The organism is Clostridium puniceum (assembly GCF_002006345.1).
In the GTDB taxonomy this organism is placed as follows: Bacteria; Bacillota; Clostridia; order Clostridiales; family Clostridiaceae; genus Clostridium; species Clostridium puniceum.
The window spans coordinates 1-103,863 of sequence record NZ_LZZM01000043.1 but is presented as its reverse complement, the minus strand read 5'-3'; the positions used below and the strand labels follow the sequence as shown (position 1 = coordinate 103,863).

At 29.1% G+C, this 103,863-nt stretch carries 85 protein-coding genes and 1 other RNA gene; 71 read left to right on the top strand and 15 right to left on the bottom strand.

Annotated features, from left to right (window positions below):
* Positions 1–250 precede the first annotated feature (250 nt).
* The 5 genes from CLPUN_RS03940 (at position 251) to CLPUN_RS03925 (ending at position 3,363) form a co-directional block, all read left to right on the top strand.
* Entirely contained in the window at positions 251–709 is a 459-nt protein-coding gene (locus tag CLPUN_RS03940; protein ID WP_158078696.1) for a hypothetical protein, read from the top strand.
* Positions 710–786: 77 nt separating this feature from the next.
* Positions 787–1,020, top strand: a complete 234-nt coding sequence (locus tag CLPUN_RS03935) for a hypothetical protein (protein WP_077846072.1) — start codon at positions 787–789, stop codon at positions 1,018–1,020.
* 481 nt (positions 1,021–1,501) lie between these two features.
* Positions 1,502–2,158, top strand: a complete 657-nt coding sequence (locus tag CLPUN_RS03930; protein WP_143328970.1) for a DUF2971 domain-containing protein — start codon at positions 1,502–1,504, stop codon at positions 2,156–2,158.
* 174 nt (positions 2,159–2,332) lie between these two features.
* Positions 2,333–2,503, top strand: coding sequence for a hypothetical protein (locus tag CLPUN_RS27965; RefSeq protein ID WP_198944285.1), 171 nt, complete (start codon positions 2,333–2,335; stop codon positions 2,501–2,503).
* A 443-nt stretch (positions 2,504–2,946) separates the two neighbouring features.
* Positions 2,947–3,363 (top strand): LptM family lipoprotein, encoded by a 417-nt coding sequence (locus tag CLPUN_RS03925; RefSeq protein ID WP_077846070.1) that lies wholly within the window; start codon positions 2,947–2,949, stop codon positions 3,361–3,363.
* A 345-nt stretch (positions 3,364–3,708) separates the two neighbouring features.
* On the opposite strand, the gene CLPUN_RS03920 is transcribed toward CLPUN_RS03925, so the two are convergent.
* On the bottom strand, positions 3,709–4,452 hold the full coding sequence (locus tag CLPUN_RS03920; RefSeq protein ID WP_077846069.1) for a MurR/RpiR family transcriptional regulator: 744 nt from the start codon (positions 4,450–4,452) through the stop codon (positions 3,709–3,711).
* 313 nt (positions 4,453–4,765) lie between these two features.
* On the opposite strand from CLPUN_RS03920, the gene CLPUN_RS03915 reads away from it, so the two are divergent.
* From CLPUN_RS03915 to CLPUN_RS03905, 3 genes are all read left to right on the top strand, one after another.
* Entirely contained in the window at positions 4,766–6,088 is a 1,323-nt protein-coding gene (locus CLPUN_RS03915; RefSeq protein WP_077846068.1) for a 6-phospho-alpha-glucosidase, read from the top strand.
* A 90-nt stretch (positions 6,089–6,178) separates the two neighbouring features.
* The gene (locus CLPUN_RS03910) at positions 6,179–7,735 is read left to right on the top strand and encodes a PTS transporter subunit EIIC (RefSeq protein ID WP_077846067.1); all 1,557 of its coding nucleotides are present in this window, start codon (positions 6,179–6,181) and stop codon (positions 7,733–7,735) included.
* Positions 7,736–7,745: 10 nt separating this feature from the next.
* Complete coding sequence (locus CLPUN_RS03905; RefSeq protein WP_077846066.1) at positions 7,746–8,222, top strand: PTS sugar transporter subunit IIA; 477 nt, start codon at positions 7,746–7,748, stop codon at positions 8,220–8,222.
* Between the two features lie 839 nt (positions 8,223–9,061).
* Here CLPUN_RS03905 and CLPUN_RS03900 read toward each other — a convergent pair.
* The 4 genes from CLPUN_RS03900 to CLPUN_RS03885 form a co-directional block, all read right to left on the bottom strand.
* Complete coding sequence (locus CLPUN_RS03900; protein WP_077846065.1) at positions 9,062–9,553, bottom strand: PTS sugar transporter subunit IIA; 492 nt, start codon at positions 9,551–9,553, stop codon at positions 9,062–9,064.
* Between the two features lie 212 nt (positions 9,554–9,765).
* Positions 9,766–11,103: a 6-phospho-alpha-glucosidase gene (locus CLPUN_RS03895; RefSeq protein WP_077846064.1), complete on the bottom strand. Its 1,338-nt coding sequence runs from the start codon at positions 11,101–11,103 to the stop codon at positions 9,766–9,768.
* 1 nt (position 11,104) lies between these two features.
* Positions 11,105–12,661, bottom strand: a complete 1,557-nt coding sequence (locus tag CLPUN_RS03890) for a PTS transporter subunit EIIC (protein WP_077846063.1) — start codon at positions 12,659–12,661, stop codon at positions 11,105–11,107.
* Positions 12,662–12,886: 225 nt separating this feature from the next.
* On the bottom strand, positions 12,887–13,600 hold the full coding sequence (locus CLPUN_RS03885; protein ID WP_077846062.1) for a MurR/RpiR family transcriptional regulator: 714 nt from the start codon (positions 13,598–13,600) through the stop codon (positions 12,887–12,889).
* Positions 13,601–13,999: 399 nt separating this feature from the next.
* Here CLPUN_RS03885 and CLPUN_RS03880 point away from each other — a divergent pair, with 399 nt between their 5' ends.
* Positions 14,000–14,209, top strand: coding sequence for a hypothetical protein (locus CLPUN_RS03880; RefSeq protein ID WP_077846061.1), 210 nt, complete (start codon positions 14,000–14,002; stop codon positions 14,207–14,209).
* A gap of 478 nt (positions 14,210–14,687) precedes the next feature.
* Positions 14,688–16,724, top strand: a complete 2,037-nt coding sequence (locus tag CLPUN_RS03875) for an RICIN domain-containing protein (RefSeq protein WP_077846078.1) — start codon at positions 14,688–14,690, stop codon at positions 16,722–16,724.
* A 298-nt stretch (positions 16,725–17,022) separates the two neighbouring features.
* On the opposite strand, the gene CLPUN_RS03870 is transcribed toward CLPUN_RS03875, so the two are convergent.
* A complete protein-coding gene (locus tag CLPUN_RS03870) occupies positions 17,023–17,691 on the bottom strand; it encodes a helix-turn-helix domain-containing protein (protein WP_077846060.1) in 669 nt (222 codons plus the stop codon).
* Positions 17,692–18,009: 318 nt separating this feature from the next.
* Here CLPUN_RS03870 and CLPUN_RS03865 point away from each other — a divergent pair, with 318 nt between their 5' ends.
* The 10 genes from CLPUN_RS03865 to CLPUN_RS03820 all read left to right on the top strand — a co-directional run bounded on the left by CLPUN_RS03865 (position 18,010) and on the right by CLPUN_RS03820 (position 31,225).
* On the top strand, positions 18,010–19,233 hold the full coding sequence (locus CLPUN_RS03865) for a sugar ABC transporter substrate-binding protein (protein WP_077846059.1): 1,224 nt from the start codon (positions 18,010–18,012) through the stop codon (positions 19,231–19,233).
* Between the two features lie 105 nt (positions 19,234–19,338).
* Complete coding sequence (locus CLPUN_RS03860; protein ID WP_077846058.1) at positions 19,339–20,298, top strand: carbohydrate ABC transporter permease; 960 nt, start codon at positions 19,339–19,341, stop codon at positions 20,296–20,298.
* Positions 20,298–21,200: a sugar ABC transporter permease gene (locus CLPUN_RS03855; protein ID WP_077846057.1), complete on the top strand. Its 903-nt coding sequence runs from the start codon at positions 20,298–20,300 to the stop codon at positions 21,198–21,200. The genes CLPUN_RS03860 and CLPUN_RS03855 overlap by 1 nt, the downstream gene beginning before the upstream one ends.
* Before the next feature lie 42 nt (positions 21,201–21,242).
* On the top strand, positions 21,243–22,979 hold the full coding sequence (locus CLPUN_RS03850; protein ID WP_077846056.1) for a glycoside hydrolase family 13 protein: 1,737 nt from the start codon (positions 21,243–21,245) through the stop codon (positions 22,977–22,979).
* 359 nt (positions 22,980–23,338) lie between these two features.
* Positions 23,339–23,773: a large conductance mechanosensitive channel protein MscL gene (mscL, locus tag CLPUN_RS03845; RefSeq protein ID WP_077846055.1), complete on the top strand. Its 435-nt coding sequence runs from the start codon at positions 23,339–23,341 to the stop codon at positions 23,771–23,773.
* 318 nt (positions 23,774–24,091) lie between these two features.
* Positions 24,092–27,532 (top strand): pyruvate carboxylase, encoded by a 3,441-nt coding sequence (locus CLPUN_RS03840; RefSeq protein ID WP_077846054.1) that lies wholly within the window; start codon positions 24,092–24,094, stop codon positions 27,530–27,532.
* 381 nt (positions 27,533–27,913) lie between these two features.
* The gene (locus CLPUN_RS03835) at positions 27,914–28,948 is read left to right on the top strand and encodes an AI-2E family transporter (RefSeq protein WP_077846053.1); all 1,035 of its coding nucleotides are present in this window, start codon (positions 27,914–27,916) and stop codon (positions 28,946–28,948) included.
* 238 nt (positions 28,949–29,186) lie between these two features.
* Positions 29,187–30,062, top strand: a complete 876-nt coding sequence (locus CLPUN_RS03830; RefSeq protein ID WP_077846052.1) for a response regulator — start codon at positions 29,187–29,189, stop codon at positions 30,060–30,062.
* Complete coding sequence (locus tag CLPUN_RS03825; RefSeq protein ID WP_077846051.1) at positions 30,044–30,511, top strand: chemotaxis protein CheX; 468 nt, start codon at positions 30,044–30,046, stop codon at positions 30,509–30,511. Before CLPUN_RS03830 ends, CLPUN_RS03825 begins: the two co-directional genes overlap by 19 nt.
* Positions 30,512–30,583: 72 nt before the next feature.
* Positions 30,584–31,225, top strand: coding sequence for a TIGR01906 family membrane protein (locus CLPUN_RS03820; RefSeq protein ID WP_077846050.1), 642 nt, complete (start codon positions 30,584–30,586; stop codon positions 31,223–31,225).
* A gap of 85 nt (positions 31,226–31,310) precedes the next feature.
* Here CLPUN_RS03820 and CLPUN_RS03815 read toward each other — a convergent pair whose 3' ends face one another.
* A complete protein-coding gene (locus tag CLPUN_RS03815) occupies positions 31,311–32,624 on the bottom strand; it encodes a voltage-gated chloride channel family protein (protein WP_077846049.1) in 1,314 nt (437 codons plus the stop codon).
* Positions 32,625–32,989: 365 nt separating this feature from the next.
* Between CLPUN_RS03815 and CLPUN_RS03810 the strand changes: the two genes are divergently transcribed.
* From CLPUN_RS03810 to ffs, 3 genes are all read left to right on the top strand, one after another.
* A complete protein-coding gene (locus CLPUN_RS03810; protein WP_077846048.1) occupies positions 32,990–33,541 on the top strand; it encodes a ferritin-like domain-containing protein in 552 nt (183 codons plus the stop codon).
* 585 nt (positions 33,542–34,126) lie between these two features.
* A complete protein-coding gene (locus tag CLPUN_RS03805) occupies positions 34,127–35,551 on the top strand; it encodes an arabinan endo-1,5-alpha-L-arabinosidase (protein WP_077846047.1) in 1,425 nt (474 codons plus the stop codon).
* A gap of 428 nt (positions 35,552–35,979) precedes the next feature.
* An RNA gene (gene ffs / locus CLPUN_RS03800) (signal recognition particle sRNA large type) lies at positions 35,980–36,246 on the top strand.
* Between the two features lie 266 nt (positions 36,247–36,512).
* Here the strand turns inward: ffs and CLPUN_RS03795 are convergent.
* The 3 genes from CLPUN_RS03795 to CLPUN_RS03785 form a co-directional block, all read right to left on the bottom strand.
* The gene (locus CLPUN_RS03795) at positions 36,513–37,397 is read right to left on the bottom strand and encodes a fumarylacetoacetate hydrolase family protein (protein WP_077846046.1); all 885 of its coding nucleotides are present in this window, start codon (positions 37,395–37,397) and stop codon (positions 36,513–36,515) included.
* Between the two features lie 127 nt (positions 37,398–37,524).
* Entirely contained in the window at positions 37,525–38,016 is a 492-nt protein-coding gene (locus CLPUN_RS03790; protein WP_077846045.1) for a dihydrofolate reductase, read from the bottom strand.
* Positions 38,017–38,127: 111 nt separating this feature from the next.
* Positions 38,128–38,919, bottom strand: a complete 792-nt coding sequence (locus tag CLPUN_RS03785) for a thymidylate synthase (RefSeq protein ID WP_077846044.1) — start codon at positions 38,917–38,919, stop codon at positions 38,128–38,130.
* 430 nt (positions 38,920–39,349) lie between these two features.
* Here CLPUN_RS03785 and CLPUN_RS03780 point away from each other — a divergent pair, with 430 nt between their 5' ends.
* The 39 genes from CLPUN_RS03780 to CLPUN_RS03595 all read left to right on the top strand — a co-directional run bounded on the left by CLPUN_RS03780 (position 39,350) and on the right by CLPUN_RS03595 (position 85,413).
* Complete coding sequence (locus CLPUN_RS03780) at positions 39,350–39,565, top strand: helix-turn-helix transcriptional regulator (RefSeq protein WP_077846043.1); 216 nt, start codon at positions 39,350–39,352, stop codon at positions 39,563–39,565.
* A 28-nt stretch (positions 39,566–39,593) separates the two neighbouring features.
* Positions 39,594–42,029: an N-6 DNA methylase gene (locus CLPUN_RS03775; protein WP_077846042.1), complete on the top strand. Its 2,436-nt coding sequence runs from the start codon at positions 39,594–39,596 to the stop codon at positions 42,027–42,029.
* The gene (locus tag CLPUN_RS27960) at positions 42,023–43,204 is read left to right on the top strand and encodes a restriction endonuclease subunit S (RefSeq protein WP_198944284.1); all 1,182 of its coding nucleotides are present in this window, start codon (positions 42,023–42,025) and stop codon (positions 43,202–43,204) included. The genes CLPUN_RS03775 and CLPUN_RS27960 overlap by 7 nt, the downstream gene beginning before the upstream one ends.
* 1 nt (position 43,205) lies before the next feature.
* Positions 43,206–46,292: a type I restriction endonuclease subunit R gene (locus CLPUN_RS03765; RefSeq protein WP_077846041.1), complete on the top strand. Its 3,087-nt coding sequence runs from the start codon at positions 43,206–43,208 to the stop codon at positions 46,290–46,292.
* Complete coding sequence (locus CLPUN_RS03760; protein WP_077846040.1) at positions 46,293–47,000, top strand: M48 family metallopeptidase; 708 nt, start codon at positions 46,293–46,295, stop codon at positions 46,998–47,000.
* Between the two features lie 386 nt (positions 47,001–47,386).
* Positions 47,387–48,610 (top strand): AAA family ATPase, encoded by a 1,224-nt coding sequence (locus tag CLPUN_RS03755; protein WP_077846039.1) that lies wholly within the window; start codon positions 47,387–47,389, stop codon positions 48,608–48,610.
* Entirely contained in the window at positions 48,603–49,229 is a 627-nt protein-coding gene (locus CLPUN_RS03750; protein ID WP_158078695.1) for a DUF4276 family protein, read from the top strand. The genes CLPUN_RS03755 and CLPUN_RS03750 overlap by 8 nt, the downstream gene beginning before the upstream one ends.
* A gap of 299 nt (positions 49,230–49,528) precedes the next feature.
* Positions 49,529–50,332 carry a phage replisome organizer N-terminal domain-containing protein gene (locus CLPUN_RS03745; RefSeq protein WP_077846037.1) on the top strand — a complete coding sequence of 268 codons (804 nt, stop codon included), beginning with the start codon at positions 49,529–49,531 and terminating at the stop codon, positions 50,330–50,332.
* Between the two features lie 155 nt (positions 50,333–50,487).
* Complete coding sequence (gene dnaX, locus CLPUN_RS03740) at positions 50,488–52,128, top strand: DNA polymerase III subunit gamma/tau (protein ID WP_077846036.1); 1,641 nt, start codon at positions 50,488–50,490, stop codon at positions 52,126–52,128.
* Positions 52,129–52,338: 210 nt separating this feature from the next.
* On the top strand, positions 52,339–52,680 hold the full coding sequence (locus tag CLPUN_RS03735) for a YbaB/EbfC family nucleoid-associated protein (RefSeq protein ID WP_077846035.1): 342 nt from the start codon (positions 52,339–52,341) through the stop codon (positions 52,678–52,680).
* A gap of 129 nt (positions 52,681–52,809) precedes the next feature.
* Complete coding sequence (recR, locus tag CLPUN_RS03730; RefSeq protein ID WP_077846077.1) at positions 52,810–53,406, top strand: recombination mediator RecR; 597 nt, start codon at positions 52,810–52,812, stop codon at positions 53,404–53,406.
* A 226-nt stretch (positions 53,407–53,632) separates the two neighbouring features.
* Positions 53,633–53,911: a YaaL family protein gene (locus tag CLPUN_RS03725; protein ID WP_077846034.1), complete on the top strand. Its 279-nt coding sequence runs from the start codon at positions 53,633–53,635 to the stop codon at positions 53,909–53,911.
* 20 nt (positions 53,912–53,931) lie between these two features.
* Entirely contained in the window at positions 53,932–54,201 is a 270-nt protein-coding gene (locus tag CLPUN_RS03720; protein WP_077846033.1) for a pro-sigmaK processing inhibitor BofA family protein, read from the top strand.
* A gap of 279 nt (positions 54,202–54,480) precedes the next feature.
* Positions 54,481–55,818 (top strand): CHAP domain-containing protein, encoded by a 1,338-nt coding sequence (locus CLPUN_RS03715; RefSeq protein WP_077846032.1) that lies wholly within the window; start codon positions 54,481–54,483, stop codon positions 55,816–55,818.
* Between the two features lie 126 nt (positions 55,819–55,944).
* Positions 55,945–57,981, top strand: coding sequence for a M13-type metalloendopeptidase (locus CLPUN_RS03710; protein WP_077846031.1), 2,037 nt, complete (start codon positions 55,945–55,947; stop codon positions 57,979–57,981).
* A 167-nt stretch (positions 57,982–58,148) separates the two neighbouring features.
* Entirely contained in the window at positions 58,149–58,328 is a 180-nt protein-coding gene (locus CLPUN_RS03705; RefSeq protein ID WP_077846030.1) for a hypothetical protein, read from the top strand.
* 180 nt (positions 58,329–58,508) lie between these two features.
* Positions 58,509–58,676, top strand: a complete 168-nt coding sequence (locus CLPUN_RS28330; RefSeq protein ID WP_207652738.1) for a hypothetical protein — start codon at positions 58,509–58,511, stop codon at positions 58,674–58,676.
* Between the two features lie 341 nt (positions 58,677–59,017).
* Entirely contained in the window at positions 59,018–59,944 is a 927-nt protein-coding gene (locus tag CLPUN_RS03700; RefSeq protein WP_077846029.1) for an ABC transporter permease, read from the top strand.
* A gap of 18 nt (positions 59,945–59,962) precedes the next feature.
* Entirely contained in the window at positions 59,963–60,907 is a 945-nt protein-coding gene (locus tag CLPUN_RS03695; protein ID WP_077846028.1) for an ABC transporter permease, read from the top strand.
* Positions 60,908–60,921: 14 nt separating this feature from the next.
* Positions 60,922–61,929, top strand: a complete 1,008-nt coding sequence (locus CLPUN_RS03690; RefSeq protein WP_077846027.1) for an ABC transporter ATP-binding protein — start codon at positions 60,922–60,924, stop codon at positions 61,927–61,929.
* A complete protein-coding gene (locus tag CLPUN_RS03685; protein WP_077846026.1) occupies positions 61,929–62,909 on the top strand; it encodes an ABC transporter ATP-binding protein in 981 nt (326 codons plus the stop codon). The genes CLPUN_RS03690 and CLPUN_RS03685 overlap by 1 nt, the downstream gene beginning before the upstream one ends.
* 143 nt (positions 62,910–63,052) lie before the next feature.
* Positions 63,053–64,714, top strand: a complete 1,662-nt coding sequence (locus tag CLPUN_RS03680) for a peptide ABC transporter substrate-binding protein (RefSeq protein WP_077846025.1) — start codon at positions 63,053–63,055, stop codon at positions 64,712–64,714.
* Between the two features lie 618 nt (positions 64,715–65,332).
* On the top strand, positions 65,333–67,069 hold the full coding sequence (locus CLPUN_RS03675) for an ABC transporter substrate-binding protein (protein ID WP_077846024.1): 1,737 nt from the start codon (positions 65,333–65,335) through the stop codon (positions 67,067–67,069).
* A 102-nt stretch (positions 67,070–67,171) separates the two neighbouring features.
* Positions 67,172–68,134 (top strand): ABC transporter permease, encoded by a 963-nt coding sequence (locus tag CLPUN_RS03670; protein WP_077846023.1) that lies wholly within the window; start codon positions 67,172–67,174, stop codon positions 68,132–68,134.
* A gap of 11 nt (positions 68,135–68,145) precedes the next feature.
* Complete coding sequence (gene opp4C / locus CLPUN_RS03665; protein WP_423237277.1) at positions 68,146–69,075, top strand: oligopeptide ABC transporter permease; 930 nt, start codon at positions 68,146–68,148, stop codon at positions 69,073–69,075.
* 11 nt (positions 69,076–69,086) lie between these two features.
* Entirely contained in the window at positions 69,087–70,082 is a 996-nt protein-coding gene (locus CLPUN_RS03660; RefSeq protein WP_077846022.1) for an ABC transporter ATP-binding protein, read from the top strand.
* Positions 70,083–71,060, top strand: coding sequence for an ABC transporter ATP-binding protein (locus CLPUN_RS03655; protein WP_077846021.1), 978 nt, complete (start codon positions 70,083–70,085; stop codon positions 71,058–71,060).
* A 58-nt stretch (positions 71,061–71,118) separates the two neighbouring features.
* A complete protein-coding gene (locus CLPUN_RS03650; RefSeq protein ID WP_077846020.1) occupies positions 71,119–71,340 on the top strand; it encodes a hypothetical protein in 222 nt (73 codons plus the stop codon).
* 90 nt (positions 71,341–71,430) lie between these two features.
* Entirely contained in the window at positions 71,431–72,936 is a 1,506-nt protein-coding gene (locus CLPUN_RS03645; protein ID WP_077846019.1) for a carboxypeptidase M32, read from the top strand.
* Between the two features lie 944 nt (positions 72,937–73,880).
* Positions 73,881–74,789, top strand: coding sequence for a D-2-hydroxyacid dehydrogenase (locus CLPUN_RS03640; RefSeq protein ID WP_077846018.1), 909 nt, complete (start codon positions 73,881–73,883; stop codon positions 74,787–74,789).
* A gap of 20 nt (positions 74,790–74,809) precedes the next feature.
* On the top strand, positions 74,810–76,066 hold the full coding sequence (locus CLPUN_RS03635; RefSeq protein WP_077846017.1) for a DUF1015 domain-containing protein: 1,257 nt from the start codon (positions 74,810–74,812) through the stop codon (positions 76,064–76,066).
* Positions 76,067–76,718: 652 nt separating this feature from the next.
* Positions 76,719–77,480 carry a helix-turn-helix domain-containing protein gene (locus CLPUN_RS03630; protein ID WP_077846016.1) on the top strand — a complete coding sequence of 254 codons (762 nt, stop codon included), beginning with the start codon at positions 76,719–76,721 and terminating at the stop codon, positions 77,478–77,480.
* Between the two features lie 174 nt (positions 77,481–77,654).
* Positions 77,655–78,002, top strand: coding sequence for a P-II family nitrogen regulator (locus CLPUN_RS03625; protein WP_077846015.1), 348 nt, complete (start codon positions 77,655–77,657; stop codon positions 78,000–78,002).
* 350 nt (positions 78,003–78,352) lie between these two features.
* Complete coding sequence (locus CLPUN_RS03620) at positions 78,353–79,438, top strand: polyamine ABC transporter substrate-binding protein (protein WP_242954036.1); 1,086 nt, start codon at positions 78,353–78,355, stop codon at positions 79,436–79,438.
* 25 nt (positions 79,439–79,463) lie between these two features.
* Positions 79,464–80,594 carry an ABC transporter ATP-binding protein gene (locus tag CLPUN_RS03615; RefSeq protein WP_423237278.1) on the top strand — a complete coding sequence of 377 codons (1,131 nt, stop codon included), beginning with the start codon at positions 79,464–79,466 and terminating at the stop codon, positions 80,592–80,594.
* 11 nt (positions 80,595–80,605) lie between these two features.
* Entirely contained in the window at positions 80,606–81,469 is an 864-nt protein-coding gene (locus CLPUN_RS03610) for an ABC transporter permease (protein WP_077846013.1), read from the top strand.
* The gene (locus CLPUN_RS03605) at positions 81,470–82,273 is read left to right on the top strand and encodes an ABC transporter permease (protein WP_077846012.1); all 804 of its coding nucleotides are present in this window, start codon (positions 81,470–81,472) and stop codon (positions 82,271–82,273) included.
* 89 nt (positions 82,274–82,362) lie between these two features.
* Entirely contained in the window at positions 82,363–83,739 is a 1,377-nt protein-coding gene (locus tag CLPUN_RS03600) for an amidohydrolase family protein (RefSeq protein WP_077846011.1), read from the top strand.
* A gap of 192 nt (positions 83,740–83,931) precedes the next feature.
* Positions 83,932–85,413 (top strand): aldehyde dehydrogenase family protein, encoded by a 1,482-nt coding sequence (locus CLPUN_RS03595; RefSeq protein ID WP_077846010.1) that lies wholly within the window; start codon positions 83,932–83,934, stop codon positions 85,411–85,413.
* A gap of 138 nt (positions 85,414–85,551) precedes the next feature.
* On the opposite strand, the gene CLPUN_RS03590 is transcribed toward CLPUN_RS03595, so the two are convergent.
* Positions 85,552–85,884 (bottom strand): YddF family protein, encoded by a 333-nt coding sequence (locus tag CLPUN_RS03590; protein WP_242954035.1) that lies wholly within the window; start codon positions 85,882–85,884, stop codon positions 85,552–85,554.
* 145 nt (positions 85,885–86,029) lie between these two features.
* Positions 86,030–86,782: a helix-turn-helix domain-containing protein gene (locus CLPUN_RS03585; RefSeq protein ID WP_077846009.1), complete on the bottom strand. Its 753-nt coding sequence runs from the start codon at positions 86,780–86,782 to the stop codon at positions 86,030–86,032.
* A gap of 414 nt (positions 86,783–87,196) precedes the next feature.
* Between CLPUN_RS03585 and CLPUN_RS03580 the strand changes: the two genes are divergently transcribed.
* Both CLPUN_RS03580 and CLPUN_RS03575 read left to right on the top strand, forming a co-directional pair.
* Positions 87,197–88,552, top strand: a complete 1,356-nt coding sequence (locus CLPUN_RS03580) for a putrescine aminotransferase (RefSeq protein ID WP_077846008.1) — start codon at positions 87,197–87,199, stop codon at positions 88,550–88,552.
* Between the two features lie 71 nt (positions 88,553–88,623).
* Positions 88,624–89,739, top strand: a complete 1,116-nt coding sequence (locus CLPUN_RS03575) for a 4-hydroxybutyrate dehydrogenase (RefSeq protein ID WP_077846007.1) — start codon at positions 88,624–88,626, stop codon at positions 89,737–89,739.
* 12 nt (positions 89,740–89,751) lie between these two features.
* Here CLPUN_RS03575 and CLPUN_RS03570 read toward each other — a convergent pair whose 3' ends face one another.
* On the bottom strand, positions 89,752–91,104 hold the full coding sequence (locus tag CLPUN_RS03570; RefSeq protein WP_077846006.1) for a DUF6179 domain-containing protein: 1,353 nt from the start codon (positions 91,102–91,104) through the stop codon (positions 89,752–89,754).
* 12 nt (positions 91,105–91,116) lie between these two features.
* Positions 91,117–91,584, bottom strand: coding sequence for a DUF6323 family protein (locus tag CLPUN_RS03565; RefSeq protein ID WP_077846005.1), 468 nt, complete (start codon positions 91,582–91,584; stop codon positions 91,117–91,119).
* A 456-nt stretch (positions 91,585–92,040) separates the two neighbouring features.
* Between CLPUN_RS03565 and CLPUN_RS03560 the strand changes: the two genes are divergently transcribed.
* From CLPUN_RS03560 to CLPUN_RS03540, 5 genes are all read left to right on the top strand, one after another.
* Entirely contained in the window at positions 92,041–93,342 is a 1,302-nt protein-coding gene (locus tag CLPUN_RS03560; protein WP_077846004.1) for an ABC transporter substrate-binding protein, read from the top strand.
* A gap of 6 nt (positions 93,343–93,348) precedes the next feature.
* A complete protein-coding gene (locus tag CLPUN_RS03555; protein WP_077846003.1) occupies positions 93,349–95,055 on the top strand; it encodes a methyl-accepting chemotaxis protein in 1,707 nt (568 codons plus the stop codon).
* A gap of 215 nt (positions 95,056–95,270) precedes the next feature.
* Positions 95,271–95,855, top strand: coding sequence for a TetR/AcrR family transcriptional regulator (locus CLPUN_RS03550; protein WP_077846002.1), 585 nt, complete (start codon positions 95,271–95,273; stop codon positions 95,853–95,855).
* A 112-nt stretch (positions 95,856–95,967) separates the two neighbouring features.
* Positions 95,968–96,789: a nitroreductase family protein gene (locus tag CLPUN_RS03545; RefSeq protein ID WP_077846001.1), complete on the top strand. Its 822-nt coding sequence runs from the start codon at positions 95,968–95,970 to the stop codon at positions 96,787–96,789.
* Positions 96,790–97,320: 531 nt separating this feature from the next.
* Positions 97,321–99,324: a methyl-accepting chemotaxis protein gene (locus CLPUN_RS03540; RefSeq protein WP_077846000.1), complete on the top strand. Its 2,004-nt coding sequence runs from the start codon at positions 97,321–97,323 to the stop codon at positions 99,322–99,324.
* Positions 99,325–99,612: 288 nt separating this feature from the next.
* Here CLPUN_RS03540 and CLPUN_RS03535 read toward each other — a convergent pair whose 3' ends face one another.
* Positions 99,613–100,305 carry a 5'-methylthioadenosine/adenosylhomocysteine nucleosidase gene (locus CLPUN_RS03535; RefSeq protein ID WP_077845999.1) on the bottom strand — a complete coding sequence of 231 codons (693 nt, stop codon included), beginning with the start codon at positions 100,303–100,305 and terminating at the stop codon, positions 99,613–99,615.
* A 677-nt stretch (positions 100,306–100,982) separates the two neighbouring features.
* Between CLPUN_RS03535 and CLPUN_RS03530 the strand changes: the two genes are divergently transcribed.
* Both CLPUN_RS03530 and CLPUN_RS03525 read left to right on the top strand, forming a co-directional pair.
* Positions 100,983–101,741, top strand: coding sequence for a tRNA threonylcarbamoyladenosine dehydratase (locus CLPUN_RS03530; RefSeq protein WP_077845998.1), 759 nt, complete (start codon positions 100,983–100,985; stop codon positions 101,739–101,741).
* A gap of 506 nt (positions 101,742–102,247) precedes the next feature.
* The gene (locus CLPUN_RS03525; protein ID WP_077845997.1) at positions 102,248–103,192 is read left to right on the top strand and encodes a GNAT family N-acetyltransferase; all 945 of its coding nucleotides are present in this window, start codon (positions 102,248–102,250) and stop codon (positions 103,190–103,192) included.
* The last annotated feature ends 671 nt before the right edge of the window (positions 103,193–103,863 follow it).

Genomic DNA, 103,863 nt, shown 5'->3' with positions numbered 1-103,863 from the left:
TAAAACGTCATGCGTTATCTAACTAATTAACAAATAAGCATAAAGCTGTGGTTATATCCTCAGTTGAAATAGTCTAGCTATAGGTGAAAAAACTAATCCACAGCGTCTTATGTTAAGTATAGTAAAATTATTAAGAAAGGAAAAGTATAATGAATTTTTACTACATGTTCATTATACAAGGTGAAAATATGGCAGGGGATAGAATCAAAGGTATAGTCTCATTGATATAGGTAAAAATATTATACAAGGATTGATTGATGGTATAAAGTCAATGGCTAGTGGAATATCAGACATAATAAAAGAGATTGTAGGTAAGATTCCAGAAGGAGTAAAGAAGCTATTAGATATTCATTCACCAAGTAGAGTGATGATGGAACTTGGAGCCTATACAGGAGAAGGGTTTGCCTTAGGTATTGGAGATACAATAGGAAATATATCTAGACAAGCAAATGCAATGGCAGCCGCAGCAATGCCAAATGTTAATGCAGGCTCTTATGATATGGGACTTAATGTTTCAGGTGGAGGAATAGGATCTGCAAGTAATTTAGATAGAATTTTAAATAAAATGGATAGTATGAGTAATAAACTGGATGTTCTAGAAAAAGCCTTTAATGTAACATTACAGATGGATAAGACAACAGTTGGTAAAATGATTACACCAGTAGTAAGCAGTAATTTAGCCTTTAATAGTGGCAGAAAAGGCTTTTAAATCAATAGACTAGGTAAAAAGAGTAGCATTTAATATAATAGTGCTCTTTTAAATTTAATATATAGGAGGATAGTACAATGGTTAAAGAGGATATTAGAGTAACCTTTGAAGAACTAGGTGTAGTTGCGTGTCATGCAAATAATAAAAGGAAAATGAAAAGTCCTATATTTGATAAATTAAGGCTTGAAACAATCCAATTATTTTATGAAAAGCGAGGTTATATTTTTAGAAGTGCAGACGATCCAAAGAAATATTATTCTATGGAGCAGCTGCAAGAGTTATTTAAAAATTATGTGGAAAGTATACAGTGATGATATATTAGAAATAAAACTATGTGAAATGGTTTTTAAAACTATATAATGAGGTTGATTTATAACATCTATAGAAATATAGGTGTTTTTATTATGACGATTGAATAATGAAATGGTATTGCAATACAAACTTAAGGCACTAACTTAGATTTATAATATACTAAGTTAGTGCCTTTTCTATTTCAGACTATTATGGATTTTATTTTATTAATTTATTTTTTTGATTACGGTGAGGGATAATTTCTTATCCCAATTCTAATTACTTTGATACAATGACTAAAGTAATTAGAATTAATCCCAAATAAATTAATTCCATAATAAAAAAAATAAACCAGAATATTTATATAAATACATAACATTTGAACAATTTGTATCGTTAATTGAAACAGGAAAATCATATCTTACGAATATTACTATTTGGGAAGATTGTTATGAGCGCTATGACTTAGAAGCGTTGCATAGATATTCTTTTGATAAGACTATGAAGGAGACTTTTAATATTAAGGATACTGAAGAAAAAGGGTTGCCCAAGTTACCTTTAAAATTACAACAAATGACTGAAATTATGAAAAAATTATCATTTGCTCAGTCTTGGACGAAAACTCCTGATGAATCTGATGCAATGTGGAGAATTTATAGTACACAAATGACAGGTGTAAGGATAAAAGTTAGTAGAAAAAATATATTTAAACAAGTTGAATTGCTTAAAAGTTCTAGTGAGGTTTTCTACGATCTAGAAGACAGAGAAGTTGAATATGATAAACCAATTGATTATGAATTATACCTTAAAAAAGAAAATGATGACGCAGGCAATACGAAGGTACCTTTTTTATTTCATAAGAGAAAAGCTTTCAAACATGAAGAAGAGTATAGAATTGCTATGAGATACAATATTTTTAAAACCAAAGAATTTATGAAAGATTGGAGTTCAACAGATGAAGCATTAAAAGCTATGTTAGATTTTGATTTTCCTAAGGCTATTCGTTATGATTTGCCCGATAAAATGATAGAAGAAGTTGTATTAGATCCACGAACACCAGAATATTTTGAGAAAACATTTTTAAAATATTGTGAGAATAGAAAACTAAATAAAAATGGAACTAAATTTATGAAATCTGAATTATATAAAAAGCCATAAAATTTAGAACTCTAGTAATAGGGTTCTTTTATTATGCAAAACATAAATAATTATTTAAATCACAATCCAATAATGATATAATACAACTAAAGTTCCGTAAAGATGGGTACGGTGGTTGTACGTTTTCCGCCTTGGGCTATTAGAAATAATGGTCTAAGGGGGTGGTATTAGATTGTGATAATTGGAATGTTAATAATATCAATATTAGTATTATTAGTGATATTGATTAATAGAGCTTTAAGAAACAATTCGAAGAGTTGTGAATTTAACTTAGAAATTAACATAAAAGGTTTTAAAATAAATTTTAAGACAACAGAAAAGAACGCCCCATCAGACCAAGATTAAGCGTTCATAATCTGTAAAAAATATTCTCTAATCTAATAGCCCTAAAACTAAAAACGTTCTAGGATTGGCTTAGTAATTCGTAGTTACTAAGCTTTTCTATTTAATGTTAATAATTAATACTGTAAACATTAAATATATAAAATACAGTCAAAGTGTATTAATTTTATTGACTATATGCAATAACTTATTTATATTATATCAAATATTTAAATAAAATAAACAATAATTTAAATAAAATATAAAGTAAGATAAGAGTTTTTTATAATCATATTACTTATAAAATAACCGACTGAATACCGATATTTTATAAATATATGCAAGTATACAAGCAGTAATTCAACTACTGCTTATTTTTTACTATAAGTGGATTTTTAGTAATGTATTTGACAAAAGTACCAAATAATATACAATTAAATTATAAAATTTAAGGGGGAAATGATAAAATGAAAAAATTAATAAGTATGTTATTATGTAGTCTAATGGTATTTGTATTAGTGGGTTGCGGAAGTGCTACAAAAGGCTTAGAAGGGAAATGGAAAAGAACTGATAGTGGGGCATTAAATGGAATGATTATTAATGTTGTAAAAACAAATGAAGGATATCAAGCCACGATTGCAGAATTAACTGATAATATGAAAAAAGTAGGTTATAATGCAAATGATGTGAAATGGAAAGAAGTAAAAGAACTAAGTAAAGATACATGGGAATACAAGGATTTGGCAAAAACTATAACAGGTGAAACAAAATGGTATGATATGAATATGAAATTTGATGAAAATAGCAAAGATACATTGAAAGCAACTGATGTTGCAAGTAATAGTGAATCTGGTTCAGTTCAAACTTGGGAAAGAGTTAAATAATAAACATGAAGCTAGGAAATTAAATTATCAAGACCTAATTTAATGTCCTAGCTTTATTTCTGTCTATAAATACAATAGAATTTATATTATTTACTTCAAAATGTTGACATTATAGACAATAACATCGTGGAGATATTTGAAAATAAAAATCGTGTGAAGGCTGAGAAATACTACATTTTTAGCCAGTAATTTTTTAATTTGCGCCTGGAAAGCGTGTATAGGGGCAACTCTATTAGGCATTCTTTATATTTAGAAAGTTATTGAAAATATTGTCGATAACTATAGTAGCTTTGTATGCTGATTAATCTATGGCGAATAATACAGCTATAAATGTATATGATTTTATTACAAATATTTGTCTAAATATCTGAAGAACACATATTCCATTATGGCATTAGCTGTTACTCTCGATTTGAATTTAATATTATTTATTTCATATTCACTTGAGAATATGAAAAGGCATTTATCAGATAAGTTGGCTAAGGTATTATAACCTACACTAGTAACGCATATGATTCTACAGCCTCGTGTTTTTGCTATATTTACTGCCTTGATTACTTGGGAGGTTTCTCCGGACATGGATATGGCAATAATTAGAGTTTTGCTATCAAGATCGCTTGCTGTAGAATACATTATGCTGGAGTCGTTAAAATATCTGCAGTTTTTTTCTACAAGATGAAATTTTCTTGAGATATCTATACATACATCTTTAGAGGAACCTTCGCCGTAAAAATCTATTTTTTCAGCATCGTGGATTATACTTATTACTTCATCAATCAGAGAATCATTGATTAAATCTTTAGTTTTAGCAATATCATCAAATAAAAACATATTATCTGATATTTTTTTATGATTATTTTCTCTATCTATAGAATTTCTCAAGTTTGCTTTAAATTCTGAGTATCCTGAGTAAGATAATTTATTACAGAACCTCACTATGGTTGCAGTGGAAGTAAAGGTTTCTTTAGAAAGATCTTGAATTCTCATGTTTGATACTTTTTCAATGTTTTCCAATATATATTTAAGTAAATAATTTTCATTTTTATTTAGAAATTTTCTGTTTTTTTCAATAGTATCAAATATTGTCATAGAGTACCTCCTTAAAAGAATATAACAAAGAGCAGAAAAGTGGAAATCTCGTAAAATTTTGCACCATTCTAGTAAAAGAAATATGTTTTTGTGTCTTATTAATTATTATAACATACAAATGAAAATATTTTCATAAGTGTAAATTATACTATATGTAAAAAAAATTTCTAAAGCTGTTTAAACCCTTCTCTTATTGATAATATCACATTATACTAAAAGTATCATGAATGGTACCACATGAAAGATTATTAAAATTTCTATGACAAGGGATTAATAATACCTTGTACGCTAGATATATAAGGGGATGTTTTAGATGAAAAAATTCAATGTATCATTAGTTGGTGGAGGTAGTACATGGACTCCTGGACTTCTCACAAGCTTATGCAAATTAAAGGACAGATTTCCTATAAATAGATTGGTTTTATTTGATATAGATAAAGAACGTCAAGAAACAATTGGGAATTATGCAAAAGTATTGTTTAATGAAAAATACCCTGAATTGGATTTTAGATACACTACAAAGGTTGAAGAAGCTTATATAGATGTTGACTTTGTAATTATGCAAATGAGAACTGGTGGTTATAAGATGAGAGAAAAGGATGAAAAAATTCCTTTAAGCTTAGGCGTAATAGGGCAAGAAACTTGTGGCGCTGGAGGTTTTGCCTATGGTCTTAGGTCCATAAGAGACATGATTAAAACAATAAGAGATATAAGAAAGTATTCTAAAGATGCTTGGATATTAAATTATACAAATCCAGCTGCTATAGTAGCAGAGGCATTAAGAAGAGAATTTCCTGAAGATAAGAGAGTTTTAAATATATGCGATCAACCAGTTAATTTATTACGTTCTTATGGCAGAGTTTTAGGAAAAGATTCAAAAAACTTTGAACCAGTTTATTTTGGATTAAATCATTTTGGATGGTTTACTAATTTATATGATGAAAATGGAAATGATTTGGTGCCAGAACTTAGAAAAGTAATAAAAGAGAAGGGATTTATTCCAGTGGACGCAGAGCAAAGAGATAAATCATGGCTAGATACTTATGCAATGGTGCAGGATATGGTTAATGATTTCCCAGAATATCTTCCAAATACTTATTTACAATATTATTATTATCCTGATTATAAAGTTAGTCATTTAAATCCAGATTATACAAGAGCAAATGAAGTCATGGAGGGAAGAGAAAAGAGAGTTTTTGAAGAATGTAGAAGAGTCGCTAAAGCTGGTACTGTAGAAGGTTCTGTTATGGTTCATAATGATGCACACAGTGAATTCATGATAGAAGTTGCTGAATCTATTGCTTATAATCTTAAAAAAATATATATAGTAATTGTAAAAAATAATGGAATAATTTCAAATTTAGATGATGATGTAATGGTTGAAGTTGCTTCGGTAATGACAGCAAATGGACCAAGGCCTCTTGCAGTAGGTAAAATTCCTACATTTTATAAAGGTCTAATTGAATCACAATCAGCTTATGAAAAATTAACAGTAGATGCTTATTTTGAAGGTTCATATGAAAAAGCATTACAGGCATTAACTTTAAACAGAACTATTGTATCTGCTAAAAAGGCAAGAGAGGTACTAGACAAATTAATAGAAGCCAATAAGGAGTTTTGGCCTGAATTTAAATAATAAACTTTAAATAGAATATTGGTATATAAAAAAACGATACCAATATTCTAATAAAATATGAAATAATTATTATATTAGGAGGAAGAATAAATGACAAGTAACAGCTATTTTTCTAAATTTCAACAATTGGGAAAAGTATTAATGACCCCAATACTTATATTGCCAATTGCTGGTATATTAATGGGGATTGGGTCTGCGTTTTTAAGTCCATCTGTAATGAAAACGATGCCTTTTTTGCAAATGCAATTTTTCAAGTTGTTTTTTAGTTTACTTAAATCATCAGGATCAATTGTATTTAATAATTTGCCGGCAATCTTTGCAATATCCATAACTATAGGTTATGCAAAAAAAGAGAAAGGTATTGCAGCATTATCTGCTTTTTTAGGATATATGGTTATGAATGTAACAATGAGTGCCTTACTTATTAATCTTGGCAAAATAAACCCAGATAAACTGCTTGTAGGACAATCAAATATATTAGGAGTTCCAACAGTTGATACAGGAGTTTTTGGTGGAATAATAGTAGGATTTTTAATCGTTTATCTACATAATAAATATTATAATATATCTTTACCGCCTGTTTTATCAATATTTAGTGGTACAAAATTTGTCCCAATGGTTTCTATTATTGGATCATTAATTTTAGGATTAATATTGTCTGTAGTATGGCCTTTTATTCAAGGTTTATTAATCGAATTAAGTATGGTAATTAAAAATTCTGGTGCTTTTGGCTCTATGATATACGGTCTAGCTGAGCGAGCTCTGCTTCCATTTGGACTTCATCATTTTGTATATCTTCCATTTTTCTTTACAAGTCTTGGTGGTAGTATAGAGATAGGTGGAAAAGTAGTTGAAGGTGCTGTTAATATTTATCAGGCTCAGTTAGCTACTCCAGGAGAAATGTTTAATATTGATGTCACTAGATTTGCTATGAATGGTAAAGTTATAGAATCTATGTTTGGATTACCAGGGGCAGCTTTGGCTATGTATAAGTGTGCAAAGCCTGAAAGAAAAAAAGTTATAGGGGGATTTTTTCTTGCAGCAGTAATTCCGGCCTTCTTTTCTGGAATTACAGAACCAATTGAATTTGCATTTTTATTTGCAGCACCAGTATTATATGGAATTCATGCTATATTTGCAGGAATTGCTTATTTTGTAACTTATTTGTTACAAATTAACATACCTGGCAGTGCAGCTTTTGGTGGGCCTTTCTTAAGCTTTATATTTAATGGAATTATGCAATCAGATAAAGGTTCTCACTGGATATTTGTTCCTATAATAGGAGTGATATATTTTAGCTTATACTATTTCAGCTTTAAGTTTGCAATTAAAAAATGGGATTTAAAGACTCCAGGAAGAGAGCGTGAAGAAGATTCAGAAGAAAGTTCAATAGTTTCATCAAGTAATACAATAATTAATGATATAATCGATGCACTTGGTGGAAAAAATAATATTAAAAGTGTAGATGCCTGCTTTACAAGATTAAGAGTTTCTATTAACGATATGTCTATGGTTAAAGATGATAATACATGGAAGAAACTTGGTGCTAATGGAGTTGTTAAGGTTAAAGATGGTGTTCAGGTCATCTATGGAGCAAAAGCTGATGTTTATAAAACTCAAGTAAGAGATTTACTTGGAATGGAATAGGTGATTCTATATGTTTAGTAAATTATTTATGAAAAAAAATGATATTGTAATATATTCTCCGATAAAGGGGAAAATTGTTGATATTTCCGAAGTCCCAGATTCAGTGTTTTCTGATAAAATGATGGGTGAAGGTATTGCAGTAATTCCTGAAGATAATATTATATGCTCACCTGTAAATGGATATGTAGCTCAAATTTTTAAAACCAAACATGCAATTTTACTAAAGAGTAGTGATGATTTAGAAATAATAATTCACATTGGATTAGAAACTGTTAATTTAAATGGTGAAGGTTTTGAGGTTCTAATAAATGAAGGAGAAGACGTAACTATAGGTAAAGAACTTATAAAAGTAGACTTAGAATTCATGAAAAATAAAGGTATTAATACAATAACTCCAGTCGTCATAATTAATCATGCAGATAGAAATATTATAAAATATTTGGGAGATAAGAAAGCTGGAGCTACTATAATGAAAATTCCTCAATAGCAAGTTAAGATAGATAATGAAGGGAGCAGTATGTAACCAAAGTCTAATTATAGGCCTTAAAAGTATAAAACGGTTTCCTTTGTTATTTAAGTTTTTTGACAAAGTATATAGATAACTAGCGCAACGCGTTAATTTATATATATGCTTATAATATGTTCTGCTTCATCAAATGGTTTTAGGGGCGTAAAAATAATTGATGTAAATTAATCGTAGTTTATCACAAGAGACTGTAATCCAGCATGTTTTTTGTAATCAGATAATGAAACAGATGATCACAGAAATTGAAAACATTGAGATTGCTAAAGTTGCGATAAAGCTTTCAAATCCCCCTTCTTTTCGCCATTAAAATAAGATGTAAAAAATGCCTGAGAGCTTAGCAAAACTAAGGACTCAGGCATTTTTTGATTTTAAGAACTATTGAAATTTATACCCAAAACTACTGTATAAAATGTTAATTTATCAAGTATATTGTAATCAGAAGTTTTAATATTATGGAGAATTAACAGCATCAAGCTTTTGATCAGTATCTATATGAATATATATTTATTTTTTGTTGGTTTCTTCATTTCACTTTCTGATGGGGTTTTAACACCATCAAAAGGATTTGTATTTAAAAGTTCAATTAGATATTAAGATAAATTATTCCTATCATTAGTTAGAACTAAAATGAATAGAAATTATGCATGGTTCAGATAAACATGAGTTGAGTGCCTTAAGTCCTTTAATTACTGTGACTTAAGGCACTTTTGATGTTTGTATAGATAGTTAAACATAACCATACTTTTTATAATCTTATCTAAAAAATGAGTTTTTTAATATTTGCTTTTACCTTAATAATGTTATTTTAACTGTGTTTCAAATAGTTTTGTTTCTCCAGCTTTAACTTTATTAATATTTTCCCACTTAAAATTAAAACGATCTTCATTACTATTTGTAATAATCATAGGAATAATTGTGCTACTTGAATTTTGTTTAATAAAATCTAAATCTGCTTCAACAATAATCTGTCCTTTTTTAACTTTATCCCCTAATTTTACAAGAAAATTAAATCCTTGTCCGTTAAGATTTATGGTTTCCAACCCAATATGAATAAGAATTTCTTGCCCAAGAGCAGTTCTTAATGCAAAAGCATGTTTAGTTTCTGCAATTAGGATGATTTCTCCATCTACAGGTGCAAGGATTTGACCATTTGAAGGTATAATTGCAACACCTTCTCCCATAAGTTTTTGGCTAAAAACAGGGTCTGGAACATCTTCAATTTTTACAAGATTTCCAGAAGCATAAGCAAATATAGATTCGCTAATATTTTTGGAAAATAATTTTTTAAACACTTATTATAACCTCCACCATAACCTTGTATTAGTTATATAATTTTTCATATATTTAATAAGCATAAGCAGATATATGCTTTTTATATCCTTGATTACAACTGCTAATTTATAATCAAGAGTATAAATTATAATGTTGTATACTTCTTATTTTGGATTACTAGGTAGCCCATTCAATCAAGGATACTAATTATATATTATAAATCAGCTGAAATCTAACGGAGTTCATTCCAATATCCTTTATTTGCTTCCATTAAATCTTCTAATAATTCTTTAGCAATATTAGTATTTACAACTGTACGATTTAATACAAGTGCCTGTAATGCCTTTTGATAGCTTCCTTCTAAGCAGGCATCTACTGATAATTTTTCATATGCATACTGATTTTCCATAAGTCCCTTGTAAAAAGTAGGAATACTTCCAACTGCTAATGGTTCAACTCCGTTACTTCCAACACGGCATGGAACTTCCACCATCATTCCAGATGAAACATTTTGAATAGCTCCATTATTTTCTGTGATTGTTAGGAAAATTTCATTTGTGTTATTAGCAATTGCTGTTGCTAAATCAACTATATATTCTGCATGACATCCTACATCACTAGTGATTTCATATTTAGTACCACGTATTTTGCCTAGAGATATAATTTCACGTAATCTTCCATAAGTTTCTTTTTCATTTCCATCTATTACTTCATTGGCTCTTGTGTATTCTGGATTTTCTTTATCTCTCATTTTATTTGGATATAAATAATATTGTAAGTATGTGTTTGGTAGATATTCATCATAATCATTAATCATTTGACTCATGAATTCAAATGTTGCTTTCCATGAAGGCTCTTTAAAAAGAGGTTCTGTCTGTACATCTACTGGAGTTTTTAATATTTCTCTTAATTTAGGTAAATAATCTTCTCCAGTCTTTTTGTTTAGGATATGTGTAAACCAGCCAAAATGATTTAAGCCAAAATATTTAGGTTCTAAATCTCTTCTCTTTAATCCAAGCACACTTGCATAAATGTCCATAATTGCAATCGGCATATCACAAATGTTAATAATACGATAATCGCTAGGAAATACTCTCTTTGTTGCTTCTGCAACAATTGCAGCTGGATTTGAATAATTTAAAATCCAACATTCTGAAGAATAAGTACGAATACTTTTTATTAAATTAATAACAGCAGGAACACTTCTTAATCCATAAGCAAATCCACCAGGACCACATGTTTCCTGACCAAGACATTCATGCTTTAATGAAATCTTTTCATCTTTTTCACGCATTTTTAATCTTCCTGCACGAATTTGCATAAGTGCAAAGTCTATGTCTTTAAATGCTTCTTTTTCATCAGTAGTATATATGATTTCTTCTAGTTCTGGATAATATTCTTTAAATAATATTTCAGCATATTTTCCAACTATATTTTGACGTTCACTTTCATTATCATATAAGACAATTTTCTTTAAAGGAAATCTATCTTTTTGATTACATAACATTGCAAGCATATCTGGCGTATAACGGCTTGCTCCACCAACGATACAAATTGAATACTTTTTCATTTTACATTACTCCTTTTTTATGTTTTTTTATGCTTAATACATTAACAAGTTTTTCTTTTTCGCTTTCTACAGTCATTCCAATAATAATCTGTACGTTATTTCCTTTAATAACAACACCTTTTTGTTTTCCTTTGCTAATTATTTGTTTATTTACCTTGTTAATGTCGTTTACATCAATTCTTAAGCGTGTAAAGCAGTTGTTTATTTCTATAATATTTTCTGCACCACCTAGCCCTTCAATAAATAATTCAGCATTTTGGTCACTAGAATCATCATTTGCAGATGAAACGTAGCTTGTCTCATTGTTAACAGAGTCTTCTCTACCAGGTGTCTTAATGTCGAATTTTTTAATTAGGAAAACAAAAGTGAAGTACCATACTATAGCCATTACAATACCAACGGTGAAGAAAATATATATCTTAGATAGTTTTGGATCTATAACAGAATTACAAACTATAGTATCAAGTAAGCCATAAATTGAATATGTTCTCGAGCCTAATATCCAAAGCAGCATTTCTGAAAAACCTGTAAGTAATCCATGTACCAGCCAAAGTAATGGTGATATAAAAAGAAATGCGAAATCAAGAGGCTCTGTAATACCAGCTACCATTGAAACGAAAAGTGTTGGTATAAGCAAACCTTTTACAGTGCTTTTATTTTCGGGCTTTGCAGTTTTTATCATAGCAAGAACTATACCTAAGCTTGCAAAGATTTTTGCAAATCCAAAAGTAGCAAATCTTATTGAAGGATCAATAGCTGTTAAATTAGCACCACTACCCATTTCAGCATAGAAAATGTTTACGGCACCTTGGACAGTATTGCCATCAATTTGGGCACTTCCTCCAAATCCGGTAAAGCAAAATGGCATCCATAATAAATGATGTAATCCTGTTGGGATTAAAAATCTGTTACCAAATGCATATACGAATACTCCTAGTGAACCTGCACCCTTCATGAATACTGATAAACAAGAAATACCATAATTTATAACAGGCCATACATAACTAAGTACAATTGCTAATATTAAAGTAATTGGTATCATGATTATAAATACAAGTCGTGATCCACCGTATACTCGAAACATTTCTACGAATTGTATATTAGATGCTTTATTAAATACATATCCAGTAATGCATCCGAGTATTATTCCTAAAAATACATTCATGTCTACTACCTGGAATCCCAAAACAAGATTTTGTCCAGTTCCAAATAACCCCATGGCACCGGGTTGAGCCAGAATGTTTTGTGAAGTAAGCCATGCATTGTTTCCAGCCAAAAAAATAATGTATACAATCAGGCTTATAATAGCGGCATCTACTTTTTTGGTTTTAGCAAATGCAGTCGTCAGTCCAACGCAAAAAATGATGGAAAGATTGTTTAGCATAGCATTCATCATGGTCTTTAATAAAGTTCCAATAAAGATTATAAATGATGGCATAAAACTAAGTTGCATGATGACAGCAATAGCAAGACCTGTTCCCATAATTGCTAAGAACATTACAGGTTGTACTGCGGCTTGTGAAAACTTTTGACTTAATGATAATAATTTTTCTTTCATAAATATGTACCTCCTTTTATTTGTTTTTAATATACTCTAGATTATAGTTAGTATCAATGGATTTGCCGCTTCTATGATAATGTTTACTTTTAGTGAAAAAGTTCACTGAGCTGCAAACATAAAAAGGGCTGTTAGAAGAGATTATTGTAAATATTTTTATACAATAATCTACGTTTAACAGACCATTTATAGCATAGGCGCCGTATTTAATTGAGTACATAAGTGCTAGTTTTTTTTGTGTGATAAATATTTATTAGAATATTTGCTTAATGCTAATTCCAATAAGATTATTAAATTTGAAGTGAAAAAGTTAGGTAGATAATGTTCTTTATCTGATTTGGTTCCAGCGACTTCTATTGTCATATGAGATATTTTACCCAATGGAGAATCCTTAGTTGAAGTAAAAGCTACAACCTTAAAATTATTCTCAATAGCTACGTTAACCTTTTCAAGAATTTCTGACCTTGCTCCAGAGTAAGAAAGGAAAAAATAAAGCCCAGATTTATTTCTGCTAAAGGCTTCGTAATGATAGCTACTAGCTGCATCAAATCCAAATGATAATAATTTTTGTAAATAATATTCCTTAGCACTGTCACAAAAGCCTAGGGAATCAAGATAAATTCTTTTTTCTCTATACTCTCTAAGTAATTCTACAAGCATGTTAACATGAATTTTTAAAGAGTCACTTTCATATGTACCAACAATATTATCAGAAAAATCTAATTTAAGTGCATTATTAGTAGAGGCAAGAGTTGTATAATACATTTCACTATAACCGCTGTATCCAAGTTTCTTTGATAATTTTATAATTGCTGCTTTTGAAACAAAGCATTCTTGGGATATCGTATTTATTCCAACTTTTTCATTTCGACTAATATGATCATGTATTTTATTCAGAATTATCTTTTCAAGCTCTGAGAGACTTATATTACTTTGCATTTTAAACACTTCCTCTCTGTAAAAATAATGCTTATAAAGTTACTTTTTCTTTTAGTATATCATTATGCTTAAGTTAAAATCTACATAGCAAACAAAAAGAGTGTTTAAAGATAATTGTTAAATTATTCAAGCTATTTCTAATAGTTTAAATATTCTTGAACAATAAGAATATTATATAGCTAATGAAAAACTATAATAGTGAGTATATAGAGGCTGAATTAGGTTAGTGTAATTTACCTTTTATTGAGTGCTTAACGTGAATTTTAGGCTTACGGGTGCATTAGATAGTTTCCAAATCCCCTTCTCTCAGCCACAGAGTAGCCAACTAATACTGGCACTTAATACTTAATGCAGGACATGATATAGCACACGTTTAGTTAGAGAAAAATAGCTAGACGTGTGTTATTTTTTAAAATCAATTTTACTAACGGAAGTATTGAAGTATTTAGCAACAAGGAAGATGCTACTAATAAGGATGCGAAAGATAACAATGTCGCTACACAAAAAGATAGTGATAATATAATAACAATGAAGACAGTGCAAACACAAATAGTAATAAAACAGAAAAAAGCACAAATAGTAATACCAATTCACAAAATATGCAGATAACTTTTAAAATCAAAATGTAGTAATAATGCTTTTTTACTTTTACATTTTCCTTATTTCTTTCATATTTTGAATTTTTATAAAGTTATTTGAGATTAGCTAACTCATTTGCTTTACACTTATTATTAATTGTTACAGGAATAATTTCTTACAGTTTATCTATAGTTTTTTTTATTTATATACATTTAAAATAAAATTTTATTTATTTCAAAAATAAACAATAATCTTTTGGAATAAATATTTAATTTTAGATAGTTTACAATTATTAGGTTGATAAAGTATAATATTATCATAAGTTTTACAATTTATTCTATTTAGATATATATGTACTATTTTATACATTTATAAACTTATATATTGTTTATAAAAGGAGAGTGAGAAAATAAAAGTATTAAAGAAAACGATATCACAAGAATTCTTCTATCGAAACAGCTATTAACAATAAAAAGGAGGAAAAGATATGATTTTTATATCGAATAAAATGAAGAGTAAAGTAAAAAAAATTACATCATTTATGTTAGGAATATTATTAATGTTCCTAGCTGCATTAGGCCAATTTCCAATTAATTTATTTAATAACACAATTACTGCTTCAGCAGCTGTATTAAATACTTCAAGAGTATCGGTACATGATCCATCAATTGTAAAGGCTAATGGTAGGTATTATGTTTTTGGATCACATAAGGCAGATGCAGTTTCATCTAATTTAACATCTTGGAAAACTTTTGAAACTAATATTAATAGTGATTATGCAAAGATTTTTTCTGTTGGAGGTAAATGGGCTTCTCATGGAAGTAGTTCATATGACATTAGTGGAAATCTTTGGGCACCTGATGTTATTTACAACACTACAATGAAAAAATGGTGTATGTATATGAGTGTTAATGGAAATAATTTCTATTCATCTATTGCGCTTGCAACTTCAGATAACATAGATGGGCCGTATACTTATGCTGGAACAATAGTATATTCCGGATTCACTAATTCTACAGAAGCTAGCCAGACAGACTACAAAACTGTTACTGGAACAAATACTGTAGATAGTAAATACTTAGCCAATGGAGCTTGGAATTCTTCTTATGGTCCTAATGCTATTGATCCTTGTTTGCTATATGATAAAGATGGAGATTTATGGATGTCATATGGTTCGTGGTTTGGTGGTATTTTTATGTTAAAATTAAATAATTCTACAGGTTTAAGGGATTATTCTTACACTTATCAAACAAAAACAAATTCTTCTGATAAATATTTTGGCGTAAGGATTTCAGGAGGTTATGGAACTACTGGAGAGGGTTCATATATTGTCTATGATAAATCATCTAGTTACTATTATTTATATGAATCTTATTGCGGACTTGATGCTACAGACAATTTCAGTGGATATCATATTCGCTTATTTAGATCAAAGAATATAACTGGACCGTATGTAGATGCAAAAGGAAATTCTGCAATATGTACAAGTAGTAATGATGATAAAACAACTAAAGGAATAAAGCTATTTGGTAATTATTCTTTTTCTTCACTAAAATCTGTAGATAATTCTGAACTTAGTTCAAAGGGGTATATGTCAGGTGGTCATAATTCAGCTTTTATCGATGATTCTGGTCAAAGATATCTTGTTTATCATACAAGATTCAACAATGGAACAGAAGGTCATCAAGTTAGAGTTCATCAACAATTTCTAAATGAAGATAAATGGCCAGTAACAGCAGTATATGAGTATTTAGGAAATTCGATTTCTTCGTCTGGTTATTCAAGCAGTGAAATTGTTGGTACTTATGAATTTATTAATCATGGTTTAGATGCAACTACTGCCAAAACTGGTATGTTAAACACATCTAAAGTTTCATTAAATTCTGATGGAACCATTACTGGTGACTATATTGGAACTTGGAAGGAAAAGTCAGGAACTTATTATTCTACTATGGTAATTGGTGGTGTTACTTATAAAGGAGTATTTTTCAAACAATATGATGAATCTGCTTCTCATAATAGTACTATGACTTTTTCTCTAATAGGTTCAAATGATGAGTCTATTTGGGGATCAAAAATTTCTAATTCTACAGATCCATCTCCTAAATTAGACGGAACTTATTATATTAAAAACTCTTTAAGTGGATTGTATTTAGACATTACAAATGGTTTATCTGCCGATGGTACTAATGTTCAACAGTGGAATTTCTTAAAAAATGATGCTCAAAAATTCAAATTAGTATCTGATGGCAATGGATATTACTCTATATTAACTGGTGCATCTAATTATAAGAGTTGTATTGATGTTAAAAATGGTGATGCTGCTGATGGCGCAAATATTGCAGAGTGGACTTATTGGGGCGGAGATATGCAAAAATTTAAAGTTGTTAAAGTTTCCGATAATAAATATGCATTTCTAACTAAAGCATCAGATTTTAAATCTTGTCTAGATCTTTATAATATGAATAGAGAGCCAGGTGCAAATATTTGTCAGTGGACTTACTGGGGCGGGGAAGGACAACTTTGGAATTTAGTTTCTTCTTAGAATCTTATTTAACAATTTAGTAATAATAAGAACAAACTTAAGTATTTTTTATAGTTAAATTGTTTCATCTATTAAAATAAGTGCCTAAAACTTTAAAATTATTAAGGTTTTAGGCACTTGTACTATCTTGTTAATGCTAAATTTCATTTTCTCAAAGTATTTTTTAGTGAGGTCATTAGATTGTCTATTTATTAAAATGTAAAATTTACATATTTTTGCTGATTTTAAGAAGAAATATTTTCTAAAAAGACTTATTGTTAGAATTGAAAAATTTATATGTGATGATTTATTTAATTAACTAATGATAAGTATTTCTATATTCCATTGGAGTCAATTCAACTATTTTCTTAAAAGTTCTAGAGAAATTACCTTGATCACAAAAACTCAGTTGAGATGAAATTTCTAAGATAGTTTTATCTGTACTTTTAAGTAACGTCTTAGCTCTATCTATCTTTATATTCTTAAAATAAGTCATTACAGATACATGCATATTTTTCTTAAAGCATTTGGAGATATAGCCTATAGATACATTTAATTCATCAGATATGTCTTGAAGAGTTAGATGATCTTCAAGACGAATATATAAAAGTCCAATAACTTTGTTAATGATAAAATTATCAGTTACTTCAACAAAATTAATTAATATATCTAAATAACAGGTGGCAATATCTATTTCTAATTTTTGAAGCTGTTCTAAGTTTGTTAGAGTCTGAATGGTTCTATAATATTTATTATATAGAGTATGAATAAATTGTTTTGAAGAACCTTGTTTAATGATTTCTCTAACGAAGATAACATTCCACATAATAAGATCATTTTTTTTAGTAGCAATTGGAATATATTCTTTATTTTCTTCTATATGCTTTGCCTTAATTATAGTAAGAATCACATCCTTGTTTTTTTGCTCTAATAAAAAAGTAATTTCATTGCTAAAAAAGTAACTGTCAGAATCATATGAATCATACATAAAAGTATCCTCCCAATAAAATGAATAATTTATAATAATTAGATTATACATTAGTCCATAGAAGTTTGTACATTTACAAACAAAAAAGATTAATTTAAGACAAATTAATAAATGGAAAGTTGTTATAATAAACTTGTAAGGGTTGCAACCGTTTACTGATAAGATCTATATTTATAAAGTGAAACTTTTCAGGTGGAGTTTCACACTCCACCTGAATTTAGTTGAACTTATCCAGAAGTGTGCAGCCGTTAACTCAAACTTGAAGAAGAAGGAGTATTACGGATGCTAGCTATCGGATAAATATTTGGAGGGGTTAAAATGCGTAAAAAATTAAAACTTATAACTATGTTAATTGCAGGTATTTGCTGTACCTCAATATTTGTTGGATGTGGAAAATCATCTCAAGCTTCAGCTGAAAAGGAAAGTAAAGAAGTGGTGGTTTGGTCTTATTTAATGGACAATGAAGTTGCAGAATTAGATAAAATTGCTCAAGAATGGGCGAAGGAAAATGGTAAAAAGGTAAAAGTAATTAAAGATAATTCACCATTCCAATCTTTTTTGCAAGCAGCAAATTCATCAAAAGGGCCAGATTTGGTATTTGGATTGACTCATAATAATATGGGAACATTCCAACAAGCGGGATTACTTTTAGAAGTTCCTAAAGATTTTGCTAATAGAGAAGATTACGTGAATAATGCTGTTTGGGATGCTGTATCTTATGATGGAAAAGCCTATGGAGTTCCATTATCAATGGAAACTTATGCTTTATTTTATAATAAGGATAAAGTTAAAGAAATTCCAAAAACAATGGAGGATTTAGTTAAGCAAGCAAAAGCTTATGGTCCATCAGGGTTTCAATTCTCAATGAATGAATTTTATTATGGGGCAGCTTTTGTTCAATCATATGGTGGATATATATTTGGAGGAGAAAAAGGAAATACTAAAGTAGATGATATAGGATTAGCAAATGACGGCGCAATAAAAGCTTATAGTTTTTTGCAAGATTTAGTTAAAAAGGATAAATTCATGTCCGCAGATATAACTGCTGATATAGCGAACAGTTCATTCAAGGCGGGAGAGGCAATATTTTATATAGGAGGCCCTTGGGATATTAGTGGATTTAAAGATGCAGGTGTAAACTTTGGTGTAGCTAAGCTTCCGAAGATAAATAGTGTAGAAGCAAAAACGCTTATGGGAGTGCAAGCTGGATTTGTAAGTAGTAAGTCACCAATACAAGATGATGCATGGAAGTTAATGAAGTATTTAGCTAATAATACAGGAGAAAGATTATATAACGTAGGTAATAGGGTGCCTGTACTTAAGTCAGAATTGAATAAAGATCAAATAAAAAACAATGAATTTACACAAGGATTCATAGCGCAAACAAGTTCGGCAGTACCAATTCCTAACGTACCTGAAATTGAAGCAGTATGGAAACCTATGGAGAATATGACAAGAATATTAAGTGGAGAAGACCCTGCTACAGTAGCTAAAGATATAGAAAAAGCGGTTAAGGATGGAATTAAGGTTAGTAATAATTAGATTAATACATTGATTCCTAGTTTTAGTTTTAAATTACATGAAAGAATCAGTTTATAACTAGGCTTGGAATAATAAATATAAAAATATTTAAAAGAAGGTGAGAATATGACTAAGGAAAAAAAGAATGCTGCATTAAGAAATAACATGCAAAGTTATAGATATCTTTCACCGGCTATAATAAGTATAGCAATATTAAGTGTGTTACCAATATTATATACAATATTTATAGCATTCACTAACTATACACTAAAAAATCAGAATTATGGTTATGGCACGGCTAATGGCTGGAAGATAGTTGGACTATATCAATTTCAACAGGTTTTAATGGGACCATTAAAAAGTGAATTCTTTCCATTGCTTGGATGGACATTAGTATATACAACTATATCCACATTAGGAACATTTATTGTGGGGCTTGGTTTTGCAATGGCACTCAGAGATAAGAATATGAAAGAGTCTTTTATTTATAAAGGATTACTAGTAATTCCTTGGGCATTACCAGGCGCAATAACAATAATTTCATTTAAAGGATTATTTAATAGTCAATATGGGGCAATTAATAATATGCTGATGCAATTTAATTTAATACAGGATCCTATTTTATGGCTAACAAGTCCAATGGCAGCAAGGATAGCTGTAATTATAGTAAGCTTATGGCTTGGATTTCCTTACATGATGAATATATGTATTGGTGCTTTAGCAGCTATACCAGACACATATTATGAAGCAGCAGACATTGATGGAGCAAGTAGATGGCAAAAGTTTATAAAAATAACATTACCATCTCTAACAAATGTTTCATATCCACTTTTAATATCAAATTTTGCATTTAATTTTAATAACTTTAATTCAGCGTATTTATTAACTGATGGAGGACCATCAAAAGCAGGCTCATCTTTTGCAGGATGGACTGATATAATTGGTTCTGCAGCATATAAAATGTCTTTAGATAAAGGGAATTTTGGACTTGGAGCAGCTATGTCAATATTGATATTTATAATAATAGGTACAGTATCAATTATTAATATGAAGCTTTCAGGACAATTTAAAGAGGTGAGAGAATAATGGCAGAAATTAATGTAAATGCAAAAAGGGAAGCTGCTATATTAAATGAAAAATTAGTATATAAAAAAAAGATAACTAAAAAAGAATTGATAGAATTATGGGCAAAAAGAGTTTTTCTAATTATATCTATTTCAATGATAATATTCCCTATACTTGCAATAATATCAGCATCGCTTTCTACTGGGACAAGTTTTATGCAAAAGAATCTTATTCCAACATCTATAACTATTGAAAACTATAAAAAGGCATTAAGTGATAACATTGGTTTTATTAAATGGATGACAAATACAACTTTTGTAGCAATACTAGTATCAACTATCCAGCTAATAATGACATTACCAGCAGCTTTTGCTTTTTCTAGACTAAGGTTCAAAGGCAGGACAAAGGGACTTATGGTGCTTTTAATACTTCAAATGTTCCCTTCAACAATGAGTGTACCTGCGATATTAGCAGTTGCTTATAAAATACCCTTTGGAATGGACAATTTAATATTTTTATCATTAATCCTTTGTGCTGGAAGTGCATATAATATTTGGCTTATGAAGGGATATATTGATGGACTTCCTAAAGAATTAGATGAAGCAGCTAGAGTTGATGGTGCTACTACATGGCAAGTATTTACTAAAATAATACTACCATTAACTAAATCTATGGCTGTAGTTATATTCTTCTTTTCATTCATTGCAATATATGGTGAATTTGTATTTTCAGCATCATTACTTAAGGATAAGGAACTATTGACATTGATAATAGGATTAAGGTCATTCACAGCAGGAAAATTAACAGATTGGCCTATGTATTCGGCTTGTTCAATAATGGTTTCTATTCCACTTGCAGTACTTTTTGTGTCTATACAAAAGTTTATTTCAAGAGGATTAGTTTCGGGAGCAGTAAAAGAATAAAGCAATTTTTATAATAATTTACATGGTAGGAGGATTTGAAATTTGAATAAACATGCAATATATCATATATTAGATACACCATATGCATATGCAAAAAATAAGGATACTTTATCAGTAACATTAAGAACTGCTAAAGATGATATAAAAACATGTCATATACATTACAAAACTAGATATGATTGGAAAAACAACTTTAAAGTAAAAAAGATGGAGCTTAAGGATACAAATAACTTATTTGATTTCTTTGGCAGTAACATATCTATAGAAAGAAATAGATATAGATATTTCTTTGAATTAGTTGATTACGAGGGAAATAAGGTTTTCTTTGATGAAAGAGGAATTAGAACTAAAGAAATATCAAGAAAGGAAGCAACTGCATTTCAATATCCGTATATAGCAAAACCGGATGTATATGATGAAGAAAAATGGCTTCAAGAAGCAGTTGTTTATCAGATTTTTGTTGATCGCTTTTGTAATGGAGACAAAAGCAATGATCCTAAGGATGTATTATCATGGGGAAATGATGTGAGTCAAACTTCAATGTTTGGAGGAGATATTCAAGGAATAATTGATAAGTTGGATTATTTAAAAGATTTAGGCGCTGATGTATTGTATTTAACTCCTATATTCAAATCTTCTTCCAATCATAAATATAATACAGCTGATTATTATGAAATAGATTCACAATTTGGAACTATAGAGAAAGTAAAAGAATTAGTAGAAAAATGTCATGAAAGAAATATAAAAATTATTTTTGATGCAGTATTTAATCATTCAGGAGCAGATTTCTTTGCATTTGAAGATATACTTAAAAATCAGGAAAAATCTAAATATAAGGATTGGTACTTTATAGATAGTTTTCCGGTAAATTTTGAAAAAACGAATTACTATACTTTTGCAGATGACATACCAACAATGCCAAAGTTTAATACAGATAATGAAGAAGTAAAAAAATATTTATTAGATGTAGCTAAGTATTGGATAGATGAAGTTAAGATAGATGGTTGGAGGCTTGATGTATGCGATGAAGTAGATCATAGTTTTTGGAGAGAATTTAAGAAGGTTGTAAAGAAGCATAAGAAGGACGCTATAATTATTGGTGAAATTATGCATGAAGCTAGTTCTTTCTTAAAAGGAGATCAGCTTGATGGAATTATGAATTATCCATTTAAGGGAGCCATGGTTGACTTTTTTGGAAATAAGACTATAGATGCAAAGGTGTTTGGTGAAATTCTAGCTATAAATAGAAATATATATATGGACAGTATTACAAAACAAATGTGGAACTTAATTGGAAGTCACGATACGAAGAGATTTCTTACAGAATGTGACGAGAGAATTGAGCGAATGAAACTTGCCATTGCATTTCAGTTCACATATATAGGAGTTCCATATATATATTATGGAGACGAAATTGGACTTTATGGCGGAGAAGAGCCAGAATCTAGAAGATGCATGATATGGAATGAAGAAAAGCAAAGCAGAGAATTATTTAATTTATATAAGGAACTAATTTTAATAAGAAAAAATAATCTTGCATTAGTTTATGGATTATATAAAACACTACATTGTGAAGGAAACTTGTTAGTCTTTGAAAGATGTTATAAAGATGAAAGAATAGTTATAGCTATTAATAATGAAGACAAACCAGTAGAAATTCCATTACTGCTTAACACTAAAGTGAAGAATCTCATAAATTCACAAATATACAATGTTGATGAAAGCATATGCTTGAAATCAATGGACTTTAAAATATATAAGATACTTAAAGAAAATTGAACTTTAAGTAAAGGTATATTACAATAATCAAAATTAAAAAAATAAATAAGTGGTAATTTGAATTTAAAGGTATATGTATTTATTTAATTTTAGGTAGATTAGATAAATACATATACTTTTATTTTATTTGTAATAGATTTTGTGTTGGAATTAATAGGAAATACATTTTGTTGAAATATGATAAAATATAACTCGAAATTAGACAGTAGAATAAATTTATTAAAAAAACAGATAATAAATTCAATAACAAAGAAGTTTATAACGATTATTTTTATTGCAGCAAGAAGTGCATGTGGTATAGTTAAAATTAATATTTAGCATACTTATTTGTTTTAATAAAATACAAGGGGGATTATATTATGTTAAAAGAGTTTAAGGAATTTGCAATGAAGGGAAATATTGTTGATTTAGCAGTAGGTGTTATTATTGGTGGCGCTTTTGGAAAAATAGTTACATCTTTGGTTAATGATATTGTAATGCCATTAGTTGGCTTATTAATAGGAAAAGTTGATTTTTCTAATTTATTTATTGCACTTGGAGGTGGAGATTTTAAAACTATACAGGAAGCTAAAGATGCAGGTGTTGCTACACTAAATTATGGATTGTTTGTAAATAATGTAATAGATTTCTTGATAGTAGCTTTTTCTATTTTCATAGTTATAAAGCAAATTAATAAATTTACAAAAAAGAAAGAAGAAAAACCAGTTGAAAATAAGAAAAAATGTCCGCATTGCTATAGCGAAATTCATATTAATGCAACAAGATGTCCGAACTGTACATCAGAATTAAATTAAAACTAATTAACTTAATTGTAAAAATAATACAGAAAAATGAAGGATAAAAAAATAATAATTTCATATTTATGAAAAAAAATATCTTGTAATCAAAGTAAAAATCGTGTAAAAATTAATAGAAAAGATAAATAACATCTGTTAAATACGAAGAAATATGTTATAATCTAATAAGTTGAATTTAAACAAATGAAATTTCTATTATGACAAAATATGAGTTGTGAAAATTGCATTAATCTGTTTCCAAGAAATTTGATTAGCTATTATAATTCATATGTAATATATTAATAAATTATAAAAATTAAAGGAGTTGTATTTTAATTGGGGAAGAAATTTAAAAGAGTACTGGTTGCCAATAGAGGCGAAATAGCAATAAGAATTTTTAGAGCATGTCATGAACTTGGCATAAGAACAGTGGCTATATATACAGAGGAAGATAAGTTTGCATTATTTAGAACTAAGGCTCACGAAGCATATCAAATAGGAAAAAATAAGGGACCAGTTGAAGCTTATTTAAATATTGATGAAATAATAAACCTAGCATTAAAAAAGCACGTAGATGCTATACATCCAGGATATGGTTTCTTATCTGAAAATGCTGATTTTGCTAGAAGGTGTGAAGAAGTAGGAATTGAATTTATAGGACCAAAATCAGAAATGATGGAAAGTTTAGGTGATAAGATTCAATCCAAAATAGCTGCAAAAAAGGCTGGAGTTCCAGTAATACCAGGTGTAGATAAAGCAATAGCATCAGAAGAAGAAGCAATTGAAGTTGCTAATATGTGTGGATATCCTGTAATGGTAAAAGCTGCTGCAGGTGGTGGCGGTAGAGGTATGAGAATCGTAAGAAGTGAAGATGAACTTCTCACTGCCTTTAGAAGTGCTAAAAATGAAGCTAAAAAAGCTTTTGGTATAGATGATATGTTCATTGAAAAATACATAGAAGGTCCAAAACATATTGAAATCCAAGTATTGGGAGATAAATATGGTAATGTAGTACATCTTTATGAAAGAGATTGCTCTATTCAAAGAAGACATCAAAAAGTTATTGAAATTGCACCAGCATTATCTTTAACACCGGAAAAAAGAGAAGAAATATGTGAAGATGCATTAAAGATAGCTAGATCTGTAAGTTATAGAAGTGCAGGAACTTTAGAATTCTTAGTTGATATGCATGGTGATCATTACTTTATAGAAATGAACCCAAGAGTTCAAGTTGAACATACTATAACTGAAATGACCACAGGAATAGATATAGTTCAAAGCCAAATTTTAATTGCAGAAGGTTTTAAGTTAGATTCAGAAGAAATAGGAATACATTCTCAAGATGATATAAAGCCAAGAGGATTTGCAATTCAATGTAGGGTAACTACAGAAGATCCTTCAAATAATTTTTCTCCAGATACAGGAAAGATTGATGTTTATAGAACTGGATCAGGTTTTGGTATAAGACTTGATGGCGGAAATGGATATAGTGGAGCTGTAATCAGCCCTTATTATGATAGTTTACTTGTAAAGAGTACTGCATATTCAAGAACTTTTGAGGATGCAGTTAGAAAATCTATACGTGCAATTAAAGAATTAACTATTACAGGTGTTAAAACTAATGTAGATTTCTTAATAAACGTATTAAATAATGATCAATTCAAAAAAGGCGAATGTGATACTAACTTTATATCCGATAACCCACAATTATTCGATATAAGACCAAGAACTGACGAAGAACAAAGAATTTTAAGATTTATTGGTGAAAAGATAGTAAATGAAACTAAAGGAAATAAGAAAGAATATGATGTACCAGATGTTCCAATTATAACTTCTTTAGATGGATTAAGTGGCACTAAGCAAATATTAGATGCAGAAGGTCCAGATGGTGTAGTAAAATGGATACAAAATCAAAATAAATTACTTCTTACAGATACAACAATGAGAGATGCTCAACAATCATTAATGGCTACTCGTGTTAGAACTCAAGATATGAAGAATATTGGAAAGGCAACAGCTGTTTACGGAAATGATTTATTTTCTCTTGAAATGTGGGGGGGAGCTACTTTTGATACCGCTTATAGATTCTTAAAAGAATCTCCATGGAAGAGGCTTGAATCTTTAAGAAAGAGAATTCCAAACGTTATGTTCCAAATGCTTGTTAGAGGAGCAAATGCTGTAGGATACAAAAATTATCCAGACAATGTTATAAGAGAATTCATAAAAGAATCAGCGGAAAGTGGAATAGATGTATTTAGAATTTTTGATTCACTTAACTGGTTAAAGGGAGTAGAAGTATCTTTAGATGAAGTATTAAAATGTAATAAGGTTGCAGAGGTAGCTTTATGTTATACTGGTGATATTTTAGATGAAGCTAGAGATAAATATAGCTTAAAATACTATGTTGAAAAAGCTAAGGAAATTGAAAAAATGGGAGCACATATACTTGCTATAAAGGATATGTCAGCATTACTTAAACCTTATGCAGCTAAAAAACTTATAACTGCATTAAAAGATGAAATTTCAATTCCTATTCACCTTCATACTCATGACACTACTGGGAATGGTGTTGCGACAGTATTAATGGCAGCAGATGCAGGTGTTGATATTGTTGATACAACTTTCAATAGTATGTCAGGGCTTACAAGTCAACCAGCATTAAACTCAATAGTAGCAGCTCTTGGAAATACAGATAGAGATACGGGAATTGATTTAAGTGGAATTCAAAAATTATCTGATTATTGGGATACCGTAAGACCAGTTTACAGTCAATTTGAATCTGATTTAAAATCAGGAAGTGCTGAAATTTACAAGTTTGAAATTCCTGGTGGCCAATATTCAAATTTAAAGCCACAAGTTGAAAGCTTTGGACTTGGTCATAGATTTAATGATGTAAAACATATGTATAAAAAAGTAAATGATATGCTTGGAGATATAATAAAGGTTACTCCATCGTCAAAAATGGTTGGAGATATGGCTATCTTCATGGTTCAAAATGATTTAACACCTGAGAATATACTTGAAAAAGCTAAGAATATGGCATTCCCAGATTCTATAGTTTCATATTTCAAAGGAATGATGGGGCAACCAGAAGGTGGTTTCCCAGAAGAATTGCAAGCACTTGTTCTAAAAGGTGAAGAACCTATAACTGTTAGACCAGGAGAATTATTACCAGCAGAAGACTTTGATAAGATCGAAGCATATTTGAAAGAAAAGTATAGATTTAATCCATGTAAGAAGGATGTAATAAGCTATGCATTATATCCAGATGTATTTGAAGGATATATAAAATCTATTTTAGAATATGGTGATGTAAGTCGTATGGGTAGTGATGTATTCTTCCATGGGCTTGCAGAAGGAGAAACTAGTGAAATTGAGGTTGCAGAAGGAAAAACTATGATTGTCCAATTGATTGAAATTGGAAAATTAGATGCAGAAGGTAATAGAACTTTAGACTTCGAAATCAATGGAAATAGAAGAGAAATAAAAATAAAAGATAAAACTGAGAGAATTATAGGTAATTCGAGGGAAGACAATATTTCTAAAATGGCTGATACAGATAACAAATTAGAAATTGGGGCAAGTATTCCAGGAACTATAATTAAAGTACTTGTAAATGAAGGTGATGAAGTTAAAGAAGGTGAAAGTTTACTTGTAATAGAAGCTATGAAAATGGAAACAAACATAGTTGCAGCTAGTGCAGGAACTGTTGAAGTTGTTCTTGTACAAGAAGGTCAACAAGTTAAAACTGGTGAATTATTAATGAAATTAAAATAATATAGTTAGTTTAAATAACTAGACTTGAAAAACATTAAATTTATAAAACACGATTTACATTACTATAGTTAATTAAGATATGTAAATCGTGTTTTTAATATATACTGAGGATTTAATTTTTCAGTAAAATTAAAATATACTCCTACTTATAAGGAGCCCATTTTTGCAGTATATTATTTTATAGCACTTTATTTAAATAATCATTTGTATTATTCAGCTAATTATGAAAAAATTAAATTAAATGATTAGAATTACTTAATATAGTAAAATCATTTACATAGAAAAGTAAAACTGTTAGTATGAATATATAGATATTTATACCTTGGATTTGAAGCTAGATATAAATAAAAAAATAAAATATACAAGGGAGTAGTAGTATTGATGCCAAATATGATGCGGATTTTAAGAGGTCAAGGATTTAAAAGATTTATAACATTATTATTAATATTTTTATTTTTGTATTTAATGAAGGGTATGCTTAACTTAATGCTTTTAACTTTTGTTTTTACATATTTAATTGATAATGTTTCAAAATTTTTAATAAATAAGTTTGAGGGAAAAATAAGATTAAATTATAAAGTGATGATAGTGGCAGTTTCCTTATTTGTTACAGCTATGTTATTTATAATAATAATAGACTTTTTACCATTAGTTACACATGAGTTCAGACAAGTGGTTAAACAGATACATGAAATATATACTACTGCTCCTAATAATGAAATCATTAGTATGATAAAGGATAAGTTAGATCAGGTTTATGCACATATATTTTCAGCAGAGGGGATAAATTATATAGTACAATCTATCTCCAATATAAGTAAATTGGCAATTAATATTATAATAGCTTTAATTTTAAGCATTTTTTTCCTTTTAGAAAAAGATAAGATAAGTGATTTTACATATAAGTTCAAACAAAGTAAAGCAGCTGGAATCTATAACGAACTTGAATTTTTTGGAAAAAAGTTTCTTTCTTCTTTTGGTAAAGTCATAGAAGTTCAAATTGTTATAGCGACAATTAATGGAATACTTTCTACTATTGGTTTATCCATAATTGGATTCCCTCATTTGTTGGGCTTTGGAATGATGGTTATGCTACTTGGTCTTATACCGGTGGCAGGAGTTATAATATCCTTAGTTCCATTAAGTATAGTTGCTTTTAATAGTGGAGGGTTGGTTCAAGTGGTATATGTGCTTGTGATGATTGCATTACTTCATGCATTTGAAGCATACATATTAAATCCAAAGTTAATGTCTGAGAAAACTAAGCTTCCTATATTTTATACATTAAGTATACTTATAGTATCAGAACATGTTGCAGGAGTTTTAGGTTTAATTGTTGGAATTCCGATATTTATGTTTATATTAGATATAATTGAAGTTCCATATGGTAATATAGTTAAGAAGGATATAAAATAGTACTAAACTAAGAAAGTTTGGAATTATATTAGGTTTAACCTAGGAAACATTGCCATAATATTCTGAATTTTGTTGAATAGCGTTGAATTTTAAAATATAATAGTAGGGTAACTTCATAATAAATAGATAGATTTTAATAGTATTATATCCATTTATTGAGGAGGAGATGATTAATATAATGTATCCATAAGATATATAAGTTAATTATATTTTAATAGATAAAGAGGTAGGTGGAATTATGAAAAAAGTAAATATTGTGATAGTTGATGATTCAGCTTTTCAAATTGCATTATTAAGAGATTTACTAACAGAAAGCGGGTTTAATGTTGTTGGTGAAGCAAGTTCACTAGAGGAAACTATTGAGGTAGTTACTAATGCAAAGCCAGATTTAGTAACAATGGACATGACAATTCCAGGAACTGATGGGTTTGAATGTACAAAAGAAATACACAAAATTGATTCTAATATTAAAGTAATAATTGTCAGTTCTATGATGGATGATGAAATTGTAAGAAAGGCTAGAAAGCTTCATGTATCTGGATATGCACAAAAACCAGTTGATGGAGAAGAGTTAACTTTATTAATAAATAGAGTTATGGCGGATAAAGAATTATTTTTGGAATTAGAAGGATTCTATTCATCAATTTTTAAAGAAGCATTATTAGATGTTTTTAATAAACTTACTAAAACAGTTCCGGAAATTGCTGATGAAAGTAATGTTAATGTAGAAGCACATAGCCAAGGAATTTCAATTGTTATGGGTATTATAGGAAAATATTCAGGAAGAGCAATTTTTGATATGTCATTTGAAACAGCAAATAATATAGCTAAAGCATTACTTAAGAGAGAGCCTAAGAATAATGATGAAATTCTTAATGTTATGTCTGAACTATCGAATATGTCAGCGGGAAATGCATGCTCAATGATGAATAAAAAGAATAAAATATTTGGATTAAGAATTGCACCTCCAACTACATTTCATGGTGAATCAATTAATATATCAAAAGCAGAATTAGAAGCTGTTTATTCTGCAAATGCCAAAACTCAATTTGGAGATTTGTCAATAAGTATAGGCTTTGGAAGAGGTGAAGGAGAATGGATGTCAATTATATAAATCCAATTTTGAGTTCTTTTGCAAATGTTATGCCGCAATTAGGTCTGACAAAAGTAGAAAAAAAGGGGATAAGCTTAAAGGGTAGATTTATAGAAAGCCCAGGTGTTGTCATTATAGTAGGTATAGTTGGTGACATTAGAGGGAATGTTATATATGGAGTTAGTGTAGAAGATGCAAAAAAAATTGCATCAACAATGATGATGGGGATGCCAGTAACTGAATTTGATGAATTAGCTCAAAGTGCAATCTCAGAACTTACAAATATGTTGACTGCAAATGTAGCAACTAATTTTTCAAATGATAACATAAATATAAATATATCAACACCAACACTTGTTCATGGAAAATTTACTGCAAATGCAACTACGGATAAGGTTGTTTGTGTACAAATGGGCGTAGATGGAATGACTATTGAAGTTAACATATCTATGGAAAAAAACACAATTTAAATAAAATGCTTGTGGCAATTATAAAGGAGTGAAGGCGGAATATATAAAGATGATTATTTAAAAGTTCCAAAGATGATTCTTAGGCTTTTTAGAGATGTATTTTATGCAATCTCCATTATTGCAATTGCTGTTTTAAGTGTTTTAAATACGACAGTAGTATATCAATATGTAATATATAAATATGAATTAGAAAAGTATACATTATTATCAAAAGATATTTTAATGGATAATTACAAAAGAGTAATTTCTTATGTTCAAAATCCACTTAACAAAGAATTGGTGCTTAATAGTTTACCTATAAGTAACTTTGGGAGAATTCACTTTTTTGAAGTGAAGCGAATTTTTATAGCGTTATATATAATCAGTGTTATTTTTATTATTATAATGATTTTTAAAATTATAAACAATAAAAATAAAAGGATAGGAAAAAAACTTATAGAAAATCTTAATAACAGTGTAAATATAATAGCATTAATATTTGTATCTATTTCTATAATGATAATGATAGATTTCTCAAAAACATTTTATTTTTTTCATAAAATATTTTTTAGGAATGACTATTGGATTTTTGATTCTAAGATAGATCCGATAATAAATGCATTGCCGGAAGAACTTTTTATGATTGAATTAATATTAATAATAAGTCTATTGTTAATATTTACTTTAGTTATTAAGATACTTCATTTAAAGAATAAAAAAATCGCAACAAAATAAAGGGATAAGTTTTCATTAAATTAATTATCATAAGCAGTATAAGGCAAATCATAATTAATTAAAAATGAATTCTTGTCCCTTCAGTTTATGTATTATTATTTTTTCTGTAATGAGAAAGAGTAGCATCATTTGGAATTTTAATCAGTTTACTTTTACTTGTACTGATTTTTTGTGATATATAAATTCCTGAATGACCTGAAAATAAATAGCTTATTGTGCAAGCCATAAACATATATTGACAACCTTGAGAGCCAAACATTTCTATGCCTAAAATAAATGAGGTTATTGGTGAGTTAGTTGCACCAGAAAATACTCCAATAAGACCTAAGCATGCTAAAAAGGAGGGTGAAATATTAAGAATATTTGACAAGGCATTTCCAAAGGTTGAACCTATTACAAATAAAGGAGTAACCTCGCCCCCTTGAAAACCTGTTCCTAAAGTAAGAGTAGTAAGTATAAGCTTATTAAAAAATGCGAAAGGACTTACTTGGTCCGTAAAGGAAGCGTTAATCAATGGTATACTAAGTCCTAAATAATCTTTTGTGCCAAATACATATGTTAATATAATTATTATGATTCCACCTACAGCGCTTTTAATAGAGGTATTTTCAAAGGCAGTAGAAAATATTTCTTTTAATTTATGAGTTAATTCGCTAAATAATTTACTTATAAGTCCAAATAAAATTGAAGCTATTATGACTTTTAATACTGCACTAGGTGTAATATTAGGAATTTCGGATATAGCATAATGTGAATGATGTATTCCAAGAATTTCTGTTACTAAGTTTCCTATAAAAGCAGCTGTAAAGCATGGGATTAAGCCGCTATAATTCATAGCACCAAGGGCGGCCACTTCTAGCCCAAATATGGTTCCAGCAAGTGGAGTACCAAAAACAGAAGCAAATCCACTACTAATTCCGCACATTAATATAATTTTAGTATCTATTTTATCTAATTTAAATAAACGTCCAATACCTTCAGATATACTTGCGCCTATTTGAACACCAGTACCTTCTCTTCCCGCAGATCCGCCAAATAAATGAGTAATAAAAGTACCTAGAAAAACTAAAGGAGCCATACGTAATGGTATATTATCATCATTTTCATTAATCTTATCTATAATTAAATTATTACCTTTTGAAGAATTCTTACCATAATTTGAATATAAGAAGCTAACAAAAGCACCTCCCATTGGTAAAAGGAATAATAACCAAGGATTACTTATTCTTAAATCTGTTGCAAAATCTAAACTTTTTAAAAATAAAGTACCAGCAATTCCAGTTAATATACCAACAATTGTGCCAATAAATGTCCATTTTAAAAATGATATTCCAAGTATTGTGCTTATAGCATAGTCTTGAAGAAATATAGAACTACGAGATTTATTATTGTCACTCATTTTTTTCTCCTTTCAGTCATTTTTCATAAGAGGTCAAAGACGTCTAAAATATACTAAATGTTATCACTAATTTTACTTATTGGCAACTCTAGTCAAATTTTCATTCCATTCATGGTGGATTATTGGAGTGATTTGTGATATCAGAGATATATTTGAAGCTGATCGTATTTAAATCAGGATATAGTAAAACATATACAGTTACACTCCTAGAAGTAAACTATTATTATTAACTATGATAGATGCGATTAATAGGAAGTGAAGAAAATAAAAGTTAATGTAGTAAAATATAAAATCATTAAAATTAGGATAATCAACTATATAAAAATATGTTAAAATGTATATGAAAATCAAAGGTGGTGGATTATTTGAAATGTAGAATATGTGGTATGGAAATAAATGAACAAAATTATAATTTTAATGAATCAGCTTTTACTAATAAAAATTCTATAGACAATATTATATATTGCCCATTTTGTGGAGTAGGTAAAGAATATTTAAGTGAGGATTGTGAAGTTATTACAGTAAAAAGTAATTTACTTAGTGAGAATGCTTTAAAAATTTTAGATCATGCTGTTAAATTAGAACTTTTTAATGGTGAATTTTATAATACAGCAGCAAGTATGTGCAATAATCTTGAAATAAAAAAAATATTTCAAGCGTTATCAAGAATAGAAATATTTCATTCAAAACTTCATCAGAGGTTAGGTGGATTTACTAAAGCGCCTAATTTAATTAAAGTAAGCTATGAAAGATGTGATAGTGATAATACTCTTTTAGAACTAGCAAAGAAAAAAGAAGAGCATGCTGTAAGCTATTATGAAAAGTATAAAAATGAAGTTTATAATGACAATTTATTTGAGATTTTTAAAGCTTTAGCAGATGTGGAAAGGGAACATATTATTCTTGTTGAAGAGTAATTAGCAATGCGAAAGGATTTCTGAAGTTTTAAGTTCCTAGTGAGGTTAAGAAAAATATAGGGACTAATAAAGAAATTATAAGTAAATTGTAGAAAAATGTATATTAAATAAGTTTAAGTAAATTATTGGTTATGTATATAGACATATGTACCAAGTTTAAATTAAAAAAGTCAAAGAATTTGTAAGAACTCATTAAAAATGATGTAAGGACTATGTTGTGCATTTAAAACATAGTCCTTTGTGCTGCAATTAAATTAATACATATTTTCATTTTGCTCGTGTGATTCAGAACTATCTATTATTTACTTTGATGCTGTGAAAATTAAATTGATATTTAAAATATTTTATGTTTAAAAAAGTATAAAATATTTTATATTCTTTTAAAAGAAAATGTTTACACACAAGAAACTACATGATAATATTTAATATATAAGAAATAAAAATAGTAATAATAACATAATCTGCAATATTTAGTCATGTAATAAGAACATCAACCAATATAATCTATAAACATATTTAAAAGGTAAACATAAAAAGTTAATTAATAACTTTTTGTAAAAATTAAATTTTATAGGGAGGTTTCTTATGAAAAAGTTAAACACAAGAAAAACTAAGTTTACATCATTAATTGTATCGGCTTTATTAATTACCGGATTAGGCACAGCTAATGCAGCAGTGGTAACACCACCTAATTATACTATGTATGATACAGCAAATATTAATAATGAAAGTAAATGGAACACAATGAATGGTCATGACCCAGAAATATATAAGGATGGGAATGATTATTATGTGTTTTCAACTGATTATAAGGTTGGAGGAACAGCTAAACCAGGCATACAAGTAAGAAAATCTAAGGATTTGATTAATTGGGAATGGGTTGGCTATGCTTTTAACGGGATGCCTGAAGCTGCAAAACAGTGGACTGGAGAAAATCTTTTGTGGGCACCAGAAGTAGTTAAAATGGGAAATACATTTTATTTATATTACTGTGCATCAAAATTTGGAACTAGAGATTCATATATTGGTGTAGCAACTAGTAATTCTATAAAAGGGCCATGGACAGATAAGGGAGAAGTATTTAAAACAAAAAGTACTGATAAAAATCATGTTAATGCCATTGATCCTAACATCATTTTTGATGTTTCAGGACAACCATGGTTGGTTTATGGTTCGTTTTTTGGGGGCATTTATGTAAATAAAATCGATTCTAATACTGGCAAACTTTTAAATTACGGAGAAGGAACATTAATTGCCTGCAGAAATAATAACGTTAGTAGAGCCGTTGAAGGTCCTAATATGGTTTATAATCCAGATACAAAAATGTATTACTTATTTACATCTTATGACAGTCTTAATGGAACATATAATGTAAGAATAGGAAGATCTAAAAGTATTACTGGACCATTTGTTGATTATAATGGTAATAAGTTAACTGACATAACATTAAATCCTCAAACAGAAGTAGGAACTAAAATACTTGGAAGTTATTCTTTTAATAATTCGGACGGATGGGTTGCTCCAGGACATAATTCTATATTAAAAGATAATAACAATTGGTATATGCTTCACCATGCAAGAGGCGGTGCAGATACTAATTGGGCATATCTTCATGTGAGGAAAATTCTTTGGACTAATGATGGGTGGCCAGTAGTATCGCCAGAACGTTACACTGGTGAAATAGAAAATACTCTAGCTTCAACTGTAATACCAGGTACATGGGAAAGTGTGGTATTAGATCGTGGTACAACGAAAAAAGCTACTTCAAGTTCAATTAAATTGCTACCTGATGGTAAAATAGGTACTTCTGATAGCAAAAATTACTGGGAATTTACTGCTCCAAATACATTGAAGCTTTATTGGTATGCACCAGGGCAAACTGTAGGAGATTACTGGATTGATACTGTAAAAGTAATTGAATCATGGGATTGGGAAAATAACAAAAAAGCGTATGTTTATACTGGATTAAATCAAAGTGGTACAGCAATATGGGGAAAAAAGTCTCAATAATATATTGAATATAGAATATAATCAATATATAGATTTCTAAGTATCAAAGGAATGTTTAATTAGATTTGATGCTTAGAAATCACTAACTTTATATATAAAATATTAAAAATTAGTAAAAATTCAATTACTAATATATTAATGATTGAAGCCTTAATAATATGGAAGAAATTTAATATAAAGACAAATAGAATACCCTTGTATTTGAAGTTCTTATATGTTATTATTAACAAGTATCAAAAATTGCATTTAGCAAATACGCATTTTTAGAAAGAATGAATAATTCAAAAATATTAATGTATATGAATATTGCTAAATAAAATTTTTGAATTAGAATAAGAGCAATGATTAACATGGTTTGGCGTCCAATGGGGACGGAGATTTTCCTTTACGGAAATCTTGAGGTTCAAACCCTCAACATTCCACCATTGCCATGCTAGATGGGGAGTCAGCGGTGCCCTGTAACCTGCAATCCGCTATAGCAGGATTGAATTCCTCGCTTAGATATTAGCAATCTATAGTCTGACTTTTGTAAGTGGTGTTGATGACTGGGTCCCACGCAATGGAAGCCCATGAACCTCGTCAGGTCTGGAAGGAAGCAGCGATAAGTGGTCTCTTTCATGTGCCGTGGATCAATCTGGTCTGAGCTAACTGCAGAAGTAACGTATGGAGAACTAATAACAAAGCGAGGTGCATGGTTTATTTTGATGTTTGATTATATAATCAAGAACTTTAATTAGGTTATTCTTCAATAGGATTAACATAGGACATACAATAGGATAAGAAAGTGAGGGCATTTCATTTATGAAATACCCTCATTTTCTTTTGTTTTATAATAAAATTTATTTATATATGGTTTATGTATTTTAAACGTATATTATCTTGATTTTAAAAGTCTATATTAAAAAATGATTATAATTAGTAGTATATAATTATAATCATTTTTTATATAAAGTATTATGTATTATTTAATGATATTTTTTAATAAACCAATGCCTTCGATTTCACATTCTACAGTGTCGCCAGCTTTTAAAAATTTTGGTGGTTCAAATCCCATGCCTACACCAGCAGGAGTTCCCATTGCAATGATAGTGCCAGCTTTTAATGTAACTCCTTGAGATAGTTCATGAATTACATCTTCTATAGAAGTGATCATAAGATCAGTTGTACTATTTTGTCTCAATTCTCCATTAACCTTAGAACATATTTGGAGTACTGGTGGATTTATAAATTCATCCTTAGTAACAATACAAGGTCCCATTGGTGTAAATCCATCTAAGCTTTTTCCAAAGTACCATTGTTTATGCCTTGTTTGCAGATTTCTTGCACTGATATCGTTCATAATAGTATATCCAAAAACATAGTCGTATGCATCTTCCTTAGCTACATTTTTAGCATCTTTTTTTATTATAACTACTAGCTCAGCTTCATAATCAAGGCTGTCAACAATTTCTGGGTAACTTGGAATATAGTCGCCATCACCTGTTGCAGCATTCACTCTTTTTGAAAAATAAACTGCATATGGTCTATCTCCACCAAAGGCTTCTTTCTTATATCTTGCCGATTCAACTGCATGAGCCATGTAATTAATTCCTAAACAAATAACATCTTGTTTAGGAGTTGGTATTGGAGCCATTTTACAAACATCATTAATAGAAAGGATTTCTTTAGAATCTTTTTCGATGGCTGATTTTAAAAGTTTCATTTCTTCATCAGTTATGTTTTCTATTAAATCATTCATAGTTTCATAATTTACATTAAGAGTTTTTAGTGGATAAATGCCTTGCTCATTTTTACTTAGAATCCCCACTTGTTCTTTGTTATCATATTTATAAGTTATAAATTTCATATACAAACCCCCTATTTAATTCAGTTAAGAGTTAACAGTTTTAGAATGGAACTTTTAGCATTCTAACTATATAATAGGATGTTAAAAGTCAACTTGCTCAAAGATAATTACTTCTGCTGATTTATTGCTAAATTCTTTCTAAGTCTATAAATGTGTAATGAAGTCCATTTTTTTTATCGGTAAATGTTTCAGAAGTAAATTCTACATTGAATTCATCATAATTTATTTTAGGAAAATAGGTATCACCTTCAAAATTCTCATCTATTTGTGTTAAATATATTTTTTTTGTATGAGGAAGAAATTGTTCATAAATTTCTGCGCCGCCAATTACAAAAATTTCATCTTCACACTTTGAATACTTTTCAATTAATGAATTTAAATCATGAACTATTGTTACCATATCAGAATCAACCCTAAAGTCTTTATTTCTAGTTATAATTATATGTTCTCTATTTGGCAGTATTCCAGGTAGCGATTCAAAGGCTTTTCTCCCCATAATCATTTTCTTGTCAGAAGTGATTCTCTTAAATCTCTTTAAATCTTCAGAGATATGCCAAGGTAAAGTGTTATCCTTACCAATAACATTGTTTTTTGCAACAGCAACAATTATTGATAACATTTTTTAATCCTCCTTAAATACTCATAGCTTATTGAATAAATGCAGCTTAAATTTAAAATTTAAATTGCAATATATACATATAATTTCATTCATCAACTACTTTGAATTCTGTTATACTGATACTTCCATTTTGATTGCTTCATGATGTTGATAATCTTCAAGTTTTATATCATCTGCTGTAAAGTTATAGAAGTCTTTAATTTCAGGATTGATCCAAAGTTTTGGTGCATTGTAACCATTATTTTTTCTAGTTAGCTGAATTTTCATGCCCTCAACTTGATTTTTATATATATGTGCATTATTTACTACATGAGTAAATAATCCGGGTCTAAGTCCAGTAACTTGAGCCAGCAAATGAACTAGCACAGCATATTGTGATGTGTTAAATGGAACACCAAGTGGCCAATCTCCGCTTCTTTGCACAAGCATACAGTTAAGTTTACCATCTGTTACATCCCACATTGTAAGGAAACAGCAAGGGTAAAGAGCGCCACCATCTAAATATGGTATTTGCCATAAATTAAGCATCATTCTTCTATCTTGAGGATTGTTTCTTAAAGCATCTATTAATTTATCTATTTGATTAAATTTTTTTACGACCCAACCATAAGAAGTTCCAATAGTTCCATCATCCATCATCCATTCATCCCAAATCTTAACGTTTTGTGCCTGAAGATCTTTTACGCTATTTGATTGGTCTTTAAAAATCCATAAAAGTTCTTTAACAGCAGTTTTAAACGCTACAAATTTAGTTGTTAATATAGGAAATTCTTTCTCCAAATTAAATTGCATAATTTGATGGGGCAATTTGTAAGTTGGCATTCCAGTTCTGTTGTTATCAAAGTATCCATTTTCTAATATGTCATTAGCTATAGATAAGTATTTATCATCATATAAACTCATTTTAAATGTTCCTCCTTGTATTCTTTTGAAAATTATTAGTGTATATAAGTTCTAATTAATTTGCTACATTAAAAATATGTACAGTTAACTAGGTAGATGTAGTTTATTTATCAGAACATATAATAAAATTATTCAATATACATTTTAACCTAAACTACTTAACAAGTCATCTGGTATTTTTCATATATTCTATTCAGTATCTCTAGTGGCAAAAGGATTTAGAAGTATGTTATTTACAAATTAAGAAAGGCATATCTGGGTTATTAAGCAATGTCTAGATATTCATCAATAAAACTAGATAGCGATGTAACATAATTACGTTTAATGATACAATAAATAGCAACAAAACGTGCAACTAGAAAAATAAAGTTGATTTATTTGTTTAAAAATATAGCAAATGCTATACTGTTAAATATATGAGGTGATAAAAATGGAATTATCTGAAGCGCTCAAAATGATACGAAGTGAACTAGGAATTACTCAAGAAGAACTTGCAAAAGAAGTTCATGTTAGTTTTTCTACAGTGAATAGATGGGAAAATAATAAATCTATTCCAAATCCTATAGGAAGAGTTGTATTATTAGATTTTTTTCAGAAGAGAAAAGCAAGTTCATATCTTATTGAAGAATTAAAAAAATGTAAATAGAGACATACTAAAGAAGGAGTGTACTTAAATGGCTATAAAAAAGAGTGAATTATACAGTTCATTATGGGAAAGCTGCAACAAGCTTAGAGGGGGAATGGATGCTTCTCTTTATAAAGATTATATTTTAACATTATTATTTGTTAAGTATGTAACGGACAGATACAAAGGAGATAGATATGCAGATATCATAATACCAGAAGGTGGTAGCTTTGATGATATGATTAATATTAAAAATGATCCTAATATCGGTGAGAAAATGGATATAGTAATATCAGCTTTAGCTGGAGCTAATAATCTTAAAGGTATCATTGATGTTGCACAATTTAATGATGAAGAAAAAATAGGTAAGGGTAAAGAAATGGTAGATAAGCTTACAGAGCTTATTGGTATATTTCAAAATTCAAAACTTGATTTCAAAAAGAATAGAGCAGGTGGAGATGATATTTTAGGTGATGCATATGAATTCTTAATGCAAAAATTTGCAACAGAATCTGGAAAAAGTAAAGGACAATTTTATACTCCTGCAGAAGTTTCAAGAGTAATGGCTAAGGTTATAGGAATATCTAATGCGACTAGTTCAGCACAAACTTTATATGATCCAGCTTGTGGTTCTGGTTCACTGCTTATTCGTGCTGCAGATGAAGCACCAGTAAATATAACAATCTATGGTCAAGAAAAAGATGTACCAACAGCAGGTCTAGCACAAATGAATTTAGCTATTCATAATAAAGGACTCGGAAAAATAGCAAGAGAAAACACACTTGCACACCCTTTATATAAAGATGGAGATAAAGATAGTAATTCACTTAAACGCTTTGATTTCTGCGTTGCAAATCCACCATTTTCTCTAAGTGCATGGGGACTTGGATTTGATTCAAATAATGATTTATATGGTAGATTTAAAGATTATGGTCTTCCACCTGAGAAAAATGGAGATTATGCTTGGTTATTACATTTAATTAAATCAATGAATAGTAGAACAGGTAAAGGTGCTATAATTCTTCCACATGGAGTTTTATTTAGAGGTAATGCAGAAGCAACGATCAGAAAGAATATTATTGAACGTGGTTACATAAAGGGAATAATAGGGCTGCCAGCTAACCTTTTTTATGGAACAGGGATACCAGCCTGCATTATAGTTCTTGATAAAGAAAATGCTGCTGCGCGAAAAGGTATATTTATGATAGATGCAAGCAAGGGATTTATTAAAGATGGAAATAAAAATAGACTACGAGAGCAGGATATTCATAAAATAGTTGATGTTTTTAATAAACAATTAGAAATTCCTAAGTATTCAAGATTAGTATCATATGATGAAATAAAAAATGATAATGATTGTAATTTAAATATACCACGTTATATAGACAGTAGTGAGCAAGAAGATCTTCAAAGTATTGAAGCACATTTAAAAGGTGGTATTCCAAACTTAGATGTTAATAAACTTGAAAAATATTGGTCTGTTTATCCATCACTTAAAGATGTATTATTTTCAAAAAGTGATAGAGATGGATTTTCAACACTTAATATAGCAAAAGATGATATAAGGAATATTATATTTGAACATGAAGAATTTATAAATCATGCAAATACTGTACATATTGCTGCAAACAAGTGGATAACTTCAAATAAAGATAAATTAAATAATCTTAAAGATGGAGATAAGCCCAAACAATTAATAAATGATATTGGTGAAAATATATTAGAAATTTTCTCTAAAGTATCTTTAATAGATAACTATGATGTATATGAATGTCTTCTTAATTATTGGGAAAATACAATGCAAGATGATGTTTATGCAATCTGTTATGATGGATGGGAATCTGGAAGAGAAATTGATATAGAATACACTACTCCTAAAAAAGGAACGCCAAAGGAAAAGGGATTTGAAGGAAGAATTATACCTAAAACCCTTATTATAAGTGAATACTTTAAAGTAGAACAAAGTGATATAGAAAAACTAGAAGATACAAGAGATGAAATTATAAGAACTTATGAAGAATTCTTTGAAGAGCATAGTGGCGAAGATGGCTTATTATCTGAAGTTATTAATGATGGAAAAATTAAAAGTGCAGATTTAAAAGCAAGAATTAAAGAACTTAAAAAAGATAAAACTGGACCAGATGAACTTGAAGTACTTCTACAATATGAAAAATTGTTAAATGAAGAATCTGATTATAATAAAAAAATCAAAGATTCTAAGGAAATACTTAATAAAAAAGTTAGAGCACAGTATGAAAAACTTTCAATTGAAGAAATAAAACGCATAATAGTTGAATTGAAATGGAATAAGTATATTTTTGAAATTATTGATGCTATATATTCAGCAGTATCTCATAATCTAGCAACTGTTATAACGGATCTTGCAGAGAGGTACGAAACTACATTGTTAGAATGTGAGAGTGAAGTAGAAGGATATGAAGCAAAGGTGAAATCTCATTTGGAAAGGATGGGATTTGCATGGTAGAAAATATACCTGAGGGATATAAGAAAACTGAGGTTGGGGTGATTCCTGAAGAGTGGGATGTAACGGAGTGGGAAAATGTTGCAACAGGCTTTTCAAGTGGAGCAACTCCATCAAGAGCAAAACCAGAATATTTTAATGGAGATATAAAGTGGGTTACAAGTGGTGAACTTAACTACAATATAATATTTGATACCATAGAAAAAATAACAAAAGATGCAAAAGACAAAACAAATTTAACTATTTTACCTCCTGGAACATTTTTAATGGCCATTACTGGATTAGAAGCGGCAGGAACAAGAGGTAGTTGTGGTATTTTAGGTACAGAAGCTACAACTAATCAATCTTGTATGGCTATTTTTTCAACAGATAAATTAGATACAAAATACTTATATCATTATTATGTATTTCAAGGTGAAAATCTGGCGTTAAAATACTGTCAGGGAACAAAACAACAGAGTTATACAGGAAAAATAGTTAAAAAGTTGCCTATTATAATACCACAAAATAAAGAAGAACAAATAGTTGTAGCGAATGTCCTTTCGGACATTGACAGTCTTATATCTTCACTTGAAAAGCTAATTTACAAGAAGAAAAACATTAAACAAGGAGCAATGCAGGAGCTGCTTACAGGGAATAAAAGGCTTGAGGGATTTAGTGAAAAATGGTTTATAGTTAGACTGGGTGATATTTTAAAAATAGGCCATGGTAAACTACAACATGATATTGTTGATATCAATGGTAAATATCCAATATTGGGCACTGGGGGTATAATCGGCAGAACAAATAGCTATTTGTATAATAAACCATCAGTGTTAATTGGAAGAAAAGGCACAATTGACGTTCCGCAATATATGGATACACCTTTTTGGACAATAGATACTCTTTTTTATACAAAATTAAATGAAAATGTAAATGCTAAGTATATTTACTATCTGTTTTGCATGTTAGAATGGGCTAAATATAATGAGGCGTCTGGTGTACCAAGTTTAAGTGCTAAAACTATTGAAGCAATAGAGTTTAATAAACCTTCACTAGATGAACAAACAGCCATAGCTCAAATTCTATCAGATATGGACACTGAAATAGAAAAACTAAATGCAAAGTTAAATAAATATAAAGATATAAAACAAGGCATGATGCAAGAACTTCTTACTGGGAAAAGGAGATTGATTTAGTATGAAAATTGGGGAGAGAGAAATATTAACACAAAAGAGGGTAATTGACCTTTTTGAAGATCAATTAGGTTATACCTATTTAGGAAACTTTTATCATAGGGAAAATAGTAATATTGAAGTTGAATATCTTAGGAAATATCTTGATAAAGCAGGATATTCTTCTAATCTCATTAATAAGGCAGTTAATGAATTTGTAAATATTGCAGGGAATCAACAACCTGAGTTATATGAAATTAATAAAGAAGTTTATTCAAAACTTCGTTATGGTGTTAAGGTACGTGAAAATCCTGGGGAATCTCCTAAAACTGTTATGCTTGTTGATTGGAATAATCCTGAAAATAATGATTTTTATATTGCCGAGGAAGTAACTGTAAAGGGAAGTAATGTAAAACGTCCTGATCTTGTATTATATGTAAATGGTATTGCTCTTGGTGTTATGGAACTTAAGAAAAGTACTGTTTCAGTAAGCGAAGGTATTCGTCAAAATATTGATAATCAAAAAGAACGTTTTATTCAGCAGTTCTTTTCTACAATGGGTCTTATAATGGCTGGTAATGATAGTCAAGGAATTTCTTATGGGGTTATAGAAACTGCTGAAAAATATTATCTTTCTTGGAAAGAGGATATTAAGGCATTAGATGAAACCTCCATAAAGATACGTTCTCTTTGTGATACAGTTGATTATAAATTAGATAAAAATATTATTAGTTTATGTGAAAAAAATAGATTTATTGAATTACTTCATAATTTTATAGTATTTGATAGGGGAACTAAAAAAGCTTGTCGTCCAAATCAGTATTTTGGAGTTAAAGCAGCGCAACTTCGTATAAAGAAACGTGAGGGCGGTATTATTTGGCATACTCAAGGTTCTGGGAAAAGTCTTACAATGGTATGGCTTACTAAGTGGATTAAGGAAAATAAGAAAGACTCTCGCATTCTAGTGATTACTGATAGAACAGAACTTGATGAGCAAATAGAAAAAGTCTATAAAGGCGTGGAAGAAGACATATATAGAACTAAAAGTGGTAATGATTTAATTAACAATTTAAATGAAGTTAATCCAAGTATAATTTGTTCACTTATTCATAAATTTGGAAAACATAGCGGAGAAGTTTCAGATAAGGATTATGACAAATATATAGAAGAGTTAAAACAAAGTTTACCAAAAGATTTTAGACCAAAGGGAGATTTATATGTTTTTGTTGATGAGTGTCACAGAACACAATCTGGTAAACTTCATACAGCAATGAAAGCTATTATGCCTAATGCAATATTTATTGGGTTTACAGGTACTCCTATCTTGCAAAAAGATAAAAAATCAAGTACTGAAATATTTGGGTTACCTATTCATACTTATAAATTTAATGAAGCTGTTTTAGATAAAGTAGTTTTAGATTTACGCTATGAGTCAAGAGATGTAGATCAAGATATTACATCCCAAGAAAAGATAGACGAATGGTTTGATGTTAAAACAAGAGGGCTAACAGATGTTGCTAAAGCACAATTAAAACAAAAATGGGGAACTATGCAAAAGGTTTTTAGCTCCAAATCACGTTTAAATAGAATTGCAGTTGATATTTACCATGATATTTCAACTAAAGTCAGGTTGCAAAATGGCAGGGGAAATGCAATGCTTGTTGCTAAAAATGTTTATGAGGCATGCAGGTACTATGAGATTTTTCAACAAATTGGACTTAAAAAGTGTGCTATTATAACTTCTTATTCTCAAAGTATTTCAGATATTAAAGGTGAGTCTGTTGATATTGAAAGTGAAACAGAGAAGCAATATAAAAATGCTATATATGAAAAGATGCTTAATGGTAAAGAACAAGCAGCATTTGAAAAGGACGTAAAAGAAAAATTTATAAATGAACCTTCAAAAATGAAATTACTAATTGTTGTGGATAAGCTTTTAACTGGATTTGATGCACCTAAAGCCACTTATTTATATATTGATAAGAAAATGAGGGATCATGGCTTATTCCAAGCTATATGTCGTGTTAATAGACTTGATGGAGACGATAAGGATTATGGGTATATTGTAGATTATAGAGATTTATTTAATAGTCTTAAAAAAGCGGTTAAAGATTATACTACAGATGCATTTAAAGATTATGAAAAGAAGGATGTAGAAGGACTACTTAAAGATAGATTTAGTGAAGCTAAGAATGATTTAGAAGAGATACTGGAAAGCTTAACTGCTCTTTGTGAACCTATAGCTATGCCAAAAGGAATACTTGAACGTCAAAGGTATTTCTGTGGAATTAACATAGACGATATAGATGAATTAAAAGAAAATGAACATAAAAGGGTAGCTTTATATAAATTTGTATCTTTATTAATACGTGCGTATTCAGAAACAGCACCAGAAATTATGAAAGACGGAAATACAGCACAAGCTATAGCACTGAAAAAAGAGGTTGAAAATTATATAAAACTTCGAGATGAAATAAAAGTTTCTAGTGGTGATTACATTGATCTTAAGAAACATGAGCCAGATATGAGATACTTAATTGATACATATATAAATGCTGATGAAGTTAGAAAAGTATCTGCATTAGAAGACATGTCATTAATAGATGTTATTGTTCAGCGTGGAGTTGATTTTATAGATGAATTGCCTAATGGTATAAAAGAGAATAAGGAATCAGCAGCAGAAACTATTGAGAATAATGTAAGAAGAAAGATAATTGAAAAGACAGAAACAAACCCTAAATACTTTGAAAAAATGTCCATGCTATTAAATGAGCTAATAGAAGAAAGAAGAAGAGAATCTATCAGTTATGAAGAGTATCTTAAAAAAGTAGTTGATCTTAGCAGAAAAGTTCAAAAACAAGAAAATGATGTGACTTATCCAGAGAATATAAGAACATCAAAGGCATTAATGGCTTTATATGATAATTTGGATCATAATGAAGAACTGGCTAAAAATTTACATTATAAAATATTAGCAGAGAGACAAGATAGTTGGAGGGGAGATCCTGCAAAATCAAGAAGAATAGAAGGAATAATTTATTCATGTGTTGGTGATGATAAAGATAAAATAGAAGAAATTTTTAAAATCGCCGAAAACCAAGGAGAGTATTAATTGAAAAACTTAAGGATTAACGATATAGAATTAGAAATACAAAAGAAGAATATAAAGAATTTACATTTATCAGTATTACCACCAAACGGAAGAGTGAGAGTTTCAGCTCCAAATAGCATGAATGATGATGCTATTAGAGTATTTATTATTACAAAGATTGGTTGGATAAAAAAACAACAAGAAAAATATAAAAATCAACTAAGACAGTGCAAGCGTGAATATGTTTCAGGTGAAAGTGTTTATCTTTGGGGCAAGAGATATCGTCTTGATGTAGTATATTCTAATGTTTATAATGATGTGAAAATTAATGGTAATAAATTAACATTCCAAGTACGTGAAGCAAGTACCACAGAGCAACGTGAAAATGTACTTAATAGTTGGTATCGTAAAAATATAAAAGAAGAAATACCAAGTCTTTTAGAAAAGTGGCAGAATATTATAGGGGTCACTGCCAGCGATTGGGGTGTTAGAAACATGAAAACCCGTTGGGGAACATGTAATATTAAAAATAAGCGTATATGGCTTAATCTACAGCTTGTTAAAAAGCATCCAGAGTGTCTTGAATATATTATAGTTCATGAATTGGTTCATTTGTTAGAAAAAAGTCATAATAAGATTTTTATAAGTTATATGGATGAATTTTTACCTAATTGGCGAAAAATTAAAGAAGAATTGAATTCTCTAATTTTAGATTATATAGAAGAATAGATTTAAAAAGGCTAAAACCTCAATATTAAATTGAATTTATATGGAAATTATTAGGTTTATAAACTGAATTTATTTCAATTTATAAACCTAATTTTAATGTAGTTCAAATTTATCCGATAGTTAGATCTGTAAGCCCCCCAACCTTCTTCAAGTGAGAGATAACGGCTACACGCTCCTGGAGAGGGTACATTGTGACCATTGAGGTTATAAGTTCAACTAAGATTCATATGGAGATCAAACTCCACCTGAATTAAGTTTCACTTGATAACAGAGTTTAGTCAGAATACAAAATGTTGTAATGGGGCTTATATAATGGTATATTAGTATTAAAATAAGGCAATAATACATATAAATGATATTAATGAATATAAAAAACGAGGTGTATTATGAAAATAACAAATATAAAAGTAAAAGGTTATAAAAACCTTTTAGATTGCACATATAATATGAATAATTTTAATGTTTTAATTGGTGCAAATAATAGTGGAAAATCTAATTTGCTTGAAATATTTTCTTTTCTTGATGATATAATTTCTGGAAGTGATGATGTTAAGACAAAGATATTTAGTGGAGAGTCACTTAGAGGAAAAATTTCATCAGATTATACTCCATTTTTGCAAAACTCAAATATTTCTCTCGAATTAGAGTTTCAAGATGAGATAGGCGAAGAGTATTTTAAATATATATATTATTTAGAAATAAAAACAGTTGAAGCATTCCATAAGGCTAATGGTCATATTATAAAGGAATATCTTAAATGTAAAAATACAAAAAAAACTGGCTCTATGAAAACAGTTTTTGAAAGAAATGATACAACTGTAGATGTTATAAAAGGCAGTAAAATTAGCAAAATAGATAACACGGAGTCACTTCTTACCCTTATAAGTAAAATTAGTGATATAAAAGAAAGTTTAGAAGATGAGGCTCAAAGGGGGATTAGTGATGTTTTTATTATTGCTAAAACTCCAGTTATATATAGTTCAGCAAATGAAATAAGAGATACATTTTCATTTGAAAAAAGAGAATCTATGTCTGTAATTAAAAACGGTAGAATTGCAACTATTGATATTCTAAATAAAATCGAAGAAATTTTAGATTCTGATGAAAAGCAATATTTTGAAGAAATTATAGCGGATATTTTGAAATTATCTATTAAAATCAATGATATTAAAATGGGTAGTCGAGCTTTTAAATATATTACAGTTCAATATATAAATGATGATGGTTCATTAAGTGATTATGAAAATAATATTAATCAACTTTCTGATGGTACTTTAATAGTACTTAATATTTTAACTTGTCTTGTTTCAAATAAGTATCCTGTACTTGCCATTGAAGAACTTGAAAATTGTATTCATCCTAAGCTTTTAAAGAAACTAATAGAATTTATAGGCGCTCAATTTTCTAATATCCAATTAATAATAACTACACATTCTCCAGTTCTTATTAATATGGTTAAATTAGAAAATGTAAGTTATATAGTAAATAAAAATTATACAGGTGCAAAAATAGAAGCAGTTAAAAATAAAAAAGCTTTAGTTAAGGAGCTTAGTGGTCCATTCAGTAATTTTAGTGATATCTTTGAGTTACTGGAGGATGAAGATGATTAAAAATCCTAAAGAAGCACGAAAAAAGCGTTTATATATATTTCTTGAAGGAAAAACAGAAGATGTATTTTACAAAAAAATTGCAGAGCGCTATTTAAAGTCAATTTCTAAAGAATATAAAAATTTAAAAACTGGTACAAATATAAATAAGGAAATAGCAAAACATCTTTATCATATTATAAAGGACAGTTCAAATTCAAAATATGATTTATATGTTTATGCTTTTATTGATAAAGAAGGATCCAAAAACGATACTTCAGAATTTGATGCTGATGCTATTTTAAAAGCACTTAAAGAAGAAAAAGTAAATATTAAGAATATAAAAAAAATTGATGCAATTGAAGCTGTATTTATGATTGAAAGTTGGTTTTTTTATGATATTGAGGGGATCTGCAAATACATTAATTTAGAATGTACAGAAACCTTAAAAAAGAATTATTCGAATACTGAAAAATTTAAACACACCGATCTTGCAGCACTTTTTAAAAAAGGAAAAAGCAAAAAGTTTTATAAAAAGGGTGATGAAAAATTTTTAAATTCTCTTGATATTGAAAAAATATATAATAATTGTAGTGATTTAAGGAAGGGAATTGAAAATATTATAATAGAACTGAACAGATAATATGAATTAATAAAATCTTATCTGTTGTTTTACATTTTCATTCCACTTAAATTTAAGCAAAAGGATTAAGTGCAAGCTGCCTTATAAATTGTGCGAATTATAAAACTTGAGGTTTTGATAGCTTCTTGTACTTGAATTAATTGTATGCGCCTGATGCAGATGATAATTAATTATAAAAGAGATATATTAAGTTATTTAAATTAAAAAATATAAAAATTAAAAATGCCACATGACAAAAAGTATAAAAGATCATATGTCCTATATAGAAAATATAAAATTTGTATAGGAGTGTGTTAAAAATGAAAGAAAGAAAATTTGTTAAACTAAGAACTGATATGTATGAGGATACTAAATTTAAGATAATAGATACAATGAATGAGAGAGATATCATCCATTATATTTGGACTAGAATTATAACTTTAGCTGGAAAGGTAAATTTAGAAGGTAACTTATATTTGTCAAGAAATATTCCATATACAATGGAAACCTTGGCAATAGAATTTAATAGAGATATTATTCAAGTGAAATCAGCTCTAAATGCTTTAATAGAGTTGGAAATGATTGAATTAGTGCAGGATAAAATTTATAGAGTGAAAAACTTTGCAAAGCACCAAAATATTAAAACAAAAGAAAAAACTGAAATTCAAGATAATAAAGTTAAAACTCAAGATAACACGGAAGATATAAAAAATAAAGAAGAAAAAAGCATAGAGAATCAACTATGTGAAGAAAAACATGTGGATTCAGAACATGAAAGATGTGAAGGTATTAAGGAATTACCAGAAAATCATATTATTGTAGATAAAATAATAAATTCTGAAATTATTAAAAAAGAAAAAGTAGATAGTAATTACAAAAATACTGCTGATATTCTTAAAAATATTAAGGATTATCAAGCTAAAAATGATTTACAATTGAATGTTCCAATATCTTTAGAAAAGAAAAAAACGAAAAAGGTAAATAAAAATACATCAAAGAATATAAGTTGCATTGATGAAACTAGTGAAGGAAATAAACAAGAGGAGATAATTGGATTTTTTGACGGTGAAAATAGTATTGCACTGGGTGAAGGTGATAGGGGAATTATGGCTTTTAGCGTATGATTTATTAATTTAAATGGATCGAATGAAATTACCCACATGGCTGTTGCGAAATTTGCATTGCACAATCAATAGTGTATAATAAGTTTATATTTAAGGTGCATCTTCGAAGGATTATATTCCTTAAAGTGCCAATGAAAATAGAGAGGTGGTAGCTTGTGGGTTACAAAGCACTATATAGAGAGTGGAGACCTAGAATTTTTGAAGATGTTGTTGGGCAGGAGCACATAACTACAACGCTAAAAAATGAAATTATAAATAACAGAATCGCACATGCTTATCTTTTCTGTGGAACAAGGGGAACGGGAAAAACATCCACTGCAAAAGTAATGGCAAAGGCATTAAACTGTCTAGATTTAAAAAATGGTGAGCCTTGCAATGAATGTGAAATGTGTAGAAAGATAAATGAAGGATTAGCAATTGATGTAACAGAACTTGATGCAGCTTCTAACAATGGTATTGATAAAATTAGAGATATTATAGATGATACTAAGTATCCGCCACAAGAAGCTAAATATAAGATATACATAATGGATGAAGTACATATGCTTTCTGTAGGAGCTGTTAATGCATTTTTAAAGACTTTAGAAGAACCACCTAAGAATGTAATATTTATATTAGCAACTACAGATCCTCAAAAATTACCTATAACAATTTTATCTAGATGTCAAAGGTTTGATTTTAAGAGAATAAATCAAAAAGAAATTTCTAATAGACTAAAAAAAATCACTGATGCGCAAAATATAGGTTATGAACAAAAGAGTTTAGATTTGATTTCAAGAGTTTGTGATGGTGCCTTAAGAGATGCAGTAAGTATACTAGATCAAGCAATTGCAATGGGAGAAAGTCAAATTAAGTATGAAGATTTAGTAAGTATATTAGGTCTTGTAACGAATGAATACTTATTTGATATAACTTATACAATTATAGACAGAAGTATTGAAAAGGCAATGATAATAATTGATAAGCTTATGTATGCAGGTAAGGATATGCAATTATTTATGAAGGACTTAATTGCTCATTTTAGAAATTTACTTATGGTAAAGGTTACAAATAATCCAGAAGAAGTTTTAGATATGTCTCTTGAAAATATATCCATGGTTAAGGAACAAGGACGTAAAATTAGAGTAGAAGAAATAATGAGAGCTATTAGAATACTTCAAGAAGCAGAAATAAATTCAAAAGCAAGTAAACAAAGCAGGTTATATTTAGAACTTGCTGTTATAAAAATGTGCAAAATCGAATATGACACTTCAAATGAAGTCATATTATCAAGGATAAATAAACTTGAAGAAACTTTAAAAAGCGGAAAAATACAAGTTGTTCAATCAGAAAAAATGGGTGAAAATGAAAAATCTGCACATACTAGTATAGATGGAAAATCAAACAGTATAAGCCAAAACAGAAAGCAAGCAGCTAGTAATAATGACAAAGAAAAGTTCGAAGGAAATGCTAATTCAACATTAACTCTTGATGATGTGGGAAGAGCTTGGACTGAAATAATAGAAACTTTCAAGGCAAAGAGAGCGATGATAGTTTATGCTTCAATTGTTACTGCAAAGCCATACAGTATTAAAAATGGAATAGTTACATTAGAATATGAAGCCATGTATGCTTTTAATAAAGACAGACTACAAAAAGCGGAGTACAGAGAAATTGTAAATGGTGTATTCTCTGAAGTGCTAAAGGAAAAAATAATAGTAGATTATGTAGTAGGAAAAGATAAAGAAAATAAAGATAAAGAGGAACTATTAAAGCAAGCAATAGATGGAATACCATTTGAAGTATATGATGAGTAATAACAGTTGGTAGTTATAAATTAACCATTAGCAATTGCAAAGCTAAGTTTGGAAGTATTAAAAATATATATTAAGAAGTTCCAAAGTCATTTTAGTATAATTGCCTATGCAGTACGCACAAAGGGCATAAATTATAACATTGTACATTGTCAATTATAAGAAGTTGTTTTATAATAAAAAAATGAGATTCAAGAAAGAGGAGGATTTTTTATGGCAAAAGGTGGATTTCCAGGCGGCTTTGGTGGAGGTAATATGAATAACCTTATGAAGCAAGCACAAAAGCTTCAAAAGCAAATGGAAGATATGCAAAAAGAACTTGAAACAAAAGAGTTTGAAGTATCAGTTGGTGGTGGTGCAGTAGTAGTTAAAGCAACTGGTAAAAAAGAGATAACAGCAATTAATATAAAGCCAGAAGTTGTGGATGCAGATGATGTAGAAATGCTTGAAGACTTAATAATGAGTGCAGTTAATGAAGCATTAAGAAAAGTGGAAGAAGAATCTGCAAGCAAAATGGGTAAGTTAACAGGTGGAATGCCAGGCGGATTATTCTAAGAATAATGATAACAGTTAGCATACAGAATTGTTGGTTTAACCTTCAATTTATGTATGCTTTTTATAATATAATGAAGATTACTTTTTGTAAAATATATAATTAAGAATAAAGGAGAAATTTAAAATATGATGGACTTTTATCCGATAGCCATAGAAAAATTAATTGAGGAATTTGCTAAGCTACCAAGTATAGGGCAAAAAACAGCTCAAAGATTAACATTACATATTTTGAATCTTCCAGATAATGAAGTAAAAGAATTTGCAAATGCATTAGTTCAAGCAAGAGGAACAATTAAATATTGTTCTGTATGTGGTAATTTTACAGATAAAGATCCTTGCTCTTTATGTGATAATCCAAATAGAGATAAAGGCACTATATGTGTTGTAGAACAGCCAAAGGATATTATGACAATGGAAAAAGTTAAAGAATACAATGGAGTATATCATGTGTTACATGGAAACATATCTCCAATGCAAGGAAGAGGACCTCAAGATATAAGAATTAGAGAACTTGTATCAAGGATGAATGAAGATGTTAAGGAAGTAATACTTGCAACTAATCCTAATATAGAAGGAGAAGCAACCGCAATGTATATATCTAAAGTACTTAAACCTCTTGATATTAAAGTTACTAGGATAGCATCTGGGATACCAGTTGGTGGAGATTTAGAATATGCTGATGAAGTTACATTATCTAAAGCGTTAGAGGGAAGAAAAGAAATTTAATAATATAAAAATAAAGGAACCTAAAATATTAGGTTCCTAAAAAGTGTTACATAGATGGGAGTTAGAAGTTTTTGTCTGACATGAGTGAAAAGCTTCTTATATGATATAGTATATGAAAAAATAGAAAAAGGTGATACAATATTTAGAAATTTATAAAAATAAAAATATGTATATTCCTTCCTTTAAATGGATAAAATAGTAATAAGAAGTTTTTGGAGGAATTTACATGGACAAAAAAAATATTGTAGAATACCTGATGTATAAGACGGATGCTCCTAATATGTGCACAAAGTTATTAGAAGATATGGAAATCGCAAAGATGGAAATAAATGTAGCTCGCAGCATGTTTAATAATGTTAACGATGACAAATTAATAGAAGTAGCTATTTACTCAGAAAATGTTGCAAGAAAAAGATATGATTACTTATTGTCAATAGCAAGAGAAAGAGGAATAAGAGTGGGAGTTGATTATATAGTTGACAAAAATGTACAAATTGTTGAATAAATAAAAATGGGGGATTAAAAATGGAGGGACAGTTTTTAATATATGGATTAATAGGAATAGCAATATTATTTCTAGTGACAAAATTACTAAAGTGGCCAATAAAAATACTTATAAATGGAATTGTTGGAGTTATTATATTATATGTAGTAAATTTTATAATTGCAAAGCTTAATTTACTTGGTATAAATCTTAACTTCTCTTTAGCAATTAATCCAATTACAGCTTTAATAGCAGGTTTCTTTGGAGTTCCTGGTGTTATTGTACTAATTATAATAGGAGCATTATTGTAATTTGTTAAAAATTAAATTTGGAATTTTAGAAAGATAAAATGACTTACAAAATTTATAGTGGGTCATTTTTTTTATATTATATTTGTTAATTACATAATTTTGAGTTAATATTTAAAGTATAAGGATTAATTCACAATAAATATGAATTGTAAATTATATGAGATTATTAGTTTCATTTAATAGTTATTATATGACTATTATGATTTTAATCCAATTCAGAATGAAATTACGTATAATAAATGAATTATAAAAATAATTTATAAAAAGGGGTAGTGGAGAGTGAAGAAAGAATTTATTAAAAAGATAATAAGAGCAGCAGTATTAACTTTAATAATAACAAATATAAATTATGTGCCAGCATCGGCTAAGTGGCTAAAAGATTCTAAAAGTAATTGGAATTGGGTAGAAAATGATGTTAAAGCTACTGGATGGAAAGAAATTGATGAGAAGTGGTATTATTTTGATGAAAATGGAATGATGAAAATTGGCTGGATTAAATTAAATGAAAAATGGTACAGTTTATCTGAGAGTGGATCAATGGAAACCGGCTGGAAAAAAATAGACGAAAAGTGGTATCATTTTAATTCAGATGGAACTATGAGCACTGGTTGGGTTAGTGATAACGGTACATGGTATTTTATGAATTTCAGTGGACAAATGGAAACAGGAACTATTGGCATTGATGGGCAAGTTTATACTTTTTCAGAAAGTGGAGCAATGATAAGCGGTAAGGAAATCGTTCAAGAAATTAAATCAGACTCAAAAAATCTAGGAAGTGCTAAAAATAATATAAACAATGAGTCAGAGGAAAATATGGAAACTTCAATTGAAAAAGATAATAGTGATACTAAAAGCCGTATAGGATATGTTGCTACTAATGGGGATTTATTAAATATTCGTTCATCAGCATTAATTTCTTCAGAGATAATAGGAACTGTGGCTAAAAATAAGGAAGTTAAAATTATTGATGATGAAGAAGATGGTTTTTATCCTATAATTGTAAATGATAAAAAAGGCTGGGTAAGTTCTAAGTGGATTAGTTTTGAAAAACCTAAAAATTCCGAGCAAGCATTAGATTCCAATGTAGATGTTACAACGGTAGAGAAACCATCTGTGGGAAATGATAATAAAAACTTAACAGATGCTTCACTAGCCAAAGGTATAATAAGGGATAAAGAACCAAGCTTGGATGACAAACGTTATTATTCAGATGACAATATTTTCTACAAGGTAAAGCTTTCACCTCCATTTTCTAGTGGTGGAAGGTTAATTAAAGGTAACTGTACTTGGTACGCATGGGGACGTGCGTGGGAAATTACTGGAAGTAAGCCAACTGATGCAGGATTTATAGGTAATGGATATGAATGGTGGGATGCAAATAAGAAGAGTGGTAAATATAAATATGGTTCTGAACCTAGAGTTGGAGCTATTGCAGTATGGAAGTCTAGTTTACCAAACTCTGGTGGAAGCGGACATGTCGCTGTTGTTGAGAAAATAGAAAATAATAAAGTCTACATATCAGAATCTATGTGGCATGGTGTAACATTCAAATATAGAGAAATATATGAAACAAGTTACTTATATGGATACATTTATTTGGACAAGCCTAATTATTAGAAGTCTATAAGAGTTTGATATTATTAGAATTTCAAGTATTTAGAAACAAGAAGATGTACTAAATTCTTGAATTTATTATCTATGTTATGAATACTTTAAAAATCATAATAGAGAGAGGGCAAAATAATGGATAAGATTAAAAGATGGGGAATTATAGCTAGTATATTTATGTTCATGTATATGATGAGTCCTGTGTCATATACTAATGCGATAGCAGCAGAAACAAAAGTTGAAGCTGCAAGTACTAATCAAAGTGTACGAGTACAAGATGATTTTTATGATGCAATAAATAGCCAATGGATGAACAACACAAAAATTGAAGATGGAAAGTCAACTAATTCAACCTTTGATCAGGTTGAAGAAAAAGTGACAAGCCAAACAAAAGATATAATTAATCAATTGCTAATTGATAAAGATAAATATCCAGAAAATAGTGATGAAAAGAAAATAATTAATTTGTACAATAATACATTAAATGTAGAAGCCCGAAATAAGGAAGGTTTAAAACCAGTTCAAAAAATCTTAGATGAAATTAGAGTAGCAAAAACAACAGATGATATTGGAAAGTTGTGGTACAACAAGAATATAGTAAATTCAACAATGAAATTTGTTGTAGAAAGAGATGTAAAAGATGCTAAAACCAATGTATTATATATAGATAGTACAGGACTTAGCTTAGGAGATTCAGATGAATACACTAATCCAACAGAAGAAACATTTAAAAATAAGAAATTAACAGAAGAATATTACAATAAGATTTTAATATTAAGTGGATATACAAAGGAACAGGCAAAAGTTAAAGTAGAGAATATGTTTAAATTTGAAGGTATGATAGCACCGTATATTAAAGGAAAAAAAGAGAAGTCTACCACGGAAAATTTAATAGAATCCATGTATAATGTGTATACTCTAAATCAACTTAATGATTTAGCACCAAATCTAAATCTGCCAGCTATTATGAGTTCCTTAGGAATAGATAAAGCAAATAAAATTATTTTAGAAGATCCAAAATGGTTAGTAGCTTTTAATAAAATATATACACAAGAAAATGTGCCAATTATAAAGAATTATATTGAAATAGTTAATTTGATACATGCAGCGAGTTATTTAAGTGAAGATTTTGAAAAGGCAAACAAGGAATATGAAAGTAGTTTGCTAGGAATAACGGGAGACGAATCAAAAGAAGATGATGCTATTTATACAATAAATTCAACTATGGGAATGGTTATTGGAAAAATTTATGCGGATAGATATATTCCTAAAAAAACAAAGGAAGATGTAGAAGCTATAACAAAAGAGATTATAGAAACATATAAGAAGCGTATTAATAATCTTAATTGGATGAGTACATCAACTAAAAGCAATGCTATTAATAAATTAGATAAATTAACGGTAAAAATAGGCTATCCAGAAAATTGGCTTAATTATTCAAAAATAAATATTAAATCTTATGCAGAAGGTGGTTCGCTTTTTGAGAATATAATGACATTAAGAGCTTCTGCAAATGAAAGAATATTTAGTAAAATAAACAAGCAGATAGACAAAAGTAAAGAAGGATTTACACCTCAAACAGTTAATGCCTTTTATAGTGCGAATGAAAATTCAATTATAATTCCAGGCGGAATTATTCAAGGTCATTTTTATAATCCTAATGGAAGTAAAGAAGAAAATTTAGGTGGAATAGGATCGATTATAGGGCATGAAATTAGCCATGCATTTGATAATACTGGGTCGTTATATGATTCAGAAGGAAATTTAAATAATTGGTGGAACGATGGAGAATATAAACAGTTTAAAGAAAAGGCTTGGAAAATTGCTCAATTTTATGATCTAATAGAAGCATTGCCGGGACAAAACATTGATGGTTATCGTACAGTTGGAGAAAACATTGCTGATATTGGGGGAATGTCATGCCTTCTTGATATACTTTCAACTATGGATGAACCAAATTATAAAGCGTTTTTTGAAAGCTATGCAGTCACTTGGCGACAAATAACAACAAAAGAATATGCAAAGTATGTTCTGCTTTTAGATGAACATTCACCTAATAAATTTAGAGTTAATGCAGTTTTAGCCCAATTCCAGAAATTCTATGATACCTATGGTATATCTGAGAATGATGGAATGTATATTACCCCAGAATATAGATTAGGGATTTGGTAAGAAAATTAAGTGTAGATAGTTTTTTATTATCTATGCTTAAATTATAGATGTTAGTTCTAGGATTATAGGTTTTTGTTTTATGAAATAGAATAATAATTTGACATTTGTGAGCTTTTGATTAATATTAAAGTAAGATGTCTTAAATTTAAAGGAGCAGTGAGTTTATTATGCCAGCAGGAAATGGAGTAAACTGTGGAGATTGTATAGAATTGAAACAAGGAAAATGCGATGGTAAAGATTTAACTTGTTTATGTTATAAATGTCCTAGAAAGCTAGCGCAATGCATGTGTGTTAAATATTGTAGAGAAACAGAATCAGTATTATATTTTGATGATTATTATAATTAAAAAATTTAATAACAAATATTAAAAAATAAATAATTTAAGTTGAAAATATTAATAAATTAAAGAATTGTTGCAATTTAAATTTTTTAATTTTTGTGAGCAAAATTTTTTATGGACAAATGTGAAATAATTCGATAAATAAGGTTAAATATGGATATGTGTAAGAGGTAATAATTAAAAATAATGGTTAAAAGCTTGAAAATTAGCATTTCAGAAGGATGTGTATATATAGAAATTTCAAGCATGTTAGGAACAATCTATAATAATATAATTCCTTCATTAATGCTTATCATCCAAGAAAAAACATTTAATATAGAAGAATTAACAAAAGTAAAGAAAAATTTTTGTTAATTGTCACTTTGTTGAATTTTGTTTTGCTTAATTTAAATAAAATATTGACACTCATCGATAATAATATTATTATAATAATATTAAATTATGAATAAGTTAAATATTATTGAAAAAAAATTAAATATTAATAAAGTTAAAATAACAAAGGAGTTATTAGGCCGTAAGAATGAGTTTAATGACTCCATTCGTATGTTGAACATCTTTAATGATATGGAAGCGCTTTCTATATACAATAAAGATAAATACATATTAAATTAGGTATTTACTTTATTTTATAATTTAATCATCAAAAGAATTATATAAATAATTCATATACGAATAGAAAAGAAGGAGAGGGAAACATGTTAAAATATATTGGAAAAAGATTTCTTACAAGCCTATTAACAATATGGGTTGTAATAACGGTGACATTTTTTCTAATGAGGCTTATGCCAGGAGGTCCGTTCGATGGTGAAAAATTAACACCTCAAGTTAAAGCTAATATGGAAGCTAAATATGGAATGGACAAACCTTTAATGGAGCAATATGCAATGTATATGGGAAACTTGGTTCAAGGAGACTTTGGTGAATCAATGATTTTTAAAGGCAGAGGCGTAACAGAAACTATAACTAAATCATTTCCAGCTTCTGCAAAGATAGGTGGAGTAGCTGTATTAATTGCTATATCAGGTGGCATAATTCTTGGAGTTCTTGCAGCACTAAAGAATGGAAAGTGGCCAGATAAATTAATAGTATTTATTGCTACATTATGTACAACTATACCAAGTTTCGTAATAGGAGCTGTTTTAATATATGTATTGGCTGTTGAGTATGGATTATTACCAGCAACAGGATTCGATAGTTGGAAAAATTATATAATGCCGTGTATGGCTTTATCAGCAGCATCTTTATCATTCATTACAAGACTTACAAGAAGTAAATTAATAGATGTATTAAAAGCTGACTACATTAGAACTGCAAAGGCAAAGGGATTAAGTAAAGGGACGGTTATATTTAAGCATGCATTGAGGAATTCATTGATTCCAATAGTTACATACGTAGGACCATTAATAGCAAGCTTACTAACAGGAAGTTTTATAACAGAAAAGATTTTTGCGATTCCAGGACTTGGAAATGAGTTCGTGCAATCAGTTACAAATAGAGACTATACGATGCTACTTGGAGTAACCGTATTTTATTGTACAATGTTAGTATTCTTTGCTTTTTTAGTAGATATATTATATGTATTAATTGACCCAAGAATAAAATTACAAGATGCAGAAGTTTAGGGAGGAGAAGAAGTAGTAATGGAAAATCATTTAAAAATTGAAAAGGACTTATTTACTCCTCTAAGTGAAGATGAAAAGAAAGTTAATACCGTAGTTAGACCAAGTGTTGGTTATTGGAAGGATGCATGGAATAGATTAAGAAAAGATAAACTTGCAATGGTATCACTTGTAGTAATAATAGCTATTGTTGCTGCTGCTATTTTAGTTCCTATGTTATCTAAATATGATTATGCAGCTAATGATTTATCACAAACCTATTTAAAGCCTTCAGCAGAGCATTGGTTTGGAACAGACAATCTTGGAAGAGATTTATTTGTTAGAAATTTCTATGGAGCAAGATATTCATTAATGATTGCTGTTTTGGCAGCAGTTATAAATTTATGCATTGGTGTAATATACGGTGGAGTAGCTGGTTTCTTTGGTGGAATGATAGATAATATATTAATGAGGATAGTTGATGTCTTATACTCAATCCCATTAACTATATATGTAATATTGTTTATGGCTATTTTAAGTAAACCGGGATCATCTGGAAGTGGGCTTTCTACAATTGTCTTAGGACTTTCTATAACATATTGGATTGGAATGGCTAGAATAGTAAGAGGTGATGTACTTCAATTAAAGCAGCAAGAATTTGTTCTTGCAGCAAAGTCTTTAGGTGCATCAAATTTTAGAATATTAATAAGACATTTAATACCGAATTGCATTGGATCAATAATGGTTACATTAACATTATTAATTCCAGAGGCTGTATTTACTGAAGCGTTTTTAAGTTTTATAGGGCTAGGAATTGCAGCGCCAAGAGCATCTTTGGGAACGTTAGCTAATGAAGCAATGGTTGGTATTTATACATATCCATATCAATTAGTATTTCCCTCAATGATGATTTGTTTAATTATATTAGCATTCAACCTTTTTGGTGATGGATTAAGTCAGGCACTAGATCCTAAAAACAAGAGATAGGAGGAGAAGTACATATGGAAAAGTTATTAGATATAAAAAATTTGGAAACCTCCTTTAAAACTGGGGCTGGTGAAGTGCATGCAGTAAGAGGTGTATCTTTTTACTTAGAAAAAGGAGAAGCATTAGGTATAGTTGGAGAATCTGGTTGTGGTAAAAGTGTTACTATGATGTCAATTATGAGGTTATTAGCTGATAATGGAAGACTTGCAGGTGGAGAAATACACTTTAATGGTAAGGATATTTCGAATGTTAAAGAATCTGAAATGGAAGCTATCAGGGGAAATGATATAGGTATGATATTTCAAGATCCTATGACGTCATTAAATCCAGTATATACAATAGGAGACCAGTTAATGGAACCTATATTAAAGCATAAAAAAATAAGTAAAGCAGAAGCTAAAAAAGAAGCTATAAAAATGCTTAGATTAGTTGGAATACCAAGTCCAGAAAAGAGAATGAAGCAATATCCTCATGAATTCTCAGGAGGTATGAGGCAAAGAGCAATGATAGCTATGAGTTTAATTTGTGAGCCAAAGCTTATTATAGCTGATGAGCCAACAACAGCATTAGATGTTACAATTCAAGCTCAAATTTTAGATTTAATGAAGGATTTAAAAGAAAAACTTGATACTGCAATAATATTAATAACTCATGATTTAGGAGTTGTTGCGGATGTTTGTACTAGAATAAATGTGATGTATGGTGGAATAATAGTGGAGACTGGAACTACTGAAGATATATTTTACAGAGGAAAACACCCATATACTTGGGGACTTTTAAGAAGTGTTCCAAATCCTAAATCAGATAATAAAGAAAAATTGATTCCAATTGAGGGGCAGCCACCAGATTTGTTAAAGCCGCCAATTGGATGTCCATTTGCAGCTAGATGTGATTATGCGATGAAGATTTGTATTCAAAAGCAACCTCCATTATTTGAAGTAGGAGAAAAACATCAAACAGCATGCTGGTTATGTCATGAAGATGCACCAAAGATTGAGTCACCTATAAGGAGGATGGAGTAGTGGAAGACAATAAAGATATAATTTTAGAAGTTAAAGACTTATGTAAATACTTCCCTGCAAACAAAGGCTTATTTAAAGGTAAAAGTTATGTTAAAGCAGTAGATAGAGTTTCATTTACAATTAAGAAAGGTGAAACTTTAGGTCTTGTTGGTGAATCTGGTTGTGGTAAGACAACTACAGGAAGAACTATATTGAAGCTTTATGAACCAACATTAGGTCAAGTAATATTCAATGGAAAAGATATAACAAAGAATTCAGTTAAGGAAATGGTTCCTTTAAGAAAAGAAATGCAAATGATTTTCCAAGATCCATATGCATCTTTAAATCCAAGAATGACAGTTGGAGATATAATTGGAGAAGCTATTGATATTCATAAACTATTAACAGGTGAAGCAAGAACAGAAAGAATAAGAAGTTTATTATCAAAAGTAGGTCTTGCAAGTGACCATATAAATAGATATCCTCATGAATTTTCAGGAGGACAAAGACAAAGAATAGGTATTGCAAGAGCATTAGCTGTAGAACCTGCGTTAATAGTATGTGATGAGCCAATATCAGCTCTTGACGTTTCAATTCAAGCGCAAGTAATAAATATGCTTGAAGAGCTTCAAGAAGAATTGGGATTAACTTATCTTTTTATAGCTCATGATCTTTCAATGGTTAAACATATATCAACTCATATTGGAGTTATGTATCTTGGAAGAATGGTTGAAAAAGGTGAAAGTAATAAAGTATATTCAGAAGGATTGCATCCATATACTCAAGCACTACTTTCAGCAGTTCCAATACCAGATCCTGAGGTGGCTAAAAATAGTCAAAGAATAGTTCTAGAAGGAGATATTCCATCTCCAATAGATCCACCACCAGGATGTAGATTTAAAGGCAGATGTAAATATGCAAAACCAATTTGTTCAGAAATTGATCCAGAATTAAAAGAAGTTAAACCAGGACATTTTGTAGCATGTCATTTATATGACTAGTCTTTGTAAAAGCAATTAAGCATGAAAATTATTATAAAACATAAAATAAATTAAATTGAATAGTATACTGTTAAGGAAATTTAGAAATAATAACTTAAACAGATATTATAAATAAATAATAATTAATTAAGGGGGAATATACAATGAAAACAATCAAAGTGAAAAAACTTTGTGCAGTGGCATTGGCAGCGACTCTTGGACTTTCAATTTTAACTGGTTGTGGTTCGAAAACTGATGACAAAGCAGCAACAACTGCAAGCAAACAAGAAATAACTTATAATCTAGGAGCAGATCCAAGAACTCTAGATCCAGCATTATGTACAGATACTACAGGATCTAGTATATTATCAAATTCTTTTGCAGGTCTATGCGAATTAGATGATAAGGAAAAAGCGGTTCCAGGAGAAGCTGAAAAATGGGATGTATCTGATGATAAATTAACATATACGTTCCATTTAAAAAAGGATCTTAAATGGTCAAATGGAGATCCAGTTAAGGCAAGTGATTATGAATATGAATGGAAGAGATTATTGAATCCTGAAACAGCATCTGAATATGCATATCAATTATACTATCTAAAGGGTGGTCAGGCATATAATGAAGGAAAAGGAAGTGCAGATGCCGTTGGAGTTAAAGCAACTGATGATAATACGTTAGTAGTTACTTTAGAAGGACCAACTCCATATTTCTTAGAATTAACAGCACAGCCATACTATTTCCCAGTAAATCAAAAGGTTGTTGAAAGTAATAAAGAATGGGCAGCTGATGCAAAAACATTAGTTTCAAATGGTCCGTTTAAAATTACAGAATATACAATTAAAGATAAGGTAGTTTTAGAAAAAAATGATAACTACTATGACAAGGATAAAGTAAAACTTAGCAAATTAACAATGAAGTTTGTTGCAGAAGAAACTTCAGCGTGGGCAAGTTATAAATCAGGTCAATTCGATGTGGTTGATACAGTACCAAAGTCTGATATACAAGGTGCATTAAAAGATGGAAGTGCTAAAAAATTCCCTAACGTAGCAACTTATTTCTTATCAATAAATGTTTCTGATAAAGCAAAAGAAGTAGATCCAAATGCAGCTAAAGTATTAAGTGATCCAAAGGTAAGAAAAGCGTTAAGCATTGCTATAGACAGAAAAGCAATTGTTGAAAATGTTACTAAGGGCGGTCAAGTTCCAGCTCATGGTGTAATACCATTAGGAGTTTTAGGTCCAGATGGAAAAGAATATAATGAAAAAACTTCATACTTTGGTGAAACTGCTGATATAGAAGGTGCTAAGAAATTATTAGCTGAAGCTGGATATCCAGATGGTCAAGGGTTACCAGGATTACAAATACTTTATAACCCAGAATCAGGTCATGGTGATACAATGCAAGCTATTCAAGATATGTGGAAGAAGATTGGAGTAAATGCTGAACTTCAAAGCCAAGAATGGAAAGTATTCTTAACAACAAGAGTTCAAAAGCAATATGAAATCGCTAGAGATGGATGGAACGCTGACTATGTAGATCCAATGACATTCTTAGATATGTTCGTATCAACTTCAGCTCAAAATAATTGTGGATATAATAATCCAAAGTTTGATGCTGTAATTAATGCTGCGAAGCAAGAATTAGATGCAAACAAGAGATTTGATTTATTACATCAAGCAGAAGACATGTTAATGGCAGATATGCCTATTATTCCTCTATACTACTATACTAGACCAATAGGAATAAAAGATTATGTTAAGGGTGTAAAAGTATCTGTAATGAATACTCTTTACTTTAAAAATGCTTATGTAGAAGGTAAAAAGTAATCTACAATGATTAATATATTTAGTATAATAATTAGATATAAATAATAAATATAAGAAACAAAGCTGTTTCAAATGCAATAGAGTATTTGAAGCAGCTTTTTTTAATTATTAGAAATAATATAATTTCTTATATTTCTAAATTAAAACTTGGTGATGGGATAGCAGTATAAAATTTACTGTTTATATTAGAGTAAATTTGTAAATTGATAATGAAAAATTACTAATTTATTTGAGATAAAATATCGAAGAAAATTTAAAAAAATATGTAAGGTTTAATTATAAATGTAAATATAATAAGTAAAAGATGATTTATTATTAAATCTGTTAATATTCTAAATGAATTTTAATAAATATTGACATTATTGTATAAAAATATTAATATAATAAAGTATAGAAAAATATACTTTATTATAACTAATTTAGAAAATAAGTATATTATTGGATTATTTTTTATAACTATATAGTTGTTAAGCATAAGTATAGTTATTCCAATGATATTAAATATTGTATAAAATATCATGTAACCGCTGACATATCTATTAAAATTAATATGATGTGTTCATTTTTATAAATAAAAAGTTAATGTTCATATAATTTAAAGTGAAGAGGGGAAAAACTATGAAATTTAAAAAATTGTTAGTAACACTGTCAGTAATACTAGCTGTTTCTATGTTAGCAGGATGTGGACAAGGAGCTAGTACAACAACAGCAACAAATGGAGGAGAAAAAACTGCAGAAAAAACCGATTTATCATCTAAGATAGTTACAACTTATGAAGCAAAGGATATGAGTAAAAATCCAGATGCAGCAAAGAATAGAAAAGATACACTTATAATTGGTACAACCGCTCCAGATGGACTATTAAATGCATTATATCTTGGAGAAAGTGCATATGATGCATATATTATAGAAGCTATGTATGCACCGCTTATGGCGCCAACTAAAAATGGTGAAATAGAAGATTGGCTAACAGAAAGTCATTCTGTGTCAGAGGATGGATTAACATATACATTTAAAATTAAAAAAGATGCAAATTGGTCTGATGGAACTCCAATAACTGCAAAGGATATTGAATTTTCTATTAGAGTATGTTGTGATTCATCATACACTGGGTCATTAGATTATACTACAGGAAGAGTTAAAATAAAAGGATCAGCTGACTATAAAGCAGGAAAAGCTACTTCAATTTCTGGCATGAAGATTGTTGACGATAAGAATATATCTATAACTTTAGATGAAAAAAGTTCATCAGCGTTATATGTATTAGGTGGAACAGTTCCAGTTCCAGAAGCTTATTATAGCAAATACTATAAGCAAGGAAATACAGATGGTTTAAAGGAAACTTATACAAGACCAGGCCCAGCATCAGGTCCATATAAATTTGTAAATTATAAAGAAGGACAAGAAGTTGATCTTGAAGCAAATGATAAATGTGTTTTAGGTGTTCCTAAAGTAAAAAATCTTATATATAAAGTATGTACAGATGATACAAAAGTTTCAATGTTGCAATCAGGTGATATTGATTTAACAGATGTTACTGTTGGTACTGATAATGTAGAAAGTCTTGAAGGACTTGGATTTGCAGGATATCAATTATTTCCAACTAATGGATATGGATATATGGCATTTAATGAAGCAAAACCTCAATTTAAAGATAAAGCAGTAAGACAAGCATTAGCAACTGCGTTAAATAGAGAAAAGATTGCAAGTTCTGTTTATAATAAATATGCACATGTTATAAATGTACCTCAATCGCAAGTTTCATGGGTATATGCAGAAGGTAAAAATGATTATAAATATGATTTAGAAAAAGCTAAAAAGATGCTTGATGATGCTGGCTGGAAAGAAGGCAGTGATGGAATAAGAGAAAAAGATGGAGTAAAACTTGCAATTAACTTTACTGGTACATCAAATAATCCAGTAGTAGATTCAATTTTATCAGTTGCAACAGAAGATTGGAAAACACTTGGAGTTAAATTTACTAGTGAAAAAATGGACTTCACTTCTATGAGACAAAAACAAAAAGGTGGAGATTGGGATATGTTATTTATGGCTTGGAGCTTAATTGCAGATCCTAATGATATGGATATATATTCAACTAAAGGTTCACAAAATAAAACAAATTATTCAAATCCAAAGTTAGATGAAATCTATAAAAAGATTTCAGCTGAATTAGATAAAGATAAGCTAAAAGAATTATATAAAGAGTTATATACAGAAATAAATGAAGATCTACCATATATCTATATGTACCAAAGAAGTGATATGTGGGGATATAATGGAAGAGTTAAGGGCTTAGAAACTTCACCATATGTTGATTATACTTATAACTTGCAAAAGATAATTTTAGAATAAAAGACAAAGAAAAACAAAAGAGGCATTCAAATAGGAATGCCTCTTCAATAAGTTATGAGAAAAATGTACATAAAGTTAAAAATAGAAATGAGGAGATCGCTAATGATACAGTATACTGTAAAAAGAGTACTAAAAATGATACCTACATTACTTGTTATATCTGTTATTTTCTTTGCAATCGTTAATATGACACCTGGTGATTTTGTTGATGCAAAGGCTAATCCTAATATGAGTGCAGAGAAAATAGCGGATTTAAAAGCAATATATGGATTAGATAAACCAATACCAATTAGGTATGTTAACTGGGCAAAGAATGCAATTCAAGGTAACTTTGGAGATTCATTAAAATTTAAACAACCTGTTACTAGTGTATTAAAGAGTTACGTATGGAATTCCTTTAGCTTGGCAGCTATATCTTTTGCACTATCTTTATTAGTAGCAATACCGATTGGCATTATTTCAGCAACTAAGCAATATTCAGCCTTTGATAAGACTTTTACATTATTAACATTTATAAGTATATCATTACCTTCATTCTTTGTAGCATTGATTTCTATTAAGATTTTTTCTTTGGATTTAGCCATACTTCCAATTGGTGGGATGACGACAGCTGGATCAAAGGCTACTGGAATGGCTAATTTTCTTGATATTCTTAAACATATGTTTTTACCAGTTTTTTCATTGACATTAATTCAGATTGGTAGTTGGGTTAGGTATGTAAGAACCTCTATGCTTGAAGTTATAAGACAGGATTATATAAGAACAGCAAGAGCAAAAGGATTAAAAGAAAAAGTAGTTATTTACAAACATGCTCTTAGAAATGGGCTGATTCCTATAGTTACATTTATAGGAATGTCTATACCAGGACTTTTTGCAGGGGCAATTATAACAGAAACAATTTTCACTTGGCCAGGTATTGGCAAAATAGGATATGAAGCAATACTTAATAGAGATTATACCCTTGTTATGGGATTTAATATGTTTATGGCGGTGCTTACGCTACTTGGAAATTTATTGTCAGATATTTTATATGCAGTGGTTGATCCACGTATAAAATTAAAGTAAGGAGGGTGTAAATGATGGAAAATGTAATAAACAAAAAAAGTAAATCGGGTAATTCAAAAGATAAAGATCAAATCATTGAAACACCTGGTCAAATCGTTATAAAAAGACTGTTAAAAAATAAATTTGCAATGTTAGGTTTTGGTTTGTTAATAGCTATAATTCTATTTTCATTTATAGGTCCTTTATTTGTGCAATATGGGTATAATACTCAGTCGGACAATGTGAAAATGCCACCAAGCGCAGTTAATATATTAGGGACAGATTATTTAGGTAGAGATATGTTAGCAAGATTGATGTATGGTGGTAGAATTTCCATTTTAGTTGGAGTTGTATCAGTAGTAATAGAAATTATAATAGGTACATTAATTGGTGCAGCAGCAGGATATTATGGAGGAAGAGTTGATACTTTTTTAATGGCAATAACAGATATATTTTTAGCATTACCATTCTTACCTGTAATATTAGTTTTAGGTAGTTTAATGTCTGACTTGAAAGTTGGCAGTGAAATGAGAATATTTGCTTTAATGTTCATACTTGGAATATTATCATGGCCTTCAATTGCAAGGCTTGTTCGAGCTGAAATATTATCACTTAGAGAACAAGAATTTATGCAAGCTACTGAAGCTTTAGGACTTAAGGATATTAGAAAAATTGTTAAGCATTTAATTCCTAATGTTGTTCCAACTATAATTGTTAATGCTACACTTGGTGTTGCATCTGCAATATTGACAGAGTCTGCATTAAGTTATTTAGGGCTTGGTGTTACAGAGCCAATACCATCATGGGGGAATATGATGACAGTAGCAAATAAATTAGCTGATTTCCAGAAGAGGCAATGGCTTTGGATACCTCCTGGAGTTTGTATATTAGTAACAGTAATGGCAGTAAATCTTGTGGGTGATGGTCTTAGAGATGCACTTGATCCTAAGATGAAGAGATAGGAGGAAGAGGCATGAGTGATACTATATTAGAAGTAAAGAACTTAAAGACCTTTTTCAATGTAGAAGCTGGAATTGTAAAGGCAGTTAATGATGTTTCTTTTAACATAAAAAAAGGAGAAACAGTTTGTGTAGTTGGAGAATCAGGTTGTGGTAAATCAATAACATCTATGAGTATAATGGGATTAGTTACAAAGGACAATGGTTTTAATGATGGAGGAGAAATTCTTTTTGAAGGAAAGGATTTATTAAAATTATCAGAAGATGAAATGCGTGAAATAAGAGGTAAAGAAATTGCTATGATTTTTCAAGAGCCTATGAGTTCTCTAAATCCAACATTTACTATAGGGATGCAATTATCAGAGCCTCTAATAGTACATGAAGGTTTAAATAAAGCTGAAGCAAAGAAAAAATCCATAGACTTATTGAATCAAGTTGGAATTCCAAGAGCTGAAAAAATAATAGATTCTTATCCATATGAATTATCAGGTGGAATGAGACAAAGAGTTATGATTGCTATGGGACTTGCATGTAATCCTAAGATTTTAATTGCAGATGAGCCAACAACTGCATTAGATGTTACTATTCAAGCACAGATATTAGATTTAATGCGAAATATAAAGAAAGAAAAAGATACATCTATTCTTTTAATTACACATGACCTTGGTGTAGTTGCCGAAATGGCTGATTATGTTGTTGTAATGTATGCAGGAAAAGTAATTGAAGAAGGGGCTGTATTAGAAATATTTAAACAGCCATCTCATCCATATACAATGGGATTATTAAAATCTAAGCCGGTTATAACCAAAAGACAAGAAGAATTATATTCAATACCAGGACAAGTTCCGAATCCTGTTGGAATGAAAGACTCTTGCTATTTCTGTGAAAGATGTGATAAAGCTATTGATATTTGTAGAACTACTATACCAAGTCTAAAAACTATTGGAGAAAATCATAAGGTAGCTTGCTGGCTATTTGATGAAAACACACCTAAGGAGGAAAATAAGTAAATGGAAAATGAAGTAATATTAAAAGTTGAGAATCTAAAAAAATATTTTCCAATAAGGGGTGGGTTCTTCGGAAAAACTGTGGGAAATGTAAGAGCGGTAGATGACATTTCTCTTGAAATAAAAAAGGGTGAAACTCTTGGAATTGTTGGTGAATCTGGATGTGGTAAGTCTACAACTGGTAGAGCAATATTACAGTTGCTTAAACCAACTGACGGAAAAATTTATTTCAAAGGACAAAGAATTGATGGTATGAGAAAGAGCGAATTAAGAAGTATCAGACCTAAGATGCAATTAATATTTCAAGATCCGTATTCGTCTTTAAATCCAAGAATGACTGTTGGACAAATAATTGGAGAAGCATTAATTGATCATGGAATAGTTAAAAAAGAGAATATCAGAGCTAAGGTACTTGAAGTTATGGAAATGTGTGGACTTGCAGAGTATCAAATTGATAGATTTCCTCATGAATTTTCAGGTGGTCAAAGGCAAAGAATAGGTATTGCAAGAGCTTTAGCTTTAGATCCAGAATTTATAGTGGCTGATGAGCCGGTATCAGCTTTAGATGTTTCAATACAAGCTCAAATAATAAATTTATTAGCAAAGCTTCAAAAAGAAAAAGGATTTTCATATATGTTTATTTCTCATGATCTTTCTGTTGTTGAACATCTTTGTAATAGAGTTGGCGTTATGTATCTTGGCTCAATGATGGAACTTGCAGATAAAGATAGATTGTTTGATAATCCATTACATCCGTATACAAAGGCATTACTTTCGGCAATCCCGATTCCAGATCCAACTGCTAAGAGGGAGCGAATAATATTGCAAGGAGATATACCATCTCCAGCCAATCCACCAGCAGGATGTAAATTTAATACAAGATGCCCTTATAGAGAGGAAATTTGTTCTAAAGTAATTCCAGAGTATAGGGAAATAGAAAAAAATCATTTTGTAGCTTGTCATAGAGCAACTGAAATATAAATAAAGGATGCAGAAGTAATTAAAGTATATAGTGATAATATAGTTGGAGGTAAATTTAGTGAAACTATTTAACAGAAGATATGAAAAGTTAGAAGATGAGATTAAAAATAAAGAAGCCAGAAAAGAAGAATTCAAAAAATTGAAAGATGAAAATCTTGGAGGGCGAGATGTTTTTGCGCTTATTATAGCTATGTTTCAATTAATAATACCATTTGCAATAGGTATTATTGTAATATATTTTCTAATTATACTATTTATAACTAAGGTTTGGATGGCATAGATAACTAGAATAGTCTCATAATGAAGTAATATTTCATGCTCCGATACTATAGCAATAATAAAATAAATAACATTGAAGGGTGATTATGTGATGAATAAAAAAATAGAAAAAAAGTTAATAGAAGTAAAAGAACATATTACCAAAATTGAAGAATTAAATAAATTATCTGCACTTGTCTATTGGGATATGAAGATTTCAATGCCAAAGAAGTCATTAGAACAAAGATCAAATACCCTTGGATATTTATCTGGAGAAGTATTCAAATTATCAACAGGTTTAGAAGTGAAGGGATTTATTGAATATTTTATGCCTATAATTAAAGAATTATCATTAATAGATAAGGCAATGATAAGAAAGTTAAAAAAAGATTATGATGAGACAAAAAAGATACCAGAACAAAGATACAAGGAATTTACAATAGCAACATCATTATCGGAGGCAGCATGGGAAGAAGCTAGAAAAAAAGATGACTTTAAAATATTTGAACCGCATTTGGAAAAAATGGTTGAATTCCAAAGAGAATTTGCAGATTATTATGGTTATAAAGAAAATAAATACGATGCATTACTTGATAAGTATGAAGAAGGAATGACTATTAGAAAATTAGATAAGATATTTGAAGAACTAAAAGAAGGTATATTAAATATACTAGAGTATATAAAAAAGAGTGATAAAAAAATAAATAAAGATTTTCTTGAAGATAAATTTAAAATAAAAAGACAAAAGAAATTAAGTTTATTTTTGTTAAATAAAATAAAGTTTGATATGGAAGCTGGTAGATTGGATGAAACAACGCATCCATTTACACTTGATATTGGAAATAAAGATGTTAGGATAACAACACATTATAATAAAAAAGATTTATTATCAAATGTATTTAGTGTTATTCATGAGGGTGGACATGGACTATATGAGCAGCATATTTCTGATGAATTAATTGGAACAGGTCTTGAACATGGCGCTTCTATGGGAATACATGAATCGCAGTCTAGACTTTATGAAAATATTATTGGAAGAAGTAAAGAATTCTTAAAGGTAATTTTACCATTTATAAAAGAGGAATTTCCTAGTCTGAAGAATGTAAAATTAGATAAATTCTATGAGGCAGTAAATTATGTTAAGCCATCACTAATTAGAACGGAAGCAGATGAATTAACTTATAGTTTACATGTAATTATAAGATATGAGATCGAAAAGCAGTTAATTAATGGTGATATTGAAGTAAAAGATCTTCCAAGAATCTGGAGAGAAAAATATATAGAATATTTAGGAGTAGAACCTAAAACAGATAGTGAAGGGGTTTTACAAGATATGCATTGGTCTGCTGGAAATTTTGGATATTTCCCAAGCTATGCATTAGGAAACATATATGGAGGACAATTTTTATATAAAATATTAGAAGAAAATAAAGATGCTATAAACAATTTAGTAGATGGAGATCTTAGTTATATTAATAATTGGCTAAGTGACAATATTCATAAGCATGGAGCTATATACACACCAGAAGAATTAGTTAAGAAAGTTACAGGTGAAGAAATCTCAACTAAATATTTCTTAAGGTATTTAGAGGAGAAATATAAAAGTATATATATATAAAATCAAGACATTTATATGAGAAAGCTTGTGCAGCTATAATGTTTGGAGTATACAAATATTTAAAGGATAATAATATTAAGGGTCAAAATACTATTTTATTTTAATTAGTAACTATGAAGAACTTGGATAGGGTATATTAATTATTCTATAAGAAGTCGATGAATTTTTAGTAAAGGTAAAAAATAATTTAAAATTAAAATAAAAAGAAAAGTCGTTTTAAATAATTACATTCAAAGCAGCTTTTCTTCTTTTAAAATTATAATACAAGTTTTATTCAACATATAATTTTTAGGATTATTTTTAAAACATTCTAATCTAATTTTATAAACATTTTTCTATAATACAGTATTTTTATCAGTGATGGTTAGTTCTAAGTTTTCTCTAATTCATTAAAATCTTTCATAGAAAGTTCAAGATTATAAATATCTAAAGGTAAGATATTTATCCTTATGAGCAAAGTTTTAACACAATTATATAACCACCTCCATTTGCATATTTATGTAGTAAGATGCTATTGAGAAGTAGATTAGAGTTTGATGTTAATTTACTAAAACAGAACCTAATATAATTATAAGAAGTATAAAACTAGCAATCAAAGTTATTATTAAATTAATAAAGTCTTGAACTGATAGCAAATAAGTAGTAAAATATAAAAAATAACTATGTAATATATATTAAATTAATAATAAAATTATTTTCAAAGTATGGTGTATTTTTTTTGCATTACAATTCAGATAGTTTTGATGGGATATATGTATTTTGAGTTTTGTTATTGTTTTATTTATATAAAAATATTTTGGGATAGTTAACATGGAGTGCTCTATTATGAAATAGTTAAGTGAGTAATATTTGTGTTAAAATATAGCAACAATACATAAGGAATAGAATTTTGTATTGTAATAATTAGCAATAAGCATATTTAAATCAAGGGGGATTTTAAAAAAATGATTAGAGTATTAACAAACGACGGATTAGAAAGTGCATCAATTGAAGCATTAAGATTATTGGGTGTAGAGGTTATTAATGAACACATTGAGCAAGATGTGCTAGGAGAAAGATTAAAAGATTTCGATGCTATAGTTATTAGATCAGCTACTACTCTTACTTCTGATGTATTTAAAGCAGAAGAAGGCGGAAAATTAAAATTAGCTATTAGAGCTGGTGTTGGAATAGATAATATAGATATTCCTGCTGGGGAAAGTGTTGGAGTAACTGTAAGAAATACTCCATCAGCAAGTTCAGATTCAGTTGCAGAGCTTGCAATTGGCCATATGTTTGCATTAGCAAGATTTATTGCTATTTCTAACTACACCATGAGGAATGGTGAATGGAATAAAAAGAAATATCAAGGAACTGAAATTGCAGGTAAAACGCTTGGAATTGTTGGAATGGGAAGAATCGGTCAATCTTTAGCTAAAAAGGCTACAGCTTTAGGTATGACTGTTATATATTACACAATTGAAGGAAAATATGAGGATTTAGATTATGATTTTGTATCATTAGAAGAAATATTAAAGAATTCAGATTATATTTCACTTCATGTACCATATGATAAGGTTGCTGGTTCATTAATTGGAAAGAAAGAATTAGAAGCAATGAAGAATACAGCTTATCTTATTAACTGTGCTAGAGGTAAAGTAGTTGACGAAGCAGCATTAATTGAAGCTCTTGATAAGGGAGAAATTGCTGGAGCAGGTATTGATGTATTTGAACAAGAGCCGACTAAGAACGAAACATTAATTAACCATCCAAAGGTTAGTGTAACACCACACATTGGAGCTGCAACAGAAGAAGCTCAAACAAGAATTGGTGAAGAGGTAGTTTCAGTAATTAAAGAATTCTTTAATCTATAATTATTTGGGAGGAAATTTTAATGGCAGTAGTTAAAGCTTTCAAGGGAATAAGACCAGTTAAAGAATTAGCTTCAAAAATAGCGGCTTTACCTTATGATGTAATGAACAGCGATGAAGCAAGAGAAATGGTAATTGGAAATCCACATTCATTTCTTCATGTTGATAGACCGGAAATAGATTTGGATCCATCAGTTGATATACATGATCCCAAGGTGTATGAAAAGGCTAGAGAAAATCTTGATAGAATGATAACAAATGGAGAATATACTCAAGATGAGCGGCCATGTTTATACATATATAGACAAATAATGAATGGAAGATCTCAAACAGGGATAGTATTTTGTGCTTCTATCGATGATTATATGAATAATATCATTAAGAAACATGAATTTACTAGAGCTGATAAAGAAGAGGATAGAATTAATCATGTTGATTATTGTGATGCAAATACAGGGCCTATATTCTTAACATATAAAGAAGACCAAATTGCATCAGAAATAATAGATGCTTGGATTCAAAATGAAAGTAAGAGAAAACCTATTTATAATTTTGTCGCTGAAGATGGAATAACTCATATTGTTTGGATAATTGATAATGAAATTATCATAAATGAAATAGTTGATTTATTTAAAGAAGTAGATTACTTATATATTGCAGATGGCCATCATAGATCAGCATCTGCGGTGAAGGTTGGACTAAAAAGAAGAACAGAAAATCCCAATTATACTGGTGATGAAGAATTTAATTACTTCTTAGCAGTTGCATTTCCAGATAATGATTTGATGGTTATGGATTATAACAGAGTAGTTAAGGATTTAAATGGTTTAACTAAAGATGAGTTAATAGGAAAACTTCAAGAAAAGTTCACTATAACAGAAGTAACTAGTGAGGAACCAGTTAAACCAGCTAAAAAGCATACCTTTGGTATGTATGTAGAAAATAAATGGTATGTATTAGAAGCTAAAGACGGTATTTATAATCCTGAAGATCCAATAGATAGCCTTGATGTTGCAATACTTCAAAATAACATCTTAACGCCTATTTTAGGTATAGAAGATGTAAGAACCTCAGATAGAATAGATTTCATTGGAGGAATCAGAGGTCTTAAAGAGCTTGAAAAACGAGCTAATAAAGACATGAAAATAGCATTTTCAATGTATCCTACTGAAGTTAGAGATATAATGAGCGTTGCAGATATAGGTGAAGTAATGCCACCAAAATCTACATGGTTTGAACCTAAGCTTAGAAGTGGATTATTTGTTCATAAGTTAAAATAATTGTCCACGTCAAAAAAAATTAACTAAGAAATAAAAAAGATAAAAGAATTAAGAGTATAAAGGCGATAAAAATAAAGCCTATGAATAAGATTTTATGATTTCAAATTTATGCTCTTTTTTTTGTGTTTAAAATTCCTTTTCTGAGAATAAATTTTTCATTGTAGCATAGAATCATATTGAAATAATGTTTATTTGTTACAAAAGTTTTGAATTATATATGCTACGATTTCGATTATTCAACCAAATTAAATTACTATACAAACTTAATTGAAACGTATATATGTTTCAATTAAGTTTATATAGTAAAGTTAGTACCAGATGCTAATATGGTTTTATTGTAAAATCATTATTGCAACCTATATATTAAAACAATTATATTATATTTATAGAATGAAATTTATATAAATAAGTTTAAAAGAATATTTATATAAATATACTCCTAAAGAAGTATAAAATTATAAAAAAATAGTCAAATGATAATATTGAAAGAAATATATTTAGCGAGTAAAATATAAATAATATAAGTGTGCAGAGAGGCATATGTAATACTTTAATGAGTAAGTACATATGCCTTTCATTATTTAAATCATATTGATTCGATAGTTTGATCTCTATACTTAATCAATAATTTAGGAAGAAAGGAGTTTAGTGTATGCGTAGCTTAGAGACAAATGACTGGATGGTTATTAACAACATTATTTATCAAATTAATTCAATTGAAGACTGTGTTACTATGAGAAAAAATTTTCTTACACAAATGGGTTTGATTTTAAACTTTGATAGTGCTGATTTTTATATTGCATCAGAATTAAACAGCCATACTTTGACTAATCCAGTTTTCTACAATTACGAACCTAAACCAGATGAAGATTATATGGACAAGTATGATAGCATAGATTATAGCAGAGGATTAATGTTTGGTGGAAGAAGTAAAGTATATAGAGAAAGTGACATTATTTCAGAGGAAAAGAGAGTAGAAACAGAATATTATAAAAAATATTTTGAACCTAATAATTGGCACCATACATTAAATATGATCTTATCATATAAAAATCAATTTGTTGGAGTAGTATGTTTTTTTAGACTAAAAGGAAAAAAGGATTTTGTATATGAAGATTCTTTTGTACTAGATATTATAAAGGAACATCTAGCATTTAGGTTGTATCAGGATTTAAATAATAATTCAATGAAAAATGAAAAAATATCTGTTTCTGAGTGTGCAGGGATTTATGGGTTAACTAAACGAGAGGAAGCTGTTTTGCATGAACTTATGAATGGTTTAGATAATAATGAAATTAGTATTAAGTTCTGTGTTACAAATAATACCTTAAAGAAGCACATTTTAAATATTTACAGAAAATTAGAGGTTAAAAACAGGGTTCAAATATTTAAAATGGTTAGAGAACAAGAATAGACAATAATACCTACTTCTTTATAAGTATTTATATCTTAAAAAGTATAATTAAAATGGTGTTTTTGGTCAATTGTTAGGAAAAGACTTTGATATTATACTATTCACAAGAAGTAGTAGTGCATATTAATTAGAATAAATTTAATATAATTTAAGAATCGGGGAAGGGGTAGTTTTATGAAAGAGATAGTATTGATAATTAGACCAGAAAAATTAGAAATTGTTAAAAGCATTTTAGATGAATACCATTGTGGAGGAATGACAATTTCAACAGCTATGGGATGCGGAACACAAAGAGGTTCTTTAGATGGAGTTAATGAAATTAAAGGGTTAAAGACAAATATTAATTTATTACCAAAGGTTAAAGTTGAAGCAGTAGTAGAAGATGGCAAGGTGGAAGATATTTTTTTAGCTATAGTAGAGAAGGTTAGTACTGGTAATGTAGGTGATGGTAAAGTCTTTATAAGGAACATCGAGGAAGCTCTACGCATAAGAACAGGTGAAAGAGGAATTAAGGCTTTATAGACATAAATAGAATTAAATCTAAAGGCAATTGACGTAAAATCAACAATAATACAAGTTTGTTATAAACATAAATATATTTAAATGCAAAGGTGCATGAAGATAAAGAGATCTTTATGCATCTTTTTATTTTCAAAATCTATGTAAAATATTTTTAGTTAAGATAGAGAAATTTATCAAGTAAAACTTGATTCAGGTGGGATTTGATCCCAATCTAAATCTTAGTTGAACTTATACCCTCAAGGGGCACAATATCCAGAAGCGTGCAGCTGTTATCCCCCACTTAAAGAAGAGGGCGTATTACGGATTCTAGCTATCGGATAAAATGATATTTATTAGAAGGAGTGAGTTATATGATAAGAAAAGAAAAAATAAAGAAATTTATGGCTGGGATAATGATTGGAGTTATGGTTACTTTGAGTTTGACAGGATGCGGTACAACAGATAAATCCGCTTCTAATGAAAGTGCTAGTGCAAGCAAGGAAATAAATGTTATTTGTTGGTCAGAATATTTACCAGACGAAGTTTTAAAAGGCTTTGAAGAAAAGTATGGACTTAAAGTAAATCTGACTACATATACCGATCCAGATGAAATGCTTGCTAAGGTTAAATCAAGTAGTAAAGGAACTTATGACATGATTATTGGTCCAGCACAAGATACTCAAATATTAAAATCTCAAGATTTGATTCAAAAGCTGGATACAAGTAAAATAGAAAATTTTAAAAACATCGATGAGCAATATTTAAAGGAATCAAATGATCCTAAAAATGAATACACTATTCCTTATTTAGGGACAAGCATACTTATTGCAGTTAACACAGATAAGATTAAAGATGACATAAAATCATATAAAGATTTATTAGATCCTAAATATAAAGATACAATGGTTGTTGTTGAAGATGCTAGACCTATTGTTGGTATTGGGTTAATGGCAAATAATTATAAAATAAATGATACAAGTGATGAGGGATTAAAGAAAGCAGAGGATTTCTTAACAAAATTAAAACCAAATATTCATGCATTTAATGGTGATAGTCCAAAAACTTTGTTATTAAACGGTGAATGTTCCTTAGGTCTTGTTTATGGTGGTGAATGTGCTTTAGCAACAAAAGAAAACCCAGCAATTAAAGTAGTATATCCACAAGAAGGTATTTATTTTACTTTTGATATGATGATGAAAACAAAGGGTGGTAAGAATTCTGATAATGCAGATTTATTAATGAATTATATTTTAGATCCAGAAGTAAGTGCTACTATTTCAAAAAGCTTCCCATATGTAAATCCTAATAAAGCTGCGAGAGACACTTTAGGTGATGAATTTAAGAATAATAAAATTATGAACATTCCAGCAGAAGAAATTAAAAAGAGTCAAGGTTTAACAGATATTGGAGAAAGTGTATCAAAGATAGTTGACTTATGGACTAAATTTAAGGGCTAATTGGCAAAACTAAAGATTTGGGGGGATTAATTTGGAAGCTATAGTAAAAATAAATAATGTAAATAAAAAATATGGGGATAATCACGTAGTTAGGAACTTATTCCTTGAAATAAAACAAGGTGAATTTTTAACTATGCTTGGTCCATCAGGTTGTGGTAAGACCACAACCTTGAGGATGATAGCGGGCTTTGAAACACCTACAAGCGGAAATATTTACATTGAAGGTCAAGAAATTCAAGATACTGAACCTTATGAACGTGAAGTAAATACAGTATTTCAAAACTATGCTTTATTTCCTCATATGAGTATTTACGATAATTTAGCCTTTGGCTTATCAGTAAAGAAGGTTAATAAAGAAGAAATTAAGAAGCGTGTTACAGAAATCCTTGAACTTGTGCAATTAGTAGGTTTTGAAAATAGAAAACCAGACCAACTATCAGGTGGACAAAAACAAAGAGTTGCAATAGGAAGGGCTATAATAAATAAACCAAAGGTTTTGCTACTGGATGAACCTTTAGGAGCGTTAGATTTAAAATTAAGAAAGCAAATGCAATTTGAATTAAAGCGTCTTCAAAAGAAGCTTGGAATTACTTTTATTTATGTTACACATGATCAAGAAGAAGCGCTTACCATGAGCGATAGAATTGCAATCATGTATGGTGGTGACTTAGAACAAATAGGTACACCAAAGGAAATATATGAAAAACCAAAATCTAAATTTGTAGCAGATTTTATTGGAGAATCAAATATTTTTTATGGAGTTGCAGACAGCATAGAAAATGATTTATTAAACGTGAAATTGGAAAATGGAAATGCTATAGCAGCAGACGCTAATGTAAAGAATAATGAAATAATTTATATTTTAGTTAGACCTGAAAATATAAAATTATCTAAAGTGCCAGTAGAAGGATTTACACTTTTAGGAAAGGTTAAAGAACATGTATATATTGGAAATGTAAATAAAACGATTATTATTCTTCCAACAGGAATGGAAGTTAAAATGAACACTAATCCAAAAGCAGAGTTATTAGAGATAGGTTCAGAAATATGTGTTTATTGGGATAAAGAAGATGCCGTGGTTATTAAATCACAAAGCCAAGAAGTTTTTAATGTTATAGATAACCCTATATTTACAGAAGAAAATCAAGTGAAGTAGGAGGGAGCTAGATGAATAATAAAAATAAAATAAAATTACCTCTTTTGGTTACAGTAGGACCAGTTTCGGCCTGGATGATCTTACTAGTAGCAATTCCGTTCATTTATATTTTTGTTATTAGCTTTATGAAGAAAGGGACGTATGGTGGAGTTATTATTGGATTTACATTAAATAACTTTCAGCAAGTATTTGATCCCTTATATTTAAAAGTATTTGGTGAATCGCTTTTGATTTCAACACTTACAACTATAATATGCATATTAATTGCGTATCCATTTACTTATTTTATAGCTGAAAAAACAACTATAAAGAAGACAGTTTTTATGGCAATGGTAATAGTTCCTTTTTTAGTAAGTTCTCTAATTAGACTTTTTGGATGGATTAATTTGCTTAGAAAAGACGGTATCATTAATTCTATTTTATTAAAATGGGGGTTAATTCATGAACCATTGCAATTAGTATACAATAACACAGGAGTTATGATAGGGCTTGTATATATGTTACTGCCTTTTATGGTACTACCTTTATATAGTTCAATTGAAAAACTAGATAAGTCTCTTTTAGAAGCTTGTAGTGACTTAGGAGCGAAACCTGCTACAGCATTTTTTAAAGTTACATTGCCACTTACAATGCCAGGGGTATTTGCGGGTAGTATTTTAGTATTTATTCCATCTCTAGGATATTTCTTTGTTAGTGATATACTTGGTGGAAATAAGACTCAAGTAATTGGTAATATAATAAAAAATCAATTTATAACAGCTAGAAACTGGCCACTGGGGGCAGCAATTTCAATTTTCTTAATCATAATAACCTTAGTACTTGTAGGGTTATATCAAAAATCAGGTGGTAATATGGATGATTTAGGAGGGATATAAATGACAAAAGCACAGAAAAAAAACTTAACTGGATTATTTAAAAATATTTATATTTATCTTGTTTTTCTATTTTTATATCTTCCTATCTTTTATGTAATTATTTTTTCATTTAATACATCAAAGATGAATATTGTTTTCGAGGATTTTACTTTTCAATGGTATGGTACTTTCTTTAAAAATAGAACCTTGATGGAAGCTTTAACAAATACTTTGATTATTGGAGTCTTAAGTACTATTATTTCAACAATTATAGGGACAATTGGTGCTATTGGATTAAATAAATATAATTTTAAAGGAAAACAAATAATAGATAAATTACTTTATATACCTATAGTAATTCCAGAGGTGGTACTTGGTATAGCATTGCTTTCAATATATTCAGTACTTAGCATTCCTTTAGGACTTATAAGTATTACTTTATCTCATATTACGTTTAGTATTCCATTTGTTGTAATAACAGTTAGAGCTAGACTTGCTGGGTTTGATAAATTCTTAGAAGAAGCAGCTATGGATTTAGGAGCGAATAGAGTTGTAACCTTTTGGAGAGTAACACTTCCAATTATATTACCAGGAGTTTTATCTGGAGCAATGCTTGCTTTTTCATTATCCATTGATGATGTTGTAATTAGTTTCTTTACAAGCGGACCAGGAAGCACTACTTTACCATTAAAGATTTTTTCTATGGTAAAGACAGGAGTAACACCAGAAGTAAATGCTTTATCAACAGTAATAATGCTTATAACAATTATTATCATTGTTATAAATACTTCATTCCAAATAAAAAAGTTAAAAGCTAAAGCATAGAAACTTAAGTTATATTTTAGAAAGTAATAAGTCAGAAAGTCAGTCTACTTTGTATCAAGGTCTAAAAAAGAGAAGAGGATGATTTAAAGATGAAATATGATGTTGTTATAAAAAATGGCACAATAATAGATCCAAAGTGTAGAAAAAGTACTATAGCTAATCTAGGAATATTAAATGGGAAAATAGACGCTATAACAAGAGAAGATATAAAAGGTGATATTGAATTAGAGGTTACAGGTAAAATAGTGTGCCCAGGAATTATAGATATTCATGCACATGTAGAGGGGAATTTAGATTGTGCAAAGATAATGGTAGCGATGGGAGTTACAACAGTATACAATGGAAATTGTGGAATGTCTCCAGAAAACATGAGAGAATTTTATGAGAAGCATGAGCATTTTTTGATCAATCAAATAGAGCAGATTGGACATACTACACTTAGAGAATTAATTGGAGTTACCGATCGTTATAAATCATCAGATGATGAAGAAATTGAAAAAATGAAAATTATGCTTAAAGAAGCTTTCAACTATGGTGTTCACGGTTTATCCTTTGGCCTTGAATATGTACCAGGAAGTTCTATTAAAGAGGTTTTAGAATTAGCTAAGATTGCTGCTAAATATGGAAAATTGGTATCTATTCATACAAGATCAGATTGTTACAGAGGTCTTTCAACGTTAAGAGAAGCTATTGATATAAATAGAAAAACAGGGGCAGCAGTAAATATTTCTCATTTAACTTATCAATTTGGAATGGGGATGGCAACAGAAGCACTTCATATGATAGATGAAGCCTTAGAAGAAGGATTGGATATATCAGTAGATAGCGGCTTATATAGTGGATTTGCAACTGCAATCGGAAGTGCAGTTTTTGATAAAGGGTGTTTAGAAAAATGGGATTGTGATTATAGCAGTTTAATTGCAGGAACTGGTAAATATAAAGGTCAAAGATTAACTAGAGAAATGTATGAAGAACTTAGATCTGATTATCCTGGGGAAACAGGAATAGGTTTAGTTGGTGAAGAATATGAAGTTTTTGAAATATTAGATAAACCATATGTTATGGTTTGTACAGATGCAGGGACTTTATATGATAATGGCATACCAGGGCATCCACAAGATGCAGGAACTTATCCTAAGTTTTTTAAAACCATGGTAAAAGAACAACATAGAATCACATTGATAGAGGCTATTAGTCGCTGCACATATATGGTTGCAAAACGTTTAGGTTTAAATAGCAAAGGTACTATTGAAATCGGGGCAGATGCAGATATTTTAATATTTGATCTAAAAACAATAGAAGATAAAGCTGATTATCCTTGCTTTGGACCTACAGAAACAAGACCAGAAGGCATTGAATATGTATTTGTGAATGGAGTAATGACGGTAAAAGGTAAGGAAGTTTTAAATGTAAATGCAGGGACAGTTATTAAAGATAAATGTGAATTATGGAAATGGCAAGAATAAGTAAAATTAATAACAAATAATTCATATACAATATACACCTATAAAAAAAGTGCATCAGCATAATTAAGAACTTATCGTATATGCAAAATTATGTCAGAATAATTAATAATTTTCGAACTAATAAAATAAGGGATTAGAGGTTATTGCTATAAAAGACTTAATTGATTTAATGAAATGAGAGGAAGAGATATTATGGAAATTAAAAAGATGTATATTAATGGACAATGGGTAGAAGCAATTTCTAAAAAAACAAGAGATGTTATAAATCCAACCAATGGACAAGTAATTGCAAATACTGCAGAAGGTGGAATTGAAGATACTAAACTTGCAATTGCAGCAGCTAAAGAATCTTTTTATGGAAAAGGTGAATGGAGAAGAATGAATGCACAAGCTCGTGCAGATATCATTTTACAAATTGCAGATAAAATAGCAGAAAAAAGAGATAAATTTGCTATGCTTGATACTATAGATAATGGAAAACCACTTCGTGAGGCAGAAGGTGATGTTGACGATGGAATTCATTGCTTTAGATATTATGCTGGTCTAATTACAAAACCATATGGTGGAGTTTATGATGTAAATGATGGCTTTGGAGAAATGCACTCATATACAGTTCACGAACCAGTTGGTGTATGTGGGCAAATTACTCCTTGGAACTATCCATTTTTAATGGCAGTATGGAAGTTGGCACCAGCAATTGCAGCAGGAAATAGCATTGTATTTAAGCCAAGTTCAAATACACCATTATCAACAATCGCATTATTTGAGGTTTTTGATGAAGTAGGACTTCCTAAAGGGTGTGTAAATTTAGTATTAGGTTCAGGGGGAGCTGTAGGCCAGGAAATAGCAGAAAGCAAAGATATAGATATGGTTACTTTTACAGGGAGTACAGAAGTGGGACAAGGAATTGCAAGAGCAGCGGTAGGTAACCTTAAAAAAGTGGGCTTAGAGCTTGGCGGAAAATCACCTAATGTAATTTTCGCAGATGCAGATTTTGAAGGTGCAGTAGAGTGGGCTATGGTCGGTATTTTCTTTAATCAAGGTGAAGTCTGTTCAGCAGGGTCTCGTATTATTATTGAAGAATCAATTAAAGATAAATTTGTAGCACGTCTTGCAGAAAAAGCAAATGCAATGACTATAGGAAATCCAGTAAATAATCCAGATATGGGTCCATTAGTTTCAAAAGAACATATGGAAACAGTATTAAAATATATAGAAATAGGTAAAAAAGAAGGCGCTACTTTAGTTTGTGGTGGTGAAAGATACATGGAAGGAGAATGTTCAGATGGTTATTATATAAGACCAACTATATTTGATAACTGTACTTCAGATATGACCATTGTAAAAGAAGAGATTTTTGGTCCAGTTGTAACAATTCAAACCTTTAAGACAGAAGAAGAAGCTATTACTTTAGCTAATGACACTATATATGGTTTAGCAGGAGCTGTATTTACGTCTAATGGAACAAGAGCATTGAAGGTAATAAAAGAAATTCGAGCAGGAATTACCTGGATTAATTGTTATAATCCAACCTTTAATGAAGCTCCTTGGGGTGGTTACAAAATGAGTGGGTATGGCAGAGAATTAGGCATTCATGGTTTGGAAGAATATCAAGAAATAAAACAAATAAATATTAATTTAACACCAGGTCCAATAGGATGGTATGAACACTAAAGTTAATTATATAAAGATATAAAGTTTCACTTAAAAGCACTCAATGGAAGGCGGTGCTCACATCTATATGATCTAATATTAATTTGGATAAGTTGATGCGGGCGGGACACCTTCATTTGGTGTTTTTTTGTGATATTTTTATTCTAAACGTTCCATTAATTTAAAAGAATAGCCTATTTCATCTATTTCCGTTCTAGATAATATGCTTCCTTCAGGAGGTCTTCTATTTAATTTAAAAACTATTGCTTTTTGACCAATCTGCTGTTTAAAATCTATACGGCTCATAGGTATGTTCATATTAAACGAATCTGAGATAGCTTCAGCAGTTGAATTATGTCCTATTGCAGAAATAAATCCATTCTTGGACATAAGTTTTTTAGCTTCATCTATAGTTATGTCGCTAACTCTATATAAGCCATTTGTTGTAGCAATGGTTCCGTTAAATATTCCAACTTTCATATTACTATTCATCATATCACCTCTAGAAATTATTTTGTAGGTTATATACATATTCTAACATATTTAGAAACGGATAAGAATGTAAACTAATTATTATACTTTGTTTAGGTGATTATCAACCAAATATAAGTTATATTTAATAACTATAAAATATAATTTATTCTCTAAATTTTAATAAGTTCCATTTAGTAGATACATTAAATTTACGATATAAATTTTGTATGTGCTTTTTTAATGTATATCCACTTATGTAAAGTTTATCGGCAATTTCATCATTATTCATATCTTGAAAAATCAATTGCAAAATTTCTACTTCACGATTTGTTAAGCTATATTGCGAAGCAAGATTTGCTATTGAATAGGATGGACTAGAAGAATTTTTTGAATCATTTGTATAATAACCATAGAATCGAAGATTGAGATGATCGCTAAAGGCTTTTACAATAAACATTTCATCATCTTTAAAATCACCTTCTTCTCTTTTTCTATAAATTGTAAGCACGCCTAAAAATAAATCATTATACACAAGGTTTAACTGTAATGAATAATGAAGTCCAAATGGCTCATAGCACCTTTTGTAAAGTGCTGTATTCATCCTTTCTTCTTCAGGCATTAAGTCGCTTTCACGGATTAATAAACATTGGCCGCTTAGCATAACCCAGCGAGTATAATCTTCATCTTCATTTGAAAGATAATTTTTTTCAGCTTCTGAATAAATTTCAGGAACACAAATAGGGTCGCAAAGTAAATTTTTTGAACTAGTATGGTCAGCCATTAATATGCTTGAAGCCGTATTTGGAATTAGCATATTTAAAAGGTTTAAGAAGGTAATTTTCATAGTGTCAAAGTCAGGAATACTATATATTTGATATATTATATTATTTATTAAGAGAAATTCATTATTTTGCATATAAATACCTCTCTGAATATATATAAGTTTTAATTAAATTGCTATATAAAAAAACATGAACATCAACTAAGTATTTGTAGTTTATTTATTGGAACATAGACTAGAATATAAATACTCATATTACGAATGAAGGTTTTATTAAAAAATAGTGTACCATAAATAAGAAAGGTTGTATATATCGACAGAAATTCTTAAATATTAGGTGTTCAATACTAAAATTAAGATAAAAGATACTTATAAAGTAGTATGCATACTCCTAAAATAATTTAATAACCATACATTGAGAGAATTGTGCTTATTAGCGGATTTATCTTATAATAATAACAATAAATGAAATAGAGCAAATACAACGGTGTATTATTGATTGAAGAATCATTATAATACGCCGTTTTGATTTTAGGAGGAAGTAATATTATGGGAGAAAGAAAGCAAGTTATTGAAGAATTAGAAAGAGTTATAGGTTATATTAAATGTGACCAACTAACTAATGATGAGAAGGCCCAAATTACGAAAGATACAGTGAATTATTTTGATAATTATGTAAGTCCAGGATGGCTTAAATACAGAAAATCAGTATCGACAAATGCAGCAGTAGTAGAATGGACAGACAAAGGTGCATATTGCACTGGTTTATATGGTGAAGAATTTATTGACTGTTTAGGTGGTTTTGGTATTTATACGTGTGGACATAGAAATGAAGATATACTTGAAGTTGTAAAGGCACAACTTGATCATCAAGCACTACATTCACAAGAATTACTAGATCCGTTAAGAGGATATCTTGCAAAAGCAGTTGCAGATATTACTCCAGGAGATTTAGAATACTGCTTTTTTACCAATGGAGGCGCAGAAGCAGTAGAGATGTCATTAAAACTTGCAAGAATTGCTACTGGTGGAAGATGGTACATTTCAACAATTGGAGCTTTTCATGGTAAATCTATGGGGGCTGTTTCTATGGGGGGAAAGGGTACTTATAGAATTCCTTATACACCAATGGTGCAACAAGTTCAACACGTAGAGTATGGTAATGCAGAAGATATGAGAAAAGTAATAAGAAATCTTCATACAGTGGGGGAGAAAGTTGCAGCTGTTATATTAGAACCAGTACAAGGAGAAGCAGGAATTATTGTTCCTCCAAAAGGATATTTAAAAGAAGTTCGTGAAATATGTGATGAGTATGGAGTTGCATTAATCTTTGATGAAATTCAAACTGGTATGGGTAGAACTGGAACTATGTGGAGATGTGAAGCAGAAGGGGTAACACCTGATATTATGACTTTTGGTAAAGCCTTTGGTGGTGGAATAATGCCAATAACAGGTATTATATGCAGACCCAAAATGTGGACGGAAGAATTAATAGATAATCCATGGTTATTAGGATCACCAACCTTTGGTGGAAATCCAGTTTGTTGTTCAGCAGCACTTGCAACAATAAAATATATGTTAGAAAATGATATTCCTGGGCAATGTAAAGAAAAAGGCGAATACTTAAAAGCAGGTTTAGAAAAACTAGCGAAGAAGTATCCTACAGTAATTAATGAAGTAAGAGGTCTTGGACTTATGTTAGCTGTAGAATTCTGTGAAAGTGATATAGGATATTCAGTTGCTAAAGGAATGTTCAAAAGAGGTGTTATGACAGCAGGAACATTAGTAAATGCAAAGTGTGTTCGTTTTGAACCATCAGCAGTCATTTCAAAAGAGGATATGGATAATGTAATTACGAGAATGGATGCAGCATTAGAAGATACTAAAAAGGAATACAATATATAATATTTTAGAAGCAAAGATGCTATATATAAATTTCTATAGCATCTTTGTTCTATTTAAGGAGAGGTGTGTTTATGAAACAATTAATGCTAAATCCAACAATATACAAATATGATGATTGTAAAACTTTTTGCAAGGAATTCCGTATTGGAAAAGATGATTTAATAATTACAAATAGGAGTATTTATGATAATTATCTAAAATATAATGTAAATGAAGCAGCTGTTATATTTAGAGAAAATTATGGGAGAGGTGAACCATCTGATAAAATGGTTGAGGCCATGTATAAAAATATTAAGAGGATATCTTATGAAAGAGTTATTGCCATTGGTGGAGGTTCTATTTTAGATATTGCAAAGTTATTTTCTTTAAAAAACATTTCTCCAATTATAGATTTGTATAATCATAAACTGGAGATTATAAAAGAAAAAGAGTTGATTTTAGTTCCAACTACATGTGGCACAGGTACTGAAGTTACGAATATTTCTATTTTAGAAATAAAAGAAATGAATGCTAAATTGGGTCTTGCGACCGATGAATTATATGCAGATAGTGCTATTATGATACCTGAATTATTGCAATGCTTGCCTTTTAACGTGTTTGCAACCAGTTCAATTGATGCATTTATTCATGCAATTGAATCCTATTTATCTCCTAAAGCAACTTCATACACAAAGATTTTTTCACTTAGAGCTATGGAAATAATACTTAAGGGGTATAAAAAAATTGCTAAAGAAGGAATAGAGTCTAGGAAGGAGATATTAGAAGATTTTCTCCTAGCAAGTAACTATTCAGGAATTGCCTTCGCTAATGCAGGCTGCGGGGCAGTTCATGCAATGAGTTACCCACTAGGGGCAAGGTATCATGTAGCTCATGGAGAAGCAAACTATGTTATGTTTATAGAAATATTCAAAGTATATAAAAAAATAAATCCCAATGGAAAAATTAAAGAATTAAACAAATTTCTATCTGAGTTATTAGAATGTACTGTGGATGAAGTTTATAAAGAAATAGAAATTTTATTAGACAATTTAATTTCTAAAAAATCTTTAAGTGAATATGGTGTAAGTAAAGAAAACTTAGAAGAATTTGTGGAGAATGTTATTGAAAAACAAGGAAGATTAATGACTAATAACTATATAAAATTAGAAAGAAAACAAGTTTATGATATATATAAAGCATTATATTAATCAATTTCTAATTTAAGCTAATTTAATTTGTTCCTCTAGTTTTCTAATAACTTTTTTATCTTCTTCACTTAAAGCTGAGAAATACTTAGAAAATTTCAAATGCCATTCTTTTTTATAGTCGCTTTCAAAATTTAAATTTGGCAGATTTTTTAATAAAAGAGCAATTTCTAATTGAGATAAGCTTTTAAATAAATCATAAAATTCATTTCCGTAAAGACAGTCAGCTTCTAAAATATCAATTAAATCTTCTAAACTATGAATATTATTTTTAATTAATTGTACTTTATCCATAGATACAGGGCATGCCATAATTTTCTTTATAAGGTGTCTAAAATAAGTATTACTTGATTTTTTACCATCTATATAGCTAGTGATCCCATCATGATTATTATTTAGGTTAAATGAAATAAACATAGTCTCTAATTTATTTAAAGCAAGGCTTTCTTTTATTAAGGGAGCTATTTTTATTATAGACTTTTTAATATATTTTATTAATTCACTATCTTTAATATTTAATATAAGGCAGCACTTTTTCGAATAATTAAATAATTCTGCTAGCAATTCTTCAAATGACAAATTTGATAATTTACTTTTTATTTGCTCCCTATCTAAAGCAGAAATATTAAGGATTGTAACATCCTTATCGCAAATAATAGAACCTAATGAATTAATTAATATTAACTCAAATATATTTATGAGTAATTCATCACAATGTTTATCATAACCTTTTAATAATTCATTAATATCATCAATATTAAAATTATTACAAAAGTTATTTTCTAAATTCAATATTTTCAAGTAATCGTTAATGTACTCAATGCCTATGTTGTTCAATTCAGTAGCAAATAATTGATAATCTATTGATCCAGGAGTTTCATGAGCTGAATAGAAATATTCATATTCTTTAAAAAATAATGGGATACCATAATCAATAGTATCATTATATGAAAAATTACTTACCTTAAGTTTATTGTTTTGAATTTCAGATAATAATTTCCTTCCTTCAAAAATTTTTTCTTTAATTAAATCTTGTCCGTTTATAAATATATTGAATAGTTTTGTTTGTTTTAAATCTCTTAATAAAAAGTCTATATCCTTAAAGGCTTTTAAATAAATTCCTATAGTATAATCAATGCAGTCTAAAATATTTTCAGCTATTTCTACCATAACTGAGCTGCTACAATCTTTTGTATAATATGTTAGTTGTGTTTTTAATATATCCAATCTTTCATAATTTAATTTTTCTAAGAAGGAAGTTTCTAATAAGTTTTTTTCATGACATTTTATTAGAATTTCCTTGAAGAAATTTTGTTCGTTTAATTGATCTAATCTTATATAATTATTTTTCTCAATAAATTTATCCATAATTATTACCTATCATTCCTTTTCAGAATTAATATCAATATAATCTTTAATGCCATTTCGTATGTTATCAGCAATCTTATATAATACTTTTCCCTCTAATAGTTCTAAGGAACCTTTACAATAATTGTCAAAAAAATTCTTCATAATTTCTATTAATTCATCATCGCTTATAGAGTCTAGGGTTTCATTTTTATAATTATAGAAGATTTCTACTAATTCATTTATTGTAGAGGTATAATTGTATTGGGATATATAAGGTGAGTCACAAAAGCTCAAAATAATTTTATTTATTATTCCACCATTAAATTCAATTCGTCCATTTTTATTTAAAGTTTCAGTTCTTGTTTGTAGCAGTTCTTTTACATCTTCATCACGTAATATTAATCCGTATTCTTTTGTAACAGTATTACAAGAAATTATCTCACTGAAGATTTGTTTTTCTAATGAGTTATTTTGAAATAAATTAAGAGAATTGTCCATTTTAAAACTTCCTTTCAAAAAAGTATTGACATTTACGCTTATATGTGGTATTATAAAAATATATATATAATTTTAAATTATATCATTGGTATTATTATATGTCAATTTACTTGTGATATTAAAGTATCTTAAATAAATGTAGCTTTAGCAATATGTGAAAATTATGCAGATAAGATCTATTGAGAATCTTATCTGTTTTTTTTATGTATATAAATTAGTCGAAAAGTTTAAATTGTTTTAAATTTGAACATAAAATATTTGCAGTGATTAGTTGAAAAATGATTTTTGTGGAGTAAAAGAGGAAATAATGGATAATATTATATAAATAAGAAAAATACAGAATAAAGTTTTTTTATATTATGTCGATAAATAATTAATAAATGTAATGAGTAATCATTATAAAATTATGAATTGATATAATACTGATTTAAATTACAATAACAAGGAGAGATTAAAATGAAAAGAATATTAAGCTACCTTTTTTTTATGGTTTTTATGATAACGATATCATTTGGGAGTGCTGGATGTAGCAAAGTTATTGATACACATGAGAATAAAGTAGATAATACTGAACCTGTAACTTTAAAATTAATATTGTGGGGAAATGATCAACGAAAAGAATTAACTCAAAAAGCAATTGAATTGTTTCAACAAAAGCATTCTAATGTGAAGTTTGAAACGAAAATGTATTCAAGTACTACGGATATAAAAGTAAATTTAGCCATGAACACAGCAGATGAAGAAATACCAGATATTATTCAAACTAATTATGATTTTATTCATAATTATGCATTGCGTGATTTATTTGAACCCTTAAATCCATATATTGATCAAAATATCTTAAATCTTTCAGATGTTGATAAATTATATTTAGAAGATGGTATTGATAATAATCAATTATATGGAGTTCCTTTAGGAATTAATGCTTATTGTATAGCAGTAAATCCATTAGTTTTTGAAAAAGCAGGGATTGATATTCCCAAATTAGGCTATACTTATGATGAATTATATGAGGTAGCAAAAAAATTAAAAACTCAAATAAAAGATGAAGACTTTTATCCATTAGCGAATTTTGTTGATTTCAATACATATGTTAGATCTAGAGAAAGTACATATTTTAATTCAAAAGGAACAGCACTTGGCTATGAAGATGATAAAATCTATGAAGATTATTTTAAAATCCAAAAAAAATGGTTAGATGAAGGACTTATTGCACCTGACGTATTGAACGATAAGAATGTTTTACTTACATCAGGAAAATCCGCAATTTGGTGGGGGGTTAGTAATGGTGTAGCAGGACTAAGTAAAACTGCCAAGACTGTTATGAAAATAATATCAGTGCCTTCATATACAAAAGGAAAAATAACTAGTTGTGTTAGACCATCAATGTTCTTTAGTGTTTCAGCATATTCTAAGCATAAAAAAGAAGCTGTGGAATTTATAAATTTTATTACAAATGATTTAGATGCAAATGATATTTTGAAAGGAGAACGTGGAGTTCCAATTTCAGAAAAAGTTAGTGCAAGTGTTGAACAAAAACTAAGTGAAGCTGATAAACAGCAGTATTTGCTTATGAAATATATTAAAGAAAATCCAAGTCCATCAGACCCACCTACTCCTAATACATCAGGGAATGTTAATTCTCTTTTTGCAAGATTATCTACGCAAATATTGAAAGGAGAAATTACACCTGAGGAATCAGCTAAAAATTTCCGAACAGGAGCTAATAAAATTTTAAGTGGTGTTAAAGGAGAGTAGTTAAAGATGAGGATGAGTATTAGAAAAAAACTATATGGTGGATTTTCCGCAGTATTAATATTTTTAATTGTCATATCAGTGAGTAATTATATATTAACAAGTAAAATTAATACTACATATACACAATTAATAAATAATAGTACAACAATTGTAAGTAATATTAAAGATTTAAATAATGCTATTAGTGAGGAACAGTCTAGTGTTAATTATTTTCTTTTAACTGGTGAGTCCAATTATTTGAAAACTTATCAGAAAGCATTTGATACTTATAATGAAAAGAGCAAGAAAATAAGTGAACTTATAAAAGGTAAAGATAGCTGGCAAATTTTGCAGGGATTAGATTTAATTCAAGAGCAATATGTTATTGCAGCAGATCAAATGATAGATGATAAAAGAAAGAATAGTGTAGATAAATATACAAAAAATGCTGAAGCTCAAGGTCCATTAATTCAAAAATTTAGTGAAACATCAGGTAAGTTTATTCAAAATCAAGAAGCGATTTTAAATAAGGAGATTGAAGATACAAAAAAAATAATAAATTCTGCAAAGCTAATTATTAGTATTATTACTATTATTACTTTATTATTAGGGTTAAGTATTGCATATTGGATTAGTAACTTAATTTCAAAACCAATTAAGTTATTATCAGAAACAGCATCTAAAATTGCAGAGGGGGATCTTACAACTAATGAAATACAAATTAAAATAAAAAGCAATGATGAAATTAGTGAATTAGTGCAGGCATTTAATAAGATGACTAATAATTTAAGGAAGCTGATTTCAGAAATGAGTATAGCAGCTTCAAAGGTAGCAATATCAGCTGAAGAAATGACAATTGGAGCTGCAGAAACTAGTAAAGTTACTAAATATGTTGCAAATATTACTCAAAGTTTAGCTAGTGGAACGGAACGTCAGGTTGAGAGTATTCAAGAGAGTGTTGAATCAGCCCATAAGATGAATGATCAGGCTAATGAGATTAATTCAAGAGCACAAAATGTAAGTAGACAAGTGGTAAAGGCGTCAGAGGTTATATTAGAAGGAAATATGGCAGTTCAAAAAACAATAGAACAAATGAATTCTATTCAAAATATTGTAGCTGATATAGCACAAGCTGTTCGTGAACTTGGAAATCAATCTAATAAGATTAATCAAATTATAGGAATTATTACTAATATTGCAGAACAAACTAACTTGCTTTCACTAAATGCATCTATAGAGGCTGCAAGAGCAGGAGAGGCAGGAAGAGGATTTGCGGTTGTAGCTTCAGAAGTAAGTAAATTAGCGGAGCAAACAGCAGCATCAGGCAAACAAGTATCAGAGGTTGTAAAAACTATATTGGACAAGACTACTAAGACTATAGCAGCTGTTGAGGAAGGTGAAAAGGAGGTTAAAGATGGAATTGAGACTGTTTATGCAGCTGGTACATCTTTTGATATGATACAAAATTCCATTAATGAGGTTAGAAATACAATTGGGGAAGTTTCAAAAGCATCGAAACACATGAGTGAAGGTACAGACAAATTAGTAACAGCTTTTGATATAATTGAACAGATTTCTAAAACATCAGCAGATGGAACTCAAAATGTATCTGCTTCCACTGAAGAACAATTGGCAACTATGGAAGGCGTAACAAATTCAGCAACTTCTTTAAGCGTAATGTCAGAGGATCTACTTAACTTAATCAGTACATTTAAAATAGAAAGTAATAAATAAGAAAAGAAAAAAATGTTGTAAAATGATATGCTTCCTTTATAGTAGATAGTTAAAATAATAAAACTGTTTCTATGAAGGGAGTATTTTTGTTCGTTTAAGTTTTGATGCTAAACATATTTACTTCGTGACTTGACAAATAAAGTTTGAATGATATACTGAATGACATACAGTATATCATTCAAAAGGTGTATAAGGCTAAAAATGGAGGTGAGAGTATGGGTGAAAATGATGCAAAGGAAAGGCTTATAGATGTTACCATTAAAATGATTTGTATGGGGAAAAAACCAAGTGAAATTACAGTTAAGGATATTACTGAAACTGCAGAAGTTGGTAATGGAATGGTAAATTATCATTTTCAAAGTAAAGATAATTTAATCCGTTTAGCGGTGAAAAAAGTTATGAACTGTGCCACGAAATCATTAGGTGAAAAAATGAAAACTAGGGAAAATGAACCATCAATTAAGCGTCTTACTATTATACTAAAAGAGGTTGTAAATTTTATTGCAAGTAATTCTGAAATTTCAAAGATTGCAATTTTAGACGATTTAGAAAATAATCAGGTAGCAGCGCATTTGTTAAGTTCAGAAGAATCATATAATAGGTGTCTTGAAGAACTTTATGGAGACAATAAACATAAGCTTTCGATTAAAAATTATTTAATTGCAGGATATATAAATTACATATTTTTAAAAGCAGAAAAGATAAAAGATGAAACTGGTTTTGATTTTTATAATAAAGAAGAAAGAGAAAAGGCAATTGAAACGTTAGTTGAGGAATTAGTAAATTGTAATAGGATTTAAATTTAAAAAATATATGTAGTAATATAGTAATAAAAACTATATCTTAGATAAGTATATATGTAAAATTAAAATATATATAAAAATAACTTATAATAAAGGAGTTAATTATATTATGATGAATGTAAATAGTGAAAAGTGTATTGGGTGTGGAATTTGTGTTAAAGATTGTTTCCTTAATTGTATAGAAGTAGTTGATAGGAAAGCGAAAATAAATAATGTCACATGTATGAAATGTGGACATTGTATAGCTGTTTGCCCTAAAAGCGCAGTATCTACAGATGAATATGATATGGAAGAAGTAGAAGAATACAATGAAGCTAAATTTAAAATAGAGTCAGATAATCTATTAAACTTTATAAAATTTAGAAGAAGTGTAAGACAATTTAAAGACAAAGATGTAGAAACAGAAAAACTCTTAAAAATAATAGAAGCAGGAAGATTTACTCAAACTGCAACTAATGCTCAAAACGTTTCGTATATAGTGGTTAAGGATAATATTGAACAATTAAAAGAAATGGTATTAGAAAATCTTAAAAACAGAGGAGAAGAACTTCTTAAAAATTTAAATCCACAAACCTTACCCTTTAAAAGATATGCAGAGTTGTGGATAAGAATGTACAATGAATACAGAGAAAATCCTAAGATGAATGATAAATTATTTTTCAATGCACCTGCGTTAATTCTTGTAGTATCAGAATCTTCAATTAACGGAGGGCTGGCTTCTTCTAATATGGAACTTATGACAAATGCTCAAGGGCTTGGAACATTCTTCAGTGGGTTCTTTGCATTGGCAGCACAAGGAGATGAAAAAATTAGAAAAATACTTGGACTCGAAGGTAATAAAGAAATAGTAACTTGTATGGTTATTGGTTATCCAAATGTAAAATTTATTAGAACGGCTCCAAGAAAAAATGTAAGTATATCATGGAAATAGGTATATCATAATATAAATAGTGAAATTTTAAGCTATCTAAAAGTGTTATTAATATTCATTTTTAGATAGCTATTTTTAATGCCTATTAGTATGTTGAACTCTTCTGGATAAAATATAAAAAACATTCTATTTTATATAAATATTTAGACTTGTTTTTGTATAAAAATACATATTTAATACGAAAATTGACAATGGAAAGAGAAAAAAAGAGAAGATAACCTTTACAGTGATTAATTTCGACGTATAAATATTGTGAAATATGATATTTATAGAGTAATATTATATTATGTATAAATATTAGCAGTATAGAAATACATAAAAGATATTTTTTATGTTGTTAGATTGATAATATGTATTTTTATAAGCTTATATTTACTAAAAAAGTATATATATAAGTTCTAATTAATAAAATTCATAGTTTGCAGAATTAACTTATTCAAATTGTTAAAAATGTACAGCAAATTTAAATGAATAAACTTTTTAGAACATATATAAATTCGGAAATTAAAAATTATATAAGGAGATGTGTAAATGAAAAAAAGTAGCAAATTATTTAGAAAAATAGTAATTGGAATTATTTTGATGATCGTAGTACCAATATTAGTAACAGGAGAGATATCTATAATTAAATCAAAATCTGTGTTAGAAAATAATTTAAAAACAACAAGTATACAGACAATTAAAGAAGTTGATAAGGGATTTTCGCAGTATCTTGGAATAATAGATACAGAAATGAATATAGTATCAAAAAATTCTGATATAAGAGATTTATCCAATTCAGAAGCTGACCATACACTTACAGCTCAATATATTCAAGGAGTTTTTGGCGATATTAAGAGTTCAATTGATGGTGTTATTAATGCAGGCTATGCAGGAGAATATGGTGAAATTGTATTAGATAGTAGTGTATTAAATATAAAGGATTTTAATTATAAGGAGAGAGATTGGTACATAAATGCAAAAGAAGCTAATGGAAAGCCTGTGTATATAAAACCATATAAAGATAAAGTTACTGGACAACAAGTTATGACTGTTGCTCAAGCGGTAAAAGATGATAAGGGACAATTTTTAGGTGTTGTAGTAATTGATATGTCTCTAGATTCTATAAAAAAATATGTTGGGGATATAGAATTATTAAACACAGGATTTATCTTACTGGTAGATAAAGATGGTGACATTATAGCAAATAATGATAAAAACAAAGACATAGAAAATAGTATTGGAAATTTATCATTTTGGGATTCAGCTAAAAATGAGGAACGTGGAGTATATTCTTTAGAAAACAAAGGAAAATCTTTTTATGTATGCCAACAAACTAATAATATAACTGGTTGGAAAATGATTGGGATTATTGATAGTAAAGAAGTAACTGATAATGTTTCTATTATGAGAGTTGCAGTAGTCATATCAACAATGATATGTGCAATTGTTGGTATAGCTATAGGGGTTTTGGCGACTTTATATTTAATGAGAGAAATAAATAAGATAAAGAAATCTCTTAGCAAAGTTGCAGATGGCGATTTCACTGCAAGAGTAAATGTTACAGCAAAAGATGAATTTGGAGAACTTGGACAAGATTTTAATTTTATGATAGGAAATGTTTCTAAGTTAATGAAGAATGTTCAAAATACATCATCAGATTTACTTGAAGCATCTGTAAATATATCAAGTATGTCAAAAGAAACTACAGCTTCAATATCAGAAGTTTCAAATGCTATACAAGAAGTTGCAAATGGAGCTACAAATCAAGCACAATCATCTACAGAAGTAGCAGGAAGTGTTGGGGAATTATCCGATAGAATAGATGAAGTTGGCAAACATACAAATCATATAAATGAGTTATCAAACGAGACAGAAAAGCTAAGTAATCAAGGACTTATTATACTTAAGGATTTAATAAATAAAGCTAGTATGGCTAAAGAAAATGCTATCCAATCTGCCAATATGGTTAACGAAATGACGAAGAGCATAGATAAAATAAATTATATGTCAAATGCAATAGCCAGTATTACAGAACAAACTAACCTCTTAGCATTAAATGCTAGTATAGAAGCGGCAAGAGCTGGAGAAGCTGGAAAAGGATTTGCAGTAGTTGCAGAGGAAATTAGAAAGTTAGCAGAAGAGTCTAAAACATCTACAGACCAAATAAAAGCAATTATTTCAGAAATAAACACTAGCGCAGGTAATGCTCATGAAGCAATGGAAGAAAGTAAGGAAATGTCACAGGCACAAGGAAGAGCAATAAAAGAAACCGAAGATATATTCAATAAGATAGTTGATTCTATAATACCATTAAGTGGAGCTATAGAGAATATTAATGAGTTAAATGAGAAGATGCACTCAAACAGAGAAGAAGTAAATTCACAAATTCAAAATATAGCAGCAATATCAGAAGAATCTGCATCTATATCACAAGAAGTTACAGCATCAGCGGAAGAGGTTAGTGCAACTATGGATGAACTTACTCAATATGCAAGCAATTTACAAGAAATATCGCATAAACTTCAAGATGAATTAAGGAATTTTAATTTATAAGAGAAAGATTGAGTTTTAGAATTAATTACATATCAATATTGAAATAGTAAATCTACATTTAAAAACTTACAATTACAATCAGCTACAAATAATATATTATGTAGAAATGTAATTGGAACATATATGCTATAGATAATTAATTTAATTAGTAAAGCATAGGCGTGAAATATTCACTATGTAAAGTGTGATAAAAAAATAAAATGAATAAGAAAGTTTAATTTGAATAAGGGGGCAGTATATAGTTGTATTTTTACACAAAACTATATACTGTCCCCTTACTATTGTTTTTTACATCATTTCAAGCATTTGCTTTAATATTCTAGTTGAATTTTTAACTGCAACTGGAATGAATTTTTGGTAATCCATATGAGCTCCATTATTTGCATTATCAGAAATTGATCTGATAACTACAAAGGGAATTGAATTTAAGTAACAAACTTGCGCAATACTAGCACCTTCCATTTCACAAGAAATTGCTCCGAATTCTTTATCAAGCCATTGAATTTTTTCAATATTAGCAACGAATTGATCTCCAGAAGCAATTCTTCCGATAAAACTGTTTAATTCAGGAATTTCTTCACATGCTTTTTTGGCGAAGGCAACCATTTTTTCATCGCATTTAAAATCAAAAGTATCAAGTCTCGGAATTTGTCCCATTTTATCACCAAAAGCTGTAGTATCCATATCATGTTGAACTAAATTTTCAGCAACAACTATATCACCAGGATATATATCTTTACCGATTCCACCTGCAACTCCAACATTTATAACTCTATCAACGTTGTATTCAGAAACTAATATTTGAGTGCAAATAGCTGAGTTAACTTTACCAATTCCACAAACTACAGCGACAACATATTTACCATATAAGCTGCCTCTATGAAAAGTCATGTTAGCTTTTTCTTTTTTTTCTTCAAGTGTTAAGTCTTTTAATAAAATTTCCAATTCTTCTGCCATAGCAGCAATTATACCAATAGTCATATAAAACAATCCTCCTAAAATATGCAGCTTATGTATACTAAACGTTACTATTGTGAAAGTATTTTAAGTATAAACAAGCTAAAATATATGTATTGCAATATTTATATATAATACAACCTTAAATGAGCATGTTCATTTAATATACATAACATTACTTAATATTATAATCATTAATTTACAAATTTAACAGAGAAAATACTAAAATTATAACGATAAATAGAATTAATCCACAATATATTGGGCAATAATAAAAATTATCAACAACATATTGTGAATTATGTGTATAATATTAAAAAAGAAAAAAATATTGTGGATAGAATATTAAATTTAATAATTAAAAATAGGCTATAATATCTGCTAGAATAAATAATATATTCAAATTCAAAAACAATCAATTTTATTGTAGATTTAAAATTGTAACATATGTATTAGTTATATGATTAAGTTTGAACTATATTTATGTTATAATAGTAGTAAATGCTCAAGAGATATACAATAAATGGATTACATTATATGTTGTAAAATGATTCTTTCGAAAAATTTGTACTTGTGTATATGTCCATTAGTAATGCATATATTTATTTACTGCACATATGTTTCAATGTAGCAAATTAGTTAAAGTTTATATATTAAAAATATATATAATCACACAGAAAATATTTAAAGGAGAGGAACTTATGACAGCACAACATTCTTTATCAAGAACTGAACTTTTAATAGGTAAAGATGGATTAGATAAATTAACAAATAGTAAGGTTGTTATTTTTGGAGTAGGAGGAGTAGGGAGTTATACTATTGAAGCACTTGCAAGAGCTGGTGTTGGAGAATTAACTATTATCGATGATGATACTGTTTGTTTAACAAACTTAAATAGGCAGGTCCATGCTACGTATGATACTATAAGCAAATCCAAAGTAGAAGTAATGAAAGCAAGAATAGAATCTATAAATAGAAATTGTAAAGTTATAGCGCAAGAAGTTTTTGTTACACAAGAAAATATAGCAGAAATAATATCTGATGATGTTGATTATGTTGTTGATGCAATAGATACAGTTTCAGCAAAATTAGGTTTGGCTGAATATTGTTATAAAAAAGGTATAAGAATAATCAGTTCTATGGGGACAGGAAATAAATTAGATCCAACTCAATTTAAGGTTACAGATGTATTTAAAACAAAAGTATGTCCATTAGCAAAGGTTATGCGACATGAATTAAGAAAAAGAGGTGTAGAAAAATTAAAAGTTGTATACTCAGAAGAAGTGCCAATAAAACCAGTATATGATGTTGTTACTTGCAAAACAGGTTGTGTCTGCACAGGTGGAACTAAAAAATGCGCAATTAAGAGACAAATACCAGGAAGCATATCTTTTGTTCCACCTGTTGCAGGGATGATAATTGGAGGAGAAGTTATAAAAGATATATTAGAAATAAATTAAATAACTCTCATTCTGTAAAAAATAATTCTTGTTAATTAAATATTCGGAGGATTTATTTACAATTATAATCACAACATACAATATTTTGATTCTTATTATTTATTATGAAAATCTTAAGATAAATTACGCTTATAAGTATATCTAATAAAAGTAATATATAAACTGAATAAGACGAAATGATGATCCTATAATACAATCATTAAGAAAAGTTGTTATGGGGTCATTATTTTGTATATTATATTGCAAAAATATAGCATGTGCGTAGAAGTGATGAGTAAGTTTTCTAAAAATAAAATTGTATTATTATATGTTTTATGTAAGTATAAGTAATATAATGAGTATGTTTATTAAAAAGTTGAAGAATGGAATTTAGAAAATACCCAAAGGAAATTTAATATAATTGTTGAATGATTATTTTTGAAAACAATCTTAAGTGAAAAGGATCTGAGTGTAAACAAATAATAGTGTAGTAAAAATATATAATTTGTAAATTAGGGGAGAGCTATATGGAATCAGATTTTAGTGTAAAAATACAATCAGATAAATCAAGTCAAACAGAATATTTGGTAAAAGATAAGAGTGATATTATTGTTGGTAGATTCAGCACATCAGAATTAAATAGTCAAAGTAAAACTTGTGATATAAATCTTAAGTTTTATAGAGAATATGATTATGAGCTATTAAGTGATACCTTGTCTCTTATTTTAAAAGCAACATTCAAAGATGCAAACATTTTTAAAGTAAATATCAGAGTTATTGAAACAATAGATTTTAATGCATTTATAGATTTAGGATTTACTTTAGAAGGAATATTTAGTCAAAATCAATATTTAAAAGGTGAATATTTTGATGAATTATCTTTTGGAATAACAAGAAAAGAATATAATTTGATGAGCAAATATTCTCTGGTTGAATTAGAAGGACCAAATGTAATTCTCAAAAATTTAACTGCTGGCAATGCAGAAGGTCTATTAGAGTATTATGAAAAGAACAAAAAACATTTAGAACCTTTTGAACCTACTAAAGATAGTACTTTTTATACTGTAGAAAATCAAACAAAAATACTAAATAAAAATTATAGAGAGTTTTTAAATGGTGTAACTATTGAGTTAGGGATTTTCAAAGAAGAAAAATTAATCGGAAAGATAAAGCTTTCTAGAATTTTACATGGATCACTTAAAAGTGGAGTGTTAGGCTATTCTATAGATGAAGATGAACAAGGAAAAGGATACATGAAGGAAAGTGTCAATCTTTTTTTAAAGTATGCATTTGATGAATGTGAACTTCACAGAATAGAAGCGTCAGCTTTGGTTAATAACGAAAAATCAATAGGTGTATTAACTGGATGTGGATTTAAGATGGCTGGGATAAATGAAAAATATCTTTTAATTAATGGGAAGTGGATGGATCATGCAACTTATTATATTCTAAAAGAAGAGTTCGAAAAGTAATTAAATAGGCTGAAAAAATTCATATAAGTTAATATTAATACGATAAATTTAACTATATAACATTAAAGCTGGGTTAATAAGACTTAAGTTTTATGGAGATTATTTTTTATAACAGAAATAAATATAAATATTTTATTTGCGGATATAGCTATATTTCTTATTAGTGAATATAAGTAGATATTTTTAATTTAAACATGAAAATTGATAAAATATTATGATTATGAGGATAGAATACAATTAACTAATCCTAGTGTATCAATAATAGAAAAAAGAAGAAATATAGAGAATACAAGCGTATTATAAATTTAAATTCGACAGAAGGTAAATTTTTTAATAATCAACATAAGTTTATATGTTAAGATAAAACACGTCGCTAAGACATGTAAACAACTTAAGAGAATCTGAGAAAAACCTTTTGAAAAAAGAGTTTGAAAGATTAAAAAAAGTTATTGACAATATCAAAATCAAGTGATAAACTAAGTAAGTCGCTTGAGGGTGACAGCAAAAAACAAAAAGTTACAACGAAAGTTGTGGAAGAAAATGGTCTTTGAAAATTGAACAGAATATATAAGTACATTTAAGTAAACCAGCAATTTTTATTTGAGTAAGCTAAGATTAAACTTTTAATTGAGAGTTTGATCCTGGCTCAGGACGAACGCTGGCGGCGTGCT

Excerpts from the sequence above, each read along its gene's own strand:
- CLPUN_RS03935 (WP_077846072.1), top strand. The coding sequence starts at position 787 with ATGGTTAAAGAGGATATTAGAGTAACCTTTGAAGAACTAGGTGTAGTT.
- CLPUN_RS03930 (WP_143328970.1), top strand. The coding sequence starts at position 1,502 with ATGAAGGAGACTTTTAATATTAAGGATACTGAAGAAAAAGGGTTGCCC.
- CLPUN_RS03925 (WP_077846070.1), top strand. The coding sequence starts at position 2,947 with ATGAAAAAATTAATAAGTATGTTATTATGTAGTCTAATGGTATTTGTA.
- CLPUN_RS03920 (WP_077846069.1), bottom strand. The coding sequence starts at position 4,452 with ATGACAATATTTGATACTATTGAAAAAAACAGAAAATTTCTAAATAAA.
- CLPUN_RS03915 (WP_077846068.1), top strand. The coding sequence starts at position 4,766 with ATGAAAAAATTCAATGTATCATTAGTTGGTGGAGGTAGTACATGGACT.
- CLPUN_RS03910 (WP_077846067.1), top strand. The coding sequence starts at position 6,179 with ATGACAAGTAACAGCTATTTTTCTAAATTTCAACAATTGGGAAAAGTA.
- CLPUN_RS03905 (WP_077846066.1), top strand. The coding sequence starts at position 7,746 with ATGTTTAGTAAATTATTTATGAAAAAAAATGATATTGTAATATATTCT.
- CLPUN_RS03895 (WP_077846064.1), bottom strand. The coding sequence starts at position 11,103 with ATGAAAAAGTATTCAATTTGTATCGTTGGTGGAGCAAGCCGTTATACG.
- CLPUN_RS03890 (WP_077846063.1), bottom strand. The coding sequence starts at position 12,661 with ATGAAAGAAAAATTATTATCATTAAGTCAAAAGTTTTCACAAGCCGCA.
- CLPUN_RS03885 (WP_077846062.1), bottom strand. The coding sequence starts at position 13,600 with ATGCAAAGTAATATAAGTCTCTCAGAGCTTGAAAAGATAATTCTGAAT.
- CLPUN_RS03875 (WP_077846078.1), top strand. The coding sequence starts at position 14,688 with ATGAAGAGTAAAGTAAAAAAAATTACATCATTTATGTTAGGAATATTA.
- CLPUN_RS03870 (WP_077846060.1), bottom strand. The coding sequence starts at position 17,691 with ATGTATGATTCATATGATTCTGACAGTTACTTTTTTAGCAATGAAATT.
- CLPUN_RS03865 (WP_077846059.1), top strand. The coding sequence starts at position 18,010 with ATGCGTAAAAAATTAAAACTTATAACTATGTTAATTGCAGGTATTTGC.
- CLPUN_RS03860 (WP_077846058.1), top strand. The coding sequence starts at position 19,339 with ATGACTAAGGAAAAAAAGAATGCTGCATTAAGAAATAACATGCAAAGT.
- CLPUN_RS03855 (WP_077846057.1), top strand. The coding sequence starts at position 20,298 with ATGGCAGAAATTAATGTAAATGCAAAAAGGGAAGCTGCTATATTAAAT.
- mscL (WP_077846055.1), top strand. The coding sequence starts at position 23,339 with ATGTTAAAAGAGTTTAAGGAATTTGCAATGAAGGGAAATATTGTTGAT.
- CLPUN_RS03835 (WP_077846053.1), top strand. The coding sequence starts at position 27,914 with ATGCCAAATATGATGCGGATTTTAAGAGGTCAAGGATTTAAAAGATTT.
- CLPUN_RS03830 (WP_077846052.1), top strand. The coding sequence starts at position 29,187 with ATGAAAAAAGTAAATATTGTGATAGTTGATGATTCAGCTTTTCAAATT.
- CLPUN_RS03825 (WP_077846051.1), top strand. The coding sequence starts at position 30,044 with ATGGATGTCAATTATATAAATCCAATTTTGAGTTCTTTTGCAAATGTT.
- CLPUN_RS03820 (WP_077846050.1), top strand. The coding sequence starts at position 30,584 with ATGATTCTTAGGCTTTTTAGAGATGTATTTTATGCAATCTCCATTATT.
- CLPUN_RS03815 (WP_077846049.1), bottom strand. The coding sequence starts at position 32,624 with ATGAGTGACAATAATAAATCTCGTAGTTCTATATTTCTTCAAGACTAT.
- CLPUN_RS03805 (WP_077846047.1), top strand. The coding sequence starts at position 34,127 with ATGAAAAAGTTAAACACAAGAAAAACTAAGTTTACATCATTAATTGTA.
- CLPUN_RS03795 (WP_077846046.1), bottom strand. The coding sequence starts at position 37,397 with ATGAAATTTATAACTTATAAATATGATAACAAAGAACAAGTGGGGATT.
- CLPUN_RS03790 (WP_077846045.1), bottom strand. The coding sequence starts at position 38,016 with ATGTTATCAATAATTGTTGCTGTTGCAAAAAACAATGTTATTGGTAAG.
- CLPUN_RS03785 (WP_077846044.1), bottom strand. The coding sequence starts at position 38,919 with ATGAGTTTATATGATGATAAATACTTATCTATAGCTAATGACATATTA.
- CLPUN_RS03780 (WP_077846043.1), top strand. The coding sequence starts at position 39,350 with ATGGAATTATCTGAAGCGCTCAAAATGATACGAAGTGAACTAGGAATT.
- CLPUN_RS03775 (WP_077846042.1), top strand. The coding sequence starts at position 39,594 with ATGGCTATAAAAAAGAGTGAATTATACAGTTCATTATGGGAAAGCTGC.
- CLPUN_RS27960 (WP_198944284.1), top strand. The coding sequence starts at position 42,023 with ATGGTAGAAAATATACCTGAGGGATATAAGAAAACTGAGGTTGGGGTG.
- CLPUN_RS03765 (WP_077846041.1), top strand. The coding sequence starts at position 43,206 with ATGAAAATTGGGGAGAGAGAAATATTAACACAAAAGAGGGTAATTGAC.
- CLPUN_RS03755 (WP_077846039.1), top strand. The coding sequence starts at position 47,387 with ATGAAAATAACAAATATAAAAGTAAAAGGTTATAAAAACCTTTTAGAT.
- CLPUN_RS03750 (WP_158078695.1), top strand. The coding sequence starts at position 48,603 with ATGATTAAAAATCCTAAAGAAGCACGAAAAAAGCGTTTATATATATTT.
- CLPUN_RS03745 (WP_077846037.1), top strand. The coding sequence starts at position 49,529 with ATGAAAGAAAGAAAATTTGTTAAACTAAGAACTGATATGTATGAGGAT.
- CLPUN_RS03735 (WP_077846035.1), top strand. The coding sequence starts at position 52,339 with ATGGCAAAAGGTGGATTTCCAGGCGGCTTTGGTGGAGGTAATATGAAT.
- recR (WP_077846077.1), top strand. The coding sequence starts at position 52,810 with ATGGACTTTTATCCGATAGCCATAGAAAAATTAATTGAGGAATTTGCT.
- CLPUN_RS03725 (WP_077846034.1), top strand. The coding sequence starts at position 53,633 with ATGGACAAAAAAAATATTGTAGAATACCTGATGTATAAGACGGATGCT.
- CLPUN_RS03720 (WP_077846033.1), top strand. The coding sequence starts at position 53,932 with ATGGAGGGACAGTTTTTAATATATGGATTAATAGGAATAGCAATATTA.
- CLPUN_RS03710 (WP_077846031.1), top strand. The coding sequence starts at position 55,945 with ATGGATAAGATTAAAAGATGGGGAATTATAGCTAGTATATTTATGTTC.
- CLPUN_RS03705 (WP_077846030.1), top strand. The coding sequence starts at position 58,149 with ATGCCAGCAGGAAATGGAGTAAACTGTGGAGATTGTATAGAATTGAAA.
- CLPUN_RS28330 (WP_207652738.1), top strand. The coding sequence starts at position 58,509 with ATGGTTAAAAGCTTGAAAATTAGCATTTCAGAAGGATGTGTATATATA.
- CLPUN_RS03700 (WP_077846029.1), top strand. The coding sequence starts at position 59,018 with ATGTTAAAATATATTGGAAAAAGATTTCTTACAAGCCTATTAACAATA.
- CLPUN_RS03695 (WP_077846028.1), top strand. The coding sequence starts at position 59,963 with ATGGAAAATCATTTAAAAATTGAAAAGGACTTATTTACTCCTCTAAGT.
- CLPUN_RS03690 (WP_077846027.1), top strand. The coding sequence starts at position 60,922 with ATGGAAAAGTTATTAGATATAAAAAATTTGGAAACCTCCTTTAAAACT.
- CLPUN_RS03680 (WP_077846025.1), top strand. The coding sequence starts at position 63,053 with ATGAAAACAATCAAAGTGAAAAAACTTTGTGCAGTGGCATTGGCAGCG.
- CLPUN_RS03675 (WP_077846024.1), top strand. The coding sequence starts at position 65,333 with ATGAAATTTAAAAAATTGTTAGTAACACTGTCAGTAATACTAGCTGTT.
- CLPUN_RS03670 (WP_077846023.1), top strand. The coding sequence starts at position 67,172 with ATGATACAGTATACTGTAAAAAGAGTACTAAAAATGATACCTACATTA.
- opp4C (WP_423237277.1), top strand. The coding sequence starts at position 68,146 with ATGATGGAAAATGTAATAAACAAAAAAAGTAAATCGGGTAATTCAAAA.
- CLPUN_RS03660 (WP_077846022.1), top strand. The coding sequence starts at position 69,087 with ATGAGTGATACTATATTAGAAGTAAAGAACTTAAAGACCTTTTTCAAT.
- CLPUN_RS03655 (WP_077846021.1), top strand. The coding sequence starts at position 70,083 with ATGGAAAATGAAGTAATATTAAAAGTTGAGAATCTAAAAAAATATTTT.
- CLPUN_RS03645 (WP_077846019.1), top strand. The coding sequence starts at position 71,431 with ATGAATAAAAAAATAGAAAAAAAGTTAATAGAAGTAAAAGAACATATT.
- CLPUN_RS03640 (WP_077846018.1), top strand. The coding sequence starts at position 73,881 with ATGATTAGAGTATTAACAAACGACGGATTAGAAAGTGCATCAATTGAA.
- CLPUN_RS03635 (WP_077846017.1), top strand. The coding sequence starts at position 74,810 with ATGGCAGTAGTTAAAGCTTTCAAGGGAATAAGACCAGTTAAAGAATTA.
- CLPUN_RS03630 (WP_077846016.1), top strand. The coding sequence starts at position 76,719 with ATGCGTAGCTTAGAGACAAATGACTGGATGGTTATTAACAACATTATT.
- CLPUN_RS03625 (WP_077846015.1), top strand. The coding sequence starts at position 77,655 with ATGAAAGAGATAGTATTGATAATTAGACCAGAAAAATTAGAAATTGTT.
- CLPUN_RS03620 (WP_242954036.1), top strand. The coding sequence starts at position 78,353 with ATGATAAGAAAAGAAAAAATAAAGAAATTTATGGCTGGGATAATGATT.
- CLPUN_RS03610 (WP_077846013.1), top strand. The coding sequence starts at position 80,606 with ATGAATAATAAAAATAAAATAAAATTACCTCTTTTGGTTACAGTAGGA.
- CLPUN_RS03605 (WP_077846012.1), top strand. The coding sequence starts at position 81,470 with ATGACAAAAGCACAGAAAAAAAACTTAACTGGATTATTTAAAAATATT.
- CLPUN_RS03600 (WP_077846011.1), top strand. The coding sequence starts at position 82,363 with ATGAAATATGATGTTGTTATAAAAAATGGCACAATAATAGATCCAAAG.
- CLPUN_RS03595 (WP_077846010.1), top strand. The coding sequence starts at position 83,932 with ATGGAAATTAAAAAGATGTATATTAATGGACAATGGGTAGAAGCAATT.
- CLPUN_RS03590 (WP_242954035.1), bottom strand. The coding sequence starts at position 85,884 with ATGAATAGTAATATGAAAGTTGGAATATTTAACGGAACCATTGCTACA.
- CLPUN_RS03585 (WP_077846009.1), bottom strand. The coding sequence starts at position 86,782 with ATGCAAAATAATGAATTTCTCTTAATAAATAATATAATATATCAAATA.
- CLPUN_RS03580 (WP_077846008.1), top strand. The coding sequence starts at position 87,197 with ATGGGAGAAAGAAAGCAAGTTATTGAAGAATTAGAAAGAGTTATAGGT.
- CLPUN_RS03575 (WP_077846007.1), top strand. The coding sequence starts at position 88,624 with ATGAAACAATTAATGCTAAATCCAACAATATACAAATATGATGATTGT.
- CLPUN_RS03570 (WP_077846006.1), bottom strand. The coding sequence starts at position 91,104 with ATGGATAAATTTATTGAGAAAAATAATTATATAAGATTAGATCAATTA.
- CLPUN_RS03565 (WP_077846005.1), bottom strand. The coding sequence starts at position 91,584 with ATGGACAATTCTCTTAATTTATTTCAAAATAACTCATTAGAAAAACAA.
- CLPUN_RS03560 (WP_077846004.1), top strand. The coding sequence starts at position 92,041 with ATGAAAAGAATATTAAGCTACCTTTTTTTTATGGTTTTTATGATAACG.
- CLPUN_RS03555 (WP_077846003.1), top strand. The coding sequence starts at position 93,349 with ATGAGGATGAGTATTAGAAAAAAACTATATGGTGGATTTTCCGCAGTA.
- CLPUN_RS03550 (WP_077846002.1), top strand. The coding sequence starts at position 95,271 with ATGGGTGAAAATGATGCAAAGGAAAGGCTTATAGATGTTACCATTAAA.
- CLPUN_RS03545 (WP_077846001.1), top strand. The coding sequence starts at position 95,968 with ATGATGAATGTAAATAGTGAAAAGTGTATTGGGTGTGGAATTTGTGTT.
- CLPUN_RS03540 (WP_077846000.1), top strand. The coding sequence starts at position 97,321 with ATGAAAAAAAGTAGCAAATTATTTAGAAAAATAGTAATTGGAATTATT.
- CLPUN_RS03535 (WP_077845999.1), bottom strand. The coding sequence starts at position 100,305 with ATGACTATTGGTATAATTGCTGCTATGGCAGAAGAATTGGAAATTTTA.
- CLPUN_RS03530 (WP_077845998.1), top strand. The coding sequence starts at position 100,983 with ATGACAGCACAACATTCTTTATCAAGAACTGAACTTTTAATAGGTAAA.
- CLPUN_RS03525 (WP_077845997.1), top strand. The coding sequence starts at position 102,248 with ATGGAATCAGATTTTAGTGTAAAAATACAATCAGATAAATCAAGTCAA.